105 protein-coding genes, 4 tRNA genes and 1 pseudogene (2 of these 110 cut by a window edge) are annotated in these 111,873 nt (G+C 66.0%); 57 read left to right on the forward strand and 53 right to left on the reverse strand.

Annotation, left to right across the window (positions count from 1 at the left end; translation table 11 throughout):
* On the reverse strand, positions 1-91 hold the start of the coding sequence (locus tag ACFSCW_RS12570) for a methyltransferase family protein (protein WP_380889719.1). Its footprint begins 530 nt before the window's first position; the window shows 91 of its 621 coding nt (coding positions 1-91); the start codon lies at positions 89-91; the stop codon falls past the left edge of the window.
* Between the two features lie 89 nt (positions 92-180).
* Here ACFSCW_RS12570 and lon point away from each other — a divergent pair, with 89 nt between their 5' ends.
* From lon to ACFSCW_RS12590, 4 genes are all read left to right on the forward strand, one after another.
* Positions 181-2,586 (forward strand): endopeptidase La, encoded by a 2,406-nt coding sequence (gene lon, locus ACFSCW_RS12575; RefSeq protein ID WP_380889720.1) that lies wholly within the window; start codon positions 181-183, stop codon positions 2,584-2,586.
* A 126-nt stretch (positions 2,587-2,712) separates the two neighbouring features.
* Entirely contained in the window at positions 2,713-2,988 is a 276-nt protein-coding gene (locus tag ACFSCW_RS12580; RefSeq protein WP_380889723.1) for an HU family DNA-binding protein, read from the forward strand.
* Between the two features lie 44 nt (positions 2,989-3,032).
* Positions 3,033-3,107 (forward strand) — tRNA-Val (locus ACFSCW_RS12585).
* Between the two features lie 119 nt (positions 3,108-3,226).
* Positions 3,227-4,495 (forward strand): M20/M25/M40 family metallo-hydrolase, encoded by a 1,269-nt coding sequence (locus ACFSCW_RS12590; RefSeq protein WP_380889726.1) that lies wholly within the window; start codon positions 3,227-3,229, stop codon positions 4,493-4,495.
* Here ACFSCW_RS12590 and ACFSCW_RS12595 read toward each other — a convergent pair.
* From ACFSCW_RS12595 to fmt, 3 genes are read right to left on the reverse strand one after another with little or no spacing between them, the layout of a single operon-like run.
* Positions 4,492-4,668 (reverse strand): hypothetical protein, encoded by a 177-nt coding sequence (locus tag ACFSCW_RS12595; protein ID WP_380889727.1) that lies wholly within the window; start codon positions 4,666-4,668, stop codon positions 4,492-4,494. The genes ACFSCW_RS12590 and ACFSCW_RS12595 overlap by 4 nt on opposite strands.
* 44 nt (positions 4,669-4,712) lie before the next feature.
* Positions 4,713-5,453: a tRNA pseudouridine(38-40) synthase TruA gene (gene truA / locus ACFSCW_RS12600; protein ID WP_380889729.1), complete on the reverse strand. Its 741-nt coding sequence runs from the start codon at positions 5,451-5,453 to the stop codon at positions 4,713-4,715.
* The gene (fmt, locus tag ACFSCW_RS12605; RefSeq protein ID WP_380889731.1) at positions 5,450-6,355 is read right to left on the reverse strand and encodes a methionyl-tRNA formyltransferase; all 906 of its coding nucleotides are present in this window, start codon (positions 6,353-6,355) and stop codon (positions 5,450-5,452) included. Before fmt ends, truA begins: the two co-directional genes overlap by 4 nt.
* A 53-nt stretch (positions 6,356-6,408) precedes the next feature.
* Here fmt and recR point away from each other — a divergent pair, with 53 nt between their 5' ends.
* The 5 genes from recR (at position 6,409) to ACFSCW_RS12630 (ending at position 9,556) form a co-directional block, all read left to right on the forward strand.
* Positions 6,409-7,005 (forward strand): recombination mediator RecR, encoded by a 597-nt coding sequence (gene recR / locus ACFSCW_RS12610; RefSeq protein ID WP_380889732.1) that lies wholly within the window; start codon positions 6,409-6,411, stop codon positions 7,003-7,005.
* A 40-nt stretch (positions 7,006-7,045) separates the two neighbouring features.
* Positions 7,046-7,573, forward strand: coding sequence for a peptide deformylase (gene def, locus ACFSCW_RS12615; RefSeq protein ID WP_380889734.1), 528 nt, complete (start codon positions 7,046-7,048; stop codon positions 7,571-7,573).
* Positions 7,574-7,637: 64 nt separating this feature from the next.
* Positions 7,638-9,002 (forward strand): DNA recombination protein RmuC, encoded by a 1,365-nt coding sequence (locus ACFSCW_RS12620; protein WP_380889737.1) that lies wholly within the window; start codon positions 7,638-7,640, stop codon positions 9,000-9,002.
* Positions 8,944-9,165 (forward strand): DNA recombination protein RmuC, encoded by a 222-nt coding sequence (gene rmuC, locus ACFSCW_RS12625; RefSeq protein ID WP_380890129.1) that lies wholly within the window; start codon positions 8,944-8,946, stop codon positions 9,163-9,165. Before ACFSCW_RS12620 ends, rmuC begins: the two co-directional genes overlap by 59 nt.
* Positions 9,166-9,286: 121 nt before the next feature.
* The gene (locus ACFSCW_RS12630; RefSeq protein WP_380889740.1) at positions 9,287-9,556 is read left to right on the forward strand and encodes an SWIB/MDM2 domain-containing protein; all 270 of its coding nucleotides are present in this window, start codon (positions 9,287-9,289) and stop codon (positions 9,554-9,556) included.
* Positions 9,557-9,688: 132 nt separating this feature from the next.
* Here ACFSCW_RS12630 and ACFSCW_RS12635 read toward each other — a convergent pair whose 3' ends face one another.
* Both ACFSCW_RS12635 and clpX read right to left on the reverse strand, forming a co-directional pair.
* On the reverse strand, positions 9,689-10,123 hold the full coding sequence (locus ACFSCW_RS12635) for a GNAT family N-acetyltransferase (RefSeq protein ID WP_380889742.1): 435 nt from the start codon (positions 10,121-10,123) through the stop codon (positions 9,689-9,691).
* 247 nt (positions 10,124-10,370) lie between these two features.
* A complete protein-coding gene (gene clpX, locus ACFSCW_RS12640) occupies positions 10,371-11,633 on the reverse strand; it encodes an ATP-dependent Clp protease ATP-binding subunit ClpX (RefSeq protein WP_380889743.1) in 1,263 nt (420 codons plus the stop codon).
* A 201-nt stretch (positions 11,634-11,834) separates the two neighbouring features.
* Here clpX and ACFSCW_RS12645 point away from each other — a divergent pair, with 201 nt between their 5' ends.
* The 12 genes from ACFSCW_RS12645 to ACFSCW_RS12700 all read left to right on the forward strand — a co-directional run bounded on the left by ACFSCW_RS12645 (position 11,835) and on the right by ACFSCW_RS12700 (position 24,733).
* A complete protein-coding gene (locus ACFSCW_RS12645) occupies positions 11,835-12,449 on the forward strand; it encodes a peptidylprolyl isomerase (protein WP_380889745.1) in 615 nt (204 codons plus the stop codon).
* A gap of 82 nt (positions 12,450-12,531) precedes the next feature.
* The gene (locus ACFSCW_RS12650; RefSeq protein ID WP_380889747.1) at positions 12,532-12,732 is read left to right on the forward strand and encodes a hypothetical protein; all 201 of its coding nucleotides are present in this window, start codon (positions 12,532-12,534) and stop codon (positions 12,730-12,732) included.
* A 62-nt stretch (positions 12,733-12,794) separates the two neighbouring features.
* Positions 12,795-13,667, forward strand: a complete 873-nt coding sequence (locus ACFSCW_RS12655; RefSeq protein ID WP_380889749.1) for a TraB/GumN family protein — start codon at positions 12,795-12,797, stop codon at positions 13,665-13,667.
* 218 nt (positions 13,668-13,885) lie between these two features.
* Entirely contained in the window at positions 13,886-14,503 is a 618-nt protein-coding gene (locus ACFSCW_RS12660) for a 50S ribosomal protein L25/general stress protein Ctc (protein ID WP_380889751.1), read from the forward strand.
* A gap of 179 nt (positions 14,504-14,682) precedes the next feature.
* Positions 14,683-15,255 (forward strand): aminoacyl-tRNA hydrolase, encoded by a 573-nt coding sequence (gene pth / locus ACFSCW_RS12665; RefSeq protein WP_380889752.1) that lies wholly within the window; start codon positions 14,683-14,685, stop codon positions 15,253-15,255.
* A gap of 1 nt (position 15,256) precedes the next feature.
* Positions 15,257-15,862: a TIGR02466 family protein gene (locus ACFSCW_RS12670; RefSeq protein WP_380889754.1), complete on the forward strand. Its 606-nt coding sequence runs from the start codon at positions 15,257-15,259 to the stop codon at positions 15,860-15,862.
* A 69-nt stretch (positions 15,863-15,931) separates the two neighbouring features.
* Positions 15,932-17,032, forward strand: a complete 1,101-nt coding sequence (gene ychF, locus ACFSCW_RS12675) for a redox-regulated ATPase YchF (RefSeq protein ID WP_380889755.1) — start codon at positions 15,932-15,934, stop codon at positions 17,030-17,032.
* Positions 17,025-18,284, forward strand: a complete 1,260-nt coding sequence (locus tag ACFSCW_RS12680; RefSeq protein ID WP_380889758.1) for an alkaline phosphatase family protein — start codon at positions 17,025-17,027, stop codon at positions 18,282-18,284. Before ychF ends, ACFSCW_RS12680 begins: the two co-directional genes overlap by 8 nt.
* A 31-nt stretch (positions 18,285-18,315) precedes the next feature.
* Positions 18,316-18,759 (forward strand): MaoC family dehydratase, encoded by a 444-nt coding sequence (locus tag ACFSCW_RS12685; protein ID WP_380889760.1) that lies wholly within the window; start codon positions 18,316-18,318, stop codon positions 18,757-18,759.
* A 113-nt stretch (positions 18,760-18,872) separates the two neighbouring features.
* A complete protein-coding gene (locus tag ACFSCW_RS12690) occupies positions 18,873-20,084 on the forward strand; it encodes an efflux RND transporter periplasmic adaptor subunit (protein WP_380889762.1) in 1,212 nt (403 codons plus the stop codon).
* A gap of 21 nt (positions 20,085-20,105) precedes the next feature.
* The gene (locus ACFSCW_RS12695; protein WP_380889763.1) at positions 20,106-23,288 is read left to right on the forward strand and encodes a multidrug efflux RND transporter permease subunit; all 3,183 of its coding nucleotides are present in this window, start codon (positions 20,106-20,108) and stop codon (positions 23,286-23,288) included.
* Positions 23,285-24,733, forward strand: a complete 1,449-nt coding sequence (locus ACFSCW_RS12700; protein WP_380889766.1) for an efflux transporter outer membrane subunit — start codon at positions 23,285-23,287, stop codon at positions 24,731-24,733. Before ACFSCW_RS12695 ends, ACFSCW_RS12700 begins: the two co-directional genes overlap by 4 nt.
* On the opposite strand, the gene ACFSCW_RS12705 is transcribed toward ACFSCW_RS12700, so the two are convergent.
* Complete coding sequence (locus ACFSCW_RS12705) at positions 24,730-26,151, reverse strand: AMP-binding protein (protein ID WP_380889769.1); 1,422 nt, start codon at positions 26,149-26,151, stop codon at positions 24,730-24,732. The two genes, ACFSCW_RS12700 and ACFSCW_RS12705, sit on opposite strands and share 4 nt — an antisense overlap.
* Positions 26,152-26,189: 38 nt before the next feature.
* Here ACFSCW_RS12705 and ACFSCW_RS12710 point away from each other — a divergent pair, with 38 nt between their 5' ends.
* From ACFSCW_RS12710 to ACFSCW_RS12720, 3 genes are all read left to right on the forward strand, one after another.
* Entirely contained in the window at positions 26,190-26,660 is a 471-nt protein-coding gene (locus ACFSCW_RS12710; RefSeq protein ID WP_380889772.1) for a hypothetical protein, read from the forward strand.
* A gap of 265 nt (positions 26,661-26,925) precedes the next feature.
* Positions 26,926-28,647 (forward strand): PEPxxWA-CTERM sorting domain-containing protein, encoded by a 1,722-nt coding sequence (locus ACFSCW_RS12715; RefSeq protein WP_380889774.1) that lies wholly within the window; start codon positions 26,926-26,928, stop codon positions 28,645-28,647.
* A 159-nt stretch (positions 28,648-28,806) separates the two neighbouring features.
* Positions 28,807-29,760 carry a PEPxxWA-CTERM sorting domain-containing protein gene (locus ACFSCW_RS12720; protein ID WP_380889776.1) on the forward strand — a complete coding sequence of 318 codons (954 nt, stop codon included), beginning with the start codon at positions 28,807-28,809 and terminating at the stop codon, positions 29,758-29,760.
* A 4-nt stretch (positions 29,761-29,764) separates the two neighbouring features.
* On the opposite strand, the gene ACFSCW_RS12725 is transcribed toward ACFSCW_RS12720, so the two are convergent.
* From ACFSCW_RS12725 to guaA, 3 genes are all read right to left on the reverse strand, one after another.
* On the reverse strand, positions 29,765-30,862 hold the full coding sequence (locus ACFSCW_RS12725) for a YihY/virulence factor BrkB family protein (protein ID WP_380889778.1): 1,098 nt from the start codon (positions 30,860-30,862) through the stop codon (positions 29,765-29,767).
* A gap of 46 nt (positions 30,863-30,908) precedes the next feature.
* Positions 30,909-31,253 carry an ArsC family reductase gene (locus tag ACFSCW_RS12730; protein WP_380889779.1) on the reverse strand — a complete coding sequence of 115 codons (345 nt, stop codon included), beginning with the start codon at positions 31,251-31,253 and terminating at the stop codon, positions 30,909-30,911.
* Positions 31,254-31,330: 77 nt separating this feature from the next.
* Complete coding sequence (gene guaA / locus ACFSCW_RS12735; RefSeq protein WP_380889781.1) at positions 31,331-32,890, reverse strand: glutamine-hydrolyzing GMP synthase; 1,560 nt, start codon at positions 32,888-32,890, stop codon at positions 31,331-31,333.
* A gap of 95 nt (positions 32,891-32,985) precedes the next feature.
* On the opposite strand from guaA, the gene ACFSCW_RS12740 reads away from it, so the two are divergent.
* Complete coding sequence (locus ACFSCW_RS12740) at positions 32,986-33,237, forward strand: CBU_0592 family membrane protein (RefSeq protein WP_380889783.1); 252 nt, start codon at positions 32,986-32,988, stop codon at positions 33,235-33,237.
* On the opposite strand, the gene ACFSCW_RS12745 is transcribed toward ACFSCW_RS12740, so the two are convergent.
* The 4 genes from ACFSCW_RS12745 to clpP form a co-directional block, all read right to left on the reverse strand.
* Complete coding sequence (locus ACFSCW_RS12745; protein WP_380889785.1) at positions 33,227-35,086, reverse strand: ShlB/FhaC/HecB family hemolysin secretion/activation protein; 1,860 nt, start codon at positions 35,084-35,086, stop codon at positions 33,227-33,229. The genes ACFSCW_RS12740 and ACFSCW_RS12745 overlap by 11 nt on opposite strands.
* A complete protein-coding gene (locus tag ACFSCW_RS12750; protein ID WP_380889786.1) occupies positions 35,083-39,015 on the reverse strand; it encodes a beta strand repeat-containing protein in 3,933 nt (1,310 codons plus the stop codon). The genes ACFSCW_RS12745 and ACFSCW_RS12750 overlap by 4 nt, the downstream gene beginning before the upstream one ends.
* On the reverse strand, positions 39,012-41,390 hold the full coding sequence (locus ACFSCW_RS12755; protein ID WP_380889788.1) for a CHAT domain-containing protein: 2,379 nt from the start codon (positions 41,388-41,390) through the stop codon (positions 39,012-39,014). Before ACFSCW_RS12755 ends, ACFSCW_RS12750 begins: the two co-directional genes overlap by 4 nt.
* Positions 41,391-41,550: 160 nt before the next feature.
* On the reverse strand, positions 41,551-42,195 hold the full coding sequence (gene clpP / locus ACFSCW_RS12760) for an ATP-dependent Clp endopeptidase proteolytic subunit ClpP (protein WP_380889790.1): 645 nt from the start codon (positions 42,193-42,195) through the stop codon (positions 41,551-41,553).
* A gap of 126 nt (positions 42,196-42,321) precedes the next feature.
* Between clpP and ACFSCW_RS12765 the strand changes: the two genes are divergently transcribed.
* Positions 42,322-42,936 (forward strand): ATP-dependent Clp protease proteolytic subunit, encoded by a 615-nt coding sequence (locus ACFSCW_RS12765; RefSeq protein WP_380889793.1) that lies wholly within the window; start codon positions 42,322-42,324, stop codon positions 42,934-42,936.
* 37 nt (positions 42,937-42,973) lie between these two features.
* Here the strand turns inward: ACFSCW_RS12765 and ACFSCW_RS12770 are convergent, their stop codons facing one another.
* The 3 genes from ACFSCW_RS12770 to ACFSCW_RS12780 all read right to left on the reverse strand — a co-directional run bounded on the left by ACFSCW_RS12770 (position 42,974) and on the right by ACFSCW_RS12780 (position 47,867).
* A complete protein-coding gene (locus ACFSCW_RS12770) occupies positions 42,974-45,880 on the reverse strand; it encodes a TonB-dependent receptor domain-containing protein (protein WP_380889795.1) in 2,907 nt (968 codons plus the stop codon).
* Between the two features lie 235 nt (positions 45,881-46,115).
* The gene (gene tig, locus ACFSCW_RS12775; RefSeq protein WP_380889798.1) at positions 46,116-47,732 is read right to left on the reverse strand and encodes a trigger factor; all 1,617 of its coding nucleotides are present in this window, start codon (positions 47,730-47,732) and stop codon (positions 46,116-46,118) included.
* Positions 47,733-47,782: 50 nt separating this feature from the next.
* Positions 47,783-47,867, reverse strand: a tRNA-Leu gene (locus tag ACFSCW_RS12780).
* Positions 47,868-47,969: 102 nt separating this feature from the next.
* Between ACFSCW_RS12780 and ACFSCW_RS12785 the strand changes: the two genes are divergently transcribed.
* Complete coding sequence (locus ACFSCW_RS12785; protein WP_380889799.1) at positions 47,970-48,110, forward strand: hypothetical protein; 141 nt, start codon at positions 47,970-47,972, stop codon at positions 48,108-48,110.
* On the opposite strand, the gene ACFSCW_RS12790 is transcribed toward ACFSCW_RS12785, so the two are convergent.
* Positions 48,107-49,333: a pyridoxal-dependent decarboxylase, exosortase A system-associated gene (locus ACFSCW_RS12790; RefSeq protein WP_380889801.1), complete on the reverse strand. Its 1,227-nt coding sequence runs from the start codon at positions 49,331-49,333 to the stop codon at positions 48,107-48,109. The genes ACFSCW_RS12785 and ACFSCW_RS12790 overlap by 4 nt on opposite strands.
* Complete coding sequence (locus ACFSCW_RS12795; protein ID WP_380889804.1) at positions 49,330-50,889, reverse strand: acyl-CoA ligase (AMP-forming), exosortase A system-associated; 1,560 nt, start codon at positions 50,887-50,889, stop codon at positions 49,330-49,332. Before ACFSCW_RS12795 ends, ACFSCW_RS12790 begins: the two co-directional genes overlap by 4 nt.
* Before the next feature lie 95 nt (positions 50,890-50,984).
* Between ACFSCW_RS12795 and ACFSCW_RS12800 the strand changes: the two genes are divergently transcribed.
* Together ACFSCW_RS12800 and ACFSCW_RS12805 are read left to right on the forward strand one after the other, a co-directional pair.
* Positions 50,985-51,986, forward strand: coding sequence for a GNAT family N-acetyltransferase (locus ACFSCW_RS12800; RefSeq protein ID WP_380889805.1), 1,002 nt, complete (start codon positions 50,985-50,987; stop codon positions 51,984-51,986).
* Between the two features lie 11 nt (positions 51,987-51,997).
* A complete protein-coding gene (locus ACFSCW_RS12805) occupies positions 51,998-52,267 on the forward strand; it encodes an acyl carrier protein (RefSeq protein WP_380889807.1) in 270 nt (89 codons plus the stop codon).
* A gap of 111 nt (positions 52,268-52,378) precedes the next feature.
* On the opposite strand, the gene trxB is transcribed toward ACFSCW_RS12805, so the two are convergent.
* Entirely contained in the window at positions 52,379-53,344 is a 966-nt protein-coding gene (gene trxB / locus ACFSCW_RS12810; RefSeq protein WP_380889810.1) for a thioredoxin-disulfide reductase, read from the reverse strand.
* 119 nt (positions 53,345-53,463) lie between these two features.
* On the opposite strand from trxB, the gene ACFSCW_RS12815 reads away from it, so the two are divergent.
* The 3 genes from ACFSCW_RS12815 (at position 53,464) to ACFSCW_RS12825 (ending at position 58,152) form a co-directional block, all read left to right on the forward strand.
* Positions 53,464-55,095 (forward strand): methyl-accepting chemotaxis protein, encoded by a 1,632-nt coding sequence (locus tag ACFSCW_RS12815; RefSeq protein WP_380889812.1) that lies wholly within the window; start codon positions 53,464-53,466, stop codon positions 55,093-55,095.
* A gap of 33 nt (positions 55,096-55,128) precedes the next feature.
* A complete protein-coding gene (locus ACFSCW_RS12820) occupies positions 55,129-56,289 on the forward strand; it encodes a saccharopine dehydrogenase family protein (RefSeq protein WP_380889814.1) in 1,161 nt (386 codons plus the stop codon).
* A gap of 219 nt (positions 56,290-56,508) precedes the next feature.
* Complete coding sequence (locus ACFSCW_RS12825) at positions 56,509-58,152, forward strand: M28 family metallopeptidase (protein WP_380889816.1); 1,644 nt, start codon at positions 56,509-56,511, stop codon at positions 58,150-58,152.
* Positions 58,153-58,316: 164 nt separating this feature from the next.
* Here ACFSCW_RS12825 and queC read toward each other — a convergent pair whose 3' ends face one another.
* From queC to ACFSCW_RS12870, 9 genes are all read right to left on the reverse strand, one after another.
* Positions 58,317-59,033 (reverse strand): 7-cyano-7-deazaguanine synthase QueC, encoded by a 717-nt coding sequence (gene queC, locus ACFSCW_RS12830; protein WP_380889818.1) that lies wholly within the window; start codon positions 59,031-59,033, stop codon positions 58,317-58,319.
* Positions 59,034-59,128: 95 nt separating this feature from the next.
* A complete protein-coding gene (locus tag ACFSCW_RS12835) occupies positions 59,129-60,406 on the reverse strand; it encodes a dicarboxylate/amino acid:cation symporter (RefSeq protein WP_380889821.1) in 1,278 nt (425 codons plus the stop codon).
* 75 nt (positions 60,407-60,481) lie between these two features.
* The gene (locus ACFSCW_RS12840; protein ID WP_380889824.1) at positions 60,482-60,928 is read right to left on the reverse strand and encodes a hypothetical protein; all 447 of its coding nucleotides are present in this window, start codon (positions 60,926-60,928) and stop codon (positions 60,482-60,484) included.
* Between the two features lie 115 nt (positions 60,929-61,043).
* On the reverse strand, positions 61,044-61,634 hold the full coding sequence (locus ACFSCW_RS12845) for a phosphatase PAP2 family protein (RefSeq protein ID WP_380889827.1): 591 nt from the start codon (positions 61,632-61,634) through the stop codon (positions 61,044-61,046).
* On the reverse strand, positions 61,631-62,896 hold the full coding sequence (locus ACFSCW_RS12850) for a Xaa-Pro dipeptidase (RefSeq protein WP_380889830.1): 1,266 nt from the start codon (positions 62,894-62,896) through the stop codon (positions 61,631-61,633). The genes ACFSCW_RS12845 and ACFSCW_RS12850 overlap by 4 nt, the downstream gene beginning before the upstream one ends.
* Positions 62,897-63,028: 132 nt before the next feature.
* Complete coding sequence (locus tag ACFSCW_RS12855) at positions 63,029-63,643, reverse strand: DUF4142 domain-containing protein (protein WP_380889831.1); 615 nt, start codon at positions 63,641-63,643, stop codon at positions 63,029-63,031.
* A 51-nt stretch (positions 63,644-63,694) separates the two neighbouring features.
* Positions 63,695-64,099, reverse strand: coding sequence for a cupin domain-containing protein (locus ACFSCW_RS12860; RefSeq protein ID WP_380889833.1), 405 nt, complete (start codon positions 64,097-64,099; stop codon positions 63,695-63,697).
* Between the two features lie 52 nt (positions 64,100-64,151).
* Positions 64,152-64,679: a J domain-containing protein gene (locus tag ACFSCW_RS12865; protein ID WP_380889834.1), complete on the reverse strand. Its 528-nt coding sequence runs from the start codon at positions 64,677-64,679 to the stop codon at positions 64,152-64,154.
* Between the two features lie 48 nt (positions 64,680-64,727).
* Positions 64,728-65,555 (reverse strand): LD-carboxypeptidase, encoded by an 828-nt coding sequence (locus tag ACFSCW_RS12870; protein ID WP_380889836.1) that lies wholly within the window; start codon positions 65,553-65,555, stop codon positions 64,728-64,730.
* 46 nt (positions 65,556-65,601) lie between these two features.
* Here ACFSCW_RS12870 and ACFSCW_RS12875 point away from each other — a divergent pair, with 46 nt between their 5' ends.
* Complete coding sequence (locus ACFSCW_RS12875; protein WP_380889839.1) at positions 65,602-66,999, forward strand: UDP-N-acetylmuramate--L-alanine ligase; 1,398 nt, start codon at positions 65,602-65,604, stop codon at positions 66,997-66,999.
* Here the strand turns inward: ACFSCW_RS12875 and ACFSCW_RS12880 are convergent.
* On the reverse strand, positions 66,959-67,936 hold the full coding sequence (locus tag ACFSCW_RS12880; protein ID WP_380889842.1) for an MBL fold metallo-hydrolase: 978 nt from the start codon (positions 67,934-67,936) through the stop codon (positions 66,959-66,961). The two genes, ACFSCW_RS12875 and ACFSCW_RS12880, sit on opposite strands and share 41 nt — an antisense overlap.
* 54 nt (positions 67,937-67,990) lie before the next feature.
* On the opposite strand from ACFSCW_RS12880, the gene ACFSCW_RS12885 reads away from it, so the two are divergent.
* Positions 67,991-69,373 (forward strand): L-serine ammonia-lyase, encoded by a 1,383-nt coding sequence (locus ACFSCW_RS12885; RefSeq protein ID WP_380889844.1) that lies wholly within the window; start codon positions 67,991-67,993, stop codon positions 69,371-69,373.
* Positions 69,374-69,518: 145 nt separating this feature from the next.
* On the opposite strand, the gene ACFSCW_RS12890 is transcribed toward ACFSCW_RS12885, so the two are convergent.
* Both ACFSCW_RS12890 and ACFSCW_RS12895 read right to left on the reverse strand, forming a co-directional pair.
* Complete coding sequence (locus tag ACFSCW_RS12890; protein ID WP_380889846.1) at positions 69,519-69,752, reverse strand: hypothetical protein; 234 nt, start codon at positions 69,750-69,752, stop codon at positions 69,519-69,521.
* 36 nt (positions 69,753-69,788) lie between these two features.
* Positions 69,789-70,232, reverse strand: a complete 444-nt coding sequence (locus ACFSCW_RS12895) for a DUF6456 domain-containing protein (RefSeq protein ID WP_380889849.1) — start codon at positions 70,230-70,232, stop codon at positions 69,789-69,791.
* A 90-nt stretch (positions 70,233-70,322) separates the two neighbouring features.
* Between ACFSCW_RS12895 and ACFSCW_RS12900 the strand changes: the two genes are divergently transcribed.
* Positions 70,323-70,886 carry a helix-turn-helix domain-containing protein gene (locus tag ACFSCW_RS12900; RefSeq protein WP_380889850.1) on the forward strand — a complete coding sequence of 188 codons (564 nt, stop codon included), beginning with the start codon at positions 70,323-70,325 and terminating at the stop codon, positions 70,884-70,886.
* 52 nt (positions 70,887-70,938) lie between these two features.
* Positions 70,939-72,558, forward strand: coding sequence for a GMC family oxidoreductase (locus tag ACFSCW_RS12905; RefSeq protein ID WP_380889853.1), 1,620 nt, complete (start codon positions 70,939-70,941; stop codon positions 72,556-72,558).
* A gap of 8 nt (positions 72,559-72,566) precedes the next feature.
* On the opposite strand, the gene ACFSCW_RS12910 is transcribed toward ACFSCW_RS12905, so the two are convergent.
* Positions 72,567-72,642 (reverse strand) — tRNA-Val (locus tag ACFSCW_RS12910).
* 45 nt (positions 72,643-72,687) lie between these two features.
* Positions 72,688-73,545, reverse strand: coding sequence for a fatty acid desaturase (locus tag ACFSCW_RS12915; protein WP_380889854.1), 858 nt, complete (start codon positions 73,543-73,545; stop codon positions 72,688-72,690).
* 110 nt (positions 73,546-73,655) lie between these two features.
* On the opposite strand from ACFSCW_RS12915, the gene ACFSCW_RS12920 reads away from it, so the two are divergent.
* Positions 73,656-74,906 carry a M48 family metallopeptidase gene (locus tag ACFSCW_RS12920; protein WP_380889856.1) on the forward strand — a complete coding sequence of 417 codons (1,251 nt, stop codon included), beginning with the start codon at positions 73,656-73,658 and terminating at the stop codon, positions 74,904-74,906.
* Positions 74,903-75,715 (forward strand): Rossmann-fold NAD(P)-binding domain-containing protein, encoded by an 813-nt coding sequence (locus ACFSCW_RS12925; RefSeq protein WP_380889859.1) that lies wholly within the window; start codon positions 74,903-74,905, stop codon positions 75,713-75,715. Before ACFSCW_RS12920 ends, ACFSCW_RS12925 begins: the two co-directional genes overlap by 4 nt.
* Here the strand turns inward: ACFSCW_RS12925 and ACFSCW_RS12930 are convergent.
* Positions 75,625-76,542, reverse strand: coding sequence for a DMT family transporter (locus ACFSCW_RS12930; RefSeq protein ID WP_380889862.1), 918 nt, complete (start codon positions 76,540-76,542; stop codon positions 75,625-75,627). The two genes, ACFSCW_RS12925 and ACFSCW_RS12930, sit on opposite strands and share 91 nt — an antisense overlap.
* Positions 76,539-77,540 carry a threonine aldolase family protein gene (locus tag ACFSCW_RS12935; protein WP_380889863.1) on the reverse strand — a complete coding sequence of 334 codons (1,002 nt, stop codon included), beginning with the start codon at positions 77,538-77,540 and terminating at the stop codon, positions 76,539-76,541. The genes ACFSCW_RS12930 and ACFSCW_RS12935 overlap by 4 nt, the downstream gene beginning before the upstream one ends.
* A gap of 98 nt (positions 77,541-77,638) precedes the next feature.
* Between ACFSCW_RS12935 and ACFSCW_RS12940 the strand changes: the two genes are divergently transcribed.
* From ACFSCW_RS12940 to ACFSCW_RS12955, 4 genes are read left to right on the forward strand one after another with little or no spacing between them, the layout of a single operon-like run.
* On the forward strand, positions 77,639-79,063 hold the full coding sequence (locus ACFSCW_RS12940) for a circularly permuted type 2 ATP-grasp protein (RefSeq protein WP_380889865.1): 1,425 nt from the start codon (positions 77,639-77,641) through the stop codon (positions 79,061-79,063).
* The gene (locus tag ACFSCW_RS12945; protein WP_380889867.1) at positions 79,063-80,004 is read left to right on the forward strand and encodes an alpha-E domain-containing protein; all 942 of its coding nucleotides are present in this window, start codon (positions 79,063-79,065) and stop codon (positions 80,002-80,004) included. Before ACFSCW_RS12940 ends, ACFSCW_RS12945 begins: the two co-directional genes overlap by 1 nt.
* Positions 80,004-80,816 carry a transglutaminase family protein gene (locus ACFSCW_RS12950; RefSeq protein ID WP_380889868.1) on the forward strand — a complete coding sequence of 271 codons (813 nt, stop codon included), beginning with the start codon at positions 80,004-80,006 and terminating at the stop codon, positions 80,814-80,816. Before ACFSCW_RS12945 ends, ACFSCW_RS12950 begins: the two co-directional genes overlap by 1 nt.
* 14 nt (positions 80,817-80,830) lie before the next feature.
* Complete coding sequence (locus tag ACFSCW_RS12955; RefSeq protein WP_380889870.1) at positions 80,831-81,562, forward strand: proteasome-type protease; 732 nt, start codon at positions 80,831-80,833, stop codon at positions 81,560-81,562.
* A 3-nt stretch (positions 81,563-81,565) separates the two neighbouring features.
* On the opposite strand, the gene ACFSCW_RS12960 is transcribed toward ACFSCW_RS12955, so the two are convergent.
* From ACFSCW_RS12960 to ACFSCW_RS12995, 8 genes are all read right to left on the reverse strand, one after another.
* Positions 81,566-81,754 carry a hypothetical protein gene (locus ACFSCW_RS12960; protein WP_380889871.1) on the reverse strand — a complete coding sequence of 63 codons (189 nt, stop codon included), beginning with the start codon at positions 81,752-81,754 and terminating at the stop codon, positions 81,566-81,568.
* Positions 81,755-81,847: 93 nt separating this feature from the next.
* On the reverse strand, positions 81,848-82,030 hold the full coding sequence (locus ACFSCW_RS12965) for a hypothetical protein (protein ID WP_380889872.1): 183 nt from the start codon (positions 82,028-82,030) through the stop codon (positions 81,848-81,850).
* Between the two features lie 562 nt (positions 82,031-82,592).
* On the reverse strand, positions 82,593-83,405 hold the full coding sequence (gene pstB, locus ACFSCW_RS12970) for a phosphate ABC transporter ATP-binding protein PstB (RefSeq protein WP_380889874.1): 813 nt from the start codon (positions 83,403-83,405) through the stop codon (positions 82,593-82,595).
* Positions 83,402-84,244: a phosphate ABC transporter permease PstA gene (gene pstA, locus ACFSCW_RS12975; RefSeq protein WP_380889876.1), complete on the reverse strand. Its 843-nt coding sequence runs from the start codon at positions 84,242-84,244 to the stop codon at positions 83,402-83,404. Before pstA ends, pstB begins: the two co-directional genes overlap by 4 nt.
* 1 nt (position 84,245) lies before the next feature.
* Positions 84,246-85,223: a phosphate ABC transporter permease subunit PstC gene (gene pstC, locus ACFSCW_RS12980; protein WP_380889877.1), complete on the reverse strand. Its 978-nt coding sequence runs from the start codon at positions 85,221-85,223 to the stop codon at positions 84,246-84,248.
* Positions 85,224-85,335: 112 nt separating this feature from the next.
* On the reverse strand, positions 85,336-86,391 hold the full coding sequence (gene pstS, locus ACFSCW_RS12985) for a phosphate ABC transporter substrate-binding protein PstS (protein WP_380889879.1): 1,056 nt from the start codon (positions 86,389-86,391) through the stop codon (positions 85,336-85,338).
* Positions 86,392-86,493: 102 nt separating this feature from the next.
* Complete coding sequence (locus ACFSCW_RS12990) at positions 86,494-87,492, reverse strand: inorganic phosphate transporter (RefSeq protein WP_380889880.1); 999 nt, start codon at positions 87,490-87,492, stop codon at positions 86,494-86,496.
* Entirely contained in the window at positions 87,489-88,601 is a 1,113-nt protein-coding gene (locus ACFSCW_RS12995; RefSeq protein WP_380890132.1) for a DUF47 family protein, read from the reverse strand. Before ACFSCW_RS12995 ends, ACFSCW_RS12990 begins: the two co-directional genes overlap by 4 nt.
* On the opposite strand from ACFSCW_RS12995, the gene ACFSCW_RS13000 reads away from it, so the two are divergent.
* The gene (locus tag ACFSCW_RS13000) at positions 88,600-89,325 is read left to right on the forward strand and encodes an MAPEG family protein (RefSeq protein ID WP_380889882.1); all 726 of its coding nucleotides are present in this window, start codon (positions 88,600-88,602) and stop codon (positions 89,323-89,325) included. The two genes, ACFSCW_RS12995 and ACFSCW_RS13000, sit on opposite strands and share 2 nt — an antisense overlap.
* 138 nt (positions 89,326-89,463) lie before the next feature.
* On the opposite strand, the gene ACFSCW_RS13005 is transcribed toward ACFSCW_RS13000, so the two are convergent.
* The 3 genes from ACFSCW_RS13005 to ACFSCW_RS13015 are packed head-to-tail and all read right to left on the reverse strand — an operon-like array spanning position 89,464 to position 93,615.
* Complete coding sequence (locus ACFSCW_RS13005) at positions 89,464-90,996, reverse strand: DHA2 family efflux MFS transporter permease subunit (protein ID WP_380889885.1); 1,533 nt, start codon at positions 90,994-90,996, stop codon at positions 89,464-89,466.
* Entirely contained in the window at positions 90,996-92,168 is a 1,173-nt protein-coding gene (locus ACFSCW_RS13010) for an HlyD family efflux transporter periplasmic adaptor subunit (protein WP_380889887.1), read from the reverse strand. The genes ACFSCW_RS13005 and ACFSCW_RS13010 overlap by 1 nt, the downstream gene beginning before the upstream one ends.
* Positions 92,169-92,190: 22 nt before the next feature.
* Complete coding sequence (locus ACFSCW_RS13015; RefSeq protein WP_417766389.1) at positions 92,191-93,615, reverse strand: efflux transporter outer membrane subunit; 1,425 nt, start codon at positions 93,613-93,615, stop codon at positions 92,191-92,193.
* A gap of 118 nt (positions 93,616-93,733) precedes the next feature.
* Here ACFSCW_RS13015 and ACFSCW_RS13020 point away from each other — a divergent pair, with 118 nt between their 5' ends.
* Both ACFSCW_RS13020 and ACFSCW_RS13025 read left to right on the forward strand, forming a co-directional pair.
* Complete coding sequence (locus ACFSCW_RS13020) at positions 93,734-94,390, forward strand: TetR/AcrR family transcriptional regulator (RefSeq protein WP_380889891.1); 657 nt, start codon at positions 93,734-93,736, stop codon at positions 94,388-94,390.
* A gap of 156 nt (positions 94,391-94,546) precedes the next feature.
* On the forward strand, positions 94,547-95,659 hold the full coding sequence (locus ACFSCW_RS13025) for an NADH:flavin oxidoreductase/NADH oxidase (RefSeq protein ID WP_380889893.1): 1,113 nt from the start codon (positions 94,547-94,549) through the stop codon (positions 95,657-95,659).
* A gap of 61 nt (positions 95,660-95,720) precedes the next feature.
* Here ACFSCW_RS13025 and ACFSCW_RS13030 read toward each other — a convergent pair whose 3' ends face one another.
* Both ACFSCW_RS13030 and ACFSCW_RS13035 read right to left on the reverse strand, forming a co-directional pair.
* Complete coding sequence (locus ACFSCW_RS13030) at positions 95,721-96,563, reverse strand: hypothetical protein (RefSeq protein WP_380889895.1); 843 nt, start codon at positions 96,561-96,563, stop codon at positions 95,721-95,723.
* A gap of 70 nt (positions 96,564-96,633) precedes the next feature.
* On the reverse strand, positions 96,634-97,845 hold the full coding sequence (locus tag ACFSCW_RS13035) for a S8 family serine peptidase (RefSeq protein WP_380889897.1): 1,212 nt from the start codon (positions 97,843-97,845) through the stop codon (positions 96,634-96,636).
* Between the two features lie 63 nt (positions 97,846-97,908).
* Here ACFSCW_RS13035 and ACFSCW_RS13040 point away from each other — a divergent pair, with 63 nt between their 5' ends.
* From ACFSCW_RS13040 to ACFSCW_RS13060, 5 genes are all read left to right on the forward strand, one after another.
* Complete coding sequence (locus ACFSCW_RS13040) at positions 97,909-98,406, forward strand: RNA polymerase sigma factor (RefSeq protein ID WP_380889900.1); 498 nt, start codon at positions 97,909-97,911, stop codon at positions 98,404-98,406.
* Positions 98,403-99,083 carry an anti-sigma factor family protein gene (locus ACFSCW_RS13045; RefSeq protein WP_380889901.1) on the forward strand — a complete coding sequence of 227 codons (681 nt, stop codon included), beginning with the start codon at positions 98,403-98,405 and terminating at the stop codon, positions 99,081-99,083. The genes ACFSCW_RS13040 and ACFSCW_RS13045 overlap by 4 nt, the downstream gene beginning before the upstream one ends.
* Before the next feature lie 99 nt (positions 99,084-99,182).
* A complete protein-coding gene (locus tag ACFSCW_RS13050; protein ID WP_380889903.1) occupies positions 99,183-99,452 on the forward strand; it encodes a PilZ domain-containing protein in 270 nt (89 codons plus the stop codon).
* Between the two features lie 25 nt (positions 99,453-99,477).
* The gene (locus ACFSCW_RS13055) at positions 99,478-99,654 is read left to right on the forward strand and encodes a hypothetical protein (RefSeq protein ID WP_380889905.1); all 177 of its coding nucleotides are present in this window, start codon (positions 99,478-99,480) and stop codon (positions 99,652-99,654) included.
* A gap of 379 nt (positions 99,655-100,033) precedes the next feature.
* Positions 100,034-101,842: a PAS domain-containing protein gene (locus ACFSCW_RS13060; RefSeq protein WP_380889906.1), complete on the forward strand. Its 1,809-nt coding sequence runs from the start codon at positions 100,034-100,036 to the stop codon at positions 101,840-101,842.
* Between the two features lie 45 nt (positions 101,843-101,887).
* Here the strand turns inward: ACFSCW_RS13060 and ACFSCW_RS13065 are convergent, their stop codons facing one another.
* Entirely contained in the window at positions 101,888-104,008 is a 2,121-nt protein-coding gene (locus ACFSCW_RS13065) for a putative bifunctional diguanylate cyclase/phosphodiesterase (protein WP_380889909.1), read from the reverse strand.
* A gap of 166 nt (positions 104,009-104,174) precedes the next feature.
* Between ACFSCW_RS13065 and ACFSCW_RS13070 the strand changes: the two genes are divergently transcribed.
* On the forward strand, positions 104,175-104,789 hold the full coding sequence (locus tag ACFSCW_RS13070) for a PilZ domain-containing protein (protein ID WP_380889911.1): 615 nt from the start codon (positions 104,175-104,177) through the stop codon (positions 104,787-104,789).
* A gap of 318 nt (positions 104,790-105,107) precedes the next feature.
* Here ACFSCW_RS13070 and ACFSCW_RS13075 read toward each other — a convergent pair.
* Positions 105,108-105,200, reverse strand: a tRNA-Ser gene (locus ACFSCW_RS13075).
* 164 nt (positions 105,201-105,364) lie between these two features.
* Between ACFSCW_RS13075 and ACFSCW_RS13080 the strand changes: the two genes are divergently transcribed.
* On the forward strand, positions 105,365-106,093 hold the full coding sequence (locus tag ACFSCW_RS13080; protein WP_380889912.1) for a DUF1134 domain-containing protein: 729 nt from the start codon (positions 105,365-105,367) through the stop codon (positions 106,091-106,093).
* A gap of 108 nt (positions 106,094-106,201) precedes the next feature.
* Here the strand turns inward: ACFSCW_RS13080 and pyrC are convergent, their stop codons facing one another.
* Positions 106,202-107,236, reverse strand: coding sequence for a dihydroorotase (gene pyrC / locus ACFSCW_RS13085; protein ID WP_380889915.1), 1,035 nt, complete (start codon positions 107,234-107,236; stop codon positions 106,202-106,204).
* A gap of 23 nt (positions 107,237-107,259) precedes the next feature.
* Between pyrC and ygfZ the strand changes: the two genes are divergently transcribed.
* Positions 107,260-107,979, forward strand: coding sequence for a CAF17-like 4Fe-4S cluster assembly/insertion protein YgfZ (gene ygfZ, locus ACFSCW_RS13090; RefSeq protein WP_380889916.1), 720 nt, complete (start codon positions 107,260-107,262; stop codon positions 107,977-107,979).
* Positions 107,976-108,728, forward strand: coding sequence for a glutaminyl-peptide cyclotransferase (locus ACFSCW_RS13095; RefSeq protein ID WP_380889919.1), 753 nt, complete (start codon positions 107,976-107,978; stop codon positions 108,726-108,728). Before ygfZ ends, ACFSCW_RS13095 begins: the two co-directional genes overlap by 4 nt.
* Here the strand turns inward: ACFSCW_RS13095 and ACFSCW_RS13100 are convergent, their stop codons facing one another.
* The gene (locus tag ACFSCW_RS13100) at positions 108,729-109,022 is read right to left on the reverse strand and encodes a PspC domain-containing protein (protein ID WP_380889921.1); all 294 of its coding nucleotides are present in this window, start codon (positions 109,020-109,022) and stop codon (positions 108,729-108,731) included.
* Between the two features lie 533 nt (positions 109,023-109,555).
* Here ACFSCW_RS13100 and ACFSCW_RS13105 point away from each other — a divergent pair.
* The 3 genes and pseudogenes from ACFSCW_RS13105 to ACFSCW_RS13115 all read left to right on the forward strand — a co-directional run.
* Positions 109,556-110,167 (forward strand): TetR/AcrR family transcriptional regulator, encoded by a 612-nt coding sequence (locus tag ACFSCW_RS13105; RefSeq protein ID WP_380889924.1) that lies wholly within the window; start codon positions 109,556-109,558, stop codon positions 110,165-110,167.
* Positions 110,168-110,422: 255 nt separating this feature from the next.
* On the forward strand, positions 110,423-110,821 hold the full coding sequence (locus ACFSCW_RS13110) for a hypothetical protein (RefSeq protein WP_380889927.1): 399 nt from the start codon (positions 110,423-110,425) through the stop codon (positions 110,819-110,821).
* A pseudogene (locus ACFSCW_RS13115) lies at positions 110,818-111,873 on the forward strand (efflux RND transporter periplasmic adaptor subunit) (it continues 250 nt past the right edge of the window). Before ACFSCW_RS13110 ends, ACFSCW_RS13115 begins: the two are co-directional and overlap by 4 nt.

Consider the following 111,873-nt stretch of genomic DNA (forward strand, 5'->3'; position numbering starts at 1 on the left):
GCGCCGCCAGCACGACAAGCCCGTAAATGACTGCGCCGGCCCAGAATATCCACAGATCAAGCTTCGAGACCGGCATATTAACGCTTCCCACCTATGGTTCCCGGCCGCAGGATGATTGATGCCTCTGGCACCCGCACCATATAGAAGGGAAACGCGCGAAACCGCGCAACCGGAGTTTGCATGACCCAGAGTTATCCCGTTCTCCCTCTTCGCGACATCGTCGTCTTTCCGAACATGATCGTGCCGCTGTTCGTCGGCCGCGACAAATCGGTGGCGGCGCTCGAAAAGGCGATGACGTCCGACAAGCAGATTTTCCTGGTCGCTCAGCTCGACCCGGCGAACGACGATCCCGATCGCGACGACCTTTATGACCTGGGCGTGGTCGCGACCGTGCTGCAGCTCCTGAAGCTGCCCGACGGGACCGTGCGCGTGCTGGTCGAAGGCAAGCAGCGCGCTTCCCTCGATACGCTGGAGCGCGATGGCGAGCATCTGAGCGCCACCGTTACCCTGATCGACGAAAGCGCCGGCGAGAGCGTCGAAGCCAAGGCGCTGATGCGCTCTGTGGTCGAGCAGTTCGAGAATTACGCGAAGCTCAACCGCAAGCTGCCGGCCGAAACCGCGGTCCAGCTCGCCGAGATCGAGGATGCCTCGAAGCTCGCGGACGCGGTCGCCGCCAACATCACCGTCAAGGTCGCTGACAAGCAGTCGCTGCTGGTCGAGTTCGATCCGGCGCGACGGCTCGAAATGGTGTTCGCCTTCATGGAAGGCGAGCTCGGCGTCCTTCAGGTCGAAAAGAAGATCCGCAGCCGCGTGAAGCGGCAGATGGAGAAGACGCAGCGCGAATATTACCTCAACGAGCAATTGAAGGCGATCCAGCGCGAGCTCGGCAACGAGGCGGAAGAGGATGGCGACGAGATCGCCGAGCTCACCGCCAAGATCGCCAAGCTCAAGCTGTCGAAGGAAGCGCGCGCCAAGGCCAATGCCGAGCTGAAAAAGCTCAAGACGATGGCGCCGATGTCGGCCGAAGCGACCGTCGTGCGCAATTATCTCGACGTGCTGCTGGGCCTGCCCTGGGGCAAGAAGTCGAAGCTGAAGCGCGACATCCCCGAGGCCGAACGCGTGCTCGACGAGGACCATTATGGCCTCGAAAAGGTCAAGGACCGGATCGTCGAATATCTCGCCGTCCAGGCCCGCACTAACAAGCTGAAGGGCCCAATCCTGTGCCTGGTCGGCCCGCCGGGCGTGGGCAAGACCAGCCTCGGCAAGTCGATCGCCCGTGCGACCGGCCGCGAGTTCGTGCGCCAGTCGCTTGGCGGTGTGCGCGATGAAGCTGAAATTCGCGGCCACCGCCGCACCTATATCGGCTCGCTGCCGGGCAAGATCGTGACCAACCTGCGCAAGGCCGGCACGTCGAACCCGCTCTTCCTGCTCGACGAGATCGACAAGCTCGGACAGGATTTCCGCGGCGATCCGGCGTCGGCGCTGCTGGAGGTCCTCGACCCCGAGCAGAACAACAAGTTCAACGATCACTATCTGGAGATCGACGTCGATCTTTCGGACGTGATGTTCGTGACCACCGCGAACTCGCTGAACCTGCCGCAGCCGCTCCTCGACCGTATGGAGATCATCCGGCTCGAAGGTTACACCGAGGACGAGAAGGTCGAGATCGCGAAGCGCCATCTAGTCGACAAGCAGATCGAGGCGCACGGCCTGAAAGGCGACGAGTTCGTGCTGACCGAGGCCGGCCTACGCGACCTGATCCGCTATTACACGCGCGAAGCCGGCGTCCGCACCTTGGAGCGCGAGATCGCGAAGCTCGCCCGCAAGGCGCTGCGCCGCATTCTCGAAGGCAAGGTCGAGAAGGTCGAGATCACGCCCGACAACCTCTCCGACTATGCCGGCGTCCGGAAATTCCGCCACGGCGTCGGCGAGGAGGAGAACCAGATCGGCGCCGTCACCGGCCTTGCCTGGACAGAGGTCGGCGGCGAGCTGCTGACGATCGAGAGCGTGACCGTCCCCGGCAAGGGAATGGTCAAGACCACCGGCAAGCTCGGCGAAGTGATGCAGGAATCGGTGCAGGCCGCTTTCAGCTTCGTTCGCGCTCGCTCGCCGGCCTATGGCATCAAGCCGAGCCTGTTCGGCCGCAAGGACATCCATATCCACTTGCCCGAAGGCGCGGTGCCGAAGGACGGTCCTTCGGCCGGCATCGGCATGGTCACGTCGATCGTCTCGACGCTCACTGGCGTGCCGATCCGCAAGGATGTGGCGATGACGGGCGAGGTCACGCTCCGCGGCCGGGTGCTGCCGATCGGCGGGCTGAAGGAAAAGCTGCTCGCGGCGCTCCGCGGCGGGATTACCACGGTCTATATCCCGCAGGAGAACGAGAAGGACCTCGCGGAGATCCCGACCAACATCAAGGAGGGGCTGGAGATCATCCCCGTCCAGCATGTCGATCAGGTGCTCGCGGGTGCGCTGACTCAGCCTTTGACCGCGATCGAATGGACCGAAGCGGACGAACTTGCCGCCCAGCCGCCGGCCGGGCTGCCTCCGGTTCTGCCGGAAGGTGAAGCCGCCGTCCGGCATTGACCCGATTTGAACCATGAATACGCCGCCTTACCGGTTGACGGGAGGGCGGCGTATCGCCTTACTGCGCCGCTGTTTTTCCCGAGTCCCTCGGGGGTGGGACTCGGCAACGCAGAGGGGCCAAAGCAAATGAACAAGCAGGAACTGATCGGGTCGGTTGCGGACGCGTCGGGTCTGAATCGCGGAGATGCGGCAAAGGCCGTCGAGGCGGTGTTCGACACCATCTCGTCCACCCTGAAGCGCGGCGACGAAGTGCGGCTGGTCGGTTTCGGCACCTTCACCGTCAGCCGCCGCAAGGCGTCCACCGGCCGCAACCCCCGCACCGGCGAGCCGATGTCGATCAAGGAATCGAGCCAGCCCAAGTTCAAGGCGGGCAAGGGCCTGAAAGACGCCTGCAACCGCTAGACACGGTCGCGCCGCTCGCCTAAGGGCGGCGCTCTTGCCAGCGTGGGCGCGTAGCTCAGTGGTAGAGCACTGTGTTCACACCGCAGGGGTCGCAAGTTCAATCCTTGCCGCGCCCACCACGCAACAAACCCCGGAGGTTGTTGAAACCTCCGGGGTTTTTGTTTGCCCGCCTCTCTTGAAGCCAGACACGCTCCTTCACTAGGAAGCGCCACTCCCCTTCGCTTCGCAGGTGCCAACGATGAAATTCCCCACCCTTGCCGCGCTGCTTCTGACCGGCATTTCAGCCCAGGCGTCAGCCACCGAAGTGAAGCAAGTCGTCGCGAGCAAGGCGTACAAGGCCACCGTGGCGGAACTCGACCGCGAGCATGAGCGGATCGTGGGCGAGATTGTGAAGCTCACCGAGATCCCGGCGCCGCCGTTCAAGGAAAAGGCGCGCGGCACCGCCTATGCCGAGATGATGCGGCAGGCTGGCCTCGTCGATGTCGAAATGGACGCGGAAGGCAATGTCACCGGCCTATGGCGCGGCACCGGCCCCGCCGGCGGCCCGCTGATCGTCATCGCCGCCCATCAAGACACGGTTTTTCCCGAAGGGACACCCGTCAAGGTGCGGCGTGAGGGCACGAAGCTGTTCGCGCCCGGCATCGGCGACGACACGCGTAGCCTCGCCGTCCTGCTTGGGTATGTCCGCGCGATGAAGGCGGCCGGCGTACAGACCGGCAAGGACATCCTGTTCGTCGGCAATGTCGGCGAGGAAGGGCCTGGGGACCTCCGCGGCACCCGCTATCTGTTCGGCAAGAGCAAATACAAGGGCCGGATCGCCGCCTTCTTCTCGATGGACGGCACCGACGGCAGCCGCATCGTCAATGGCGGCGTCGGATCGAAGCGCTACCGCGTGACCTTCAAGGGTCCCGGCGGGCACAGCTACGGCGCGTTCGGGCTGGTCAACCCGATGGCGGCGATGAGTCAAGCCGTGGTCGATCTCTACAAGGTCGAGGTGCCGAAGACCCCGAAGACCACCTATTCGGCGAGCGTCACCGGCGGCGGCACCTCGGTCAACTCGATCCCGAACGAAGTGTTCATGGAGTTCGACATGCGCTCGGTGAGCGCTGCGGAGCTCGGCAAGCTCGACCAGCGCTTTCAGGCGATCGTCAAAGCGGCGGTCGACGGGGAGAACCACGCGCGGTCGACCCGCGAAGGCACCATATCGGCAGACCTGAAGGTGATCGGCGAGCGGCCGGCGGGCGGCACGCCGGCCTCATCGCAGATCGTCCGGGTCGCGCAGCAGGCGATCGAGGCGCACGGGCTCAAGCCCGAGCTGAACGCCTCCTCGACCGACGCCAATGTGCCGATGAACCTCGGCATCCCGGCGATCACGATCGGCTCCGGCGGCAGCGGCGGCCGCGCCCATTCTCTGGACGAATGGATCGACATCGAGAAGGGCGCGAGCCTGAAAGGCATGCTTCCCGGCCTGACCATGCTGCTCGCCATGGCCGACCTGAAGAACTAGCCGGCGGGCACGCTGGTCGGGTTGTCCTGCTGCTTGTTGTCGCCGGCGGTGCCCATCACCCCGTCGCTTTCGCCGGCGCTGCCTTCGACCGGCTCCTTGGGCATCGGCCCTTTCGGGTCGCGGCTGCCCACCGATTTTTCGTCGGGCGAATCGATGGTCTTGCGCTCGGTCATGATGCTCTCCTTTGCCGGGGAGAACGCCTCGCGCTCCGATCCGTTCAGGGATAGCGCGCGCCGGTGAAATAGAGCCCGTCCGGCGGCGCGTTGAAGCCCAGCGCGGCGCGGTCGCGCGCTTCCAGCGCCTCCGAGAGATCGTCCGCGCTCCATTTGCCCTGACCCACCAGCGCCAGGCAGCCGACCATCGACCGCACCTGATGGTGGAGGAAGGATCGCGCTTCGGCGACGATCCGCACACGGTCGCCTTCGCGATAGACGTCGAGCCGATCGAGCGTCTTGACCGCGCTTTCGGACTGGCAATGCGCGGAACGGAAAGTCGTGAAATCATGCCGGCCGACGAGGCGCTGGGCGGCTACATGCATTGTTTCCGCATCGAGGTCCGTCGGCACGCGCCACGCAAGCCCCGCTTCCCAGGTGAGCGGCGAGCGCCGGTTGACGATGCGATACTCATAGGCGCGCCCGACGCACGAGAACCGCGCGTGCCAGTCGTCGGGAACGATCTCGCAGCCGAGCACCGCGACCGGATTGGGGCGGAGCAGCGCGTTCAGCGCCTCCATCAGCCGAAAGGGCGTCGGCGTGCGCTGCAGCTCGACATGAGCGCGCATGGCGAGTGCGTGGACGCCGGCATCGGTACGGCCTGCGGCGTGGACGACTGCGCTTTCGCCGGTCATCTTCTCGATCGCGGTCTCGACCGCTTCCTGCACGCTCGGCCCATGATCTTGGCGCTGCCAGCCCATGAACGGCCGCCCGTCATATTCGAGAGTCAGCGCATAGCGCGTCACGAGAGCCGCGTGCCCGCCGGAACCGGGAAGCCGCGCAGCAATTCCTCCGCGCTCATCGCGCCGCGCCCGGCCCGCTGCACGCGCACGGGACGAAGCGCGTCGCTACCGCATCCGATCAGCAGCTTGTCGTCGAGCACCGTCCCTGGCTCACCGGCTTGCGGTTCGATCTCCGCCGCCAGCACGCGAATCCGCTCGCCGTTGAGCTGGAAGAACGCCCCCGGCGCCGGGTTGAAAGCGCGCACCTGACGCTCGGCCTGCACTGCGCCGGCGGCGAAGTTCAACCGCGCCTCGGCCTTGTCGATCTTGGACGCGTAGGTGACGCCCTCATCCGGCTGGGGCTGTGGCGGAAACGCGTCGAGACGCCCCAGCACCTCGACCATGAGTGCCGCGCCTTGTCCTGCCAACTCGGCGGTCAATTCGCTCGCAGTCTTGCGGTCGATCGACGCTTCGAAGGTCGCGCGCATCGGCCCGGTATCCAGCCCCGCCTCCATGTCCATGATCGTGACGCCGGTGATCTCGTCCCCGGCCAGGATCGCGCGCTGGATCGGCGCCGCGCCCCGCCAGCGGGGTAGCAGCGAGGCGTGGATGTTGAAGCAGCCGAGCCTCGGCGCCGCCAGGATCGGCCGCGGCAGGATCAGCCCATAAGCTGCCACCACGGCCGCGTCCGCCTCCAGCGCCGCGAACCGAGCCTGCTCGTCCGCATCGCGCAGCGTCACCGGCGTGCGCACTTCCAGTCCCATCGCCTCGGCGCGCTTCTGGACCGGCGAGCGCTGCAGCGCCTTGCCGCGACCCGCCGGCCGCGGCGGCTGGCAATAGACGGCCGCAATCTCGTGCCCAGCCGCCACCAGCGCATCGAGCGCGGGCACGGCGAAATCGGGCGTTCCCATGAAGATCAGGCGCATGGCTTTCCTCAACCGGCTGGCGCGGGCGGGCGCAACCCCCTAATCGTTCCAGCATGGCCTCTCCCGAAATCGAGACGCTCACTCAGGCGCTCGCCCGCCTGCCCGGACTCGGCCCACGCTCGGCCCGGCGCGCGGTGTTGCATCTGCTCAAGAAGCGCGAGACCGCCTTGGCCCCGCTGCTCCGCGCGCTGGAGGCAGTGAACGAACGGCTCGCCACCTGCGGCATCTGCGGCAATGTCGACACCACGAATCCCTGCGGCATCTGCGCCGACCCGCGCCGCGACGCCCGCTCGCTCTGCGTGGTCGAGGACGTGCCCGACCTCTGGGCGCTCGACCGTTCCCGGCTGTTCCCCGGCAAATATCATGTTCTGGGCGGCCGCCTCTCCGCGCTGGAGGGCGTGCGGCCGGAGGATCTGCGCATCGACAGCCTGGTCTCGCGCATCGCCGCCGGCGGCATCGACGAAGTGGTGCTGGCGATGAATGCCACGCTCGAAGGCCAGACGACCGCGCATTACATTGCGGAGCGGATCGAGCGTTTTCCGGTGCGCCTGACCCAGCTCGCCCACGGCCTGCCGGTAGGCGGCGAGCTCGACTATCTCGACGAAGGCACGCTCGCCCAGGCGCTCCGCGCACGACGGCCCGTGGCGTGAGCCCCTTTACGCGAAGCCCTCGCGCACCTAATTTCCCGACATGGCCCTTCTTCCCATCATCGAGACGCCCGATCCGCGGCTGCGTCAGATTTCCACGCCCGTCGAAACCGTCGATGCGGAGCTGAACAAGCTGATCGACGACATGTTCGAGACGATGTACGCGGCGCCGGGCATCGGGCTTGCCGCGATCCAGGTCGGCGTGCCGAAGCGGCTGCTGGTCATCGACCTGCAGGAAGAAGAGGGCGAGGACGGCAAGCCGATCAAGGCGCCGCGCGTCTTCATCAACCCGGAAATCCTCGAAACCTCCGAAGAGCTGCAGGTCTATTCTGAAGGCTGCCTGTCGATCCCCGAGCAATTCGCCGAGGTCGAGCGGCCGGCGACGATCCGCGCCCGCTGGCAGGACCGCGACGGCAAAGTGCGCGAGGAGCAGATCGACGGCCTGCTTGCTGTCTGCCTGCAGCACGAGATGGACCATCTCGAAGGCATTCTCTTCATCGACCACCTTTCCCGCCTGAAGCGCGACATGGTGCTGAAGAAGCTGCTCAAGGCGCGCCAGAAGGCGGCGTAATCTCCCGCTTGTGGGGCGGCGCACGCCCCGCTAAGTTCCCTCTCTGTTCCGGGAGGGAAATCAGGTGGACCCGCTGATCATCACCGCATCGTTGGCCGTCGTGGTGGCGGGCCTTGCCGTCTATGCGTTTCGTCTGACGGCCCAGCTCCGCGCCGCGGAGACCAAGCTTGCAGGCGCAGACGAGCGAGCATCGCAAGCGGACATTCACCGGATGATGCTGGCTGAGGTCTCCAAAGAGCGCGACGCGGCGCGCGAGGAGGCGGCAGCGCTGCGCCCACAGGCCGAGCGATGCGCAAAGCAGGAGGAGGACCTCGCTGTCCTTCGCGCGGAGAAGGAAGCTCTGGCTGCGGCAAAGGCTGCGTTCGAGCGCGGCGAGGCAGAGCGGCGCGATGCGTTCGAAGCGCAGTTGAAGCAGGTGAAGGAACTGGAAGCGAAGCTCGAAGCCCGTTTCGGTGACCTGGCCGGCAAGGCGCTGGAGACGGCGCACGACGCGTTCCTGAAGCGCGCGTCGGAGCGGCTGGTGCATGAAGGCCAGCAGAACGAGGCCAAGATCAAGGCGCTGATCGCGCCGGTCGAAACCACGCTCAAGCGCTATGAGGAGAAACTAAGCGCGGTCGAGAAGGAGCGGGTCGACCAATATGCTGGGCTCCGTGAAGCCGTGCAGACGCTCCACGCCGGGCACACGGCAGTCAGGGACGAAACCGCCCGGCTGGTGAACGCGCTGCGCTCCAGCCCCAAGGCACGCGGACGCTGGGGCGAGCAGAGCCTGAAGAACGTGCTGGAGCAGGCGGGGCTATCCCAGTTCGCCGATTTCGCGACCGAGGTGTCGGTCGACACCGACGACGGGCGTCTTCGCCCTGATGTGATCGTCAACCTGCCCGGCGGGCGCAAGCTGATCATCGACGCGAAATGCTCGCTGAACGCCTATCTCGACGCGTCCGAGCAGGTCGATGACGACACCCGCAAATCGCACCTGAAGGCCCACGCAACTTCGATCCGTAACCATGCCCAGCAGCTCGGTTCGAAGAATTACTGGGCGCAGTTCGGCGACGCTGCCGACTATGTCGTCATGTACATTCCCGGCGAGCATTTCCTGACCGCCGCGCTCGAGCAGGACGACGGACTCTGGGAGTGGGCATTCGAGCGCAAGGTGCTGCTCGCGACACCGACCAACCTCGTCGCGATCGCGCGCACCGTCGCCTCGGTCTGGCGGCAGGAAAAATTGGCCGAACAGGCGGCCGAGATCGCGACGCTCGGGAAAGAACTGCATTCGCGCTTGGCGACGATGGGCGGGCATGTCGCAAGGCTCGGCCGCCTGTTCGGCCGAGATCGCGACGCTCGGGAAAGAACTGCATTCGCGCTTGGCGACGATGGGCGGGCATGTCGCAAGGCTCGGCCGCAATCTGGAGCTGGCCAACGGCGCCTATAACAGCTTCGTCGGCAGCCTGGAGAGCCAAGTCATGACTCAGGCGAAGAAGTTCGAGGCGCTGGAAGTCTCGGGACCCAAGGAAGTGGAGGCGCTGCCGGTGGTCGAATCCTCGCCTCGTCCCCTCACGAAACTCGTTTCCGACCCCTCGGAGGAGGCCGCATAAGTTGCATTCGCGCAACACCGTGCGCTTCTCTGTGGATAACGCTCCGTTACCGAGAGGAAAGCTGTTTCCTTTTGTCTCGGACTGACCCAAATCAGTCGTCTCTAAAGGGAGGGAATCAGAAATGGCGGATGCCAAACCGAAGCGTGCGAACAATGCTCTGTCGAAGCCGGTTCAGCCCTCGGCCGACCTCGCCGCGATCGTAGGCTCGAACCCGATCGCTCGCAGCGCCGTCGTCTCGAAGGTGTGGGAGCACATTAAGAAGAACAATCTGCAGAATCCCGCCAACAAGCGCGAGATCGTGGCCGACGACAAGCTGAAGAAGGTGTTCGGCGGCAAGGACAAGGTGTCGATGTTCGAAATGAACAAGCACCTGTCGAACCATCTGAAGTGATGCCGCCGGGGCGATCCGCCCCGTAACAGCTTCAAACCGCAAAGCCCGGCCTCACCGCCGGGCTTTGTTATTTGGGCGCCCGAAACATCGACCAGAAGCGCGGGCCGCCTTTCGGCACCTGCCATTCGCCGGTCACTTCAAATCCGTGCCGTTGGTAGAGCGGGATGGTGAACGGATTGGGCGTTCCAGATAGGCCGCTTCATCACCCGCTAGCGCCAGTCCGGCCGCAATCGCCTGCGATCCGAAACCGCGTCCCTGATGCCGAGGATCGCAGCCTGCGATGTGGAGATAGTGGAATGGCCTCTCCGGCATATGCGCGTCGATCGCATTGCCCACGCGGAGCGCTCGAGGGAACGCAGTGCCAAGCGCGTGAAGCAATGGTCCGGCCTTGGCGAGCATCTCGCCCCAGCCGACTTGCGCCCGACCCGGCGCGCGCCAGAGCGTCGCCGCCTCCTCGCCCTCGGTCACAAACCGCGGCCCGGCCTTGCCGTCGCTGTCGAACAGGATCGCGAACAGGCGAGGCAGCCGCACGCGGCGCTGAGTCGGATCGGGAAAGATATAAGTCATCGCCGCGTCGGCGGAGAAGGCGGCGGCGAGCAGTCGTGCAATGTCCGTACGGTCGGCGGAAATGGCGAAACGGACTACCGAACGCCCCTCTCCCGGAACGGGAGCGGGAGGGGCCCGCTCGCCGTCAGGCGAGTGGGAGGGTGAGGGACTGTGACTTTCCACGCTCGCTTACGCGTCGCTCTGCGCCCCCTCACCCCGCTCGCGCTATACGCGAGTCGCCCTCTCCCCCCAGGGGAGAGGGGCTTCATCACGCCGCGCCGCTTTCCTTCTTCTTCGCGTAGACGCGGACAGGGTCTTTGCGGCCCTCGACCACGTCCTTGTCGATCATCACTTCGTCGACGCCGTCCATGCTGGGCAGGTCGAACATGGTGTCGAGCAGGATCGCTTCGAGGATCGAGCGCAGGCCGCGCGCGCCGGTCTTGCGGGCGATTGCCTTCTTCGCGATCGTGGTCAACGCGTCGTCGGTGAAGCCGAGCTTCACGTCCTCCATGTCGAACAGCTTCTGATACTGTTTGACGAGGGCGTTCTTCGGCTCGGTCAAAATCTTGACCAGCGCCTCGACGTCGAGGTCTTCGAGAGTCGCAATAACCGGCAGGCGGCCGACGAACTCGGGGATCAGGCCGAACTTCAGCAGATCCTCGGGCTCGCACTGGCGCAACACTTCGCCGGTGCGCCGCTCTTCCGGAGCCGCGACATAGGCGCCGAAGCCGATCGACTTGCCCTGCAGGCGGTCGCCGATGATCTTCTCGAGGCCAGAGAACGCGCCGCCGCAGATGAACAGGATGTTCGTCGTGTCGACTTGCAGGAATTCCTGCTGCGGATGCTTGCGCCCGCCCTGCGGCGGAACGGAAGCTGTCGTGCCTTCCATCAGCTTCAGCAGCGCCTGCTGCACGCCTTCGCCCGACACGTCGCGGGTGATCGACGGGTTCTCGGCCTTCCGGCTGATCTTGTCGATTTCGTCGATGTAGACGATGCCGCGCTGCGCCCGCTCGACATTATAGTCGCTGGCCTGGAGCAGCTTCAGGATGATGTTCTCGACGTCCTCGCCGACATAGCCCGCTTCGGTGAGCGTCGTCGCGTCGGCCATCGTGAACGGCACGTCGAGGATGCGGGCGAGCGTCTGCGCGAGCAGCGTCTTGCCGCAGCCGGTCGGACCGACGAGCAGGATGTTCGACTTGGCAAGCTCGACGTCCGCGCCCTTCTGGCCGTGGGCGAGCCGCTTGTAGTGATTGTGGACCGCGACCGAGAGCACGCGCTTCGCCTGCTTCTGGCCGATCACATAATCGTCGAGGACGTCGCAGATTTCCTGCGGCGTCGGCACGCCCCCGTCCTTCTTGGACACGAGCGCGGATTTTGTCTCTTCGCGGATGATGTCGTTGCAAAGCTCAACGCACTCGTCGCAGATGAACACGGTCGGGCCCGCAATGAGCTTGCGAACCTCGTGCTGCGACTTCCCACAGAAGGAGCAGTAGAGGGTGCTTTTGGAGTCCCCGCCGCTCAATTTCGTCATTCCATCATCCTTCGGTCCGCTGAGCGCAGACCATCGCTGGCAAGGACCATGTTAGCCCTCGCTCCCGAAACCACAATGCCGAATGTGCAGGGTCGTTCCCCGCAAATCGTGGTGAACTGTGGACCAGTTCGGAATATGTGGCTCCGTGCATAGGCCTTCAAGACTGTCGCAACTGGCTTTCCATCCCGCTAAACGGCGCAAATGACCAGAGCGTTTACTCTCTTTGCCGTGCTGGCGTTCGCCGCCCCCGTTCTCGCGCAGACGCCCGCCCCAGCCCCCGCGCCCGCCACCGTAAAGGTGACCCTGACCACCAGCCAGGGGCCGATCGTGCTGGAGCTGGAGAAGAAGCGGGCGCCGCTCACCGCGGCCAATTTCCTGCGCTATGTCGATCAGAAGAAGCTCGACGGCCTCACCTTCTACCGCGCGGTGAAGGCGCCCAACGCGCCCGAATACGGCCTCGTCCAGTTCGGCACCCGCGCCGATCCGAAGAAGACGCTGCCGCCGGTCAAGCACGAGCCGACCAATATCACGGGCCTCAGCCACAAAAGCGGCGTGATCTCGCTCGCCCGCAACGCGCCCGGCACCGGGGCCGGCGATTTCTTCATCACCGTCGGCGATACGCCGTCGCTGGACGCCAACCCGACCGCTACTGGCGACAACCAGGGTTTCGCCGCCTTCGGCCATGTCGCCGAGGGCATGGAAGTCGTGAAGCAGATCCTTGCGGCGCCCACCGACCCGAACAAGGGCGAAGGCGTGATGAAGGGCCAGTTCCTGATCCAGCCGGTTACGATCGTGTCGGCACGGCGCAGCAACTAACGCCCCGCAAGCAGAGATTTTTTTCTTCGCCGGCCCCGTAACGAAGGCATCCTAATCTGCGCCGGCACGTTGTGGACCGGCGATGGGTGGCACTGCGGATCTCGATTGGCGCGAAGCGCTTTACCGGCAAATGGCACGGCAGTCCGGTTTGCCGGCCGGACTAAGGCCCGAATTGATCAAGCGCGCCGAAGCCTGTGTCGAACGCAAGCTTGCCCCCGCCATGCCCGGCTTCTTCGCGCCGCGCGGCGCCGCCGAAGGCTGCAAGGGCGCCATCCGGCAATAGTTCGGCCATATTATCCGGAGCCGGTTGCGCTTCGTTCACATGTCCGGCGATAAGCCGGCGCCATGCGCAAGTTTGTCACTCTTCTCTTGTCCGCCGCCCTCGCCGCCTGCGGAAGCGCCGCGCCCGCCGCGCCCAAGGCCAAGCCCGCGATGTGGAAACTCTCCGATCCGGACACGACCATCTATCTGTTCGGCACCGTCCATGTGCTGCCCGAAGGCATGAAGTGGCGCACCGCGCGCTTCGATCAGACCGTCGGCCAAGCGAAGGAGCTGGTGCTGGAGATCAATGACGTCAACGACAAGGCGGCGTTGGGCGCGCTCTACAAGCGGCTCGCCTTCTCGCCCGGCCTGCCGTCGGTCCTCGACCGTGTGCCCGCCGACAAACGCGCCGAGCTCCAGGCGGCGATCGAGCGCGCGGGCTTCAAACCGGGCCAGCTGGACGCGATGGAGACCTGGGCGGTCGCGGTGACGCTGGGTGCGTCGATGTATGCCGGCATGGGCGCCTCATCGGACAATGGCGTCGAAAACCAGCTCCGCACCGCCTTTAAGGGACGCGACATTGAGGGGCTGGAGACCACCGAACAGCAGCTCGGCTATTTCGACGTGATGCCCGAGGAAACCCAGCGCAAGCTGCTGGTCAGCATGGTCGACGACATGAAGAACGCCCGGGCAGATTTCCAGAAGATGCTCGCCGCTTGGTCGTCCGGCAACACGATGGCCATCGCGCGGACGTTCGACGACGAACTCAAAAAGGCGCCGGAAATCGCGCATGTGCTGATCGACCAGCGCAATGCGAATTGGGTGCAGTGGCTGAAGCACCGCCTCGACCAACCCGGAACGGTGCTCGTCGCCGTGGGCGCAGGGCATCTGGCGGGCAAAGGCTCGGTGATCGACTTGCTGCAGAAGCAGGGGCTGAAGGTCGAGCGGGTGCAGTAGCCCTAAACCCTCTCCCGTCGGGAGAGGGTTGACTCGGCGTAGCCGAGCGGGGTGAGGCCGATCATCCTCACCCGGTCTCGCTCCGCTCGCCCACCCTCTCCTGAGAGGAGAGGGTTGTCAGAAGCCCCCGCCCCCGCTATGCGCGCCGGCTTCCGTCATGGTCATCCCTGGAGGCGTGGCGGAAGTGAACCTTAAACACTGAACTTTGGAGACATGCGATGAGCGAGACGCTGACGCTGTCGGCCGAGGCGCGTGATCGGGCTGGCAAGGGAGCCTCCCGTGATCTTCGCCGCCAAGGCCGCGTGCCCGCCGTGATTTACGGCAACAAGGAAGAGCCCGAAGGCATCCACCTTGGCGAACGCGAGCTGATGAAGGCGCTGATGACCGGCCACTTCATGAACTCCGTCGTGATGATCAACGGCACGCGCACGCTGCCGAAGGACGTGCAGTTCCACCCGGTCACCGACCGTCCGCTTCATGTCGATTTCCTCCGCATCGGCGAGCACTCGACCGTGCACGTCAACGTGCCGGTGCATTTCGCCGACGAGGAAGCTTCGCCCGGCCTGAAGCGCGGCGGCGTGCTGAACGTCGTCCGCCACGAGCTGGAACTGATCTGCGACGCGGCCGAGATTCCGGACGAAGTCGTGATCAGCCTCAAGGGCTTCGATGTCGGCGAGTCCGTGCACATCAGCCAGGTGAACCTGCCGAGCGGCGCCAAGTCGGCGATCACCGATCGCGACTTCACCATCGCCACCATCGTCGCACCGTCGGGCCTGAAGTCCGAGCAGGGCGACAACGAGACGCCGGCTGCCGAATCCGAAGGCGGCGAAGGCTGATCCAAACCTTAGCCCCTCCCCCTCGGGGGAGGGGTTGGGGTGGGGAAGTGTCGGGTGGCGCTGTGCGGTTGCGACAGCGCCACCCCCAACCCAGCATCAGGTAAATCGCGCCCCCAGCGATTTAGGCCGATCTGGGGGATCGGCCGACCTGATGCTCCTGAAGGGGAGGGGCTTGCTTAGTGCAAATCTGGGTAGGCCTTGGCAATCCGGGCGCGCAATATGCGATGCACCGGCACAATGTCGGCTTCATGGCCGTCGACGCGATCGCCGAAGTCCATAGCTTCCCCCCGCCCAAGCGCGCGTTCCAGGGCTGGGCGCAGGAAGGCCGCATCGGCGGCGAGAAAATCCTGCTCTTAAAGCCCGCCACGTTCATGAACGAGAGCGGGCGCGCCGCGGGCGAAGCGATGCGCTTCTACAAGCTCGCGCCCGAAGACGTGACCGCCTTTTACGACGAGCTCGACCTCGCGCCGTTCAAGGTGAAGGTCCGCACCGGCGGCGGCACCGCCGGCCATAACGGCATCCGCAGCCTCGACGCGCACCTGGGGCCGGACTTCCGCCGGGTGCGGATCGGCATCGGCCATCCCGGTCATAAGGACCGGGTCACCGGCCATGTCCTTGGCAATTTCGCCAAGTCCGAAATCGAGCCGCTGACCGACCTGCTCGGCGCCATCGCGGCAGAGGCCGAATGGCTCGCGAAAGGCGATGACGTCCGTTTCATGAACGACATCGCGCTGCGGCTCCAGCAGGATTGAGATGGGCGTCCGCACCCTCTTCGCCACCCCGCTCTATGAAGCCGCGCTCGGCGACGACGCGCTGCTTGCCGAACTGGCCGATGCGGTGCGCGCGCTCGCGGTGGGCGATCGCGCCGGCCGCGCCTGGTCGAAAGAGCATGGCTATCGCGGCTACACCTCCTACGCCTCGCTGAACGACTTGCCACTGCGCGATCCGCGCTTCGCCGATCTGGTGCGCAAGCTCGACAAGCATGCCGCCGCGTTCGCCAAGGCATGCAGCTTCGACCTCGCCGGCCGCAAGCTGAAGCTCGACAGCCTCTGGGTGAACCTCATGAAGCCCGGCGGCGCGCATAGCGGCCATATCCATCCGCACAGCGTGGTCTCTGGCACGATCTACATCGAAACGCCGCCCGGCGCCGGCGCGATCCGCTTCGAGGATCCGCGCCTGCCGCTGATGATGGCCGCGCCGACCCGCGCCCCCGACGCGCCCGAGCCGCTCCAGACTTTCGTCACCGTCGCGCCCCAACCTGGCACGATCCTGCTCTGGGAAAGCTGGCTCCGCCACGAAGTCCTGCCCGGCGCCGCCAAGGCGGATCGCCTCAGCATCAGCTTCAACTATCGGTGGTAGCTGCCGGGGGTAGCTTTCGCCCCCGCCCGCCGCTATCGCTCCCGCGCTTTCACACAATCAGGCGAGCTCATGGGCTTTCGTTGCGGTATCGTTGGCTTGCCGAATGTCGGCAAGTCCACTCTCTTCAATGCGTTGACCGAAACCGCGGCGGCGCAGGCGGCCAATTATCCGTTCTGCACGATCGAGCCGAATGTCGGCCAGGTCGCGGTGCCCGATCCGCGCCTCGACGAGCTCGCCCGGATCGCGAAATCCGCCAAGGAGATCGAGACGCAGCTCGCATTCGTCGATATCGCCGGGCTGGTGCGCGGCGCGTCCAAGGGCGAGGGCCTCGGCAACCAGTTCCTTGCGAACATCCGCGAGGTGGACGCGATCGTCCATGTGCTGCGCTGCTTCGAAGATGGCGACGTGACTCATGTCGAGGGCAAGGTGGACCCGATCGCCGATGCCGAGACGGTCGAGACCGAGCTGATGCTCGCCGACCTCGAAAGCCTCGAGAAGCGGGTGCCAAACCTCGTCAAGCGCGGGCAGCAGGGCGACAAGGAATCGAAGATCGCGGCGTCGGTGCTGGGCCAGGCACTGGAGCTGTTGCGCGAGGGCAAACCTGCGCGCCTGACCCATCCCAAGGATGATGAAGAGCGCCGCCATTTCCAGCAGGCGCAATTGCTGACGTCGAAGCCCGTGCTTTATGTCTGCAACGTCGATGAGGGCGATGCGGCCGAAGGAAATGCCCTTTCCGCACGCGTGTTCGAAAAGGCGAAGGCGGAAGGCGCGGAAGCGGTGGTCGTGTCGGCCGCGATCGAGGCGGAGATCGCCACGCTCGACCCGCAGGATCGTCAGGCATTCCTCGCCGATCTGGGCCTTTCGGAAACGGGCCTCGCCCGGGTGATTCGCGCCGGCTACACGCTGCTGCACCTCATCACTTTCTTCACGGTCGGCCCCAAGGAAGCGCGCGCCTGGACGGTGCACAAGGGTGCTAAGGCGCCCGAGGCGGCGGGCGTGATCCACACCGATTTCGAGCGCGGCTTCATCCGCGCGGAGACGATCGCGTTCGACGATTATGTGAAGTTCGGCGGCGAGGCGGGCGCCCGCGAAGCCGGCAAGCTCCGTCAGGAAGGCAAGGACTATGTGGTGCAGGACGGCGACGTCATGCTGTTCCGGTTCAATGTTTGACCGTTCCGCAATGCGGGCGTGGCTGCTCGCCCTGCTCGCGCTTCTCCTTCCCGCCGGCGCGCCGGCCAAGCCTGCGGCTGCGCCGGTTCGAGCGCCGATCACGCTGCTGATCTCGATCGACGGCTTCCGATCGGACTATCTCGGCCGCGGCGTCACCCCCACGTTGTCGGCACTCGCGCGGACCGGCGTCACCGGTCCAATGCGGCCCTCCTTCCCGTCGCTGACCTTCCCCAACCACTGGACCCTCGTCACCGGCAAGCGCCCGGACGAGAACGGCATCGTCGGCAACACGATGGTCGATCCCCGCCGCCCGAACGAGACGTTCACGATGGCCACCGACGATCCGTTCTGGTGGAACGAAGCGGAGCCGATCTGGGTCACTGCCGAGAAAGCCGGCATCCGCACCGCGACGATGTTCTGGCCGGGCTCGAACGTCACCTGGGGCGGCCATAAGGCCGATCGCTTCCACAGTCCGTTCGAAGGCGGCGTGCGCCCGCAGGACTGGGTGCAGTTCAACGGTTATGTCTCCGACGAGCAGCGGGTGAACACGATCCTCGACTGGATGCGCCGCCCCGCCGCAATCCGGCCGAAGCTCGTCACGCTCTATTTCGACGAGGTCGACGCCGCCGGTCATGAATATGGCCCCGACGATGCCCGTACGACCGAGGCCGTGCGCGATGCGGATGCCGCCGTGGGCAAGCTGCTCGCCGGACTGCGCGCCCTTGGCCAGCCCGTGAACCTCGTCGTGGTCGCCGATCACGGCATGGCGCCGATCAACCCCGATCGCTCGATCCCGATCGACACGCTTGCCAACCCGGCCGATTATCGAATCGTGGAAAGCGGTCCGATCGCCTCGCTGATCCCCCTGCCCGGCCACGAAACGGCGCTGGAAGCGGCGCTGCTCAAGCCGCACGATCATGTCACGTGCATGAAGAAAGCGGACCTGCCCGCGCGCCTGCACTATGGGACCAACCCGCGCGTGCCGCCCTATCTCTGCCTTGCCGAACTCGGCTGGATGACCCGCAAGACCACGGCCGACAAGCCGCTGTCCGGCGGCGCCCACGGCTATGATCCGGCCGTGCCCGAGATGTCGGCGCTGTTCGTCGCCAGCGGCCCGGCGTTCCGCGGTGGCACGAAGGTGGCGGCGTTCGACAATGTCGACGTCTACCCGCTCCTCGCCCGCCTTGCCGGCGTGAAGGCCCAGCCCGGCGACGGGACGATCGCGACGTTTTCACGGGCGCTGAAGCATTGACCTTCCCTCCCGCAGCCGGGAGGGAAAACCGATGCGCTATTGGGAAGACATAGAAGTCGGCTCGCGGTCCAGCTTCGGCCGCTACGACGTCACGCGCGAGGAAGTGATCGAGTTCGCCTCGAAATACGATCCGCAGCCCTTCCATTTGTCGGACGAAGCCGCTGCGCAGACCTATTTCGGCCGCCTTTCTGCGTCCGGCTGGCACACCTGCGCGATGCTGATGCGGATGCTCGTCGAGCACATGAAGACGCAGGATCAGGCCGGCCTCGGCTCGCCCGGCGTCGATGAGCTCCGCTGGATAAAGCCTGTCTATCCGGGCGACACGCTGCGCGCCGAAACCGAGATCCTGGAAAAAACGCCGTCGCGATCGCGCCCCGACATGGGCTCATACAAAGGCCGAACCACCGTGTTCAATCAACATGATGAGCCGGTGATGACCCTTGTGTCGATCGGCCTGATCCGCCGACGTCCGTGACCAACGGCAGCATAGTTCGACGAACGTCACGGAACCTTCCTCCGCCGTATCGACTTATCAGCGCGATCCGGTAACGGAGCGACGTGTCGAACCGGACGGGCTGCTAATAACGCATGAACAAACGCGCAGCTTTGTTATTCGCCCTCGCCCTCGTCGGGGGCTGCAGCCAATCCGATCAGAGCCGAGGCGGCGCCGGAGGTCCGGGCGGACGCGGCGGCGCCGGCGGCACGCCCGAAGTCGGTTACGTCGTCGTCCAGCCGACCAGCGCTGCTGTGACGACGGAGCTGGCCGGCCGAACCACGCCGTTCGCGGCGTCCGAGGTTCGCCCTCAGGTTTCGGGCGTGATCCAGAAGCGGCTGTTTACCGAAGGCAGCTACGTCAAAGCCGGGCAAACCCTCTATCAGATCGACCCGAGCCTGTACCAGGCAAGCGCTGCCCAGGCACAGGCAAACGTCGCCGCCGCCCAAGCCAATGCTCAGGCGGCCCAGACGCTTGCCGACCGTTATCGCCCACTCGCCCGGATGCAGGCGGTCAGCCAGCAGGACTACACCAACGCCGCCGCGCAGGCCCGCCAGACGGCGGCCGCCGTGCAGCAGCAAAAGGCCGCGCTGCAGACGGCGAACATCAATCTGCGTTTCACCCGTGTGCCCGCGCCGATCAGCGGCCGCATCGGCCGATCGCTGTTTACGGTGGGCGCGCTGGTCACGGCCAACCAGACCGATCCGCTGACGACCATCCAGCAGCTCGATCCCATCTATGTCGACATCCAGCAGTCGACGGCGCAGCTCCTCGCGCTGCGCCGCACGTTGGCGCAAGGCGATGTAATGCCGGCCAAGGCTGCCGTCCGGCTGAAGCTCGAGGACGGCAGCGACTATAATCTGACCGGCACCATCCAGTTCTCGGAAGTCGTGGTCGATCAGGCGACGGGCACCGTGACGCTCCGCGCCAGCTTCCCCAATCCGAACGGCGTGCTGTTGCCGGGCATGTTCGTCCGCGCCGTCTTTGCCCAGGCCGTGGACACGCGCGCGTTCCTGGTTCCGCAAGAAGCGGTCGCGCGCGATCCGCAGGGCAACGCGACGGTGCTGGTGGTCGGCCCCGGCAACAAGGCAGTGCAAAAGACGGTCAGGGCCGACCGCACGCAAGGCGCGTTCTGGGTCGTGATCGACGGTCTAAACCCCGGCGACAAGATCATCACCCAGGGTTTGGGCAAGGTTAAAGCAGGCCAGCCGATCCGTGCCGTGCCGGCGAGCGCACCGCAGAAGATCGACCCGAACCGCAAGGGGGCCGGCGGTGGCGCGGGCGGCCGCGGCCGGCGCGGCGGCTAAGTTCATGGCGCTGCCGACACTATGATCTCCCGCGTCTTCATCGATCGGCCGATCTTCGCCTGGGTCATCGCGATACTGATCATGTTGCTCGGTCTCGGTGCCGTGTTTTCGCTGCCGGTGGAGCAATATCCGGACGTCGCGCCCCCGCAGGTCAATATCCGCGCGAGCTATCCGGGTGCGAATGCGCAGACGGTCGAAAATAGCGTCACGCAAGTGATCGAGCAGCAGCTCAGCGGCATCGACGGGCTGCTGTATTTCAGCTCGACATCGACGGCGCGCGGGCAAGTCAACATCGGCCTGACCTTCTCAAAGGGCACGAACCCTGACACGGCGCAAGTTCAGGTGCAGAACCGCGTGCAACAGGCGCTTTCCCGCCTGCCCCAGCAGGTGCAGCAGCAAGGCCTGACAGTCACCAAGTCCAACCCGGACTTCCTGATGATCGTCGCGGTCTACGACACGACCGACCGGCAGAACAACCGGGACGTGGCCGACTGGCTGGCGTCCAATCTGCAGGATCCGATCAGCCGCTTGCCGGGCGTCGGCGACACCAACGTGTTCGGCTCCCAATATGCGATGCGCATCTGGCTCGATCCGGCCAAGCTTTCGGCCTATCAGCTAATGCCCGGCGACGTGGTCAGCGCCATCCAGGCGCAGAACACCGAAGTCACCGCGGGCGAGCTCGGCGCCCAGCCAATGCCGGCCAACCAGATGCTGAACGCGACCGTCACGTCCCAGTCGCGACTGCAGACGCCGGAGCAGTTCCGGAACATCATCCTGAAGACCCAGCCGAACGGCGCCACCGTGCGGATCAGCGATGTCGCGCGGGTGGAGCTCGGTGCCGAGAGCTACAACAACGTCACGCACGTGAACGGACATCCGGGCGCCGGCTTCGCCGTGTCGCTGGCGCCGGGCGCCGACGCCTTGTCGACCGCCGATATCGTGAAGGCGGAAGTCGCTCGCCAGTCGAAGAATTTCCCGGCGGGCTATGCCTATGCCTATCCCAACGATTCGACCGCCTTCATCAAGCTGTCGGTCGAGGAAGTGGTGAAGACGCTGATCGAGGCGATCATTCTTGTCGTCATCGTCATGTTCGTCTTCCTGCAGAGCTGGCGCGCGACGCTGATCCCGACGATCGCCGTTCCGGTCGTGCTGCTCGGCACGTTCGCGGTGTTCGCGGTGGCCGGCTTTTCGATCAATACACTGACCCTGTTCGGGCTCGTGCTCGCCATCGGGCTGCTCGTCGACGACGCGATCGTCGTGGTCGAGAACGTCGAGCGCTTGCTCGAGGAAAATCCCGAGATGAGCCCGCGCGAGGCGACCATCCAGTCGATGAGCGAGATCTCGACGGCCCTTATCGCGATCGCGCTCGTGCTTTCCGCAGTGTTCCTGCCGATGGCGTTCTTCGGCGGCTCGACGGGCGTCATCTATCGTCAGTTCTCGCTGACCATCGTTTCCGCGATGGTGCTGTCGGTCGTCGTCGCGCTGGTGCTGAGCCCCGCGCTCACCGCCACCCTGCTGAAGCGAAAGGAGCATGGCGAAATCCGCTCCACGCGGTTCCCGCGGCTCGCCGCCATGACCGAGCGTGCCCGCGACCGCTTCAATACCGGCTTCGCCCGCATGGTGGAGCGCTACATCAACGGCGTGAAGCGCGTGATCGACCGCAAGGGCTTGTTCCTGATCATCTACGCGCTGAGTGTCGCGCTGCTCGCGCTCCTTTTCTTCCGTCTGCCGACCGGCTTCCTGCCCACCGAAGACCAAGGGTTCGCGCAGGTGCAGGTCCGCCTGCCTCCGGGCGCGACGCTCGGCCGCACGCAGCAGGTGATGGATGCCGTCGAGAATTATCTGCTGCACGGCGCCGATTCGAAGAACGTCAATGTGTTCTTCGCGTCCGCCGGAGGCGGTGGCGGCGGGCCGTCGGGCCAGAACGCCGGCAACGCCTTCATCAACCTTCAAGACTGGTCGCAGCGGCCCGGCCAGAAGAATAGCGCCGATGCCGTAACCCAGCGGATGAGCCGGGCCTTTGGCGGCCTGCGCGACGCGCAGGTTTTCGCGCTCGTGCCGGGTGCGATCCGCGGGCTTGGCCAGTCGAATGGCTTTACCCTTGAGCTGCAGAATACCGGTGGCCTCTCTCGCGAGCAGTTCAAAGCGACGCGCGACAAATTGCTCGATCTCGCGTCGAACGACGCGCAGCTCACCGGCGTCCGCGCCAGTGAATTGCCGGACACGCCCACGCTCCGCGTCGACCTCGATGCGCAGAAGCTGTCGGTGCTTGGCCTGACGCAGACCGACGTCAACAATACCCTCTCCACCGCCTGGGGCGGGCGCTACGTCAACGATTTCATCGACCGCGGCCGCGTGAAGCGCGTCTATGTCCAGGGCGACGCGCCTTATCGCGCGGTGCCTGAGGACCTTTATCAATGGTACGTCCGCGGGCCCAACAGCGTGATGGCGCCGTTCAGCTCCTTTGCGAGCATGAGCTGGCAGACCGGGCCGGTTTCGCTCGCGCGCTTCGGCGGCGTGCCGGCCTATGAGATTCAGGGCCAGGCATCGCCCGGCGCCAGCTCCGGCCAGGCGATGGACCGGATCGAGCAGCTCGCGTCCCAATTCCCGGGCGTGTCCGTCGCATGGAGCGGCCTCTCATATCAGGAACGCCTCTCCTCCGGTCAGGCGCCTTATCTTTATGCGCTGTCGCTGCTGGTCGTGTTCCTCTGCCTCGCCGCGCTCTATGAGAGCTGGTCGATCCCGGTGGCGGTGATCCTGATCATCCCGCTGGGCCTTGTCGGCGCGGTGTTCGCGGTGACGCTCCGCGGCCTTCAGAACGACGTCTATCTCCAGATTGGGCTGCTGACGACGATGGGCCTCGCCGCCAAGAACGCCATCCTGATGATCGAATTCGCCGAGCAGGCGGAAAAGGCCGGCAAGCGCGTGATCGATTCGGCGCTGGAAGCCGCCCGCATCCGTCTCCGCCCGATCCTGATGACCAGCCTCGCCTTTATTTTCGGCGTGTTGCCGCTCGCCATTTCGACCGGCGCCGGCGCCAAGAGCCGCGTCGCGATCGGCACCTCGGTGATCGGCGGTATGCTGACCGCGACGATCCTCGCCATCTTCTACATCCCGCTGTTCTTCGTGCTCGTCCGTCGCGGCACCCGCGACACGCTTGGCTGGCTCAAGCAGCGCCGCCACACGCAAGAGAGCGCGGCATGAAGCGCCTCGTCTCCGCCGCGCTGATCGCGAGTCTCGCCGGCTGTTCGTTCATTCCGCACTATGAACGGCCAACGCCGCCGGTGCCGACCTCCTGGCCGGCGGGCGACCCCTATCTTCGCCAGTCCGAAGCGAACCTGCCGAGCGTCACCTATCGCGACATCTTCCGCGATCCGCGCCTGCAACGAATCATCGAGACGGCGCTCGTCAACAACCGCAACCTGCGCGCCACTTTCGCCAACATTGCCGCCGCGCGCGAGCAGTACCGCATCCAGCGCGCCGATATCCTGCCGGACGTCAACGCGAACGCCAGCCTCACCGAAGCCGATCGCGGCAGCGGCGCGTCGAGCGGCGTCGGCAGTGCAGCGTCGGGCCGGCGCACGACCTACAATGTGCAGGGCGGCATCAGCGCGTTCGAGATCGACCTCTTCGGCCGCATCCGCGCGCTCTCCGAAGCCGCGCAGAACCGCTATTTCGCGACCGAGGCCGGGGCACGGGCGACGCGCCTGACCCTGGTCGGCGACATCGCGAACGCCTGGCTCGCCTATGCGGCCGACAAGGATTTGCTGGCGATCGGCGAGCGCACTGCTGCTTCCGCTCAGCGATCCGTCGAGCTGACGCGTGCGCGCCTCAATGGCGGCGTCGCCCCGCGCACCGACTTGCGCCAGGCCGAACAGACGCTGGAACAGGCGCGCGCGGACGTCGCCCAGAGCCGGACCAATTTGGCGCAGGATGCGAACCTGCTGCAGCTTCTGGTCGGGTCGCCGGTCGATCCGGCGTTGCTGCCCGCCTCGCTCACCGAAGTCGAAGGCACGATCGCGGAGCTCCCCGCCGGGCTCGATTCGACGATCCTGCTTCGCCGCCCGGATGTGGTGGAGGCCGAATATCAGCTCCGCGCCGCCAACGCGCAGATCGGCGCCGCACGCGCTGCCCTGTTCCCGCGCATCAGCCTCACCGCCCTGCTCGGCTTTGCGAGCACGGCGCTGTCGACCCTGTTCACTGCCGGCAGCTTCAATTGGTCGGTCAGCCCGAGCGTCAGCTATTCGATCTTCCAGGGCGGTGCGGCCAAGGCGAATGTCCGCCTGACCCAGGCCCAGCGCGACGCGGCGCTCGCCCAATATGAAGGCGCGATCCAGACCGCTTTCCGCGAAGTCGCCGACGCCCTCGCCCGCCGCGGCACCATCGACGAGCAGCTCCGCGCCCAGCGCGCCTTCTTCGCGGCGGCGGAGGACAATTACCGGCTCAGCCAGGCGCGCTTTCAGGGCGGCATCGATCCGTTCCTGCAGACGCTGATCGCGCAGCGCAGCTATTACAGCGCCGAACGCACGCTGGTCGGCACGCGGCTTACCAAAGCCCAGAACCTCGTCCAGCTCTACCGCACCCTCGGCGGCGACTCCCAGCTCGATGCTACGCGCGACGGGCCGATCCCGCTGTCACCAACGCCCTAGCCGCCGAACACGTCAGCCAGCTCGCGCCGCAGCACCGCCTTCTCGACCTTGCCCATCGCATTGCGCGGCAGGGCATCGCGCACCAGCACGAGCTTCGGCCGTTTGTAAGACGCCAGCACGTCGCGGAGCGCGGCCTGGATCGCCTCGGGCTCGACGACAGCGCCGGCGCGCGGCGTGACCACCGCGATCACTCCCTCTCCAAAATCGGGGTGAGGCGCCCCGACGACCGCCACCTCCGCAACGCCGTCCAATACCTCGATCGCCGCTTCCACTTCGGCCGGATAGACATTGAACCCTCCGGATATGATCAGGTCCTTGGCGCGCCCGACGATCCACAGATAGCCGTCGCCATCGAAGCGCCCGAGGTCGCCGGTTTCGAACCATCCATCGGCGGTGAACGCCTCCGCCGTCTTCTCGGCATTGCGCCAATAGCCGCTAGTCACATTGGGACCGCGCACTTCGATCCCGCCGACGCCTTCCGCATCCGGTCCGGAGATACGGATGCCGACGTCCGGCAGCGGCGGCCCGACGCTCCCGGCCCGGCGCTCGCCCTCATAAGGATTGGAGCTCAGCATGCCCGTCTCGGTCATGCCATAGCGTTCCAGGATGCGGTGCCCGGTCCGCGCCTCCCATTCGCGGTGGGTCTCCGCCGAAAGCGGCGCAGAGCCGGAGACGAACAGCCGCATGTTCGCGCACAGCTCCGGCGCCAGCTCCCGTCGCGCGAGAAGTCGCGTGTAGAAGGTCGGCACGCCCATCAGGACCGTCGCTTCCGGCAAGGCCACGAGGATCGCATCCGCATCGAAACCGGGCAGCCAAAGCATCGACGCGCCGGAGCCCAGCACGCAGTGGGTCGCCACGAACAGCCCGTGGACATGGAAGATCGGCAGCGCGTGGATCAGCCGGTCGACGCCCGAGAACCGCCACTCCCGGATCAGCGTCGCTGCATTGGAGGCGAGATTGCCTTGGCTGAGCATCGCTCCCTTGGATCGTCCGGTCGTGCCGGACGTGTAGAGGATCGCGGCCAGGTCGTCGCCGCCAAGCTCCGGCTCCGCAAAGTCTCGCGCCGGTGCCGTGACCAGTCGCGCCAGCTCGGCATCGTCCACGAACAGTCCCGGCTCGGCGTCCTCCAGGAAATAGTCGAGCTCGGCCCTCGTATATCCCGGATTGAGCGGCACATAGACAATGCCGGCGCGCAGTGCCGCCAGATACAGCAGCAGTGCCTCCACGGACTTGGACGTCTGCACGACCATCCGGTCGCCGGCCTTGAGGCCCTGTTCCCGCAGCGCCGCCGCCATCCCGCCGGAGCGGTCGAGCAGGTCGGCATAGGACAGAACAGCGGCCGAAGGCTCGATCAGCGCAGGGCGTGAAAGGTCGGCGGGGAAGCCCGCGCGAAGTGTCGCGAAGAGACCGGCTAGCATTCCTGCCGGCTCGCGTCCCGCGCCGCGCACGTCAAGCGTTGTGGAACGCCACCGGAATGGACTATGAAAGAACCGGTTCGCGGGCAAAGTCGTTGGATGCGTCGTTTTCCATGACCAAGAAAGCAGATAAGCCGCAAGCGCAGCGCAAGACCGTGAAGTCACGGTTCAAGCAGATCGCCAGCTATGTCGCGCCCGGCGAACGGGCCGCGTTCGAATCCTATGCCACGGGGCTTGGGCTCACCATGTCGGCGCTGCTGAACCTGTTGGTGAGGCGGGAACTGAACCTCGACCGCCTGGCCGCTCTCGAGCCGACTTATCTTCGCGATCTGCCTGTCGCCGAATGCCAGAAAGTGATCGCGCACCTGGACACACCGACGCTCAACGAGCAATTCGCCAAGCACGCCGCCCGCTATAGTCTTGCAGTGGCCTCCGCTTCGGCCATTCTGATCCGCGCCGAACTGGAAGAATCCTGGCTCGGGACCGCCATATCGCTCATCATGATGACCTGATCCCAGTTACTTCAAGTCAATCCAAGTATAAGTGAGTATCACGACTCATTATGAGTCTTTACTGAGACTCCACAAATTCGACCGAATTCGGGACTCTTGCCTTCGCAATTGTTGATTGACTTGAGGTTAACCGAGTCCGATCCTCAGCTTGACTCGGTTGAGTCGGAAGCGGGGTTTCAGAGAATAGTCGAAAAGCGTCCGTCGGATGGCCGACGGCGCGTCGATGGCCTGTTTCTGATCCCGTAGTAACCGAAGGGGTGAGCATATGAGCAAAATGCGTCTCTTGGCATCGGCGGCGATCTCGATCTTCGCGGTCTCGGTGCCGGCTACGGCCGCGTGGGCCGACGACGATTGCGGTTCGCTGCGTGAAGAATTCTGCGAAGCGGAACATCCCGAACTGGTCAGCCCGGCGGACGATCCGTTCCTGGGCGCCGGCGCTCTCGCGCAAACCTATGTCGGCAGCCCCGGCTCGGTCGTTCAGCTCGGCTTTGAGGGCGTCAACCAGTATGACGCTGCAAGCTTCGCCCGCAACTTCATCCCGCCCGACACGATGGGCGCGGTCGGCACGACCCAGTATATGGAAACCTCGAACGGCGCCTATGGCATCTTCGACAAGGCGACCGGCAATCGCCTTTCCGTGGTCTCCGACGTCGCTTTCTGGGCATCCGCGGGGCAGACCGGCGCCAACGGCGATTCCCGCATCATGTTCAACAAGGATGCGAACCGCTGGGTGGTGCTCTCGTTCGGCGCTTCGGTCGCCGACATCCAGATCGCGGTTTCGGATACCGACAATGCGCTCGGCACCTGGAAGTCGACCAAGTTCACCGCCTACACGCCGGCGGCGGGCCTGTTCAATGGGGTGGCGGACTATCCGACGCTCGCGATGGACAAGAACGCGCTGTACATGGGCACGAATGACTATGCCGCCAGCACGCCCGGCGGCAGCCAGACGTTCCGCGGCACGACGCTGAACGTCATTCCGCTGTCCAGCATCTTCGCCGCCGGCGGGCCGACCGTCGCCGGCAACGATCAGTTCTTCTCGCCGCTCGGCCAGTCGAACCCGGACCGCGGCTTCGCGATCCAGGGCGTCAACAGCGATGCGGCCGGCCCGAACGGCAAGGCGTTCGCGGTACAGGCCTATGGCTTCGGCGACACCACCTATAACATCAACAATGCGGCGGGTGCTGCGACGCAGGGCAATGTCACCCTAATCAACTATGCCTACGACAGCAACGGCGCCGGACGGCAGCCCAATGCGGTGCCGGATACGGACGTCAATCCGGCCGACACGATCACCAGCAATAACCGCGTGATCGACACGCTGGACGATCGCATCGGGTCCAGTGTGTACGAGGTCAATGGCCGCATTTATGCGCTGCATACGATCACGCCGACCGGTTCCGATCACACCGCGGTAGCGATCGACGTGGTCGATTCGGCGACCAAGACCCTCCTGTCGCAGACGCTGATTTCAGGCGGCGGCGACTATGACTATTACGAGGGCTCGCTCGCCGTGAACGCGAACGGCGATGTCGTGGTCGGCTATAACCGCTCGGGCAGTCTGGCGACCGGGCAGAGCGGCGTGATCAGCGTCTTCGCCCGGGTGTTCCGGACGAATGCCGACGGCAGCTTGCAGCAGGGCGACAGCTATCTTCTGAAGCAGAGCCTGGTCGACGACTACCATAACGGCTCTCTCGACGGGCAAGTCGCGGCCGGCCGGCAGCGCTGGGGCGATTACAGCCAGGTTTCGCTGGATCCGACCGATCCGACGAAGTTCTGGCTGATCGGGGAATATGCCCGCGAATATAACGACGCGGCGGGCGGCCATCCGGGCGGCACCGGCGGCTCGCGCTGGAGCACATGGATCGCCGAGATCAACTTCGCTGCGGTGCCGGAACCTGCAACCTGGGCGATGATGCTGGCCGGCTTCGGCATGGTCGGCCTCGCGATGCGGCGCTCGCAAAAGGCCGGCGTCCGCTTCGCCTGATAGACAAGCCGAAACCCCTGTCACTTGGGGCCGGAGAGCGACGCGCTCCCCGGCCCCTTTCTTTGCCGGAACCATCGCCGCGCCTGCGCGTAACGGGTTCGCCCCCGAAACATGATTGGCCTGACTCTCGCAAAGAGGGGGCGGACAAGGGGATGAACCATGCGCACGCTTCTGGCGGCTCTGCTCACATGCACCGCGATCACGCCGGCTACCGCCGCTTCCATCACGGCTGCCGATCTCGCCAAGAACCTGCAGTTCAGCCAGACCGGCGCGACGACCGTCGTGCCCGCGAACGGCGGCGCCAATGCGTTCTTTTTCGCCCGCGCCTTCTTCACGCCGGCAGGCGGGTTCGACGCCGGCGACGTGTCGAACTCGGTCGCCTCGTATAGCTTCAATGGCCAGGGCACGAGCGCGCAGGGCCCGTTCCTGATCCACCAGAGCAACCTGACCACCAAGGCGGCAATGGATGCGGCCTATCCGAACGGCGACCTCTATACGCTGACCACCGTCAGCAGCGCGACCAGCGAGTTCGACACGGTCGACATCTTCCTGCGTCCAGACGACGTCTATGCGAGCGCGACGCCGATGCTCACCGCGGCGAGTTTCAGCGCGCTGCAGGGCGTCGACCCGAGCCAGAACCTGACGATCAGCTTCAACAGCTTCATCCCCGACGCGTCGGCTTCTGGCGGCAGCACCTTTTTCACGATCTTCGACCTGACCGACAACATGACGGAGTTCTCGTCCGGCGCGCTCGATCCGTCGACGATGAGCGTGCTACTGCCAGGCGGCACGCTGCAGTCCGGCCACAATTACCAGTTTCAGCTGGTCTTCGACGTGTTCGACCGCGACACCGCGATCACCGGCCAGGGCAACAGCGTGCCGATCGCCGCCAATTTCAACCTACGGACGCTCGGGCTCTTCACGGCGGGCGGCAATGCACCGCCGCCCCCGCCTCCTCCGCCACCCCCACCGCCACCGCCGCCTCCCCCGCCGCCACCTCCACCGCCCCCTCCGGGCGTGCCGGAACCGGCCGAATGGGCGCTGATGGTCGCGGGGTTCGGCCTGCTTGGCGGCGCGATCAGGAAGCGAAAGGGCGAGGTCGCGAGAGCCTGACCCGCTATGATCGCGCCCGGTCGCCGCGGCGGCCGAAAATCGCGAGCAGCACGATCAGCGCTGCCTCGGACACGCTGAGGCCATAAGGCAAGGCGCCCCGCTTTTCCGGTTCCGCGGGAGCGGCGGGGCGCTGCGCCGGTTGCGGTACAGGCGGCTGTTCCCCCGCGACCCGGTCGGCCATCTCGGCGCCGCGGGTGCCGAGCGGACGCTCCGGGCCTTGCGTGGTGTCGCGCGCGGTCTGGTGCTCCAGCTCGGCGTTCAGCTCCGCGCCCAGCAACAGCAGCAGCGCGGACAGATAGAGCCAGGTGAGCAGCACGATCACCGCGCTCAGCGAACCATAGGTGGCGCCATAATGGCCGAAATTGGCGACATAGAATCCGAAGCCCGCGGTCAGCACGCCCCAGCCTAGGGCGGCGAATACGGATCCCGGCGTCAGCCACGTCCATTTCGCGGCGTCGCGGTCCGGGCCATAGCGATAGATCGTCGCCGCGCCGCCCGCGCCGATCGCCGCCAGCACCACCCATGACACGAACCGCCCGAGCCACAGCACGACTTCCGGAGCGCCGGGCAGGAAATCCTGGAGACGCGCGAACACCGCGATGGCCCCCATCGCAAGGCCGACCGCCACCACCGCCCCGAGCACCATCGCCAGGTTGAGCAGCGTCCGCTTCACATAGCCGCGCTTGTCCTCTTCCTCATAGGCGATGTTGAGCGCCGTCACGATCGCGCCCGTCGCCTTGGTTCCTCCCCAAAAGGCGAGCGCCAGCGCCAATGCCAGGCCGACGCCTTTCTTGCCGGCCGCGGTATGCACCACGTTCAGCAGCTGATCGCCGATCAGCTGCGCGGCATCGGCCGGGAGCATGGTCGAAAGCTGCTGGAGCTGCCGCACCACCGACTCCGGATTGGCGACGAGCCCGTAGCTGAGCACGATCGCGCCGAGCAGCGGCACCATCGACAGGAAGGCATAGAAGGCGATGCCTGCCGCGATCAGCGACAGATTGTCCTCGCCCATTTCCTTCCAGCTTCGCTTCAGGACGTCTAGCCATCCCCTTGGCGGCATCTCCAAGGGACTGGCGGCGTCACGCCCCCGTTCGTCGGTCATGCCGGCTGAACGGGATGCCGATGAGCTTGGTTCCGATGCGCGGCGGCTACACCGCCTGCGCCCACTCCGCCTCTTTGAACCCGACCAGCCGCCGGTCGCCGAGGTCGAGCACCGGCCGCTTGATCATCGACGGCTGCGCCAGCATCAAGGCAACAGCCTTGTCTTCGTCCAGGCCCTGCTTGTCGGCATCGGGCAGCTTGCGAAACGTCGTGCCGGCACGATTGAGCAGCGCCTCCCAGCCCAGCTCCTTGACCCAACCGCGCAGCCGCCCCTCGTCGACCCCCGCGGTCTTATAGTCGTGGAAGGAATAGACGACGCCGCGCGCATCGAGCCACGCCCGCGCTTTCTTCACCGTGTCGCAATTCTTGATGCCGTAAACCGTCGGGGCCATTGGTGCCCTCCGTCAGCGGCGCGTTGCCGCGCCGAGTGAACCGGGCGGGCGTCCCCCGGACGCCCGCTCGTTCCGGTTCACTCCCATTCGATGGTCCCCGGCGGCTTGGAGGTGTAGTCGTACACCACGCGATTGATGCCCTGCACTTCGTTCACAATGCGCGTAGCGACGCGGGCGAGGAAGTGTGGGTCGAAGGGGAAGATGTCCGCCGTCATGCCGTCGGTGGAAGTCACCGCGCGCAATGCACAGACCGATTCATAGGTGCGGTGGTCGCCCATGACCCCGACCGTGCGGACCGGGAGCAGCACGGCGAACGCCTGCCAGATCGCGTCGTAGAGCCCGGCGTTGCGGATTTCCTCGAGATAGATCGCGTCGGCCTTGCGGAGGATGTCGCACTTCTCCTTCGAGACCTCGCCGGGGATGCGGATCGCGAGGCCTGGCCCGGGAAACGGATGCCGGCCGACGAACGCGTCGGGCAGGCCCAGCTCGCGGCCCAGCTCGCGCACTTCGTCCTTGAACAGCTCGCGCAAAGGCTCGACCAGCTTCATGTTCATGCGCTCGGGGAGCCCACCGACATTGTGGTGGCTCTTGATCGTCACTGACGGGCCGCCGGTGAAGCTGACGCTCTCGATCACGTCGGGATACAGCGTGCCTTGCGCCAGGAAATCGGCGCCTCCGATCTTCTTCGCTTCCTCCTCGAACACGTCGATGAAGGTCTTGCCGATGAACTTGCGCTTGGCCTCGGGATCGTCGACGCCTTTGAGACCCGACAGGAACAGCGTCTCCGCGTTCACATGGACGAGCGGGATGTTGTAGCTGTTGCGGAACAGGCTCACCACCTGCTCGGCCTCGCCTTTCCGCATCAGGCCGTGGTCCACGAACACGCAGGTGAGCTGGTCGCCAATCGCTTCGTGGATCAGCACGGCCGCCACTGCACTGTCGACGCCGCCCGACAGGCCGCAGATCACCTTGCCCTTGCCGACCTGCTGGCGAATGTCGGCGATCTTGGTCTGGCGATATTCCGCCATCGTCCAGTCGCCGGGGCAGCCACAGATGTGGCGGACGAAGTTCGATAAGAGCCGGCCGCCGTCGGGCGTGTGCACGACTTCGGGGTGGAACATCAGGCTGTAGAAACGCCGCGCCTCGTCGGTCGCCACGGCATAGGGCGCGCCTTCCGACTGGGCGACGACGCTGAAGCCCTCGGGCAGCCGCTCGACGCGATCGCCGTGGCTCATCCAGACCTGGTGCGTCTCGCCCTCGCTCCACAATCCGTCGAACAGGGCGGAGCGTCCGCTGATCTCGATATAGGCGCGGCCGAACTCGCGGCTTTCGGAGGGCGCGACGACGCCGCCCAATTGGTGCGACATCGTCTGTTGGCCATAGCAGATGCCGAGGATCGGTAGTCCCGCATCGAAGATGTGCTGCGGCGCGCGCGGGCTGTCTTCCCACATCACCGATGACGGGCCGCCCGAAAGGATGATGCCTTTCGGCTTCAGCCGCTCGAATGCTTCGGCGGCAGCGTTGAACGGAGCGATTTCCGAATAAACGCCGGCCTCGCGTACTCGCCGTGCGATCAGCTGCGTGACCTGGCTGCCGAAGTCGATGATCAGGATCGAGTCATGCGCATGCGTGTCCATGCGCAAGGGCTGTTAGCAGATGCGGCGCGGGTGAGAAGCCCCGCTTGCCGCCAAGCCCTCCGCTGCTATCCAGTTGACGCAATTGAGGAGGCGGCGTGACCCAGATTTGGCTTATCGAAGCGATCGGCTGGGCCGGCGCCGCCATGATCCTCCTCGCCTATCTGATGCTGAGCGCCGGCCGGCTGCCGGCGCGCTCGATGACCTATCAGGGCCTGAACCTCGCCGGCGCGATCGCTTTCGTGATCAACAGCGGCTGGAACGGCGCTATTCCGTCCGCCGCGCTCAATGTCGTGTGGGCCGCCATCGCCATTTTCGCGCTGATCAGGATGGCGAAGGCTACTTCCTGAACAGCTCGAGTGGCCGGAACGTCACGCGGAACGAGAAGCCGCGGTCCTGGATGTTGCGCTGCCCCGGCAGGCGCAATCCGACCAGCGCCTCGCCATAGGTCGCCCGGCCGAACAGCCACGGCGCCGGCGTCCACGCGGCCGAGACGCCGACGCTCGCGATCATCCGCTCGTCGGGATCGGGCGAATGGCGATTGTTGGTGGTGCCCATGTCGGTGAAGGCCGAGAAAGTGAAATTGCCGGGCTCGAACCCGCCGATCCGCCGCGATCCGAACAGGTTGACCGGCTGGGCGAACTCGATCGAGCCGACCACGGCCTCGTCGACCAGCAAGGCGGTCTCGCGATAGCCGCGCACCGTGTCGAATCCGCCCAGGCTGAAGCGCTCGGGCGCGTAGAGAATGCCCGACGATTTCTGCACCGCGAGCCGCAGCCGCAGCTCCAGCCGGTGCCGCGTCAATCGCCGTGCGAAATTGGCCTGGAGCAGCGCGGAGAAGAAATTCTCGCTCGGCGAGACCAGAGTCCGATCGGCGGGCCGCGTGCCTTCCAACCCCAAGGTGCCGGTGAACGAGACCGCCAGCACCGTGTCCAGCGACCGTCGCGTATAGTCGCCAATGAAGCGCAGCGCCGTATATTCGGTGCGGCCGTCCACCGCGCCGGGCGAGAAGGCGAAGGGCGCTCCGAGCAGGCTGCTGCGCACGCGGCGATGGGCGACCAGCAGGCCGACCGACCCGCTCTGCGCCGCTTGCCACGTGCCGGGCCGCATGCCCCCCGTCAGTGGCCGCTGGACCAGCTTCAGCGTCATGCCGCCTTCGACGAAATATTCGTCCGAACGGATGTCGAGCGGCAGCAGCGCGCCGGTCACGACGGCGGCATCGTTATAGCCCCCGCGCAGCGTCAGCCCCAGGCTGCGGGTCAGCGGCGCGTTGTAATAGGCGGTCACGTCGTCCAGCCCGTCGGTCGAGCCATATTCGGCGCTGACCAGGTCGCCCGCGGTGAGCAACCCGCGCATCGAGCCGCCAACCGACACGCGCTCGCCGCCAACCGAGGGCGAGCGGTTGTTCGCGTAGGAGACGTAGAGGTCGTAGCGCGGCGCCGGATCGACGTTGAGCGCCAGCCGCGCCTCGCCCGGCCGCGCGCCGGGCCGGACATCGGCATTCACGGTGCGGATCGCGGGATCGTCGGCGAGCAGCCGGAAATCATGCTCGATCGCGGCGATATCGAGCGGCACGCGCTCTGCCGCCGGCATCTGCGCGCGAACATATTGCTCGGACAGACCGCGCCGGTGATCGCCGGGGAACACGACTTCGACGGGGTCGGCATTGCCGCCCGCTGTCAGCGCGCCATAGACCAGCCGCAGGTGCAGCACGCCGTCGCCGGATTGGCCGCGATCGACCAGCACGCCCGAATTGACATAGCCGTTCGCGACATAGGCGAGGTTGATGAGCTGGACGAGCGCGACGATGCGGTCATAGCCGACCGGCTTGCCGATCAGCCCGTTGGCCTCGAACTGGCGGCGGACCCAGGCCGCGTCCAGCGCTTCGTCCTCTCGGTGGTCGAGCCGCACGCCGCCGAGCGGATCGGGCGCAGGCGTCCAGCCGGGACGCGGCAGCGGCGGCTGCGACGGCGCGGCGGATTGCACATCCACCTGAGAGAGCGTCACTTCGCCGGTCTCGACCGGCGCAACGGCGGCTGGCGGCGGCGTGGTCAGGCCCGGCTTCGGCTCCGGAAAGGCAGGCGTCGGCAGCGGCTCGGCTTGCGGGCCGGTGCGGACGCGCCCCGCTTCCGGAGGCTGTGCATAGGCCGCGGAGGCGGCGAAGAGGGCGATGACGCTCGCGGAGAGCCCCGCTCTCACGAGCAGCCCCCGGGCGTGAGCGCACCGCCGGCGGGGCTCGCCCCCTGACGCAGATACGGCCCCAGCGGCCGCGCGCTGAGCAGGCTGGTCTGCCCGCTCGCCCGCGCCGCGGCGCACTGGCCGGACAGCACGCGCGAGGCGTCGAGGAACGTGACGGTCGGCGTCGTCGTGCCGGCGGACACGTCGTAGATGCTGGCGTCCACCGCGATCGACCCGTCGACGGCAACCAGGTTCCGCCGGTCGAACGAGTTGATGAAATATTCGGAGTCGAGCACCGCGAACGCCCCACGCTGCTGACCCTGGGCGCGGATCTCGCCGCCGTTCGAAATGATCGCAAACGGCCGCTGGATGATGATGACGCCGCCGGTGCCCGGTCCCGACGAAGTGGTGATCACGCCCGGCGCGCTCACGCCTTCGAGGCGCAGGATGCCGTCGTCGGGCATCGTGAACACGATCGATCCCGCCGCGCCGCTGATCGAGCTGCTCGTCACCAGCCCGCCCTCGCTGATGCGGACGAGTTTGGACGAAATCGAAATATCGCCCGCCTGGTTCGCAGTATCCGCGGGGTTGTTGCTCACACGCAGATTGTCGGTCGAGATCGTCGAACCTGCACCGGTCACCAGCAGATTCGGCGTGTCGATCTGGAGGAAGGCCAGCAAGTCCGGCGTGGCGTTCACGCTGCTGGTCGAGATGCTCGAGCCCGAAGCGAGGCTGACCGAATCGGCCTTGATGAACACCAGACCGGCATAGCCCTCCCCGGGCGCGACCGAGGCCGAGCTGATCGTCGAACCGTCGGTCAAATCGAGCGTGCCGGTCGCAATGTCGATATTCCCGGCGATGCCGAAGCCCTGCATCGTCGTCGACAGCTCGGACCGCTGCAGGGTGAGGACATCGGTCTTGATCGTGATGAAGCCGGCATTGCCGGTCGAATCGACCGCGCCGCGCGAGCTGATCAGGGCGTCGTTAGTCATCGCGAGCGTCTTGGCCGTTATGTCGATGAACCCGGCGTCACCGCTATTGCTGGTATCGGACCGGATCACGCCGCCGCTCGACGTGATGCTGTCGGCAGTGATCGCGATGTTCCCGGCATTGCCCGCGAAGCAGAAGGAACATGCCCGCGAGTCCGATGCGATCAGGCCGCCCGTCAGCGCCAGCTGCCCGACATCGATGGTGACCGAACCGGCGTCGCCCGGCCCTTCCGTTGCGGTGGTGATCGCGCCGCCGTTGAAGCTCAGCTTGCCGGCCTGGATGTCGATGCGGCCCGAAAAGCCGGTCGCATTGCCGATCGCCGAGGAAGAAATGTCCGCCCCGTTCGCGAGCGAAATCGTGTTGCTGCTGATCGTCACGTCGCCGGCGTCGCCGCTGCCGGTCGTGTCGGACGAAATCTCCGCATTGGCCCCGGTCAGCGACAGCGTGCCGGCAGTGATCGCCACGCGCCCGGCATTGCCGCCAACGCAGCCGTCCTGGCAGCCGAGCGTGTCGGCATTGATCCGGCCATTGTTCAGTTGCAGCGTGTCGGCCTGGACGCGGATGTCCCCTCCGGCCCCTGGCCCGTTGCTGTTGGTGCTGATCGAGCCGCCGCCGCTCAGGTCGATCTTGCCTGCAACCACGTCGACCGTGCCGGCAAAGGCCGAACACTCGCCATCGGTGCAGCCGAGCGAATCCGAACTGACAAAGCCGTTGCTGGCGATCGAAAGCGTGTTCGCGGTGATCGTGACATTGCCCGCATCGCCGAAGCCGCGCGTGTCCGACGCGATGTTGCCGCCGTCCTGAAGCCGGATGCTGTCGGCCACGATGTCGACATTGCCGGAGTTGCCGTCCGCGCTGAACGCGGTGTTGGAGCTGATATGCCCGCCGGAGACGAACAGCGTGCCGGTATTGACGCTGATGTCTCCGCCGTCGCTGAGGCCGCGGCTATTGGTTTCGATCCGCGCGTCGTCGAACATCGCGATATCGTTCGCGTTCAGCGCGATCTGGCCGAAGCCGCCGGTCGAGGACAGGAACGTGCTGGACGAGATCGAGGCGTCGGACTCCATGAACAGCGAACCGACGTCGAGCATCAACTGCCCGGCGTTGCCCGCGCCGAGGGAGTCGGTCGAAATCTCCGCCCCATCGCCGGTCATCACGAGCTGATCGGTGGTGACGGACACCGTCCCGGCCGCGCCGTCGCCAAACGTGTCGCTGGTCAGATGCCCGCCATCGAGCTCCACCGTGTGGGCCTTCACGAAAATGCCGAGCGCATTCCCGGACGAGGACGGCGAGGCGTTGGACATGACCTGCGAGTTGACGAGCCGCAGATCGCCCGTGTCCAGCATAAGGACCACGCCGGCCTCGCCGACGCTGCGGGTGGTCGTTTCGACCTTGCTGTCGAACAGGGTCAGCGCGTCGGTGCCGGTGAGGGAAACCAGCCCGCCATCACCGGTCGAACCGAGGCCTGCGTTCGACTTGATCGAGACATTGTCGAGGAACACGTCGTTGCCCGTGATCTCGATCGCGCCGGCGTCGCCCGAGCCGGCGGTGCTGGTCTCCAGCGCGGTGCCGCCCGTCAGCTCCACGATCGGCGCCGAAAGGGTGGTGAGCCCACCGGTGCCGGAGGCCGTCTCCATCGCGTTGCTGTTGATCGTGGACGCATCGATGCTGAGCCGCTCGGTCGCGTCGATGCGGATGAAGCCGCCATCGATCTCGCCGGCCGTGCGCGACTGGATGTTGCTGCCGTTCACGATGTCGATGGTGCGCGCGTCGAGCTGGATCAGCCCGCCGACGCCCGACGCGAACTCGCCTGCGTCGCTGGTCAGATCGGTGAAGTCGAGCGAAAGGGCGTCCGCGGATAGCGAGATGATGCCTGCATCGCCAAAGCCCGAGCTCTTGGTGGAAAGCGTCGCGTTGCGAAGGTTCAGGTCGTTGGTCGCGCCGATGGTGATCGAGCTCGAACTGCCGGTCGCGTCCTGGCCGAAGCTGTCGGAGAAGATGGCCGTCGCCTCGATCGTCACCGTGTCCGCGGCAATGAAGACGTCGCCCGCGTCGCCGGCCGCGAAGGTGCCGGCATCGATCGTCGAGTTGAATACGTCGATCGTGTTGGCGAGCAGCGCGATCCGGCCGGCATCGACGTCGCTCGACGTGCTCGATTGCAGCGTCGCGCTGTCGAGATTGATGCTGCCGCCGATGAGCGTCTGGGTGCCGTCCGCCAGCCCCGCGGTCGTCGTGACGCTGGCGTTGGTCAACGCGACAGCGCGGGTCGCGTTTCCCTCGAACGGCTGGGCGGGGTTGAAGCTGGCCGGACCGTCGCCGACGCCGACCAGGGTCAGCGAGCCGGCCGTTATGTCCGCATCGGCAATGCCGATATTGGCGGCGGACAGCGTAATTGTCGCCTCGCCGGCGCCGATGAAGCCCGAGGCCTGGATGTCGCCCTGCCCGCCCAAAAAGCCGAACGCCTCGGGCGCGGCCACGCTCAAGGTCGAGCCGTCCGGCGTGACCGTTGAGAAGCGCGTCCCGTCGGCCTGCACAATCTCCTGCGCGGTCGAGAAATGCGCCGCGCCGGGCACGTTCACTTGCGCACCGTCGCCGAACACCACGCCGGCCGGGTTGATGAACCAGAAATTGGCGCGCGGCAGCGCCGTCGAGTCGATCGTGCCGTCGATATGCGAGGTCGTGCCGCCGGTGACGCGATTGATGACGTTCAGGATCGAATCCGCATTGGCCGATTCCCACCGCGCCGTGTCGCCCGCGCCGACATCGAAGCGGGAGAAGCTGTGAAACAGGTTGCTGCCCGCCAGCCGCCCGCCGTCGATCGTACTGACGCCCGCGTTTTCGGTGACGGTAGTACCGGTCGCAAAGCCCGGCTGCGTGTCCGGGACGATCGCCGTCTGCGCCGGAGCGCGCGACGCAAGCGCGAGAGCTGCGCCGGCGAGCAGGATCGCGCGGCGCTTCACCGCCAGCCTCCCAGCAACGTAAAGGCCGCCCAGATATTGGGATCGCCGAGCGCACCGCCGCGCTTGATCAGCTCGACCTGCGCGCCGCGCAACGCCTCGGCCTTGGACTGGCCGGCTTTGTAGCGGGTGTAGAAGGCTTTCATCAGCTCCTCCGTCCCCTGGTCGTTGACCTGCCAGAGCGAGGCGAGCGCGCTGGTCGCACCGGCCTGCACCGCGGCCCCGGCAAGGCCCATGCTCGCCTGCTCGTCGCCGACGGCCGTCTCGCAGGCGCTCAGGATCAGCAGGTCGAGCTGGTCGCCGCGCGTCTGGTTGGTCGAGATCAGCGAGCGCAGCTCGGACAGCGGGATCGCCTCGCCATCGGCGACGATATAGCTGCGGTCGGATCGCCCGTTGAACGAGGCGTGGGTGGCGAGGTGAAGCACGTCCGCCTGCCGGGTCGACAGCACCCGCACCAGATCGGCCCGGCGGAAATTCTCGATCAGCGCATCGTCGCCGCCCGCCCCGCCGATCTGATAGGCGAAGCGCGCTTCCTCGCCGGTCCCGATCAGTTGCGGGAAGTTGCCGGCCGGCAGCACGACTTCCTTCTCAAGCGCCGCAGCGACGACGGCCAGGTTCGGCCGCTTCCGCGCACCGCCCGGCTGCGAATAGGCAAGCGCCGGCACGGTCGAGAGCCGCGTCCGCTCGATCAGGAACTTTCCGTCGGCGTCCGTCAGCGCCGCAAACGGCAAGGCGGCGAGCGGGCCATCGGGGATCACGACCAGCGTGGACTCGGGCCCAAGCGCGCCTTCGACGGGCTTGATGAGAATGTCGTAGAGAGCACGCGCCGGCGCCTTCCAGTCGGGCGAGCCCGAGCTGGTTGCCGTCACCATCCTCAGCACCAGCGCCGCAACCTTGCTGCGGTCCGCCTCACGATTGACCGGCAGGCGGCGATAGCGTGCCTGGCCGTTCGGGCCGCCGGCCGCGTAAAGCAGCTCCACCCGATCCGGCAGCAGGATCGGATACAGCAGCACTTCATTGGCGCCGAGCTCGGCCGGTTTGATCGGCGGTCGCGCGGCGACGCATTCGCTGCCGAACAGGCTCTGCAGCTCGGCCTGGCGATATTCTTCGACCACCGTCTGGATCTGATCGATCGCGACCGGATCGTCGCCGGGCGTCGATGCCAGCAGCGTATCGACCAGCGCCTCGAACACCGGCCGGATGCGCAGCGCGAACACCGATTCCTCGGTCACCGGATCATAGGCTGCGAGCGCCGGACGGACGGCGTTCAGCGCGCGGAAGGCAGCGGCGATGTGCGTGGTTCGATTTGCCGGGTCGGCTTCGGCCAGCAGCAAATGCCAGTCTGCGAGCCGATCGGGGAGGATCGATTGGCTCTCAAGGAAGGTCGCCCGGCGCAGCAGCCCTGCCGCTCCGGCCCTGTCCTTGTCGGCCAGCTTCAGTCGCGCTGCGAGCGCCAGCGCCTGGGCTTCGCGCTTGGGATCGTCGCCGGCGCCTGCCGTCAGTCCGCGCACGCCGTCGCGCACAGCCGCTTCGGAGGCGCCGCCCGCATCCAACGCAGCCTCGAGCGCACCTGCCGTCAGCGTCGCGCGCAGATCGGCATCGGCGACGCGGCTCGCGGACGAAAGTGCGTCGAGCGCGGCTTTCAGCGACTCGCCCCGCGCTTCCGCGGCATCGGCCGGCTGGCGGACAGCGATCACGCCCCAGAAGCGGGCGAGCTTCAGCCCCGCGCGCGCCGCGGTCTCGGGACTCATCCCCGCTTGCGCGCGGTCGACCGCACATTGCAGCGCGACATAGGTGATGAACGCCTGGGTCTGGGCGCGCAGGCGGGAATCGCGGAGCCAGGGGCAAGCATCGCTGCCCGCCTGGTTGAGCTCGAGCTGCGGCGTGTCGGGAACATCTTCGCCGCGAACGGCCGATCGCCGCGCACCGCGCGCACCCGTCGCCGCCACCGTGCCGGAGGCCGACACCATGCCCAGCCGGTAGGCGGCGGTCGCGCTGTCGGCGCGGTCGCCGGCGCGCTCGGCATGGCCGAACGCGGCAAGCAGCACTTGCTGCGCCTGATAGGGACTGCCGTTATTGCCCAGCCGATAGGCTTCGCCGGCGGCGTTGCAGAAAACCGCCAGGGTCCTGTCGTCTGAAAGCGCCGTGTCGCCGATCGCGGCGGTCAGCGTGGCGATGGCGCGATCGCCGGCTGCGGCGCGATCCGCCGCCGACCCGATCATTTGCTCCGCGTCCCGCGCAGCGCTCACCAATGCAGGAGACGCCTCGCCCAAGGGCGGGCTCTGCACGCAAAGGTCTTGAACCGAGGCGGCGTGCGCTTCGGCGGGCGCGAAGGCGCCGACCAGCGGAAAAAGCGCGAGCAGGAAGACCGGCCGCATAAGCTTCCCCTGTTTGCAGGCGGCCCGTCTTGTCTTTGATGGCCAGCCTTTCAGAAGGCCGGAAAGCTGTCAATGTAGCAGGATAAAGCCCCTTGATGCGTAAAGAAAAAGCGCGCCCGAACCAGGTTCGGACGCGCCTTTGTAATGACTATCGGGCGACTCAGGCCGCGGCGCTGGCTTCCTCGGCAGGGGCCGGGCGCTTGTCGAACACTTCGTCGATCAGCCCGAATTCCTTGGCTTCCGTCGCCGACATGAACTTGTCGCGGTCGACCGCCTTTTCGATCGTCTCGACCGGCTGGCCGGTGTACTTGGCCATCAGCTGATTGAGATCGCGGCGCATGCGCAGGATTTCCTGCGCCTGGATCTCGATGTCGCTGGCCATGCCCTGCGCGCCGCCCGAAGGCTGGTGGATCATGATCCGCGCATTGGTGAGCGCGACGCGCATGCCCGGCTCGCCCGCCGACAGCAGGAACGCGCCCATCGACGCCGCCTGGCCGACGCAGACCGTACCGATGCGCGGGCGGATGTACTGCATGGTGTCGTGGATCGCCATGCCGGCCGTCACCACGCCGCCGGGCGAGTTGATGTACATGTAGATGTCCTTCTTCGGGTTCTCGGACTCGAGGAAGAGCAATTGGGCGGTGATCAGCGAGGCCATGTGATCCTCGACCGGGCCGGTCACGAACACGATGCGCTCGCGCAGCAGGCGGGAATAGATGTCGAAGCTGCGCTCGCCCCGGTTCGACTGTTCGATGACGATAGGAACGAGACCGCCAACGATGTCGGCATGATCGGGAATGGGCATTGAGCGTCCTTAGTTGGTTTCGCTCCGCTATGTCGTCGGTTCGGTCCGATGGTTCAAGAGGGCGGTCCGTTGCGCCTGCGCCGTCCACTGCCTAGTTTGGGCGGGCAAACCAAAAGAAGGTGATCCATGACAACGCTGCCAGGCTTTCGCCTGAACGAACATGACGAGGACGAGAACCCCGGTCCCGACCGCAGCACCGCGGCGATGATGACGAAGTTTCTGGAGGCGCGGACCGTCCTCCTCTTCGGCCCCGTCGACCAGAAGGTCTCGGAACGGATCGCGACCCAGCTCCTCTATCTCGATCACCTGAGCTCCGAACCCATCAAGCTCATCATCAATTCGCCCGGCGGCCATGTCGAATCGGGCGACACGATCCACGACATGATCGGCTTCCTGAAGTCGCCGGTCGCGGTGATCGGCACCGGCTGGGTCGGCTCGATCGCGGCGCACATTTTCCTCGGCGCCGCCAGGGAGCGCCGCTTCTGCCTGCCGAGCACCCGCTTCCTGATCCACCAGCCCTCGGGCGGCGCCGGCGGCAAGGCGAGCGACATCGCGATCCAGGCGCAGGAAATCATTAAGCTGCGCGAGCGCATCGCCCGCGTCATTGCCGAAAAGACCGGCCAGCCGCTGGAGCGCGTCCGGCAGGATATCGACCGCGACTACTGGATGTCGACGGATGAGGCCAAGGCCTACGGAATCCTCGGCACCGTCATCAAAAACATGAACGAAGTGACGTTCTGAATTGGTAAGGCGGGGCCTCTCGGCCCCGCCTCCTAGATCACATCTTGTAGCTGATCCGCGCGTAGCCGAACTGGCCCGGCACGTCGTACGTGCCCGGATCGAAGTTGTTCAGGCTGCACGAAACGCACGGCGGCGGCGCGGTGTTGAACACGTTGTTCACGCCGATCGTGAAAGCGAACCGATGCTGGGCAAAGCCCGGCGTGAAGGTCAGCTGCACGTCGCCGTAAAACTTGCTGTTCAGCTTGTGCGGCAGGCCGGTATTGGTGTCGATCTCGGTCACCGCGTCGATGTAGCGGCCGGTGAACGACGCATTGAACATGTCGTTCAGCGACCAGTCGATCGTCGCGTTGCCCTTGAACTTCGGATAGGCCTGATCGGGGCTGCCGCGCTCGGTGCCCTTGCGGTCGATCACGACGAAGCCGTTCGACGCCGACAGGATATACTTCAGCAGCCAGGTCGCGTTCGCCGACAGCCCGAAGGTGCCGATGCCGGTCTGCGGCGTGCGGTAGTTCGCCGTCACGTCGATGCCGCGGGTCTTGATGCTGTCCAGATTCTGCAGCGTGCCGTTGATCTGGTTGATGAACCCGTTCTGGGTCCTGACGACCAGAGCACAGCTCGCCGCATCTCCGCGTATCGCGCAGTTGTTGAGCGTCAGGTTCGGATCGACCGCTCCGATCGCGTGCTTCACCCGGATGTCGTAGTAGTTCGCTTCGATCGTGAAGAGCGAAGCGAAGCTCCCGTTCCGTGCCCAAAGCGGGGCATAGACCGCACCGAAGGTCAGGTTCTTCGACGTCTCCGGCTTCAGATTGATGTTGCCCTGGGTAATGACCGGAAGCTGGCCCGGCGGCTCGGCATAGCTGCCATTGGCCGGCACACCGTTCGCAATGCAGTTCGCACGAACCGTGGCGTTGGTCTGGAACTGGCCTGAAGCATCGCTGGTGCAGGGATCCACCACCGGCAAGTCGAAGCGCGAACGGCCGCCGAACAGCTCGCCCAGGCTCGGCGCGCGGAAGCCCGTGGTGTAGGCGCCGCGGATGAGCAGGTCCTCGATCGGCTTCCACAGGCCGGTGCCGGTGAAGGTCGTCTTCGATCCGCTGATCGAATAACGCGAATAGCGGGCCGCCCCGTCAAACTCGAGCGAGTAGAAGAACGGCGTTTCCTTCAGGATCGGCACCCGGACTTCGCCATACACTTCGTCTGTGTGATAGCGGCCGCGGGCCGGCTGCGCCGGAATGTCCGCACCCAGGCCCGCGGAAACGATCGGGTCGGGCACGAAGAATGCGCTCTGGATGCGATGCTCGTAGCCGACGGCGAAGCCGACCGGGCCGGCCGGCAGATCGAAGAAATCGCCGCTGAGGTTCGCGGTGTAATCGTAAAGCGTCTGGTTGCTCTTGTCCCGCTCTGTAAAGCCGATCCAGTTGAGCATCGCAGGCGTGATCGAGCCGGCGCCGCCGAACAGGTTGAGCGGCACGCAGGGCGCGGTGCAATTCGCGATGGGGCCCAGCGCCTGCGCCACGCGATCCGCGCGCACGTTGCCGGTGAAGCTCTGGTGCGCATCGTTGACGCCGAACAGGGCGTTCACGTCCCAGAACCACTCATGCCCGCCGACATGAAAAGAGCCGTCGAGCGTCGCGGTTGCCGACAAGGTGTCGACGCGCTGGTTGAAGGTGCGCTGCCCTGCTTCGATCAGGCGCCGCGCAATAAACGAGTAGGTCGGCGTCCGACCGTTGGGTGTTCCGTTCGGGTTGAGACCGGACTCGAGCGTGCCGCCAAACGGGTTGAAGGGATTGGTCGCGTCGATCGAGAGCGTATCGAACAAGCTGCCTGCGCCATTGCCGGCATCGGGGCCGATGAACAGCGGCTCGAACGCAGCCTGGTTCTGCGACTTGCGGTGGTTGTACTGCGCCTTCACGCGGAAGTTGACGTTGTCGGACAGCTCCTGGCGGAAGCTCAGCCAGGCGCCGTAACGCTCCGACGGCGTCAAAAGATAATTGAACGGAGCGAAGTTGAAGCGGTCCGCGGCGGTGAATGGGCGCAGGTTCGCTGCGGTCGGATTTGCGTTCGGCGGGTTGCTGATCGTGAAGTTGCCGCGCGGAATGCCCGCTGCCGTCGTTCCTGCCGCCCTTGTGTCGAATCGCCCATTAAGCGCCGCGCTGGAGCAGCCGCCGACCGGATCGGTGCAGCTCGTCTGGCCGGGGTTCGGGAATTGCGAGATCGCGCGATCCCGCGACCGCACCGGATCCTGCTTCACATAGGATGCGCCGAACACCAGGTTCGTCGTGTCGCTGGCGATGCCGTAGCTGATGTTGCCGTCGAAAGTGTGGCCGTCGCCCTGACGGAACGTTCCGAATTGGGCCGAGGCGCGCAGGCCCACCTGCTTGGCGACTGTGATGATGTTGACCACACCCGCGATCGCGTCGGAACCATAGAGCGGCGACGCGCCGGCCTGCAGCACTTCGACGCGCTCGATCGAGTTCGCCGGGATGGTGTTGAGATCGACAGTAGCGGGGATGCCGCTCGCGCTGGTGCCATTGACCCAGCGCAGGCCGTCGACCAGCACCAGCGTGCGTTTGGCCGACAGGTAGCGCAGGTCGATTTCCGCCGAGCCCGCGCCGACGCCGCCGCCGTCGGGCGGGTTGCCGAGATTGCCGCTGTTGTTGACCTTCGAGTTGAGGCCGCCGCTCGCCGCTGGCAGGCGCTGCAAAATGTCGGCGACCGAAGATAGGCCGGTCTGCGCCAGCGAATTCTGGTCGAGCGTCACCACCGGCGAGCTCTGGTCGAGCGGGTCGCGGCGGATGCGCGATCCGGTGACGACGATGGTGCCGGATTCTTCCGCTGCCTGAGGGGCGGTCTGCACCTCTTGGGCGAAGGCGGGGCAGGCGTTGGACGCCGCCAGCAAGGCCGCAAGCGCAGTTCCCCCGCGCAGCACGGTCGACAATTGCATAATTTCCTCCCAACCACTTGGTCGGGAGGGTCTAGACCGCCTCGAATCGGGACAAAAGCGGCAGTCCGCCACGGCGCGCGCGATTTACGCAACACCGTGGCAGGAATGTTACACCGGCGTGACGAAGGTAGAGGGCGCTCTATCGACCGTCACCCCGGCCTTGAGCCGGGGTCCCGCTGCCTTTGAGAAGAAGCGGGATGCCGGATCAAATCCGGCATGACGGTGGGATGAACGCTTACTCAGCCGCCGCCTTCTTCTTCCGAGCAGGCTTGGCAGGAGCGGCTTCAGCAGCCGCTTCGCTCACCGCCGTCTCGGTGGCAGGCGCCGCCTTCTTTGCAGGAGCACGCTTCGGCTTTGCCGGCGCCTCCGCGGCGGGAGCTTCGGCCTCGACCGCCGCGGCCGCGCCTTCGCTCTGCGCGGCAGGCTTCTTGGCAGCCGCCTTCTTGGCCTTGGGCTTGGCCGGCGCATGATCGTGGTCGTGATGGTCATGACCGCAGCCGGGGCCATGGACGTGACCGTCTTCGTCCGCCTCGATCTCGGCTTCGATCTCCGCCCGGGTCACGGTGCGATCGGTGACCGCCGCCTTGCCGAACAGGAAGTCGACGACCTTGTCCTCGAACAGAGGCGCGCGGAGCTGCGCCGCCGCCATCGGCTCGTTGCGGATATACTGGACGAAACGATCGCGATCCTCGGGCCGGTATTGCTGCGCAGCCTGCGCGATCAGCCGGTTCATCTCGGCCGCGGTGATCTCCACGCCGTTCTTCGTGCCGATTTCCGACAGCAACAGGCCCAGGCGCACGCGGCGCTCGGCGATGCGGCGATAATCCTCGCGATCGGCTTCCATCTCGGCGCGCGCCTTCTCAGGATCGGCCTCGTGGCTCGCCTCGTGCTCAAGCTGCGCCCAGATCTGGTTGAACTCGGCATCCACCATCGACGGCGGCACTTCGAAATCATGCGACGCGGCGAGCTGGTCGAGCAGCTTGCGCTTCATGTGCGTGCGGGTGAGCCCGTTATGCTCCTGCTCGAGCTGACCCTTCACAAGCTCCTTGAGCTTGTCGATGCCGTCGAGCCCGAGCTGCTTGGCGAAATCGTCGTCGAGCGCCGTGTCCTTCGGCGTGCGAACTTCGGTCACGGTGACGTCGAACGTCGCCGCCTTGCCGGCGAGATTCTCGGCGCCGTAATTCTCCGGGAACGTGACGTTGACGGTCTTCTCGTCATTCGCCTTCGCGCCGATAAGCTGGTCTTCGAAACCCGGAATGAACTGGCCCGAGCCGAGCTCAAGCGACACGCCTTCGCCCTTGCCGCCTTCGAACTCGACGCCGTCGACCTTGCCGACGAAGTCGATCACGACCAGATCGCCCTGCTTCGCCTTGTAGGTCGGCTTGGCGGCCGCCTCGAACTGCTTGTTGCCCGACGCGATCCGCTTCAGCGTCTCGTCGATCTCGCTGTCCTCGACAGGTACGGTCAGCCGCTCGAGCTTCAGATTCTCGATATCCGCCGGCGGCACTTCCGGCAGCACTTCGAGCGAAACCTTGACCTCGGCGTCCTTGCCCGGCTCGAACCCTTCGTCGAGCTCGACCGAGGGCTGCATTGCCGGGCGAAGCTGCTTTTCGGCGAGGAGCTGCTGCACGCCTTCCTGCACCGCAGTCTCGAGCGCCTGCTGCTCAAGCGCCGGGCCGTGCATCTTGCGGACGAGATTGGCAGGCACCTTGCCGGGGCGGAAGCCGGGCATGCGGATCTGCGGAGCGACCTTCTTCAGCTCGCCATCGACGCGCGCCTCGATGTCCTTGGCGGTGATCTTCAGCGTGTAAGCCCGCTTCAGGCCCTCGTTCAACGTCTCGACAGTCTGCATGTCTCGCCTTCTAAAATCCTGTAGATAGTCCCGGCCGTGAGGATCGAAACTGGTGCGGGCGAAGGGACTCGAACCCCCACATCTTTCGATGCCAGAACCTAAATCTGGTGCGTCTACCAATTCCGCCACGCCCGCGGCCGGACCGCCGGTCGCGGGCGTCTATACCAGCCGTCTAATTAGGGCAACCCGCAAGTCGGGCAGGCGTTCCTGTTTCTCTTGAGCAGGAGGAAACATTCCATGGCCACCGTCCCGCCCGACTCGATTCCGGAAACGCCCGCGCCCGATCCGGGCAACGTCCCGCCGGAATCGCCGACGCCCTCCCCCGACACCGACGTGCCTGATCCGGGCGATCCTGCGCATCCGGATACACTCTCCTAGACGAGCATTTCCTTCGCCGGCTCATGGCCCAGAAAGGCGGACGGGCTGGCGCTGGCGCCATAGGCGCCGGCCAGGAAGATCGCGATCAAATCGCCCACCTCTGCATGCGGGAGCGCAACTTGGTCGCCGAGCCGGTCGAGCGGCGTGCACAGGCAGCCGTGGACGTTGACTGTCTCCTCCGGCTCCGCCCCGAAGCGGTTGGCCACGGCGATCGGATAATTCCGCTTCACCACTGTCCCGAAATTGCCGGAAGCGGCGAGTTGATGGTGCAGGCCACCATCGACGATCAGGAAAGTCTGGCCCCCGCTTTCCTTGCGGTCGACGATGCGGGTCAGATAGACACCCGCTTCGCCCACCAGCCACCGCCCGAGCTCCAGGCAAAAGTCCGTATCCCGCAGAATGGCCGGGCGGTCCGCATAGGCGCGCTCCAGCGCCGCGCCGATCCGCTCCACGTCGAGCGGCTGGTCGCCCGCGAAATAGGGAATGCCAAATCCTCCGCCGAGATTGACTGTCGGCGGTTCCGCGCCAGCTTCCTCCGCCAATCGCGCCGCCAGCGCGATCGTTTCCGCCTGAGTCTCGATGATCGCCTCGGCATCCAGCGATTGCGATCCGGAGAAGATGTGAAAGCCGCGCCAGCCCGCCCCCGCCGCGAGCAATTCCTTGACCAGCGCGGGCACGCGCTCGGCATCGATGCCGAACGGCTTGGCGCCGCCGCCCATCCGCATGCCGGAGCCGCGCAGCTCGAAATCCGGATTGACGCGCACGGCCAGATGCGGGCGAACCCCCGCCTTTTCGGCCAACCACAGCGCGCGCCACGCCTCGCCTTCCGATTCCAGATTGATCGTCACGCCCGCGCGGATCGCGGCGTCGAGCTCGTCCTCGCGCTTGCCCGGCCCGGCGAACGAAATCGCGTCGGGCGCCATATCTGCGTTCAGCGCCGTGCGCAGTTCCCCCACCGAAGCGACGTCGAAGCCGTCGACCAGCGGCCGCATCGCTTTCAGCAGCGGCGGAAAGGGATTGGCCTTGATCGCATAGTGGATCGCGACACTCGCCGGAAGCGCCGCCCGCAGCCGCGCGATCCGTGCCTCCACGATTGCGCTGTCGTAAACGAAAAGCGGCGTGTCGTCCGCTTCGGCGACCAGCTCCGCCGTCGTCCGGCCGCCGATCAGCAATGTACCGTCCTGCGCCCGAAAATCCGGCGGGATCGGCCCCATCGGCTTCATGCGCCATGCTCCGCCTTCAGGCCCGCGCGGTCGATCTTGCCGTTCGGCGAGCGCGGCAGGTCGGCCAGCCAGACGATCCGCGCCGGCTGCATGAAGTTGGGGAGGTCGCGCTTCAAGCTTATGCGAAGCGCCTCTTCGTCGCTCGCACGCCCGCGCGCAATCAGCAGGATCGTCTGTCCCAGCCGGGGGTCGGGAATGCCAAGCGCGACGGCCTCGCTGGCGAACCCGCTTGCCACGACGGCCTCCTCGACTTCGGTCGGGCTGATCCGGTTACCCGCCGATTTGATCATCTCGTCCGCCCGCCCGACGAACCGCAGCAGCCCGTCACGGCCCCGCACCGCGGTGTCGCCCGACCACACGGCCGTCCCGCCGTACCGCGACGCAGGCGGCGCCGGACGGAAGCGCTGTGCGGTTCGCTCCGGATCGCGCCAATAGCCTTGCGCCACCAGCGGCCCGCAATGGATCAGCTCGCCCGGCTCCTCATCGTCGCAGACGCTTCCGTCGGCCCGTACGATCAGGATTTCCGCAAACGGAATGGCCGTGCCGATCGCCGTCGGATGGGTGTCGATCAGGGCCGGATCCAGGAAGGTCGAGCGAAACGCCTCGGTCAGCCCGTACATCGCGTAGAGATCGGCGGCCGGAAACAGCGCGCGCAACTTGCGCACGAGCGGCTCGGTGAGCGCGCCGCCGCTGTTGGTGAGGCGCCGGAGACTGGCCGATTCGGGCCATGTCGCCTCGACAAGCTGCACCCAAAGCGGCGGCACGCCGGCCAGCGTCGTGATCCGATGCCGCTCGACCGCTTTCACCACGTCGCGCGGAGTCAGATAGTCGAGCGGCACCGCACAAGCACCCGCCGCCCAGGTCGAGAAAAGCTGATTCTGCCCATAGTCGAACGCGAACGGCAGCACGCACAGCGTCCGGTCATCGGGCGCCAGCTTCAGATAATGCGCGACCGAGACAGCCCCGAGCCAAAAATTCGCGTGGCTCAGCATCACGCCTTTGGGCCGCCCGGTCGAACCGGAGGTGTAGAGCAGGGCAGCGAGGGAATCGGGATCGGCGGCGCTTGGAGCAATGAAATCCTCCCCGGGACGGGGAGCGGGACCAGCGAAGCTGGTGGAGGGAGCCCCGGCAAAGGATGCGCGGGCTGGGTCCCCTCCACCACCGCCTTCGGCGGCGGTCCCCCTCCCCGTCCCGGGGAGGATTTGCGGTTCGAGCACCACCTCACACCCATCGGGCACATCGCCCGCTTCCAGTGTCCCAGCACGCGCCTCCTGCGTCACGAGCAATCGCGCGCCGCTGTCGGCGAGAATATACCCCGCCTGCGCGCGCTTCAGCAGCGGGTTGATCGGCACATGCACCGCGCCGATCCGAGGCGCGGCCAACGGCAGCAGGCAGGCAGCTAACGTCTTCGGCAGCCAGCTTGCGACTCGATCTCCCGGCCCGATGCCCTGGGCGCGCAGCCAGCCGGCCAATCGCCCAACGCTCGCCTCCAGATCGGCAAAGCTCAGCGTCTCGCCGGCGACGATCAGCGCCGGCGCATCCGCGTTTCCAAGCAATGGAAGATGGTCGATCGGACGCGGCGTTGGATCAAGCTCTTGCAACCTCTGCCCTTCCCCGTCCAAACGTCGCGGCGACTAAGGGGATTAGCGCCTTGTGGGTCACCGGGGAATATTTCGACTCCTTCCGTGCGGCTGAGCTTGCTGCGCGCGGTCGGCTCGACGCGCCGGCGCAGCCTGATCCGCTGCTCCGCCTCGAATGGATGCAGCGCACGGCGAAGCATGCCATGCCCGGCGCACGCCCGTTCATCCTGCGCGCCCGCTCCGGCCCGGCCGAGGTGTGGCTGTTCCTCGCGCGATCCCGACCCAACCGCGCGACCGCCCTCGTGGGCGAGCACAGCACCCATTACGCGCCGGTCTTTTCGGGGGTGCCGGACGATCAGATGCGGCGGGCGCTTCTTCAGGCCGCCGCGCGCCGGCTGAAGAATTTCGGGCTTGCCCGCATCACGCTCGAGCCGTTGTTTCCCGAAGACGCTGCCCTGCTTCGTCAGGCCTGCCGCCGCGCCGGGTGGCGCGTGGCGGAGCGCGACGGCCCGGCCAATTTCCTGCTCGACGTCGCTGGCCGGCATTTCGAGGATTATTGGGAAGCTTGCTCGCCTCGCCTGCACGAGCAGGTGGCTGCCGGCAGCCGGCATTTGCACGTCGAGATTACCGACCTCATTACGCCCAAGCTCTGGGAGGAAACCGAACTCCTTGGCGGCCCCGATCCCTTCCTGCGCGCGCTCGCCCAGGATGCCAGCGTGGACCGCACGCTCCGGCTCGGCATTGCCCGCGTCGGCGACGCACCGGTCGCGGCCCAGCTTTGGACGTTCGAGGAAGGCGAGGCGCTGGCGCACTGGCGCGTCGAGGATCGCGAGGCGCGCGACCTCTACCCATCCGCCGAACTGACGGCGTCGATGCTGCGCTATCTGATGAACGTCGATCACGCGGAGACCATCAATCTCGGCAACGGCAGGGAGGCCGATCTGGCGGATTGGGCGGACCAGCGTCGGGTGCTCAAGCGCCTCGAGCTGTTCAATCCGCGCGCGCCTTCGGCCTGGGCGCCGGCGCTCGCCGCTTCGGCTACAGGGCTTGTCCGCCGCGCGCCGCTCGACTAGCGGGCGCGGCGATGGTTCCCGAAACCCACCATGAGGTCGAAAAGACCGTCCGCGCCGTGCTCGCCGACGTGCTCGGCCTCGCGCCCGAGCGCGTCGCCGGCTTTCACGCCGAGACCGGACTGTTCGGATCGCTGCCCGAGCTCGACTCGATGGCGGTGGCCGGCCTGCTGACCGAGATCGAGGACCGGCTGGGCATCGTCATCGAGGACGACGAAGTGGACGGCGACATGCTGTCCAGCTTCGGCGCGCTGGTGACGTTCCTCGACCGGAAGGTGCAGTAAGGGGAGAAGGGAGGGCTTCGACAGGCTCAGCCCGAACGGAGCTTGTCTTCCCCTGCACTCGTCCCTCCCCCGTTCGGGCTGAGCTTGTCGAAGCCCTCCCATTTCTTTCCTCTAAGCAGCCTCAGCCCGTTTCGCCGCAAACTCCGCTTCCGCCAGGAAACGTTCCGCATCCAGCGCGGCCATGCAACCCGTGCCTGCCGCCGTCACCGCCTGGCGGTAATGCTTGTCCATCACGTCGCCACAGGCGAACACGCCGGGAATGGCGGTACGGCTCGTGCCCGGCTCGACCGTGATATAGCCTTCGTCCAACGTAAGCTGGCCCTGGAACAGCTCGGTTGCCGGCGAATGGCCGATCGCGACGAATGCGCCGTCGCATGCGATATGGCTGTGCGCGCCGGTGACCGTGTCCTTGAGGTCGAGGCCGACCAGCCCCTCGGGTTCGCCGCCGCTCACGAACCGTTCGACCGCCTTGTTCCAGAGAACCGAAATCCGCTCGTTCGCGAACAACCGTTCCTGCAGGATTTTCTCGGCGCGGAGCGAATCGCGGCGGTGGATCAGCGTCACGTCGGGCGAGTGGTTGGTCATGTAGAGTGCTTCCTCGACAGCGGTGTTGCCGCCGCCGATTACGACCACTTTCTTGCCGCGGTAGAAGAAGCCGTCGCAGGTCGCACAGGCGGAGACGCCCTTGCCGGCGAGATGCCGTTCGCTGTCGAGCCCGAGCCACTTGGCCTGCGCGCCGGTGGCGATGATCAGCGTCTCGGCTTCGTAGACGTCGCCGCCGTCGCCGGTGAGGCGGAACGGCCGGCGCGACAGGTCCACATCCGTGACGATGTCGTAGTGGAAGGTCGTGCCGACATGCTCGGCCTGCTTCTGCATCTGCTCCATCAGCCACGGCCCCTGGATCACGTCCGCGAAGCCGGGATAGTTCTCGACGTCCGTCGTCGTCATCAGCTGCCCGCCGGGCTGAATGCCCTGGACGACGATCGGCTTCAGCCCCGCACGGGCACCGTAGATCGCGGCGCTCAGGCCGGCGGGGCCGGAGCCCAGAATCAACATGCGTGTCTTGTGAATGGTCATGGCTGTCAGGAATCCCGTTCTTGATCTGCAGATAAGGCGGGAGAGCGTCACGCGCAAACGCGGTTGACCCTGTTTTAACCATTTCGCGTCCAGAACGTCGCCCGGTTGCACCGGAAGGCATGGGCGCGCGCACTCCTCTTCAACGGACCAGGGTCCGACTAAGGCTGCTGATCCGCAGCGAGCGCGGGCGCGTGCGCCGGCATTGGCGCGTGCCGCCCTCGATCATCCAGGCACAGATCGGCCAAGTCGTGAAGCAGGTCGAGCAGGCCGCGCTGGTCAACTGCGCCTCCGCCATCCTGATGGCCTGGCTGTTCTTCGACAGTCCCAATCGACTGCCGGTGCTGCTCAGCGCGCTCGGCCTGATCCTGCTCACCACCTGCGGCCTGTTCATCCTGCCGCGGATGCCGAATTGCCGGGTCCGCTACACGAGCCTCAGGATCGAACGGCGCACGGTGCACCTTTACGCGATGCTGACCGGCCTCGCCTGGAGCGGGCTGGTCGGGGTGCCGTTGCTCACCGCGAGCGAGATCGATCGCATCTACCTGTTCTGCGTGATGGTCGCGGCGATGTGCACCGGCGGGCTGATCCTCGCGATGCTGCCGTTCGCGGCTTTTCTTTACACGGCGATGATGGGCATTTCGCTCGCCCTTACATTCAGCGCGCAGCCCTTCCCCATTCCCTCCGCGCTTTATGGTGCGGACCTGCTCTACGTCTTCATGCTGACCCGCGTCTTTTTCGACATAGGCAATCTGTTCGTCGACCAGCTCGGCTCCGCGGCGCGGCTGAAGAACGCCGAGGAGGCCAAGCGCGAGGAGCAACGGCGGGACATGGAGCGCCGGTCTGCGGAGCGGCTCGCATCGGAGCATGAACGGCAGCAAGCACTCGACGCCGAACAGCAGACTAACCGCGAGCACCTGTTGAAGCTCGCGGACACATTCGAAGCCACCGTCCTCGCTGTCGCACGCAGCCTGGAAAGCGCCGTCGGCGACTTGCAGGGGTCCTCCGTGACGCTGCAGGACATCGGCCGCGACACGAATGCAAAGGCCTCGGCGGCCTCGTCGCGTGCAACCAACGCGACACTTGCTGTCGCGAGCGTTGCCGAAGCGTCGAGACAGATGGTCGAGGCCGTCGATGACGTCTCCGCGCGCGTCGCCGAACAGGTGGAAGCCAGCGCAACGGCCCGCGCCTCTGCCGACCAGACCCGCCGCACGCTAGACGAACTCGCCGCCAGCGCAGCCGACATCGCCAGCGTCGCGACATTCATCCAGGATATCGCAACCAGCACCAATCTGCTGGCGCTGAACGCCACTATCGAGGCAGCGCGCGCCGGCGAAGCGGGCCGCGGCTTCGCTGTCGTCGCGAACGAAGTGAAGACGCTCGCGACGCAGACCGGCGCAGCGATCGGCCGCATCGGGGCAACCACGGCCGCCATCCAGTCCAGGGCCGCGGATGCCGTGGCCGCGGTCGAACGAGCGGCGGCGCAGGTCGAATCGGTCAGCGCCGGTGCCGAGGCGATCGCCGAAGCGGTCGAGCAACAGCGTCAGGCCTCCGATCATATCGGCCGCAATGCCGCCGAAGCAGCCGACGATGCCGGAGACGTTCACAGCAACATCGCCCAGCTTGCCGAACGCGCCCGCGAAACCGACTCGCTCACCGAATCGATGCGCTCGCTTGCCGGCACGCTCGATGCGCAGAGCCGGGCGCTCACCCAGGCGGCTGGCGACTTCCTCAGCCGGTTGAGAGCGGCCTAGTTCCTGCTACGCTCGCCCCATTGGGAGAGCAGCATGGCACGCGATTTCACGATCATCGTCTATGGCGCGACCGGCTTCACGGGCCGGCTCGTCGCCGAATATCTCGCCGCCAACTACCCCACATTGCGCTGGGCGATGGCGGGGCGCGATCAGAACAAGCTCCAGCAGGTGCGGGCGGAGATCGGCGCGCCGCCGGAGCTTCCGTTGCTCGTCGCAAACGCATCCGACCCGGCGAGCCTGGCGACAATGGCGACGCGAGCGGACGTCATCATAACGACGGTCGGCCCCTATCAGCTCTACGGCTCAGAACTCGTCGCCGCCTGCGCCGCCGCCGGCACCGCCTATGTCGACTTGTGCGGGGAGCCGGCCTGGATGCGCGAGATGATCGACGCACACCAGGCACGCGCCCAGACCAGCAGCGCGCGCATCGTCTTCTCCTGCGGATTCGATTCCATTCCGTTCGACCTCGGCGTCCAGCAACTCCAGAAGCTGTGCGCCGAGCGGTTCGGAACGCCCGCGCCGCGCATCAAGGGCCGCGTCCGCGCGATGAAGGGCGGCGCGTCCGGCGGCACCGTCGCCAGCCTGAAGGCGACGCTCGCCGCCGCGGCTAGGAAGCCGTCGCTGTTCAAGCTGCTCGCCGACCCCTTTGCGCTGACGCCAGGGTTCGAAGGCCCCGACCAGCCGAACGGCCTGCTGCCGCGCTACGATTCGGCGATTGGCGCCTGGGTCGCGCCGTTCATCATGGCGCCGATCAACACCAAGAATGTGCACCGCACCAACTTCCTTGCAGGTCATCCTTACGGCAACGATTTCCGGTACGACGAGATGATGGTCGCGCCTGGCCTCGGCGAACTCGGCAAGGCGGCGGCCGAAGCGATTGCCAAGGCGAATCCCTTTGCCGACGATCACGGGCCAAAGCCCGGCGAGGGTCCGAGCAAGGAAGAACGCGAAAGCGGCTTCTACGACATCCTCTTCGTCGCCGAATATGAGGACGGCCGAACCGCGCGCCTGTCGGTGAAAGGCGACCGCGATCCCGGCTATGGCTCGACATCGAAGATGATCGCGGAATCGGCGCTGTGCCTTGCCGAGGATGTGAAAGGGACGGGCGGCGTCTGGACGCCCGGCGCGATCATGGCCGACGCATTGGTCAAGCGCCTCGAAGCCAAGGCGGGACTGAGCTTCCAGCCGGAATAAAGAAGCGCCCCGCTGCGGGGGGTGAGCAGCGGGGCGCAAACGCTTTCAAGCACCGGAGCCTGCGAAGGGGGGTGAAGCGGGCTCCTGCCGGCAAAACGGCCTATGCGTTCGTCGGTTCCCGACAGAGAGACGGCGTTTTCAGCGACCGTTCAGCAGTTCGGTTGAAACGCGTCCGCGTGCGCGGCATGACGCCGCTCTCTCACTCGCAAGGTTTGCCTCATGAACAAGACGTTACTTGGCCTGATCCTCCTGTCCTCGACCGCTTTCGCGCAGGCGCCGCAATTCAGCACCGACCGCCTGAACCAGGATATCAAGACGCTGTCCTCCGACGCGTTCGAAGGCCGCGGCCCCGCCACTCCGGGCGAGGAGAAGTCGATCGCCTATATCGCGCAGGGCATGGAAGCCGCGGGCCTGCAGCCCGCCGGCGACATCGAGAACGGCAAGCGGAGCTGGTATCAGAAGGTGCCGCTGCTCCGCACCTCGATCCGCGACGCGCAGCCGAAGCTCGTGCTGACCGTGGACGGCAAATCCGCGCCACTCGTTCAAGGGCAGCAGATTGCTGTCCGTGCCCCGCTGACCGGGCAGAAACATGTCACGATCAACAACGCGCCGCTGGTCTTTGTCGGCTACGGCGTCACCGCGCCCGAGCGGAAGTGGGACGACTTCAAGGGCCTGGACGTCAAGGGCAAGATTCTCGTCGTCCTCATCAACGACCCGGACTTCGAGACCGGCCAGGGCGATTTCGGCGGCAAGGCAATGACCTATTACGGCCGCTGGACCTACAAATACGAGGAAGCCGCCCGCCGCGGCGCTGCCGGGGTGCTGATCGTCCACGAGACCGCGCCCGCCTCATACGGCTGGAACACGGTCAAGAACTCCAACACCAACACGATGTTCGACATTGTCCGGAAGGACCCCAACGCGTCGCACACGCCGATGGAAGCGTGGATTCAGCGCGACGAGGCGGAAGCGATCTTCAAGGCATCCGGCCTCGATTTCGACGCCGAGAAGAAGCGTGCCCAGACCCGTGCGTTCAAGCCGGTGCCGCTGAAGGCGACCTTCTCGGCTGATTACGACGTCAACGCCGAAGTCATCACCTCGCACAATGTCGCCGGCATCCTGCCAGGCAAAACGCACCCGGACGAGATCGTCGCCTACACCGCGCACTGGGACCATCTGGGCGTCGGCCAGCCCGATGCGCGCGGCGACCGCATCTATAATGGCGCCGTCGACAACGCGACCGGCATCGCCCAGCTTCTCGAGCTCGGCCGCGCCTTCGCGCATGGTCCGAAGCCGGATCGCTCGGTGCTTTTCCTCGCCGTCACGGCCGAGGAAAAGGGCCTGCTCGGTTCCGAATATTACGCCGCCAACCCGCTCTATCCGCTCGGCAAGACGGTCGGCGTGCTGAACATGGACGGCGGCTCGATTGCGGGACCGACCAGGAATTTCTCGATCTCGGGCAGCGCAAAGCTTGGCCTGCTGGACGATCTCACCAGGCTCGCGGCCGAACGCGGCCGGGTGTACAGCCCCGACCCGCATCCGGAGGCCGGCCATTTCTACCGCTCCGACCATTTCTCGATGGCGAAGCGCGGCGTGCCGGCGATCTCGTTCGACGGCGGCAACGATCTCGTCAACGGCGGCACCGAGCGCGGCGAGGAGCTGTCCAAAGCCTATGTGAAGGACCGCTACCACCAGCCGGCCGACGAATGGAGCGCCGATTGGGATCTGTCCGGCATGACCAACGATCTCGCCCTGCTCTACACGCTTGGGACCAACCTCGCGAACGGCCGCGAATGGCCGAACTGGAGCCCGGATTCGGAGTTCCGCCGCGAACGCGACAAGACCGCGGCGCTCCGCAAGTAAAAGGGAAAGGGCCCCGCTCCTGGGGTGAGGAGCGGGGCCCGGGACTTGGGTCGTCCTGGAGACAGGGAGGGGTGGCCCTGCCTTGGTTCAGACAACGGGGAGGGGTGGCCTCGCTGTCTGCGATCAGCTTATCGCGGCCAACCGTCGCAAAGCTATGTCGAGCGTCACACGAATTTGTCGCGATTTGTCGCAGACCGGTATTCGGTCCAGCCGCGGGCGCGCAGCTCGCATGCCGGACAATGTCCGCAGCCATAGCCCCAATCGTGGAGCGTGCCGCGCTCGCCCAGATAGCAGCTGTGGCTTTCGGTGCGGATCAGCTCGACCAGCGCGGCCCCGCCGAGTTCTTCGGCAAGCGCCCAGGTCGCCGCCTTGTCGCGCCACATCAGCGGGGTGTGGATGACGATGCGGCGATCGAGTCCGAGCCCGATCGCCACTTGCAGCGCCTTCAGCGTGTCGTCGCGACAGTCGGGATAGCCTGAGTAATCGGTCTCGCACATGCCGCCGACCAGATGCCGGATGTCGCGCCGGTAACCGACCGCCGCAGCAAGGTTGAAGAACAGCAGGTTGCGCCCCGGCACGAACGTGGTCGGCAATCCATCGGCGCCGAACGCGATCTCCGCCTCCCGCGTCAGCGCCGTGTCGCTGATCTGCCCAAGCACCGGCAGGCCCAGCATATGGTCGTCGCCGAGCTTGCCCGGCCACAATTTGTCGAGGTCGTCGCGCAGCGCGGCGCGGCAGTCGAGCTCGACCCGATGCCGCTGGCCGTAGTCGAAGCCGACCGTCTCGACGCGCGCGAACCGGTCGAGCGCCCAGGCCAGGCACGTCGCGGAGTCTTGCCCGCCAGAAAATAGAACCAATGCAGATTCGGATGAGAGTGTCATACTTCCCGTCACCCCGGCCTTGAGCCGGGGTCCCGCTTCCTTCTCCTCAGGAGAAAGAAGAAGCGGGATGCCGGGTCAAGCCCGGCATGACGAATCTATTCGGCGGGCACGAACGAGCCAGTCGGCTCCGCGTGCGCCACCAGCCCTTCGCGGTGCGCGACGATGTACGTCACCAGCGCTTGGCCCGCCACGTTCGTCGCGGTGCGGCCCATGTCGAGGATCGGGTCGATCGCCAGCAGCAATCCCGCGCCATCCAGAGGCAGGCCGAGCGTCGACAGTGCGAGCGTCAGCATCACCAATGCGCCGGTCAGCCCCGCCGTCGCAGCCGAGCCGATCACGGACACCAGCACCAGCGCGACATAATCGGTGACGCCCAGCGGCAGGCCATAGAATTGCGCGATGAAGATCGCGGCGATCGCCGGATAGATCGCGGCGCAGCCGTCCATCTTGCTGGTCGCCGCGACCGGCACCGCAAAGCTCGCATAGGCGGAATCGACGCCCAGCCGCTCGACCGCGGCCTCGGTCGCCGGCAGCGTGCCGATCGACGAGCGGGTGACGAAGCCAAGCTGGATCGCCGGCAATGCCGCGCGGAGGAACCGCGCCGGGCTCAGTCCGTGCAGCATCAGCAGCGCCGGATAGACGACCAGCATCACGATCGCGAGGCCGAGATAGACCGCGCCCGCGAACCAGCCGAGCCGGGCGAGCGAGTCCCACCCGTAGGTCGCGACTGCATGCCCGAACAGGCCGAACGCGCCGATCGGGCTCAATCGGATCAGCCAGGCAAGCAGCTTGCGCACCACCGCCAGCAGCGAGCGCGCAAAGGCAAGGAACGGCTCGCCCGCCTCTCCCACCTTCAGCGCCGCGACACCGGCGAGCACCGCCATCACCACGATCTGCAGCACGTTTAAGCTGAGGCCAGTCACCGGCGCGCCGTCGACCAGCTTGGTCGAGGCCGAAAGGCCGAGCACATTGACCGGCAGCAGCCCTTTCAGGAAATCGAGCCAGGTCCCGACCGTACGCGGCGCTGCGGCAGTCGCGGCATCAACCCCCGCGCCGACGCCCGGCTGGATGACCAACGCCAGCGCGATGCCGATACCAACCGCGATCAGCGCCGTGATTGCGAACCACAGCAAGGTCTGCGTCACCAGCCGGCTGGCATTTGCGAGCTGGCGCAGATTGCCGATGCTCGCGACGATCGAGGCGAACACCAGCGGGGGCACCAGCACCGTCAAAAGCTGCACGAAGCTGGAGCCGATCAGGTCGAGCGCCGTGACCAGCCCGCTCGAATCCGGCAACGCACGCGCAATGAGGCCGGCCGCCAGGCCCAGCAGCATCGCCGCGCCGATCTGAAGTCCGAAGGAAGCACGCACCATGATCGCCGATCTGGTGCGGCTCCCTTCCGATCCCAACCAAGCTTTTCTGTCAGCCGCTACAGCGCGGCTGCAGCCTCATTTGAGCTTAAGCTCCTGCAGCATCATCGATTCCTTGATGGTGCGGATCGACCCGCGGTCGCCGCTGGCGGCGTCGGCCTGGTGCGGGTCCTGCTTGAGAAAGGCTTCCATTGCCGTATTGCGCCGCATCTGCTCGGCTGCATCGGGCACGGCCTTGTACTTGATCATCAGCCACAGGTCCGGCTCGCCGTCGCGCGGATAGGCATTGGCGACGACCATATAGTCCTCGATCCAGCCCTTGGACTTGGCGAATTCCTGTTGCTTCTTCCAATCCGAATCCAGCCAGTCGAGATACTTCTCGCCGCCGCCGTCCTTGAACTTGATGCCGCTCACGTCCCAGAAGGATCCCGGCGTATAGCTGCTCGCCTGGGCGAACGCCGGCGCGTGGTACGCAAACGACAAGGGCAGCGCGGCGGCCGCCGCGACGAGCATCAGCTTTTTCATTTTGATTCCCCGTTCTTTCCGGCAGGCCCCGCGCCCGCCAGGCCGTACGCGACAGGCCCGCGTCGTCGCCTGCGGCCTCTATGTTCTCGCGGCGACGTGAACGGCAGTCAGATCATCACGAATCGGCGCGGCTGGCAAGCCGGCGCGAGACATGGGCGCCCAGCAGCGCGAACGCCGCGCCTTCCATCCAGCCGCCGAGCACGTCGGTCGGCCAGTGCACGCCCAGCACGACGCGCGACAGGCCGACCATGAAGGCCAGCGGAATGCCGATCAGGCCGATACGATTGTGCACCATCAGCGCGAGCAGCAGATAAAGGCAGGCATTCTGCGCCGAATGGCCGCTCGGATAGCTCAGGTCCAACACCTGATCGAGGTGGGTGTAGAGCTCCGGCCGCGCCCGCGAGAACAGCATCTTGAGGAGCGGATTGGTCGCCATCTGGCAGGCGACCGTCACTACGACGATCAGCGCGTCGCGCCGCCGTTTCAGGACCGCAAGCAGAGCCGCCGACAGCAGCGCCACCACGCCGACGACCTCACCCTTCCCGATTCGTGACAACGCTAGCCAGAATCCGCTTTCCGTCCGCCCGGCGGCCGCGATGCGAGAGGCCCAGGGATCGAACACCGGCGTCCCACCCAGCTTCAAAGCGAAGCCGAGCACCATTATTGCAACGAAAAGGACAAGCGCGGCGCGTAATTCGCGCGTCACTGGACGTTCTTCACCACCTCGCCGCCCTTGATCACGACGGCGACATGTTCGAGCCGGCGCACGTCCTGGGTCGGGTCGCCATCGACCGCGATGATGTCGCCATAGCGGCCGACCGCGATCGCGCCGACCTCGCCGGTCTGGCCGAGCGCTTCGGCCGCGCTCTTCGTCGCCGACTGGATCGCCTGCATCGGCGTCATGCCCCATTCGACCTGCTTGGCGAACTGTTTCGCGTTGTCGCCGTGCGGATAAACGCCGGCGTCCGTGCCGAACAGCATCGGCACGCCGGCCTTGAACGCCTTGCGGAACGTTTCGCGCTGCAGGCGGCCGATCATCTTTTCCTTGTCGAGGCTTTCCTGCTCGGTGCCGTTCGCGGTGCCGGTCGCGAGGATATAGTCGTCATTATAGATATCCATGTCGAACCAGGTCTTCTTCTGGGCGGCGAGGCGAATGCCCTCGTCGTCGGCCAGGCTGGCATGCTCGATCGTGTCGATACCGGCCTGCACCGCCGTCCGGATACCGTCCGGCCCATGTGCGTGCGCCGCGACCTTCAGGCCGAGCATGTGCGCTTCGTCCGCGATCGCCTTCATTTCCTCGAAGCTGAGCTGCTGCGCGCCGACGGCATCGCCCAGCGAGAACACGCCGCCGGTCGCGCAGATCTTGATCACGCGCGCGCCATATTTGTGCAGCCAGCGGACCTTCGCCCGCGCCTCCTCGGGCGAGTTGATCACCGACGCTTCCTTGCGGTCATAGGAGGGCGGCAGCGCATTGTCGTCGCAGTGGCCGCCGGTCGCGCCGATCGCATAGCCGGCCGGCACGATCCGCGGACCCGGAATCCAGCCGCCCTCGATCGCCTGCTTCAGCCCGACATCGTCGAAGTTGGAGGAGCCGACGTTGCGCACGGTCGTGAAGCCCGCCTCCAGCGTCTTCTTCGCGTTCGCGGTGCCGACCGCTTCCCAGAAGCTGTCGGTGTAGCGCAGCGTCCGATAGCCGCCGATCTCCGCGAGGCTGGTCAGGTGGACGTGCATGTCGATCAGGCCCGGCAGGATCGTCTTGCCGCCAAGGTCGATCCGCTTCGCGCCGGCAGGCACCGCGCCGCCGCTCGACACCGACGCGATCCGCCCATCGGTGATGACCACCACCGGATTGTCGAGGGTGCGGCCGGCCAGCACGTCGACCATCTTCGAAGCGGTGACGACGACAGTCTCGGCCGAAGCCGGCGCCGCGATCAGCGCCATGCTGGCAAGCAGGAACGAATGAAACATAAGCCCTCCCAAGGTTTTGGGGAGGGCTAGTCGCCCGCGCAAGCCGCCGCAAGCCGCTATACCCCAAGCCGTTCGCTTCGAGCGAAGTCGAGAAGCGCGTATCTCGACTTCGCTCGATACGAACGGGATCTCTTACTTCGCCAGCTTCTGCGCCATTTCGAGATGGTGCTGCACCACGGGCACCGTTTCGCGGGCGAACGCCTTCAGGTGGGTCGAATCGCCGCCGTCGCGATAGCCCTCGAGCGCGGCCAGCGTCTTGGTGTGCGCGTCGACTTGCTGCGTTGCATATTCCTTGTCGAAATCGGCGCCCGACAGGCCCTGCAGCTTGGTGACGTTCGCTTGCTGCTCGGCCGTCATCGTGCCTGCCGGCGTCACTTTCTTGTCGCTCTTGGCGGCGGCGGCCTTCAGGTTTTCGGTCGACTTGGTGTGATCCTTGACCATGTCGGCGGCGAAGTTCTTGACGCTCGCATCCTTGGCCTTGGTTTCGGCAAGCTTCGACGCGGCGATCTCATACGCGTCGCTGGCCGATGCGGTGTCGGCGAAAGCCTGCGCCGTCATCGGCGCCGCGGACGCAGCCGGCGTGTTCATGCTGTTGCCCGGGCCCGACGCATTGTCGACGGAACCGACCTCGTTCACCGTGGTCGCGTTGTTGTCGGCGGCGGCGGTGTTGGTCTCGTCGTGCTTCGAGCATGCGGCGAGCACGAGGCCCAGCGCGGCGGCGGTCGACAGGGCGGCAAAGCGTTTCATGGCAACTCTCCTCAGAGCCGCCGAACGCCGCGCCCATGCCGATGTTCCGGTTTATTCGGTCGTCTTGCCGTCCCAATGATCATTGTCGTGATCGGCCTCGGCCTGCGCCTTGTCCCGGTGGACGACCTTGTCCTTGTGCTCCGGCGGACCGTAAAGCGTGTAGAGCTTCAGCGGTTCGGAGCCGGTGTTGCGGACATTGTGGCGCGCACCGGCCGGCACGATCACGCCGAAATCGTCCTCGACCTTGTGGGTCTTGCCGTCGATCAGCACTTCGCCCGCGCCTTCCTCGAAACGGAAGAACTGATCGCGGTCCTCATGCACTTCCTCGCCGATTTCTTCGCCGGGCTTAAGCGTCATCACGACGAGTTGGAGATGCTCGCCTGTGTAGAGCACCTGGCGAAAGAACCCGTTGTCCAGCGTCGCGCGCTGAATGTCGTCGACATAACCCTGCTTCATGTGCCCTCCGGTCGTCCGGCGGGGTAACGACGAAGCCGGCGCGCGCGTTCCCTCAGGCCGCGCGGCGCTCCTCGGCGCGGCGCAGCACGTCATAGGCCGCCTGCACCTTGCGAAAGCGTTCGGCCGCGGCGTCGTCGCCGGGCTTCACGTCGGGATGGTTGGCCTTGGCGAGCCGGCGATAGGCGGCCCGCACTTGCTCGAAGCTGGCGTCGCTTTCCAGCTCCAGCACGTCCAGCGCCTTCATCTCGTCGCGAGAGCGGGTGCCGTCGCCGGGGCCGCCCCAGGCGTAATGCTGCGACTGGCGGAAACCGGATGCGTCGCGTTGCTCATTCGCTTCGCGCGCCGCGGCTTCCTCGGCCGAGAGGCCTTCGAAATAGTTCCAGTTGCGATTGTATTCGGCGGCATGCGCCTCGCAGAAATACCAGCGGTCGGGGCTGTTCGGGGATTTCGGCGCGGGCCGGTCGCCCGGCTCCTCGCAGCCGTCACGGTCGCACAGCCGCACCTTCGCCGCGCCCCGCTCCCCGCCATAGGAACGCCAGCGGGGAAAGCCCCAGTCCATTGATCGGGAAGAACGCGCCATTCGCGACCCAGATAGTGAGGAGCACGCGATACTGAAAGCCCCTCCCCTTCAGGGGAGGGGTTGGGGTGGGGCTGTCAGCCCGAACGGCACGACTTTGTTGTCCGCGTCGTGACCGATATCGGCCGGGCCGAGAAACGGGATGCCGGCGCGGTCGCACCAATGAAGCACCACCTCCTCCGGCTCGGCACCGAAATCGGGATCGTTCTCCGGCACCTGGCTGATCCGCCCCATGCGGATGCCCGCGATGCTGCTGATCGACGGATGCCGGACGATCTGGGCGAGATCGCGGTCGGTGCGGTAGAGATACTCCGCCACTTCCTCGATCATCAGGACATGGCCAGTCAGGTCGGGCAGATGCGGCGTGCCGATGAGATGCGCCAGAATGACGATGTTGAACGCCACGGTCGGAGCGTCGCCCACCGAAGGCTCCAGCGATGCTCGGTTACGATCGACGAGCCAGTCCAGCGTCCGCGTGACCGCGGCCTCGCCACCAGCGCGACGGATGTCCGCCGGCATCGGCCCGTGCGCCACCGCTCCGATTTCACGCGCGTATAGGGCGCCGAGGAGCGTGCCTCCGTCCGAATAGCCGAGATAGGTTTTCCGGCGCGCAGCCTCACCCAAACCGCCCATGACCGCATCGACGATCCGGCACGCACCATATCCGCCGCGCGCGAACCACACCGCGTCGATCGTGGGATCGTTGGCGACTTCGATCAACGCTCCCGCCCGCGCCGCATCTGGCCCTGCGAAATGCCCGTCGGACAGAAAGCATTGAGGATGCCAGACCAGCTCCGCCCGGCCTTCTGCCAAGACGGACACCCGGCTCACTACGTCCTCATCGATCCGGCAGCTCGGCGCGACAATGCCGATCCGCATGGGCTCACTCCTTGTTCGGCTTCCCGAACCGGCTAGTAGCGTCGGCATGACGGCTCACAAATCCTATTTCTTCTGCGGGATCGGCGGCAGCGGCATGCTGCCCCTCGCCTGCATCGTGCGGGCTCAGGGTGCAGAGGTGTCCGGTTCGGACCGCGCGCTCGATCAGGGCCGCACCGCGCCGAAATTCGAGTTCTTGCGGGCCCAAGGCATCGCGCTGTTCCCGCAAGACGGCAGCGGCGTCACTTCGCCCGATCAGGTGCTGGTCGCCTCCGCCGCGGTCGAGGAAACCGTGCCGGACGTGCAGGCTGCGACTCGCCTCCACTGCGCGCGGATGAGCCGCGCCGGCCTGCTCGCGGAGCTGTTCAACGCCGCGCCCGTGCGGATCGCCGTCGGCGGCACCAGCGGCAAGTCGACCGTCACCGGCATGATCGGCTGGATCCTGCACGCAACCGGACGCGCGCCGACCGTCATGAACGGCGCGGTGATGAAGAACTTCGTCGGGCAGGACACGCCCTTCGCCAGCGCTCTCGTCGGCAGCGGCGAGGCGTTCGTCAGCGAGGTCGATGAAAGCGACGGCTCGATCGCGCTGTTCGATCCGACCATCGCTGTGCTCGGCAACATCAGCCTCGACCATAAGGGCATGGATGAGCTGCGCGCGCTGTTCGAAGATTTCGTAACCAAGGCGAAGACTGCGGTCGTCAACATCGACCACCCCGAAGTCGCCGCCATCGCGAGCGAACTGCACCAGGACCAGCTCCTCACCTTTGCGTTCGACAAGGAAGCACAGCTTGTCGGCCATCACGTCGCCGAGCATGCGGAGGGTGTCGCTTTCCATGTCACCGAACGGTCGAGCGGCGAGACCGCGGAAGTGAAGCTGCAGCTTCTCGGCCGGCACAATGCCGTGAACGCCCTCTCCGCGATCGGCGCGACGGTCGCGGCCGGCGTGCCGCTCGCCGAGGCCGCGCAAGCCTTGGCGGGCTTCACCGGCCTGCGGCGGCGCCTCGAGCGGGTCGGCGAAGCGCGTGGCGTGATCGTCTATGACGATTTCGGCCACAACCCCGACAAGATCGCCGCGACGCTCGACGCGCTCCACGCCTTTCCCGGCCGGCTGCTGATTTTCTTCCAGCCGCACGGCTACGGCCCGCTCCGGGTGATGGGGCGGGAATTGATCGCCACCCTGGGCGAAAGGCTTGGGCCAGAGGACGTGCTGATCCTCTCCGATCCCGTCTATTTCGGCGGCACCGTCGACCGCTCCGTGGGCAGCGAGACGATCGTCGCAGGCGTCCGCGCCGCCGGCCGGAACGCCGAGCACATCCCCGCCCGCCCCGAAATCGCCGAGCGCCTGGCCGCCCTCGCTCACCCCGGCGACCGCATCGTCGTGATGGGCGCCCGCGACGACACGCTCAGCCAGTTCGCCGCGGAGCTGTTGCAGCGGCTGGCCTGAACGCCGCCTCGACCTCGGCCAACATCCGCTCCTCTTCGCCTTCGTAGCGCGGGGAGAAGTGGAACGGCTCCAGCCGCCGCACGCCGGCCGCATTCCCGATCTCGCCGGCGGCGCAGGTCGTGAGGTGCGCCCGGTCGAGAGCCAGCGCTTCGTCTGCCGCCGAGAAGCGGGATTCCAGGAAGAACAGATCCGCTCCCTTGGCCAGACCAGCGATCGCTGCTCGGTTGAAAGCGGTGTCCGCAACGTCGGTCACATAGGCGACCTTCTGCCCGGCTTCGACGCTGACCAGATCGCGCAACACTTCCAAGGGCCTGTCGCCCCCCGGCGTGCGGATGACGGTGTCGTCTGCCGCCCCGTCCCGGACTGCGGCTTTCAGTTCTTGCAGCCACTGCCCCGGCGCAAGTCCCCGCTCCTCCAGCCGGTTGCGCCAGACATTGACGTGCACCGGCTCGGCGAGCGCATAGCCGATGCTCGGCCCGTGATGTTCCAGCACGACCCAGTCGAGCGTCAGGCCGGGCACGGCGAATGCCTCGTTTAGCGGCTCGCGCTCAAACGCTGCCTTGAACCTGAAGCGCGCGGAAGCCCCGCTCACCTCCCAAACGTCGAACCACAGGTCGGCATCGTATTTGTGCGCGAGGTCCCAGGTGTAGCCCTGCAGCTTGTGCCCGACCGCGTCGATCAGCCCCTCCGGCCCGATCATCCGAACGCGTTTTTCGCGCCCGACGTTCACCCGCAGCAGCGCGTCGAAGCCGATGAAATGGTCGATGTGCATATGGCTGACGCACACCGTATCGACGCGCAGCAGGTCGCGCGCCGAGAGCGGCGACAGGTCGCCCAGATCGAACAAGAGGGCCTCGCGCCGGTGCAGCGCTTCCACGAACAGCGCCGGGTCGCCGAAGCGGTCGTTGACGAGGCGCGGATGCAGCGTTGGGCGCATGAGTCCAGCAACGGCGCGGTGGCGCTTTCGCTCCGTCGCGCCTAGATGCGCGCCATGCCGCATAGCGTTTTCGACCTGTTCAAGATCGGGGTCGGCCCGTCATCGTCGCACACCATGGGGCCGATGTCGGCCGGTTGCGCCTTCACCGAGCAGCTTCGCGAGCGCGGCCTGCTGGACCGCACCCACCGCGTGCTGGCGGAGCTGTACGGATCGCTCGCACTCACCGGCAAAGGCCATGCGAGCGACCGCGCGGTGCTGCTCGGCCTTGCCGGCAAGCGGCCCGACGGCATCTGCCCGGACGAGGCGGATCGCATCATCGGGGAAATTCGCGCGAGCCGTCGCATGCGGCTGGGCGGCGAGCACGAGATTCGCTTCGACGAAGCGCGCGACCTGCTCTTCCATCAGCGCGAGCGGCTGTCCTTCCATTCCAACGGCATGCGCTTCACCGCTTTCGATGCGGACGAGGCGGAGCTGATGTCCGGCGTCTGGTATTCGGTTGGCGGCGGCGCGATCGTCGCCGAGAGCGAGATCGCCGGTAACGCGCCGCCCGAGGGCCTTGTCGCGGACGTGCCTCACCCGTTTCACTCCGGCGAGCAGCTTCTCGCCGTCGCGGCCGAGGCGGGCCTCAGCATCGCCGACCTGGCCCTGGAGAACGAGCTGGCGCGGATGCCGGAAGAAGAGGTGCGCGCCCGGCTCAAGGCGATCCGCGAGACTATGTCCGGCTGCATCGACCGGGGCATGGGCCAGCAGGGCATTCTGCCCGGCGGCCTGAACGTGAAGCGCCGGGCGCCGGAGGTCCGCGCCAAGCTCGTCGAGCGGCAGGAGCGCGCGCTGGCCGATCCGCTGACCGTGATCGACTGGGTCAACCTTTGGGCGCTCGCAGTCAACGAGGAGAACGCGGCGGGCGGCCGCGTCGTCACCGCGCCGACGAACGGCGCGGCGGGGATCGTGCCGGCGGTGCTGCGCTATTACGAGCGCTTCGTCGCGGGCGCGACCGAGGACGGTGCCGATCGCTTCCTGCTCACCGCCGCGGCGATCGGCTCGCTGTTCAAGGAGAACGCCTCGATCTCCGGCGCCGAAGTCGGCTGCCAGGGCGAGGTGGGCGTCGCCTGCTCGATGGCGGCGGCGGGGCTGACCGCAGCGCTCGGCGGCTCGAACGCCCAGATCGAGAATGCTGCCGAGATCGGCATGGAGCATAATCTCGGCCTCACTTGCGATCCCGTCGGCGGGCTGGTGCAGGTGCCGTGCATCGAGCGGAACGCGGTCGGCGCGATCAAGGCGATCGAAGCCTCACGCCTTGCCCTGCTCGGCGACGGCACCCACCGCGTCAGCCTCGACCAGGTGATCGAGACGATGCGCAAGACCGGGGCCGACATGAGCGCCAAATACAAGGAGACTGCGCTGGGCGGGCTGGCGGTCAACGTCGTGGAGTGCTGAGCAAAACCCTCTCCCCTGCAGGGGAGAGGGACGGCCGCGAAGCGGCCAGGGAGAGGGGAAGTCACCCTGCGTGCGGGCTTTGCCCCTCCCCCGGCGGCGGCTTCGCCGCGCCACCCTCTCCCCTTTAAGGGGAGAGGGTCAGATGTTACCCATCCATATCCGCGCGCGTCGGGACACGCGTGTCCGCCTTGTCGCCTTTGCGCACACGGGTGTTCATCGGCTCCTCGCCCGTCGCTTGCTTCAATTCGTCGCGGGTGCCGATATTCTCGGCCGGTCCGGCGCCGGAGGTGCCGCTGTGCGACGGCATCGGCTCGCCGCCTTCGATCAGGTCGCTGTCGTCGTGCGCGCGGGCGGATTCGGTGCGGGGATGTTCAGTCATGATCGCTCTCCTTTACCGCCTCAACGCGCGTAAGCCTCAGCGGATGCGGTAAAAATCGGCCAAGCGGTCCAGCGCGAGGCCGAGCACCAGTTTTCCCGCCCGCGCGGGCCAGCCCAGGCCCCGCTCCGCTTCCGCCAGCCCTTCGTCCGCGCACACGACGCGCCACAGCACGTCCGACAACCCGCTGCCGACATGCGCGATCGCGGCGTCGAAGCGGCGCTTCGCATCGAGCTGCGAGGTAGTGGGGTCGGGCGCGACGCTCTTGCCCGGCCCGCGCGGCGCGACATCCCATCGCATGGTCACGCTCGGACCAAGCCTGGCGCGCTCCCAATCGGCCCGCAGCGTCTCCCCAGCAAGCAATTGCCGGTCGCCGATCCGGCCGCGCGATGCCAGCCAGGACAGCGAGGATTCCGCCAGATTGACCGTGACGCTCCGGTTCCCCGCCCCTTTCAGCGCCCGCTCGACCAATACCCTTCCCATGCCGTTCTCCTGTCTGTCCGAGTCGTTTTCCGCTTGCCACAACGGCAAAGGTGTAGGACAGAGAGAAACCGTTTTGGTTATGAGGTCGTCATGATCACCGCCATTCGCGAAGTCCGCCGCGCCAAGGGATTGACGCTCGAGGAGGTCGGCAAGCGCTGCGATCCGCCAACCACAGCCCAGACGATCGGCCGGCTGGAAACCGGCACCCGTACGGTCTCGGTGGGATGGCTCAACCGCATCGCCAAGGCACTGGGCGTGGAGGCCGGCGATCTGGTCAAGCTGCCCGACCGGCCTGGCATCGCCGTCGCAGCCTTGCTCGGCCCCGACGGCGCGCACGCCCCGAAGCGCGAGGCCGTCGTCGTCGCGCCCCAACCGGCGCCGGAACTGGTCGCGGTCAAGGTGGAAGCATCGGTGGGCGACTATCGGGCAGGCGACGAAATCTGGTGCGAGCGCCTGGCGCCAGACGCCTTCGCTCGCGCGCTCAACCGCGACATCCTCGTCCCCCGACCGGCCGGGCGTTACGCATTCGGCCGTCTGCTCGGCCGCGAAGACGGCAAGCTCCATATCCTGCCATTGGGCGCCGGCGCACGGCAACAAGTCTATGCCGATCCGCCCTGGATCGCCCGCGCGGTGCGGCTCGTCCGCTCGCTCTGACGCCTTCCGTCACACCATTGCGGAAGCGCTTACTGTCTGCAATGTAAGTAGCGTGGCGGACACTTATGATTTCGTGATCGTCGGCGCGGGCAGCGCAGGCTGCGTGCTCGCCAACCGCCTGTCGGCCGACCCCAAGACTCGCGTGCTGCTGCTGGAAGCGGGCGGGCGGGACAAGGGTGTCATGTTCCGCATGCCCGCCGGCATCGCGCAAATCCTGCCGCCGGAAAAACAACACAAAGCGAACTGGAATTACTGGACCGAGCCGCAGCGGCATTTGAACGGCCGCCGCCTCTATTGGCCGCGGGGCCGGGCGCTGGGCGGCTCGTCGTCGATCAACGGCATGGTCTATATCCGGGGCCACGCCAGCGATTACGACCATTGGGCGCAGCTAGGCTGCACCGGTTGGGGCTGGGACGACGTGCTGCCCTATTTCCGCCGTTCGGAGCGCTCCGAACGCGGGGCGTGCGAGGTGCACGGCGGCGAAGGCCCGCTCAACACCTCGACGCGCACGCTCGCCAACCCGCTGATCGACGCGTTCCTGAAGGCCTCGGATGAGACCGGGATCGGCCTCACCGACGACTTCAACGGCCTACACATGGAAGGCGCTGGCGTCTATGATTCGACGACCAGCAATGGCTGCCGCTGGTCGACGGCGAAGGCCTATCTGGAGCCGGCGCTGAGCCGACCCAATCTCGGCATCTGGACCGATGTGCTCGTCGAGCGGGTCATTTTCGAGGACAAGCGCGCGACAGGCGTTGCGCTCCGCCGAGGAGGCCGCGCAGAGACCGTTCAGGCGCGCGAGGTGATCCTGTGCGGCGGCGCGATCAACTCGCCGCAGCTCTTGATGCTGTCCGGTATCGGCCCCGCCGAGCACCTGCAAGAGCAGGGCATCGGCGTGGTGCACGACGCCCCGGACGTGGGTGGCAATCTGCAGGACCATCTCGACGTGATCCTGCAATGGCGTTGCACGCAAGCAGTGTCGCTGAACGCGAACGCCCGGCTGGTCGCGCAGCTCTCGACGCTCGCGCAGTGGATGTTCCGCAAGACCGGCCAGGGCAGCTATATCCCGACGCCGGCGGGCGCTTTCTTCTCGACGCGGCCCGGGCTTGCCGCGCCCGACATGCAGATCCATTTCGTCGCTGCCTTGGTGCCGCCGCACGGCCGCGGCGGCATGGGGCCGGAGCATGGCTTTCAGATGCACGTCTGCCAGCTTCGCCCCGAAAGCCGCGGCACGATCCGGCTGAAGTCGCCCGATCCCGCCGCGCATCCGGCGATCGATCCGGACTATCTCTCCGCACCGGCCGATCTGGAAACCCTGCTCGCCGGTGTCGAGATCACGCGGCGGATCGCGCGGGCACCGGCCTTCGACGCCTATCGCGGCCCCGAAGTCTGGCCGGGCGACGAGGAGACCGATCGAGACGCGATGACGGCGGCCATCCGCGACTGGGCGGAAACGATCTATCACCCGGTCGGAACTTGCCGGATGGGGGCGGACCCGGCGAGCGTGCTCGATCCGCAGCTTCGCGTGCGCGGCGTCGAAGGGCTGCGCGTCGTCGACGCCAGCGTGATGCCGACGCTCGTCACCGGCAACACCAACGCATCCACGATAATGATCGCGGAAAAGGCGAGCGACCTGATCGCCGCTGAAGCTAAAGCGCAGCTCGCGGCTTGATACTGAAGTGGTGGGCGGTGACGGGCTCGAACCGCCGACCCTCTCGGTGTAAACGAGATGCTCTACCAACTGAGCTAACCGCCCGGGTCGCGGCGCTTTGCCGCAAGCCGGGGATCGGGGCAAGCGCCGCTAGCGAATACGTACGCCGCGATCGTGGAGCAGAGGCGCGATCTGCCGGTACAGCTTCGGATAGCGATAAAAGGGCACGCGCGGCCACAGATGGTGAATCAAGTGCAGGTTGTGACCCATGCTGATGAGCGCCAGCAGCCGTCCGCGGCGAAGCGCCGTCGCTTGATAGCGGCAGTCGGATGCGAACGGACGATGCGGCAGCCAGCTGAGGAACACGCCCATCGTCAGCCGGCCAAGCGTTGCGGGGACAACATAGAGCGCAAAGACTTTCGTGCCGTAACCCAGCATCAGCGCCGTCCAGACGCCGGCGCACATCATGGCATGCGCGATCTGATGGGCGCGCCATTCGGCAGGACGCATCACTTTCCAGGCATCGAGATAGCCGAGATTGGGCGTGTTCCTGCCATAGATCAGCCGCCAGAGCGGCACGGGGATCAGGTTGGTCCACACCGACAGAGCCGCCATCGCAAAAATGCGCCAGAGAGGTCCCTGCACAAAACCATCGGGGTCGTTCGGCGCATTGGTGTGCGAATGATGCGCATTGTGGGTGCGGAGCAGCAGCGGCCAAGTCATGCCCAAAAGCAAGGCCGCCCACCAGCCGATCAGCCGATTGACCGGATCGAAGCCGCGCGACCGCACGATGTTGCGGTGAATGGCTTCATGCGCAGGCGTGTATTGAAGATAGGCGCTAAGGCCGAGCGGCAGCGTCAGCCACCAGGGAGAGATAGCGCCGGAAAGGCCGAGGCCGAGCAGCGCAAGGTGCAGCGGGACCAGCAGCGCGATAAACAGCACCGTCGGCCATGCAATCGCCGGCGATAGCGCGCGCGCCGCCTCTCCTTCGACCGCACTTAACAGCATCCATTTGTCCCCTTTGCCGGCGGGGTTACGGGTTGCTGGTTAACGACTGGTTGCGGTCCGAGAGGCGTCGCCCCCGAAATGGTAACAGGTGAGAGCAACTTCGCTCGACAATGGTGGTAAACGCCGCCTACCTGATCGGGACGGGAGGCGAAGCGATGATCCTGACAGCGCTGGCAGCGGCGGCATTCGATCCGGAAGCGGCGACTCAAGCTTATCTGAGCACTCTGAACGGCGCCGCGCGCGCCAAATCCGACGCCTATTTCGAAGGCGGATACTGGCTGCTGCTCTGGGGCGCGCTGGTCACGGTGCTGGTGGCGTGGATCGAGCTGCGCTTCGGCTGGTCCGCGAAATGGAGCGGCTGGGCCGCGCGCGTCGGCAAACGGCGCTGGCTGCAGCCCGCGCTCTACGCCTTTCCGTTCGTGCTGGTCACCGGCCTGCTGACCCTGCCGTGGACGATCTACACCGACTTCCTGCGCGAGCACCAATATGGCCTGTCCAACCAGAGCTTCGCCGCATGGGCGGGCGACGCGCTGAAGGCGCTGCTCGTCAACCTGATCCTGATCCCGCCGGTGCTGATGGGTGTCTATGCCGTGATCCGCCGCAGCCCGAAGCGCTGGTGGCTCTACGGCGCGCTGGTCGTCTCCGCCTTCACGCTGATCGGCGCGGTGATCGCGCCGGTGTTCATCGCGCCGATCTTCAACAGCTACAAGCCGATGGCGGCCGGGCCGCTGCGCGACCAGATCCTGGCGATGGCGCATGCGCAGCACATCCCGGCGGAGAACGTCTATGTGTTCGACGCGTCGAAGCAGACCAAGCGCATTTCGGCGAACGTCTCCGGCCTGGGCCCGACGATCCGCATCAGCCTCAACGACAATCTACTGAACCGCACGTCGCCCGCAGAAGTGAAGGCCGTGATGGGGCATGAGATGGGGCATTACGTGCTCGGCCATGTCTGGCGTGGGTTCCTCGCGATTACGACGGTGTTCCTCGTCCTGTTCCTGCTGTTGTGGTGGAGCGCCCCCCGTTTGCTCGCGCGCTATGGCCAGGGCTGGGGCGTGACGGAGGTGTCGGACCCGGCGTCGCTGCCGCTATTGGTGGCGATCGCGTCGGTGCTGTTCCTGGTCATGACGCCGGTGCTGAACACCATCGTGCGCACGCAGGAAGCCGAGGCGGACGCGTTCGGCCTCGATGCCGCCCGTGAGCCCGACGGTTTTGCCGCAGTGTCGATGAAGCTCAGCGAATACCGCAAGATTTCGCCGACGCCGGTGGAGGAGTTCATATTCTACGATCACCCATCGGGCGAGAACCGGGTCCGGCGTTCAATGCAGTGGAAGGCCCAGCATCTGAACGAGGCGCCTTGAGCCGGCTGGTCCTGTTCGGCCCGGGCTATACGGGTGCGCGCCTCGCCGACAGGTTGCAAGCGCGCGGCTGGACGGTGACGCGCATCGGCCGCGCCGAATTCGACGAGGCCGGGCACGCGCTCGCGAGCGCGACGCACATCGTCTCGACCGTGCCGCCCGGCGAGGAGGGCGACCCGGTGCTGACCCGCTATCGCCCGGTGTTGGCGCAGGCGTCCGCATGGATCGGCTATCTGTCGTCGACCGGCGTCTATGGCGACACCGGCGGCGCGTGGGTGGACGAGAGCGCCCCGATCGGCGCCGGCCGGCGCTCGCTCCGCGCGGCGGCGGACCGCGACTGGCTGAGCCTCGGCGCGCACGTGTTCCGCCTGCCGGGCATCTACGGCCCCGGCCGTTCGCCGCTTGACCGGATCGTATCGGGCCAAGCCTATCGCGTCGCCCTGCCCGGACAGGTGTTCAGCCGCGTGCATGTGGACGACATCGTCTCGGCGGTGATCGCCGGCTTCGACGCACCGCAGGGTGCCTACAACATCGCCGACGACTTACCGGCGCCGCAGGACGAAGTGACCGCCTATGCCGCTCGCCTGCTCGATATGAGCTTGCCCCCGGTCGTCGCCCTCGACGATCTGCCCGCGCCGGCGCGTGCCTTCTATTCGGAGAATCGTCGCATCGCGAACGGCCGCGCCAAGCGGCTTCTCGGCTGGCAGCCGCTTCATCCGACCTATCGCGAAGGCCTGCGCGCGATCAGCGCGACGATCAGCCCGGCCAGCGTCAGCGCCGCCCCGAAAGCCGCTGTCACGGACCAACGATAGCCTTCGAACACCGTCGAAAGGGTCATCGCGATCACCGGAATGATCACGCTCGAATAGGCCGCGCGCGCCGCGCCGATCTCGCGGATGATGCGGTAATAGAGCAGGAAGGCGAGCGCCGAGGCGATCACGCCCAGATACAGCATCCCCGCAACATAGCCGAACCGCCACTCAAACACCGGCGGCCCGGCAGTTACCCAAGCAATCATGCCGTCGGCGATCGTGCCCAGCAGCATGCTCCATGCGACCAGCGTCGCGATCGGCAGGCTGCGTGCGCGCTCCGTCGCCTGTGCGACGTTCGCCGCGGACGCGGACAGCACGCCGATCAGCGTGAAGCCGATGCCCTTGAACACGGCGCTGTTGTCGGCGCCGTCGAGCTTCAGTTCATGCGCGAACAGCAGGCCGATTCCGATCAGCGCCACTAGCGAGCCGAGCATAAATGGACGCGACAGCCCCTGGCCCAGGAAAATCCGCGCGAGGACGGCGTTGGGCACGATCAGCAGGGCGAAGACCACCGCGACGAGGCCCGAGGTCACATAAGCCTCGGCGTGGTAGACGAGGTTGAAGTTGAGCACGAACTGGGCGAGTCCCACCAGCAGGATCAACCACCAGCAATCGCGCGGAACGCGAAGCGAAGTGCGCGTACTCGCGGCATACAGGAACATCGCGATCGTGGCGGCGACGAAGCGGTAAGTGACCGACCAGCCCGCCGGCACCACGCCCAGTTGATCGCGGATCACCAGCCAGGTGGAGCTCCAGATCAGTGTGATGATCGCGAACGGCACGAGCACATGGGCTCGCACGCGTCCCGGAAGCGGCGCCTCGCTCACAGCGCGGCGATGGCGTCCGCGAGAGGCCGGATCGCCGCTTCGTCCTGGTCCCAACTGACCACCAGCCGCGCCTCGCCGACGCCCCAATCGTAGAAGTCGAAGCCGAGCGCACGCAATTTCGCCGCCTCCTCGGCGGTCACCCGCAGGAACACTTCGTTGGCTTCGACGGGATGGACGAGCCGGCCGGCCGCCCCGTTCGCCAGCAACGCCGCGCCGCGATTGGCCGCGCGCGCGTTGTCGAGCCACAGATCGCCCTCCAGCATCGCGAGAAGCTGTGCCGCCAGATAGCGCCCCTTGGAGAACAAATGCCCGGCGCGCTTGCGGCGGTAGAGCGTCGCGTCGGCCAGTTCGGGCTTGAAGAAGATCAGCGCCTCGGCCGACAGCCCGCCATTCTTGACGAAGCCGAAGCTCAACGCATCCACGCCGCCGCGCCAGGTCAGGTCCGCGGGCGAGCAGCCGAGATGCGCAACCGCGTTCGCAAAACGCGCCCCATCCATATGAAAACCCAGCCCGCGCCGCTTCGCGACTTCGCCCAGCGCTCCCACCTCATCGGGCGTATAGACCCCGCCATATTCGGTGGCGTTGGTGATCGACAGCGCGCGCGGCTGGACCTGATGCACGTCGTTGCGGATCGGCGCGCAAACCGCCTCGACCGCCTCCGGCGTCAGCTTCGCGCCTTCTCCCTCGCCCAGCAGCAGCTTCGCGCCGTGCGTGAAGAATTCCGGCGCGCCGCATTCGTCGACATTGATGTGCGCCTCGCGGTGGCAGACCACGCCGCCGAACGGCGGGCACAGCGCCGCCAGCGCCAGCGAGTTCGCCGCCGTGCCGGTCGCGATCCAGAGCGCCCGCACGTCTGTTTCGAACAGCTTAGAAAACGCGCCGTCCAGCCGCTTCGACCAAGCGTCGCCGTCATAGGCAGTGTCGAGCGTGTTGGCGGCACGAAGGGCATCCAGCACCGCGGGATGCGCGGCGGCAGCATTGTCCGAAAAAAAGCGCATGGCTGCGCCTTGCTGCCCTCTGCCGCCGCCGTCAAACTTTTTGCACTTGCGAAGAACCCCGTCGCCGCACAGACTTGCCACTTCCGGGCGGGGGGAAGATGACGACCCAGGCTTTCGACGAAATGGGTGACGAGCCGCGGCAGGCCTATGCCGCGCTCAAGGCCTGGCTCGACGAGACGCCCGACACCTACCTCCAGACCCGGCGCGCCCAGGCGGAACTGTTCTTCCGCCGCATCGGCATCACCTTCGCCGTCTATGGCGATGCCCAGGCCGACGAGCGGCTGATCCCGTTCGACATCATTCCGCGCATTCTCTCGGCCAGCGAATGGGCTGGGCTGGAGCGCGGACTGATCCAGCGCGTCGAGGCGCTGAACGCATTCCTGAACGACATCTACGGTCCTCAGGAAATCCTGAAGGCCGGCGTGATCCCCGAAGAGCTGGTCCTGCGCAACCCGCAATTCTGCCTGCCCGCGATCGGCCGCAGGCCGCCGCACGGCATCTACACGCACATCGCCGGCATCGACATCGTCCGCACCGGCGCGGACCAATTCTGGGTGCTGGAGGATAACGCACGCACGCCGTCGGGCGTGTCGTACATGCTTGAGAACCGCGAAGTGATGCTCCGGCTGCTGCCGGAAGTGATCGGGCGGCACCGGATCGCGCCGGTCGAGACCTATCCGGAGCTGCTGCTGAGCACGCTCCAGTCCGTCGCGCCGCCGAAATGCCGGGGCGAGCCGACTGTCGCGGTGCTGACGCCCGGCTTCCACAACTCGGCCTATTACGAGCACAGCTTTCTCGCCGACAAAATGGGCGTCGAGCTGGTCGAAGGATCGGACCTGCTGGTGCAGGGCGACGTGCTCTATATGCGGACGACCGACGGACCGCAGCGGATCGACGTGCTCTATCGCCGCGTCGACGACGCCTTTCTCGACCCGCTCGTCTTCCGCCCGGATTCGGCGCTTGGCGTGCCCGCGCTGATGAGCGCATTCGCCACCGGTAACCTCACCATCGCCAACGCAGTCGGCACCGGCATCGCCGACGACAAGGCGGTCTATAGCTACATGCCGGAGATCGTCCGCTTCTACTCGGGCGAGGACGCGCTGCTGCACAATGTGCCGACCTGGCGCTGCCGCGAGCCCGACGCGCTCAAATATGTGCTCGACGAACTGCCCAGCCTTGTCGTCAAGGAAGTCGATGGGTCGGGCGGATACGGCATGCTCGTCGGCCCCCATGCGAGCAAGGCGCAGCTCGAGGAGTTCAGGGCGAAGCTCCTGGCCAACCCTGAAAAGTTCATTGCGCAGCCGACGCTCGCGCTTTCGACCTGCCCGACCCTCGTCGACGAGGGCATCGCGCCGCGCCACGTCGACCTGCGTCCCTTCGTGCTGACCGGCGCCAAGGGCGTGCGCATCGTGCCCGGCGGCCTCACCCGTGTCGCGCTGAAGGAAGGCTCGCTGGTGGTGAACTCCAGCCAGGGCGGCGGCACCAAGGACACCTGGGTGCTGAGCGACGAGGGGAGCGGCTGATGCTCTCCCGCACCGCCGGCGACCTGTTCTGGGCCGGGCGCTATGTCGAGCGCGCCGATTTTGTGTCGCGGCTATTGGACGCGACGCTGCGACTTGCCGCCCTCCCCTCCAGTTATGGCGGCGCGGTTGGCGCCTGGAGCAGCGCGCTCGCCGCCGCCGGCATCGAGCCGCTCTACACCGCCCGGAACGCCAAGCTGAGCCAGCGCAGCGCCACCGAGTTTCTGGCGCTCGACCCCGACAACCCCTCGTCGATGCGAGTCTGCATCGAGCGCGCGCGCCACAATGCGCGCGCGGTGCGGACCGCGCTGACCGTCGAGGTCTGGGAAGCGATCAACACGGCCTGGCTGGAAATCCAGCGTTTCGGGACGACGCTGGAAAGCCGCGCGGCGCTGACCCGGCTAGTCGAGCATGTGAAGAATTCGGCGCTACTGTTCGACGGCGCCACCCACCGCACGATGCTGCGCGAGAAATCCTACTGGTTTCTCCGGCTCGGCGCGGCGCTCGAACGCGCCGACAACACCGCCCGGCTGCTCGACGTCAAATACCACCTGCTGCTGCCGCGCGATGAGCCGGTCGGCGGCAGCCTCGACTATTTCCAGTGGACGACCATCCTGCGCACGGTTTCGGCACTCACAGCCTACCGCCATGTCTATAGCGACAGCGTGAAGCCGTGGCTGGTCGCCGACCTGCTGATCCTCAACCGCCGCATGCCACGCTCGCTCGCCGCCTGTTCGAGCGACCTAGTCCGCTATCTCGACAATCTGGGTCAGGCGTCGGGCAAGCGCGGCCCCGCACACCGTCAGGCTGTGGCGATGTCGGCCCGGCTGGCGCGCGGGGATATGAATGCGATCTTCGCCTCCGGCCTGCACGAATTCATCGCCGAGTTTCTGAACGAAAATTACCGTCTGGGGCTGGCCATACAGGAGCAGTACCTGTTCTGATGCGGATACTCGTCGATCATTGCACGACCTACACCTACACGCTGCCGGCGTCGAACGTCGTGCAGGCGCTGCGGCTCAGCCCGCGCGATCACGACACCCAATATGTCCAGCATTGGCGAGTGGACACGGACGTGAACGGATCGATGCGCGAGGCGATGGACGCGTTCGGCAATCCCGTCACCATGTTCTATGCCGACGCGCCGCTGACGTCGCTGACCATCACCGTGACCGGCGTGGCGGATGTCGGCGACAGCCACGGCGTCTATCGCGGACCCGAAACCTTGCCGCCGCTCGTCTATCTCCGGTCCACGGCGCTGACGGAGGCGGACGATGCGATCGTCGACATGGCGCGCGGCTGCCGCAAGCACGACGCGCTCGCCACGCTCCATGCCCTGAACGCCGCGGTGCACGAGCATATGGACTTCGACACCACCGAGACCGACGCCACCACGCCCGCGGCTGAGGCCTATGCCGGCAAGAGCGGCGTCTGCCAGGATTTCGCGCACATCTTCCTTGCCGCCGCCCGCACGCTTGAGATGCCGGCGCGCTATGTTTCCGGCCATCTCGCCCGCGACAGCGATCCGGCGCAGGAAGCGGCGCACGCCTGGACCGAAGCGCTCGTGCCCGATCTGGGCTGGGTCGCGTTCGATCCGGCGAATGGCATCTGCACGACCGACGCCTATCTGCGCGTCGCGATCGGACTCGACTATCTGGATGCGGCGCCCGTCCGGGGCGCAAGGCGCGGCGGCGGCACCGAGACGATGTCGGTCTATGTCCACGCTGCGGATGCGATACGGCAAAGCCAGAACTGAAGGGGAAGAGGGCCGTGACCTATTGTATCGGGATGCTCGTCCGCGAAGGCCTGATCCTGATGGCGGATACGCGAACCAACGCCGGGGTCGATAACATCTCCACCTACAGGAAGCTCCGGCTCTACGGAAACGACGGCAAAAGGCTGATCGCGGTTGCCTCCGCCGGCAGCCTGTCGACGACGCAGGGCGCGATCCAGCGCGTGACCAAGGGCGTCCCCAATCCCGAAACCGGCAAGTACGAGAATTGGGGAACCTTTCCCAGCATCTACGACGCCGCCGTCGCCACTGGCCGGGCGCTCCGGCAGGTGCGCGATTCGATGAAGGATCTGGCGCAGCCGGGTGTTAATTTCGATGCGACCTTGCTCGTCGGGGGCTCGATCAACGGCGAGCCGTCGCGGCTGTTCCTGGTCTATTCGGCAGGCAATACGATCGAGTGCGCCCCCGACACACCCTATCTGCAGATCGGCGAGCTAAAATACGGCAAGCCGATCCTGGACCGCGCGCTGCATTTCGACACGCCGCTCAACGAGGCGATGAAGATCGGTCTGCTCAGCCTCGACTCGACGATGCGCGCCAATTTGGCCGTCGGGCTGCCGATCGACCTGCTGGTTGCGGATGCAGGGGCCGGCCAGGCGCGCATCAACATGCGCATCGAGGAATCCGACGATTATTACCTCAACCTGTCGCTTCAGTGGCACCAGAAGCTCGCCAAGGCGACGGAGGAGTTGCCGCTGCCGCCTTATTGAACCTCAGCGCCGACGGGCGAAGACGATCAAGGCGACGCCCACGACCGCAAGGATCGCGCCCCGCGTCGCCCAGGGCCGCTGATCGAGCATGAAGCTCGACGCCGGCCAATGAACGAGGCCGGTGCCCTGCCCGATCCACAGCAATCCCATCAGCAACGCCGCAACGCCAACGATCGCAAGCACCGTCCTCATCGCATCCCCCGCAGGCTGATGTTCAACGCTGCGAGAGTGTCAGGAGGGAAGCCCAGGCGCAATCTCGCCTTTCCTCCCGTTGCGCGCCTTTGGCTAGGCGCCTTGGTCGGGCATCGACTGGCGGGTGCCGGCCAGCAAGGCCCGCGACCGCTCTATGGCGGCCTCCGATTGACGGACATGCTCTGCCGCTTCCTTGCACGACAATTGCGCCGCGATCACGTTGGCTGAACTCTGGGCGCTCACGCGCGCAAGTGTCGTTTTTTCGGAAGAAAACATCGATGCGCTCCCTGGTTCAGCGGGAGCACGACGATTGTCTCTCAGGCGCCAACATGCCGATCCGAGCTGGCGATATTCCTCCAACCGGCCGGACCGCCTTTAGTTCCGCAAAGCTGACCTAGATGAAGGCGGGGTTCGGTCGGAAGCCTACATCGCAGGCGTGTCTGATGTTCCCGTATCCGCGTACCGAATTTATCGACCCGACAAAGCCGATATGAGACAGCGTCGCCACGCACTCGAAGATGCCAGGCGCGTGCTCGGCGAACTGCGCCGTTTGCCCGTCTTTCCGTTCTAGCGCGGCTTGCCTCTCACGGACAGCAGACGACTCTCTGTCCTACACCACACCTGATCGGGCATATGCTCGTGGATGGCCGAGCCTCGCCTTCGCCCGACATCGCCGCTTGACGGACGGCCACCATTCGCCGCGGAAACTCCACGGCTCATCACCCCCCATTTTCTCCTAAGTAGCTCAGAACGAACGGTAATCCCGCATAAGTTCACGGAAAAGGCGCTTCACCCCTGGAATTTTGTGAACTTAAGGCCCTCGCGCCTGTCGCAGGGATCAGCCGAAGCGGCCGGTCACGTAATTGCGCGTGCGCACCAGCCTCGGGGTCGAGAAGATCGACGCGGTCGGCGCGAACTCCAGCAGTTTCCCCATGAACATGAAGCCGGTGTAATCGGCGATGCGCGCGGCCTGCTGCAGATTGTGGGTCACGATCACGATCGTGAAGTCCTTCTTTAGCTGCAGCAGCGTGTCTTCCAGCTTGGCGGTCGAGACCGGATCCAGCGCGGAGGCCGGCTCGTCGAGCAGCAGCACTTCGGGTTCGACCGCGATGCCGCGGGCGACGCACAGCCGCTGCTGCTGGCCGCCGGAAAGGCCGAGGCCGGAGCTCGACAGCTTGTGCTCCACTTCGTCCCACAATGCCGCGCGGCGCAGCGACCGTTCGACGATCGCATCCAGTTCCGCCTTCGACTTGCTGGCGTGGAGGCGCACCCCGAACGCGACATTGTCGTAAATCGACATCGGGAACGGCGTCGGCTTCTGGAACACCATGCCGACGCGCGCGCGCAGGTCGGCAAGGTCGGTGCGCGGGGCGAGGATATCCTCGCCGTCCAGCATCACCTGCCCTTCGGCGCGCTGGTTCGGATACAGCTCATAGATGCGGTTCATCGCGCGCAGCAGCGTCGACTTGCCGCAACCCGAGGGGCCGATCAGCGCGGTGATCTTGTTACGGGCGATGCCCAAGTCGATGCCATGCAGCGCCTGGGTCTTGCCGTAGAAGAAGTCGAGACCGCGTGTTTCCATGATCAGCGAGTCGGCCGGCGGCAACTCGATGTGCGGCGCTTCGTCCAGTTCGGCGTCAGCGAGGCTCATTTATGACGGGCCTCCCGACCCAGATAGCGTCCGATGATGTTGATGATGAGGACCGCGCTCGCAATCAGCAACGCGCCGGTCCAAGCCAGTTGCCGCCAATCGTCGAAGGCGCTCAGCGCGAACTGGAAAATCGTCGTCGGCAGCGCAGCCATCGGCTGGCTGAGACCGAGATTGAGATACTGGTTGCCGAGCGACGTGAACAGCAAAGGTGCGGTCTCGCCGCTGATCCGCGCAAAGCCCAGCAGGCCGCCGGTGATCAGGCCCGCGCGCGCGCCGCGCCAGATGATCGTGCGGATGACCTTGGCGCGCGACGCGCCGAGCGCCATGCCGGCTTCGCGCAGCGCGCCCGGCTGCAGCGTCAATATGTCCTCGGTCGTCCGCACCACCACCGGCGTAGCGAGGAAGGCGAGTGCGACGGCGCCGGCATAGGCCGAGAAGCCGTGGAACGGAGCCACGAGAAGCTCGTACACGAACAGGCCGACCAGGATCGACGGCGCGGAGAGCAGCACGTCGTTGAGGAAGCGCACCGCATGGGCATAGCGGGTCTGCCCGCCATATTCGCTGAGCCATGTCCCGGCGAGGATGCCGACGACCAGCGCGATGCCCATGCCGAGGCTGCACATGATCAGCGAACCGACGATCGCGTTGCGCAGTCCGCCCGCCGATCCCGGGGCCGGCTGGTCCTGGGTGAAGATCGCGCCCGAGAGGCCGGCGAGCCCCTGGCTCAGCAGCGACCACAGGATCAGCACCAGCGCGCCGAGCGCGACCAGCGTGGCGAACGCGGTCGCCGCGACGAAGATCGAGTTGGAGATTTTGCGGCGAGTCGACCGGGCGCTCATGTCAGTGCCTCTGGCTCGCCAGCAATGCCCGCGCGATCGCGAGCACGGCGAAAGTGATGATGAACAGCACCAGCCCGAGCGCGATCAGCGACGCCGAATGCAGCTCTCCGGTCGCTTCGGTGAACTCGTTGGCGATCGTGGAGGCGATCGTCGATCCCGCGTCGAACAGCGAGTGCGGGAAACCGTGGGCGTTGCCGATGATGAACGTGACCGCCATCGTCTCGCCCAGCGCGCGACCGAGCCCCAGCATGATCACGCCGACCGTCCCGCGCCGGACATAGGGGATGATCACCTTGGACACGACTTCGAACGTCGTGCTGCCCAGCCCGAATGCAGCCTCACGCACTTGCGGCGGCACGGACAGGAACAGCTCCCGGAACACGGCGGCCATGTACGGCAGGATCATCACCGCGAGGATCACCGACGCCGTGAAGATGTTCGCGCCATTGGGCACGCCCGCGAAGAAGCGGCCAATCGCACTGTCCGGCGACAGATGCTCGGCAATCGGCGTTTGGACGTGCGCGGCGAACCAGGGCGCGAACACGAACAGGCCCCACATGCCGTACACGATCGAGGGAATGCCGGCGAGCAGCTCGACCGCGATCGTGATCGGCTGCGCCAGCCGGGGCGGACAGAACTCGCTCAGGAAAACAGCGACGCCGATCGCCAGCGGCAGCGCGATCGCCAGCGCCAGGAAGCCCGTGACCAGCGTGCCGACGATCGGCCCCGCAGCGCCGTACAGGTCGGTCACCGGGTTCCATTCGGCGGTCGTGAAGAAATGCCAGCCGAACGCCTTGAACGCCGGCCAGCCGCCGATCGCCAGCGACACGACGACGCCCGCAAGCGCGGCCATCAGCAAGGTCGCCGCGCTGAAGCAGGCGGCTCGGAACAGATACTCGTCCCAGCGAGCTGCGGGACGCGACACGTTCCGCTCCGCGCCGAGACTCAGCCCGCTCGCGCTTTCCGCACGTGTGGCCACCGGACCCCCAGTAAGTTCTGCGCAAACAACATGCCGGGCAGGCCGCAATACGGCCGCCCGGCGGATGCTCCGAGCGCTAGGCCCGGATTGTGACAGTCGTGTGACTCGGCGCTTACTTCGCCGGCCAGACCGGCTTGCCACCGGAGGTGATCTCGGTCGCCCATTGCTTGCGAACGAGATCCTTCACGGTCGCAGGCAGCGGGACATAATCGAGCTGCGCGGCGGCCGCGTCGCCATTGGCGTAGGCCCAGTCGAAGAATTTCAGCACGCCCTGCGCGGTCTTCGCGTCCTGCTGCTCCTTATGGACGAGGATGAAGGTCGCGCCCGTGATCGGCCAAGCGCCGGCGGCCGGCTGGTCGATCAACAGCAGATAGTTGCCGGCCGCATTCGCCCAGTCCGCGCCCGCCGCCGCAGCGCCGAAGCTCGCCGCATCCGGCGCAACGAAGCCTCCGGCCTTGTTCTGCATCTGGGCGAAGCTCGCGCCGTTCTGCTTGGCATAGGCATATTCGACGTAGCCGATCGAGCCGGCGGTCTGCTTCACGAAAGCGGCGACGCCGTCATTGCCCTTGCCGGCAAGGCCGGTCGGCCAGGCGATCGAATCGCTCGCACCCGCCTTCTGCGCCCATTCCGGGCTCTGGCCGGCGAGATAGGTCGTGAACAGGAAAGTCGTGCCCGAGCCGTCGGAGCGGTGGACGACCGTGATTGGCTTGGCAGGCAGCGCCACGCCCGGGTTGATCGAGGCGATCGCCGGATCGTTCCAGCTCTTCACCTTGCCGAGATAGATGTCGGCGAGCAGCGGACCGGTCAGCTTGAGCTGGCCGGGCTTCAAACCCTCGACGTTGATCACCGGCACCACGCCGCCGACCACCGTCGGGAACTGATAGAGACCCGCTTTCTGCAGCTCGTCGGCCTTGAGCGGCTTGTCGCTCGCGCCGAAATCGACGGTCGAGGCCTTGATCTGCTTGATGCCGCCGCCGGAACCGATCGCCTGATAGTTCAGGCCGACCTTGGTCTGCTGGCGATAGCCTTCCGCCCATTTCTGATAGATCGAGGCCGGGAAAGTCGCGCCCGCGCCCGAAATGTTGCGTGCATTGCCGCCCGCACCGCCCGAGCCGCCACAGCCCGCCAACAACGCCGTCGCCACTGCGAGGCACAGAACCCTGATCATCGAAAAACCTCCGGAATCGGCGCCCCAGCGGGCGGCTTCCGGCCCGTTATGACAGTCGTGTGACTCTGATATGACAGTGGCGCAGGAGAGCGCTGAGGCCGCTCAGCGAAGCAACGCGACGAGGCCGTAAGTCGCAGCAGATATCAGTCCAGCGCACGGCAGGGTCACGAACCATGCGACGACAATGCTGCCGGCGATGTTCCAGCGCACCGCCGATAGCCGCCGCGATGCGCCAACGCCGACGATCGCTCCGGTGATCGTGTGCGTCGTCGATACCGGAATGCCGCCGATGGTCGCGAGGAACAGCGTGATCGCGCCGCCCGTCTCGGCACAGAAGCCCTGCGCCGGTGTCAGCCGCGTGATCTTCGATCCCATCGTGTGGACTATGCGCCAGCCACCCATCAGCGTACCCAGCCCCATCGCCGTCTGACAGGCCAGCACCACCCAGAGCGGCACGCTGAACTCGGCGCCCAGCAGCCCTTGCGAATACAGCAGCACGGCGATGATCCCCATCGTCTTTTGCGCATCGTTGCCGCCATGCCCCAGCGAATAAAGCGCGGCCGAAATGAGCTGCAGCTTACGGTAGCGCCGGTCCACTGCCATCGGCGTCAGCCGCACGCTGGTCCAGGCGACGATCAGGACCAGAACCAGTGCAAGGATCAGCCCGACGGCCGGCGAAATGAAGATCGCCGACACCGTCTTGATCACGCCCGACCAGACCACTGCGCTCACGCCCGCCTTGGCAAGCCCGGCGCCGAGCAAGCCGCCGATCAGGGCATGGCTGCTGCTCGACGGAATGCCGAGCAGCCAGGTCAGCACGTTCCAGACGATCGCGCCGATGAGTGCCGCGAAGATTACCGCGGCATCGATCACATGCGCGTCGACAATGCCCTTGCCCACCGTGTTCGCGACGTGAAGGCCGAAGAACAGGAAGGCGATGAAGTTGAAGAACGCGGCCCAGACGACGGCGTATTGCGGCTTCAGCACGCGCGTGGAGACCACCGTCGCGATCGAGTTCGCCGCGTCGTGCAGCCCGTTCAGAAAGTCGAACAGCAAGGCCACGCCGATCAGCGCGACCAGCAGTGGAAACGCGAGCGTCATGCGTGATCGATCACCAGGCCCTGGATCTCGTTCGCGACGTCCTCGAATTTATCGACGATCCGCTCCAGGTGCGAATAGATCTCCTTGCAGACGATGAACTGCATCGGATCGGTCTTGCAGGCCTTGAACAGCGCCTTCAGCCCCTGATCGTGGATATGGTCCGCATGACCTTCGATCTGGATCAACCGCCCCGTGAGCTCGTGCAGCCGTCCGGCATTGTCGCCGAGCGAGCGCAGCAGCGGCACCGCCTCCGCGACGATCCGCGCCGCCTCGACGATGATGCCGCTCATGTCGCGCATCTGCGGCTCGAACGTGGCGACACCGTACAACCCGATGATGTTCGCGGTCTGGTTCATCTGGTCGATGGCGTCGTCCATCGTCCCGATCAGGTCGGTGATCGCGCTGCGATCGAACGGTGTGACGAACACCCGGCGCACGTCCTGCAGCACGTCGCGCGTGATGTCGTCGGCCTCGTGCTCGCGGCGGACGATCTCCTCGATCAGTTCGGGGATTGCCCCTTCGCCGTGGAGCAGCCGGGCGAGCGCGTCGGCGCCGCCGACCAGGGTGGCCGCATGTGCGTCGAACAGCTCGAAGAAGCGGCCCTGCGAGGGCATCAGCCTGTGGAACCAGCCCAGCACCGGGAAACGTCTCCTTGCACGTGTCTGCAGCGCCGGAAGCACCCGGCTCGCCAGGCCCGATGGCGCAGGCGGGGCGCGAAATCCAGCGATCAATCGCTTGAGCTCGGGCTCGTCCACGGCCGCCGCTGCCTCGTCGAGCGCGAACCATCGAGTCTCGCGCTGGCCACGCTCGGGCCAATCCTCGCTCTGCTCGACAACAGCCAGCGGATACAGCGTGACCGACATCTGGCGCGACAGCCGCGCACGCCTCGTCTTCCAATACATGAAAGAGCCGAGCGCGGTCGGGCACGGGATGCCGCGCACCCCCGCCTCTTCATAGGCCTCGACTGCCGCCGCTTCGTGCGCCGACAGCCCGCGCATCATATTGCCCTTGGGCACCACCCATCGCCCGGTGTCGCGCGACGTGATCAGCAACACCCGGGCCGCGCCATCACTCGCGATACGATAGGGAAGTGCGGCGACCTGCTGTATGACAAATTCCTCGGTTGAGCCCGCCTTAGCCTATTATGACGGATTTGTGACAGAGGCTTTGATGCGGATTAACGACCACCGCGAACATCGTCTGCAAAACGTCCGCTATCGACGTGCCAAACTGACGATATTCGGGACATCGCCCCCCAAATCCGTTACGTATGAAATATATTTGGATCGAGCCATTCATGGACGAGGCGCGGGGGCGCACATGAGCAACGATCAGAAGGCCGTCATCATTGGCGCCATCTCGGGCATCGGCGTCATGATTGTCCTCCTATGGGCGCTTTATCAGGCCCTCCCGGAACCTTCGGGCTCGGACGAGATGGCGAGCCGTATCGGCTATGCGCTTCGCTGGAACGCGATTGCAGCTCTGCCGCTGTTCGCAATGCTGGCGGCCGTCGGTAACGCGCGGTTCCTGAGCGAGGCGATCGATCCGACGCTCGGCAAGGAAGATCGCAAGCTGCTGATCAATGGCCGCGTGACGGACAACACGCTGCAGCAATTCGCGCTGTTCTGGGCCGGCTCGCTTGCGATGGCGGCGGCGCTGCCGGGCGGTCAGGTGCGGCTCGTCGGCGCGGCTGCAATCGTGTTCGTCGTGATGCGGCTCGCGTTCTGGATCGGCTATCGCGTTCGTCCTGTTTATCGCGCGTTCGGCTTCTCCTCGACGGCCTATATGAATCTGTTTCTGCTCCTCGGCTCCATCTGGCTGTCGTTCCGATAAAGTGACCCAGTTGGACGGTGCGACCCGAGACATGAGATCATCCGAGCGGCAGAGTTCTGGCCATGTCCAGGATCATCACATTTCGCAGCCCTTGCGTCGTGTCCAGCCGCGCCTGCCGCACCATCTTTCCCACGGCCGTCAGTGCGCGTGGCCGGCGGCGACGGCGTGCTTCGGCCGCGGGGCGAGCCACACGATCGCGGCGCCGGCGGCGAACACGATGGCGGCAATGACGAACACCGATCCGGTCGCGAGCGCCGTGCTTTGCCCGTCGACGAGCTGACTGACGACCTGCCGCGACTGCTCGGCCGAATAGCCATGCGCCTGCAGGCCGTTCATCGTTTGCTGGGCGCCGTTCAGCACGCCCGAAAGCTGGCCGCGAATGCTCTGCGCGCCGTCGTACCAGAGAGTGGTGACGATCGCCGTCCCGATCGCGCCCGACATGGTCCGCAGGAAGTTCATCACGCCGGCAGCCGCCGCGGTTTCCTCCTCGCCCACCGCACCCAAAGCGAGCGTGGTCAGGGGGATGAAGAAGAACGGCATGCCGATGCCCTGGATCATCTGCGGCAAGGCCAGCGTCCAGAAATCGGCGTCGCTGGTCCACCAGAAAACGCGGATCAGCGAGGTCGCGCCCAGCCACAATATGCCGAACGAGACCAGCAGCCGCTCGTCCATCCTAGTCGAGAGCTTCGCCACCACCGGCGCGACCATCACGGCGGCGACGCCGTTGAAGGCCGTGGCATAGCCGGCCCAGGTGGCGGTATATCCGAGCGAGCTTTGCAGCCATTGCGGGATCACGACCAGGCTCGCGAAGAAGGTGCCATAGGCGAACACGAGCGCGAGCACGCTGACCGTGAAGCCGCGATGGCGGAACACGCGCAGGTTCACTGCCGGATCGTCCTCGAACAGCTCCCAGGCGAGGAAGAAGCTGAATCCGGCCGCCGCCGCCATCGCGAGCGTCACGATCAGCGGCGCGCCGAACCAGTCATGCTCGCGTCCAAGATCGAGCATCAACTGCAGCGCACCCACCCATAGCACGAGCAGCATCAGCCCCACGGTGTCGATCGGCGTCCGCTCGATCTGCGTTTCCGCCTTGCGCAACAGGGCGACGGCCGAGACCGCGCAGATCGCGGCGATCGGGATGTTGATGAAGAAGATCCAGTGCCAGCCCCAATTGTCGCTGATCGTCCCGCCCAGGATCGGCCCTAGGATCGGCGCGACGATCGTCGTCATCGACCAGACCCCCATTGCGGCGGCGTGCTTTTCCTTCGGGAAGATGCGCAGCAGCAGCGTCTGGCTGATCGGCATCAGCGGACCGCCGCACAGCCCCTGCCCGATCCTGAACGCGACCAGCGCGCCAAGGGTCGGCGCCATGCCGCACAGGAATGAGAAAAGGCCGAAGCCGGCCATCCCGGTCGCGAACACCCGGACGGTGCCGAAGCGGCGCGCCAGCCAGCCGGTGAGCGGCACGCAGATCGCCTCCGCAACCGCATAGGACGTGATCACCCACGTCCCTTCGCTCGACGAAATGCCCAGCCCGCCGGCGATGTGCGCGACCGATACGTTCGCAATGGTCGTGTCCAACACCACCATGAAATTCGTGAAGGCGAGCACGAGGCAGGCGAGCGTGAGCGTGGTCTTGCCCATCGCCGGCGAGTCCGGATGCGGTTGCATCAATCCCTCCCGTATCCGGAAACGTCGATCTTCGCCGCCATCGACAGGCCGACGCGCAGCGGATGCTGCGCCAGCTCGCGGGCATCTAGCACGACGCGCACCGGCAGGCGCTGCACGACCTTGATCCAATTGCCGGTCGCGTTCTGGGCTGGAATAAGCGCGAACGCCGATCCGGTGCCGCCCGCGAAACCGGCGACGCGGCCGTGATACACCACGTCCTCGCCATAGAGGTCGGAGGTCAGCTCGACCGGCTGGCCCGGGCGGACCCTGGCGAGCTGCCCTTCCTTGAAGTTCGCATCGACATAGACGCGGTTCACCGGAACGACAGTCATCACAGCGCTGCCGGCGGCGATGCGCTGGCCGATCTGGACCTGCCGGTTGGTGACGACGCCATCCACCGGCGCCCGGATCACAGTACGGGCAAGGTCGAGCCGAGCCTGATCGAGTTTGGCGCGTGCCGCGGCGACGTCGGGGCTCGCATCGATGGTCGTCCCGGCCACCAGCGCTTCATTGGCCGCCCAGCTCTGCCGTGCGGCGCCGCGGGAGGCCGATGCCTGCGCCATGGCGGCGCGCGCCATCGTCAGATTCGCCTGTGCGGTGCGATAGGCGTTGCGCGTCGCCGTCAGTTCCTCGCCGGAGACCGCACCCGACTGGGCGAGCTCCGACCGGCGCTGGAAATCGACACGGGCCTTGTCGAAGCCGGCTGCGGCCGCAGCCATCTGCGCTTGGGCCTGACCGATATCGGCACCGCGCGCCTCCACCTGTGCGGCGAGCGAGCCGCTGGTCGACTTCGTCTGCGCAAACTGACGGCGAGCCGTCAGATACTCGGCCTCAGCCTTGGCGAGCGCAAGCCGGGCGTCGCTGTCGTCCAACCGCAGCAGGATGTCGCCCTTGTGCACTGTCTGCGTGTTGACGACCGGCACCGCCGTCACTGCGCCGGACACCAGAGGCGTCACCAGCGCGGAATCGGCGTTCACATAGGCATTGTCGGTCGACACATGGCTGCGGTCGATCAGCAGCCATGCGGCCCCGCCGATCGCCAGCTTCGCGGCGACCAGCCCCGCAATCACTTTGCGCCGCTTTGGCTTGCGCGCGCTGCCCGGAAGCTCCGGAGGCAGCACCTCCTGATGATCGTGACGGGCATGAAGTTCGATAGGATCTCGTTCGGCCATGATGATGTCTCCTCTGTGGGGGTCAGGCAGCGAAGCCGCCGCCGAGCGCGCGGATCAGCGCCACGTCGAGCGTGAAGGCGCGGGTTTCGAGCTGGGCGACCGTCAGCCTGGCGCCGAGCACGCCTTCTTCGGCCGAGAGCACATCCAGATAGGTTGCGAGCCCATGTTCATATCGTTGCCGGGCGAGGCGGTTGGCCGCCTCGAAATTGGCAAGCGCCGCTCGGGATTCGGAAAGCCGCGGCGCCAGCCGGTCGAGGCTCGTCATCGCATCGGCTACTTGTCGCAGCGCCTCGACGACACGGCCGTCATAACCGGCCACGGCTTCGTCATATTGGCCGCGCCTGCCGCGATACTGACCCTGCAACGCGCCGCCGTGGAAAATCGGCAAGGTCACTGCCGGGCTGACGCTGCCGAAGCCGGAGCCGCTGGCGAACAGATTGCCGATCCCGGCAGCCTGCAGTCCGACCAGTGCGGTCAGGCTGATGTCGGGGTAAAAGGATGCGCGCGCTTCCTTGATCCGCTGGGCCGACGCTTCGACGCGCGCGCGGGCGGCGGCGATGTCCGGCCGCCGGCCGATCAGGTCGATCGAGGCGCCTTGCGGCACGCCCTGCGTCCGCAGCTCGGCCATGGCGGGGCGACCGATCGAGAGTGCCCGGTCCGGCCCCGCGCCAAGCAGCGCCGCGAGCGCATTCTTGGTCAGCGCAATGGCTTCGTCGGTTGCCTCGATCTCGGCGCGGGCCTGCTGCACGCGCGCCACCGCCTGATTGGCCGCGGCCTGCGTATCGAGCCCGCTCGCAACGCGCCCGGCGACCAGATCGGCGGTTTCCGAACGCAGCTGCAGCGCTCGCAGCCGCGTGTCGTGCTGGGCGTAAAGGTCGGCGAGCTGCGCGTAAGTGGACGCAATGCCAGTGGTCAGCGACAGCCGCGCCTCCTCCAGCTCGAAGCGCGCGGCGTCGGCGTCCGACGCGGCCGCCCGGGCCGCAGCGCGGTTCTTGCCCCAGAAATCGAGATCGAGCGAAAGCCCGAGCCCCAGCGAGCCGCTGTCCTGCCACCCCTTGGGCACGAGGGAGGCCGGAATGAATCCATTGCGACTCTGCTTTGCAAGCTCGACCGAGCCGCTCGCGTCGATCGCAGGCAGCAGCGCCGCGCCTGCCGCCTGGGCAAATCCTTGCGCCGTCCGCAGCCGGGCCGATGCCGCCGCGAGGTCTGGCGAGCCGGCCAGCGCCTCGTCGATCAATTGCCCGAGCTGCCGGTCGCCATAGCGCTGCCACCAGCCTTGGGCCGGCCAGATCGAGGTGGTCCCGCTCAGCGACGCCGCCGCATAGCTGCTCGCTGCCCGGGGCGTCGGCGCTGGCCCCAAGTTGGGCACCGCCGCGCAGGCCGAGCAGAGCAAAGGCGTCAAAAACCATGCTGCGCGACGAGGTCGCGCGGCCCGAAATCCGTTCATGACAATGTCCTTCCGAAACTTAAACTGTACGGGACGGTTTATAAATGATTCGGCCTCTTGTCAACGCAAAACCAAACCGCCATGTTCAGTTATAAAGTTGAAGGAGTTAAGCGTCGCAATGCGTGTGCGGACGGATCAGAAGCGGCAGGAAATCGTGAATGCCGCCGAGCAATTGTTCGAGGAGCACGGCTACGACCGGACCTCGATGTCGATGATCTCGGAGCGGGTGGGCGGTTCCAAGGCGACGCTCTACGGCTATTTCAAGTCGAAGGAGGAACTACTCCACGCCGTTCTCGACTATGACGTCAACGAACAGGCCGACCGCCTGATGGGCGAGTTCCTGAACGAGCCGGACCTGCGGCAGGGCTTGGTGAAGCTTGGCGTCGCCTATCTGATGCGGCGCCTGTCATCGCTGCCGATGGCGAATATTCGCAACGTCGCCAATCAGCCTGCTGATTCGAACATTGGCAAGCATTTCTACGAAACGGTGCTGGGCCCTGCCTGGCAGCGGCTCGCCAAACGGTTCGAGCTGCTGATGCACGAAGGCAAGCTCCGCCGCGCCGATCCATGGGTCGCGACGATGCACTGGAAGGGCCTGACCGAATGGGACATGTTCGAAAAACGCCTTCTCGGCGCCATTAAAGGCCCGGACCCGGTCGAAATCGAGCGAATCTCGTCCCTCGCGGCCGATGCGTTCCTGCGTCTCTATGGACCAGAGCTTAAGGAGCAGCGGTCGAATCGCGCAACGAGGGCAGCTATTAAGGCGGTGAGCTGACGCCGGCGTGAGTGCGGAGAGCGTGCCTTGCCTCGAACGCCTGGGGAGGACAGCGACTCGCACGCTCGGCACCCGACTATTTGCCTTCCCTGACCATCAAAGAGGAACGCACGGCCTCGCTGAAGCTTTGGGTTTGATCTTCCGGAGGAGTCTCGCGTGACCTCGTCGCAATTGTTCGAACCGCTCAATGTCGGGAGCTTGGCGCTTGCAAACCGGATCGTGATCGCGCCGATGTGCCAGTATTCGGCCGTCGATGGCTGCACGACCGATTGGCACACCATCCATCTCGGTCAGCTCGCTCTGTCAGGCGCGGCGCTGTTGACCATCGAAGCGACGGCTGTCGTGCCGGAGGGCCGCATTACTTACGGCGACCTGGGCCTTTGGGACGACAAGACGGAAGCAGCGCTCGGCGCGACGCTCGCAAGTGTGCGGCGCTGGTCGAACATGCCGGTCGCGATCCAGATCGCCCATGCCGGCCGCAAGGCGTCCACCGAAGTGCCCTGGAAGGGCGGCCACCAACTGCCGCCGAGCGACCCGAACGGCTGGCAGACCGAGGCGCCATCGGCACTGCCTTTCGCCGCGGGCGAGAACGCCCCCGTGCAGCTCAGCCAGCAGCGCATGGGCGAGATCAGGGACGCATTCGTCGCGGCGGCTCGCCGGGCGGACCGGCTCGGGATCGACGCCGTGCAGATCCACGGCGCCCATGGCTATCTGCTGCACCAGTTCCTCTCGCCTTTGTCGAACCGGCGCGACGATGACTATGGCGGCAGCTTGGAGAACCGGATGCGCTTCCCGCTGGAGGTGTTTCGCGCGGTGCGCGCGGCGTTCTCCTCCGACAAGCCCGTCACCATGCGCGTTTCGGGCGCCGATTGGGTGGCCGGCGGCTGGGACATCGAGCAGTCCGTGCAGTTCGCACGCGAGCTCGAGGCGCTTGGCTGCGCCGGCATCCACGTGTCGAGCGGCGGGCTCGATCCCCGTCAGCAAATTCCCGTCGGACCGAGTTATCAGGTGCCGCTGGCGCGCGCGGTGAAGGCCGCGGTCGGCATCCCCGTGATCGCGGTCGGCCTCATCACCGACTTCGAGCAGGCCGAGGCGATCATCGGCACCGGCGACGCCGATCTCGTCGCGCTCGCCCGCACGATGCTCTACAATCCACGCTGGCCTTGGCACGCCGCGGCATATTTCGGAGCGCGGGTCGAAGCGCCGGCACAATATCTCCGCTCGCAGCCGCGCCAGTACAAGCACCTTTTCGATTACGAACGGGGCTGAAGCGCAACAAAGACGGGAAGGCACAGGAGCACGCGCGCCTTCCCGCAAGTTCCACAGGAGCTTAGTTCTGGACCGTCGACGATTGCGTCTGGGCGGTCTTTTGGAGCTGGCCCTTGCCCATCGCAGAGACGAGTGCGCTGCCATCGCCGGAAACGCTGAAGTTGTTGACCGGGATCAGCGCCTGCGCGTCGCCGACGCGAACCAGGATCGACTGCACCGCGCCCTTCGCGTTGGTGCGGATGTCCTGCACGGCGCCGATCACGCGACCGCGCGCATCCTGCACCAGCGTGCCGGGGGCGATGTTGATGTTCTTCGACACGCTGCCGCTCAACTCGCCCAAGCCGGAGAGCGCGCCGTCGCCGCCACTCGCCGAACCGCTGCCCGCGCCTTGCCCCGCCGCTGATCCGGTAAGGCTCCCCAGGCCGCCCGCCTGGCCCGCAGCCCCGCGTGCGCTTCCGACCGCATTGCCGGCCACGCCGTGTGCTGCGCTCACCGCATTGCCCGCGGCACTGCGGACGGCATCGGTGCCGATCAGCTGCGCATCGGCATTGCCGCCGCCCGAGCCGCTGGCGCTCCCGGCGCCGCCTCCCGAAAGCGACTGCCCGAGCAGCCCGGTGCTGTGCGACGCGCTGTCGCTGGTCGCGCCGGAGCCCGACGCGCCGCCGCTCACATGGCCGGAGCGCCGGTCGATGCTCTTGTCTGCGCGGATCGAACCGCTGTGCGACAGGGAGCCCGCCGTGCCCGACGTCGCCGAGCCAAGCGAGCCCATCGTGCCACCGAGCGTTCCGCCAAGCGATCCGCCGAGGGTGCTGCCCAATCCGCCACCGCCGCCAAGAAGCTGGGCCGAAGCCGGCGCTGCGATCAGGCCGATGCCCAACGCGGTCGTGATCAGAAGATGACGCATTTCATTGTCTCCCATCAAAATTCCGGCGCTTCGACGAGCGCTCGATGAGAGAACGACAGCCGTTGCGGATTTAATCCCGGCCGCCCGGACGCGTCCGGCAATCCCCGCAGACGAGGCCGCGGCCAAAGAGCTTCGCCGGCCCGATCGCGCGTGCTTCTGCCCCGAGCGCAGAGACGCTTCCGAGCCGCACCAATCGGCCGGCCACCAGCGGTGCGGCAAAGGATGTGCCGCGCACGGCTCGCGCGCTTCCGTCGATCGCGGTTGCGAGCATGTCCGCGCCGGGTGCCGCGAAATCGAGGTGCAGCGCGCGACCCGCCTCGATCAGCGCGCGGTTTTTGCCGTCCACGGCCGTCACGGCGATCACGCCGGGATAGGATGCAGGATAGGCCGGCGGCGCCGCAGGGCCGTCATTGCCGACCGCTGCGACGACGGAAAGCCCGCGCCGCTGCACCGCGCTCACCGTCGCCTGGACCAGCGGATTGGCCGGGCCGACCAGGCTCACCGTCACCACTTTCACGCCGCGGCCGGCCATCCAGCCGAGCGCCTTGGCCAGCGCCAGCGCGTTCCCGCCGGCGGGATCGCGTCCGTAGATATCGGCGACCACCACGGGCACGCCCGGCGCCGCGCCACGGACCCGGCCGGCACCGGCGATCAGGGAAGCGACGGCGGTACCGTGGGCGCTCGCGCTCGGCGCGCCGGCGGCAAAGCCGCGCTGCTCGGCCACGCGCACGCCGGCTGCAGCCGAAACGCCGCCATCGATCACACCGGCCGGCGCGCCGCCACCGGCGCCTTCGGCAAAGCCACCCGCGCCGCCTCCGGCCGAGCCGCTCTCGAAATGCAGCGGATTAGCACTTACTGCGCTGCCCGGAGCCAGCTTGCGCAACCGCTTCAGCGCCGCGCTCAGCGACAGGCGCGAAGGCGCCGCCACACGCGCAAAGCGAACATCGGCGCCTTCGATCGCGCCGCGTTCGATCACATGGAACCCGGCCGCCTCCGCCGCAGCGACATCCGCATCGCTGGCGCCCGTCATCAGCAACTCGCCGCGCACGGCCGGATTGCCGTCAGGATCCAGCTCCAGCACACGCGGATAACGGCTGACGAGGTCGCGCAGCCGATCCGTCCGCACGCGGACCAGATCGCGGGCCGTGCTCACCACCGGCAGCGCATCGACGCGCGGCAGCGTCTGCTGCACGCCGCGCAGCACGCCGCCCACCGGCGGAAGGCCAAGCTGAGCCAGCGCCGCCGTGGGAAGGACGAGCCCGAGAAAAAGATATTGCTTCATTCTGCTCCAGCCGAACCGGTCAGGGATTAAACGGCCCGGCTATTTCGTTTAATCCCTGTCAGCATGGCCGGGTCGGGGTTCGAAAGCGAGATGATCGCGCTGCTGCCGCGCTTGCGGCGCTTTGCGCACGCGCTTGCCCGTTCATCCGCCGATGCCGACGATCTGTGCCAGGCCGCCGTCGAGCGCGCGCTCAAGTCGCGCGCCCAGTGGCAGCCCGGCACGCGTTTGGACAGTTGGATGTACCGGATCATGCGCAACCTTTGGATCGACGAGACTCGGGCACGCGGCCGCCGCGATCAGACCTTCGCACCCGAAGAAGCGGGCGTGAATGTCGGCGACGATGGCGCGCGGCGTGCGGACATACAGCTCCAGCTCACCGATCTCGATCGCGCGCTCAACAAGCTCGCCGAGGAGCAGCGGGAGGTGATCGCACTCGTTCTCGTCGAGGGCCTGGCCTATAAGGAGGCAGCGGAGGTGCTCGGAGTTCCGATCGGCACCCTCACCTCGCGCCTGTCGCGCGCTCGCGAAGCGCTGATTGCGCAGCTTGGAGATGCGGCATGACAATCGATCGCGAGCGCCTCGGCGCCTATGTCGATGGCGAGCTGGGCGAGATCGAGCGCCGGCGGTTCGAGGCGGACCTAGCCGCGGACCCGGCGCTGGCGCAGCAGGTCGAAGCGGAACGCCGGCTGCGAACGCTGCTCAAGGCGCGGTTCGATCCGATCGCCGAGCAAACGGTGCCGGATCGCCTGATCGCGGCGGTTCGGGAGGGCGCGGCGGTGACGCCGCTGCCCACTCGCAAGAGCTGGGGCGTGCCGCAATGGGCGGCGATCGCGGCGAGTCTCGTCGTCGGCATTGTCGGCGGCCAGGCATTGCGCCCGCATGGCGAGATCGCCGAACGCGGCGGCGCGCTGGTCGCTTCCGGCTCGCTCGGGCGGGCGCTGGAGACCCAGCTCGCTTCGATACAGGCTCCCGGCGCCGAGGTGCGGATCGGCCTCACATTTAAGGACCACCAGGGCGCCTGGTGCCGAAGCTTCGAGAAAGCGGCCCTGCAAGGCATCGCCTGCCGCGGCGCCGATGGCTGGAGCCTGCGCCAGACGATGGCCGGAGCCAGCGCCGCGACCGAATACCGCCAGGCCGATTCCGGCGCGCTGGCAGCCGCTGCACAAGGCATGGCCGGCGGCGAACCGCTGGACGCCGAACAGGAGCGCAGGGTCATAACTGCCCGCTGGAGGCGTTAAGCGAAGCGTCTCCGGCCAGACACTGAAATCGGCCCACGCGATCAATGATTTGGAAGGCTATTTCCGTCATGGCTTGGTTCGATGAAACCACGCCTTCTCATGTCGCTGATCACCAGAACCCGCACCCATATGGGAGAGGATCAGCGGCAAACGCCGCGCGAAGAGGAGAAGGGACGGTTTGCCGGGCTTGGGATCCGCGGGCGCTACCATATCGTTACCATGCACAATCTGTCGGCCGGCGGCGCATGCCTGCAAATGCCGGTCGAGCCGGTGGTCGGCGAGCGGGTAAAAATCACCTCGGGAACCCTGAACAGGGTTGGTCGCGTGTGCTGGTTCGACGGCACGCGCGGCGGCGTCGAGTTCGAATAGTCATCCCGCGTTTGAGAGGAACATCATGGACATCGACAGCGAAAACCGTGTTTCGGAGCGCGCCGAGCTGCATTTTCTGGCGGCGCTGGTCGACGAACTGATGAAGGCGCTGCTTGAGACGGGAGCGATGAACCGGGCGCAACTGCAGGCGATCGAGAATGCGGTGAGCGTGAGAACGGGCGCAGCCCCGCGCGCATGGTGATCCGGTAGGCGAAGAAGGCTCGGTTCGCCGAAAGTTCAACTCAATTGGCGCAGGCCTGAAAACGGAGGTAAAAACAACGGGGCGCCCTTTGACCGGATAGACATATTGCGGTTCACGTTCGGAATTTGGCGCGACGTCCATTCGCCACCGGGTGTGACCAAGGAAGGCCGTGACAACGCGACCCCGTGCCGGCTCAAAGGCTGCGGCACGAGCCGCTTCAAATATCGCTGCGCAGCACCATATCCAGCGGCACCAATGCCAACTGACCTGCCCGCGCAACCTGGCGCATGGGCATTAGGTAATCCTACCGTACTAGCTTTGTTCGACGTCCTGCAGCCGGTGCTCTAGGTAGAGGTTAAGTATTTGTTGCAAGAGCGAAATGTTTACAGCCATTCAAGTAATCGACGAAGATACCGCGCAGAGAGCCAAGACAAGCTTTTATTTGTCCAAGCACGGATACTCACCAAGCCCTTACGCGAGTGTCGAGGAGTTCGTTCAAGTAAATCGCGCCCCCTCTGGCGTTGTTTTGCTGGCCGCAAGCGGGCAGTCCTCAGACCTGCCGGATCGGGTCCGAAAGATCATTTCGGAAGCGCCTGGCCTTCCGGTCCTGATCGTCAGCCACTCCGTCTCCGCCACATCGGCAGTTGCAGCCGTCAAGGCTGGTGCGACCGATTGTGTCGACGGTTCCTCCCCTGCAGATTTGATCGTCGTGATTCAGAAGGCGCTGAATGAGGACGCGTACTGCCGCGGAACCCAGGCGCAGCAGCAAACGGCAATTGCTAGACTTGACCGGCTTTCGCAGCGCGAACGGCAGGTTCTTCAGGGGCTGGTAGGTGGAATGACCAACAAGCAAATCGCCAGACATCTCGAGATCAGCCCGAGGACGGTTGAAATGCACCGCGCCCACATGCTGAGCGAGCTCGAGGCTGCGACATCCTCAGAGGCGATAAAACTCGCCATAGTCGCCGGGATGGCACCCTTGGCGGATGCCGATCATGTGAGCGCGATCGCGCTCGCTCCCGCTTACGCTCCCAAGAGGTCCCCGAGGCAGATTAAGTCGCCTCAAGCTGCGCCGCTCGACACTCTTCTGCCCTCCGTTGTCGACGTGCTTGAGGGAACGACGGATTGCGTGTTCCTGCTAGATCGGGAGGATCGTTTCACCTACTTCAACAAGGCGGCCGTCGAGACGATCGCCAATGGTCGCGATCTTCTTGGCGCCAACGTTTGGAGCGCGTTCCCCGGCGCACGCGAAACCATTGCCTTCGGAAAGCTGCATCAGGCTGCTCAGGAGCGAAAACCCCTTCGCTTCGAGTTTTACGAGCCGGACTTATCGAGGTGGTTCGACGTGAGCGTCCGCCCAATTCCGAGCGGATTGCAGGTCTTCTTTCGCGATCTGACGAAGGAACGCCAAGCGTTCGCCGAGCTTCGCCGGAGCGAGGAGCGGTTAAGGCTAGCCCTTGATGCGTCGGGTGACGGCGCGTGGGATTTGGATCTGCGAAGCGGACATGTTGAAATGTCGCGCCGCTTCCTCGAACAGCTGCACTATGACCATCAGCTCGTAACCCAGAGCCTAGATTGGGTGAAATCCCGCATTCATTGGGAAGACTTGCCGCTGGTCGAACAGTCGATCGAAGAGCATCTGCTGGACAGGACACCCTCGTTCCACGCCGAGTACCGGCTTCTCAATGGCCTTGGCGAGTGGCGATGGATTCTGGACCGCGGCCGCGTGGTGGATCGCGATATCGAGACGGGACAGGCTCTGCGAATAGTCGGCACAGGCAAGGATGTTACCGAACTGAAGCGACAGCAAGCCGAAGCGGCGGAAGCGCTGCAGCGGCTGGAACTTGCCGGGGCGGGCGCTGGCGCGGGATTCTGGGATTTAAATCTCGACGACAGGACAGTGCGGTTCTGCGCGGCAAGCTTGGCGATGCACGGGATCGACGCCGCTCCATTCGCACCGCTGTCGGAGCAATGTTGGGAGAACAGCGTGCATCCCGAGGACCTCCCCGCCGCCAAGCGGGCGCTTGAGGAGGCTCTCGTGACCGGCGCGATGTTCCGCGCAAACTATCGGACGCGTTCCAGCGATGGCGAGCGGTGGATACTGGGTCTAGCCAGGGTCGTGCAAACTTCGCCGGGCCAGCCCCGTCGCATGGTCGGCCTCAATCTGCAGCTTTCGTCCAGCCTCTAAGGGAGGATTCAACCCGGGCCAGCGGCCAGCACGACGCCTCAAAACTCACGCGGCTTTCAAGGACGCACAGACCTCGGATGCTGCAACGGGTCGGCCATAGAGGTAGCCCTGGCCGTAGGTGCAGCGCTTCTGCATCAATATGTTGCGCTGCTGTTCGGTTTCGAGCCCCTCGGCCACAACCTCGATTTGCAGATCCGATGCGAGGCTGATCACCGCGGAGACGATCGCCGAAATCTCGGCCTCAACGACCATTCTCTCGATGAACGACCTGTCGATCTTGACCACATCGACAGGGAAATCACGAAGGTGCGAGAGGGACGAATAGCCGGTGCCGAAATCATCCAGCGCAATGCGGACACCGGCGTTGTTTAGAACCTTCAAGGCTCTCGCGACAAACTCGGAGCCGCGCTCCAGGAACACGTGCTCCGTGACTTCGATCTCTATAAGGTCTGTCGGGATTTCATTCGCCTTAAGCACGCGCAACAGCCGCTCCGCATAATCGTCGCGCAGGAACTCGGCAGGCGCAGCATTGATCGAAATCCGGCCGAACGGGATTCCCTGCGCCAGCCACTCGCGCATGTCCGCGATGACCCCACGCAGCATAAGGTCGCCGATCTTAGAGGCGAGCTCATATTCCTTGAACGCTTCCTGCACAGTGGCGGGCGGCTGCAACCCTCGTTGCGGATGCATCCACCTCAGCAAAGCCTCGTAACCGGCGAGCCTTCCCGTCTTGAGATCTACCTTGGCCTGGTAATGCGGCACCACCGAGCTTGCGCACAGTGCGACTCGCGCCAGATTGAGTTGCGATGCGATCTGCTGAGCCTGTTCCCTCAGGTGCCCATGGAATATACGCGTGCCACCCCTCCCCGACGCTTTTAGCGCATACAAAGCGGTATCGGCATTGTTGAACAGCTCGTTCGCGGACGAGGCTTGGCTGGGGAACAAGGCCCCGCCAATGCTGGCTCCGGCACTGATCTCCCGCCCGGCGACGCGCATCGGCGCCTTGAGCCGCTCGAGAATCATGTTTCCGACGCGTTCCAGATTGAACTCGTCTTTGACGCCGTCCAGCAAAATGGCGAACTCGTCGCCGCCGAGGCGCGCCACGAAGTCCGCCTCCCTGACGCACTGCTTCAGCACGTCGCCGAACGAACAGAGGAGCTCGTCGCCGGCGGCGTGACCCAAGGTGTCGTTGATCTGCTTGAATCGGTCGAGATCCAGCAACAGGCGGCCAAAGGGCCTCTTGGTCCGCATCGTTCGAAGCGCGGCTGCCTGAAGCCGGGCCTGAAACGCATGCCGGTTGGCGAGCTTGGTCAGCGTATCATGTTCGCTGGTCCACAGGAGCTGTTCGGCGGTCTGCTTGCTTTCGCTTACGTCGCGAGCAATCGAAAGGAGGCTCGTGACTGCGCCAGCATCATCGATGATGGGCGTAACCATCACGTCCCACCAGCGACAATCATAGTCCGATGAGCGGCGGGCAGTGAACCGCGCCACTTTGCCTTCACCTGCTTTGGCCAGTGCCGAAATGGCGCCGGCCCGGTTCGCATCGGGCCAGAGGTCGCTCCACGACGTCCCGATCGCGGCTTCCGGCGAGCCAATTCCCATCGCCCTGGCGCCCGGCCCATTGATCAGCTGCAGCTCGCCAGCGGTGGTCATCACCGTGATGCAGTCGGCGCTCGCTTCCAGGATGCTGCGGTGAAGGCACTCGCTTCGCTTCAGTGCAGCTTCCGCCCCCATACGTTCGGTCAGATCCCGGGAAACGCCGATGATGCCGCGGACCTCGCCGTCCGACATCCAGGGCACTTTAACGGTCTGAAATTGGCGCCTTTCCCCACGAATAGGGATGGTTTCGTCGACCACCACTGGTGCGCAAGTTCGGATGACGGTCTGATCGGCGCTCTCGTAGCCGTGCACCAGGTCGTCATCGAAAAGGTCGTGGGTGCGAGAACCGATCCTGATGCCACAGGCGTCCTGGAGCGCCCTGTTGGCCAGGATGAAACAACCGTCCCGGCCTTTCGCAAATATCAGGTCCTGGACGCTGTCGATGACTGTGGAAAGAAGCGAGCATTGCTGCTCCAACTCGGCCTGGCGCCTTAGTGCATCCGCGAGTGCTGGAGTGGGCTCCGGTGCAGGGTTTGCGGCAGTCGTGAGGTGCGGACGTTCAGGCATCTCGATCGTTCTCCTGCCGAACGATCTGCGCTCGATCTCCTAAGCTCCGTTTGCGTTTCGATACGGTAGAATCGCGAGTCCTCGCCGTCGGCATTCTACCGTAGTTCTGGAAAACCCAGCCCTAACATATCGGCCCCAGCTTACGCTCATCACGCGGGGCAAAAACATGCTGAAACGATTGAAAAGCTTCCTTGCCGACACAGAGCCGGACGATGTCGAGAACAGCGACAAGCGACAGCATAAAAGGCATTCGGTGCTGCTTCAGGCAACATTGTATCCCATCGATGCATATTGTGAGGCTGTCGTGCACGATCTCTCCGAGACTGGGCTGATGGGCGAGGCGGAAATCACTTTGACCGTCGGGCAGGTGGTGCATCTCACCGTCGAGAAAGCGACACTGACCGGAGCCGTGCGATGGACGCGCGGGCAGCGGTTCGGCCTGGCGCTGATCGGCTCTAACGAGATCTGGACCACTCTTTCGGAGATGGAGCATGGGCATAAAGAGGGCCACCAGCCGCGAAACCGGCGCGTGCGCCTGGACACGCCTGCCCAGCTGCGCACGGGACGACCGCCTCGCCCCGTGACGGTCCGCAATCTCTCGCAGCGGGGAATGCTGGTGGACTCGGCGGGCGCGCTGGAGCCAGGCCAGCATGTTCTCGTGCATATCAACAAACGAGAGCTGATCGCCGGCACGGTCCAATGGTGCAACGGGGCCGGACGGCTCGGTGTCCGGTCCGACGAGCCGATCGGCATCCTGTCCATCGTATACTCGGAGGCATGATGCCGACGCCGATACGGTAGGAATGCTGTATTCTTCTGCGAAGGCCGAGCGGATAGAGCGGCGACGATCTCGGTCGGGCGCCTCGGTTCTCCCCTGAACCAAACACCCCCTGGGGACCCGGGCGAGATCACCTTCCTGGACATTCTCCGGCGGCAAGGCAGGCCGTTTATAAGCCGCTGCGTCCGGGGCGGACCGGATAGCCGCAATAGGCATCCCAACGACATCTCCACCCGAAGCCCTCGACCTCCACGATGAAGATCACGCACAGAAGCCGCAAAAAAACAGCGGCTTATGAGATCATCCGGGGATTGTTGGGATTGGCGGAGACGGAGGGATTCGAACCCTCGGTAGGAGTGATCCCCCTACGGCGGTTTAGCAAACCGCTGGTTTCAGCCACTCACCCACGTCTCCGGATGCGGCGGTCGCGCGGCGATAGCAGGGGCTTTGCGCTCGATCAACGGGGCGCGGAAACGATTCGGTCCGGCGCATTTTCGATTCGCCCTGCCGCCCGTTCATTGTGGGGCAAGCCGGATTCCGGCTATTCTTCCAACCGGATAGAAGTGGGGAATGGGCAGATGAAACGGGTTGGGCAAGGCGCAATGCTGGGGCTGGCGGTGCTGGCCGCGCCGCTTTCGGCGCAAGTGCAGACGGTCGACCCCAACACGCGGATCGACGCCGATCTCGGCCCGGCTCCGGCGACGCCTGCTCCGGCGGCGGCGCCTAATGACACGGTTTATTACGGCGACACCTCTCCCCCGGCCTCGCCTGCTCCCGCCACACCCAGCGCGCCTGCCGCCACGACGGCAAGCGCGCCGGCCGGCGAGACCTACAAGAAGGACGACCTGATCGGCGCGGCCGAGGGCGTGTTCGGCAAGGGCGCCAAGGGGCTGGCCGGCATCATCGAGAAGATCCTGAAGGACCAGGGCGAGCCCACCGCCTATATCTCCGGCCGCGAGGCCGGCGGTGCGCTGGTCGTCGGGCTGCGCTACGGCTCCGGCACGCTCAATCACAAGGTCGAGGGGCCGCGACCGGTTTACTGGACGGGGCCGTCGATCGGCTTCGACGCGGGCGCGAACGGCGGCAGCACGTTCGTGCTGGTCTATAACCTGCACGACACGCACGACCTCTACCAGCGCTTCCCGGCCGGCGAGGGCAATGCCTATTTCGTCGGCGGGCTGACCGCGAGCTATATGCGCTCGGGCGACATCGTGCTGATCCCGATCCGCCTGGGCGTCGGCGTGCGGCTGGGCGCGAACGTCGGCTATATGAAGTTCAGCGAAAAATCGAAGTGGCTGCCGTTTTGACGATCTGACGAAGTTCGGATCGTCACCCCGGACTTGATCGGGGGTCCCGCTGCCTTCGAAAGGCAAGAAGGAGCGGGATGCCGGATCAAGTCCGGCATGACGACGGTATTAGTCCGCAAACCTCCAGCGCAGCGTTTCACCCGCGTGGAACGGCACGACCGATGTGCCGGCGGCCGGAATACCTTCCGGCACCTGCACGTCCACCCGCTCCAGCGTCACTGTCCCTTCGTTCAACGGCAGGCCGTAGAAACGCGGGCCATTCTCGGACGCGAACGCCTCGAACCTGTCGAGCGCGCCTTCCTCTTCGAACACGCTCGCATAACTCTCCAGAGCGAACGACGCATTGAAGATGCCGGCGCAGCCGCAGGCGGACTCCTTGGCAGAGATCGCGTGCGGGGCGCTGTCGGTGCCGAGGAAGAATTTGGGCGATCCGGAAACCGTCGCCTTGCGCACCGCGAGCCGATGCGCCTCGCGCTTGGCGACGGGCAGGCAATACGCGTGCGGGCGGAGGCCACCTTCGAAGATCGCGTTGCGATTGATGATCAGGTGCTGGGGCGTGACCGTCGCGCCGATCAGCGGGCCGCTCTCCGCCACGAACGCGGCCGCGTCGGCAGTGGTGATGTGCTCGAACACGATCTTGAGGCCGGGAAAATCGCGGACCAGGCCGGTCAGCACACGTTCGATGAACACCGCCTCGCGATCGAAGATATCGACCGCCGGATCGGTGACTTCGCCGTGGACCAGCAACGGCATCCCGATCCGCTGCATCGCCTCCAGCGCCGGATAGAGATTGCGGACGTCGGTGACGCCGTGCGCGGAATTGGTGGTCGCGTGGGCCGGATAGAGCTTGGCGGCAGTGAAGACACGCTCGGCATGGCCGCGCGTCAGCTCGTCCGGGCTGGCGTCGTCGGTCAGGTAGCACGTCATCAGCGGCGTGAAGCCGGGCGCGGCGGCGAGGATGCGATCGCGATAGGCGCTCGCCGCCGCGACCGTCGTGACCGGAGGCACGAGGTTCGGCATCACGATCGCGCGGGCGAACTGGCGGGCGGTGAAGGGCGCGACCGCCTTCAGCATGTCGCCGTCGCGCAGGTGGACGTGCCAGTCGTCGGGGCGGCGGATCGTCAGCCGGGCTTTAGTTTCCATGCGCGGCCCCTTAACTGACGCAAATGGCCGGGACCACCCTCACCGATCGCGCACTGATCCGTCTCTCAGGCGAGGAGGTGCGCGGCTTCCTTCAAGGCCTCGTCACCAACGACGTGACCGGCGCGCTGCCGGTTTGGGCCGGGCTACTCAGCCCGCAAGGCAAGGCGCTGTTCGACTTCATCGTCTGGGCCGATGAGGGGGATGTGCTGATCGATTGCGAGGGCGAAGTGGCCGAGGCATTAACGCGCCGACTGACAATGTATCGCTTGCGACGTCCGATCACGATCGCGCCGGAACCAGACTTGGCCGTGCATTGGTCGCTTGACGGCGATGTGCTCGACCCGCGGCTGGCAGCGCTCGGAGCACGCTGGCTTGCGCCACCGGACGAGCCCGCCGAAGGTTGGCACGGGCACCGGCTGCGCCTCGGCGTCGCCGAAGGTCGCGCGGAACTCGGCGATAACGCGACACTCTGGCTGGAATGCAACGCGGCGGAGTTGAGCGGCGTCAGCTTCTCCAAAGGCTGCTATGTTGGCCAGGAGAATACCGCGCGGATGAATTGGCGGCAAAAAGTGAATAGGCGGCTGGTCGTCGTCGAGACGGGCACCAATCCCGGCGAGGCGGCGAACGCCTGGTATCCGGAGCTGGGGCTTGCGGTCGCACGGCTGCGCGTCGAAGAGCTGGACAAGCCGCTCGCCTGGGGACGGCCGATCGTCCCCGAGTGGTTGAAGGAGGCCGTTGCTTGAAAGCCTTGTTGCCGTTGCTGTCGCTGCTGTTCTTGGGTGCGTCGAACCCGGCGGTGCCGGTCGAGCGCGTTGAGATCGTCCGCACCTTCCCGCACGATTCACACGCCTTCACCGAAGGGCTGCTCTATCTCGACGGCAAGCTCTACGAGAGCACCGGCATGGAAGGCCGCTCGTCGATCCGCGAAGTGCGGCTGGAGGACGGCAAGGTCGTCCGCCAGGCGGTGATCCCGCCGCAATATTTCGGCGAGGGCCTGGTCAATTGGGGAGCCAAGCTGATCAGCCTGACCTGGCAGAATGGCGTCGGCTTCATCTGGGACCGGGCGACGCTGAAGAAGACCGGCGAATGGCGCTATCCGGGCGAAGGCTGGGCGCTGACGCAAAACGGCCGCGAGATCGTGATGAGCGACGGCACGCCGCAACTCCGCTTCCTCGATCCCAATAGCCTGAAGGAACTGCGCCGCGTCACCGTCACGGTGAACGGCAGCAAGCTCTCGCGCATCAACGAGCTGGAATGGGTGAAAGGCGACGTGCTCGCCAATATCTGGGAGACCGACCGCATCGCCCGCATCGATCCGGCGACCGGGCGGGTCAAGGCCTGGATCGACCTTGGCCCGCTGGTTTCGAAAGTGCCGCGGCGCGGCCTCGACGATGTCGCGAACGGGATCGCCTATGACGCGAAGGGCGACCGGCTGTTCGTGACGGGGAAGAACTGGCCCTATCTGTTCCAGATCCGCACCGTCAGGCGCTGATCAGGCCGCCTTGGCCAGCACCAGCTCGTCGTCGTTCTGATGCGCAGGCGCGGCCTGTGCTTCGGCGTGTTCGGCGCTGTCCTTGACGATCGCCGGGAAGATCACCCGGCTCGCCAGCACCAGCACGAAGCCCGCTGCATAGGCGCTCAGGATCACAACCGGATTCCACAGCAGCAGCACCGCCAGCGTCATCCGCAGATAAAGCGGATTGAAGCCCAGATCCTCGCTGAGCGCGGCGCACACGCCGAGCAGCACGTCGTTACGGGCCATGAACGAGAAACGGGACGCTTTCATCTTGATCTCCTGTGGCGTTCCGAAGCGCGTGCTCCGGGGTTGCGCCATGCTTTGCAGGCACTGTGCCAAACCTGCTAAACCGCTGGTTTCACTGAGTTTCGTTCAACTGGACCTGATCGTCAGCCCGATCGATAAGCCGCCATTGCCTAATTGTTGGTATAAACCGCCACACATTTGGGAAGGAAAGATCGCATCGACAAGGGCGGTACGCTGATCGACGAACAGCGCTATCGGCGAAACCGCGCCGGGCGAACAAAGCCGTGCACGGCGGCGTCTTTACCGCCAATGACGAAACCGCCTTCAAGGACAAAGACCCAATCGGCAGGTCCGGCCGATGGCCCGGCGTGGCATGCGCATAAGTTGCGATCCACGCAATGAACGGCATGTATCGAGAAGGGCCAATATTGGCGGCTCGGAAGCGCCGGTTAGCCTCGCTGTCCGCTTCCCGCTAAAACGGAAAAATGACGCGCCAGACCCGCTCGCGACTGCGCCCTCTAGCAAAGGAGGATCGAAGCGGTTATATACCGGTCGTTATGGAAATGACGGCCACTGCTTCCACCCGCGGACGCCCGCGCGAATTTTGTTGCGACCAGGCGCTCGCGGCTGCGTTGCGGGTGTTCTGGAGCAAGGGATACGAGGGCGCCTCGATGGCCGACCTCACCGAGGCGATGGGCATCACCAAGCCCAGCCTGTACGCCGCCTTCGGCAACAAGGAACAGCTCTTCGTGAAGGCGCTCGACCTCTACGAGCGCGAGAAGATGGAATATGTCGGCGAGGCGCTGGCCGAACCGACCGCGCGCAAGGTCGCCGAGCACATGCTCCGCGGCGCGCTCGACACCCAGACCGGCGTCAACGAGCCCAAGGGCTGCCTGCGCGTGATCAGCCAGGTCGCCTGCGGCGCGGAAGCCGATTCGATCCGCATGTACGTCGTGGAGCGCAGCGCGAAAGCGAAACAGGCGCTGGTCGAACGGATGGAACGCGCCAAGGCCGAAGGCGACTTGCCGCCCGAAGTCGATGCGGAGGGACTGACCAGCTATCTCTATGCGATCGTGCAAGGGATGGCCGTCCAGGCAGGCACCGGCGCCACGCGCGCGGAGCTGGAGCGGATGATCGAGACCAGCCTCATGGTCTGGCCGGGCCGCTAGAAAAAATCTTACCGACCGGTACAAAAAGCTCTTGAACACCGGCTGAACACATTATATACCGACTGGTACAGAGAGTAACGGCGGCAACCGCCGACAGCAGCAGGAGCGGATCCGAAGAGGCACGGGCTAGCGGCCCGCCGGCCGCTTTGGCTTCGCGCCCCTTCGAACCAATGCCGGAGCACGCGAGGGCGCGGAGGCGCTTTTGCGAGAGGACCACGTGTCCCGGCTTCCGGCAGCAAAAAGAGGGAGTCGAACATGGCTTATCTGAACTTCGCCGAGCCCGCCGCCGCGCTGGCGCCCGCCCTGCCCCGCCACGATCCAGTTCCAGCCAAACAGCAGCCCTCGCTGTCCGCGCTCGAATGGTCGGTGGTCGCGCTCGCCCGCCGCGACCGCCTGTCTTCCCTGCGCCAGCCCAGCCGCGTCGCCAAGGCGTTCGCCGCAGTGTTCGGCGGCAACAACGACAACCGGCTTGCCGATCCCCGGCTCGAAGCCCTGCGCCGCGTGTCGGTCCACGCCTGGTATCACAGCTTCGCGATCCCCGAATATGAGGTTGAGAGCTTCTACGAGGCAGGCTTTTCGCCCGAGCAGCTTGAGCTTCTTCTCACCAGCATCAGCCGCGGCCGCAGCGAGCGCCGCCGGAAGGCTTACGCATGAACATGATCACGAAAATCGAGCCGGAGGCGGACTCCGCCGCCGTGCAGGAGCAAACCGTCCCCGGCGCCCGATGGCGCAAGCGGGCGCTGGTGGTGCTGCCGCTCGCGGCGCTGATCGGCGGCCTCACCGTCGCCAATCGCGAAAGCCCCCCGCCCCCCGCCCCGCCGGCCCCGACCGTCACCGTCGCACAGCCATTGGTCCGCGATGTGAATGAGTGGGACGAATATATCGGCCGCTTCGAGGCGAGCCGGACGGTCGAGGTCCGTCCGCGCGTCTCGGGCCAGATAGTCGCCGTCCACTTCACCGACGGCCAGATCGTGCGGAAGGGCCAGGTGCTCTTCACGATCGACCAGCGCCCGTTCGCTGCCGCCCTCGCGGAAGCACGGGCCGGCCTCGCCAGCGCGCAGAGCGACCTCGCCCTTGCCAATGCCGATCTCGGCCGTGCCCAGCGGTTGCTGGCGGACCAGGCGGTGGCGCCAAGCGAGATCGACCGGCTGCAGGCCCGCGTTCGTGCGGCTTCGGCCGCGCTGGCAGGCGCCCAGGCGCGGGTCCGCTCGCGGGCGCTGGACATGGAGTTCACCCAAGTCCGCGCCCCGATCGGCGGCCGCGTCTCGGATCGCCGGATCGATCCCGGCAANCGGCCGCGTCTCGGATCGCCGGATCGATCCCGGCAATCTGGTCGCTGCAGGCGATGGGCCGGCGAGCTCGCTGCTCACGACGATCAACGCGCTCGACCCGATCTATTTCACCTTCGACAGTTCGGAAGCTTTGTTCCTGAAGGGCCAGCGCGCCCGCGAACAGGGCGCCACCTCCTCGCCGGTCGAGATCCGCCTGCAGGATGAAGCGGACTATCGCTGGAAAGGCCGGCTGGACTTCACCGACAATACGCTCGATCCGAAGTCCGGGACCATCCGGGTCCGCGCGGTGCTCGACAATCCAAGTCTGTTCCTGACGCCCGGCATGTTCGGCAACATGCGGCTGGCGAATGGCGGCACCGTCAAGGCGCTGCTGGTTCCCGATGCCGCGGTGCAGACCGACCAGGCGCGCAAGAC

This window comes from Sphingomonas tabacisoli, assembly GCF_042678385.1.
GTDB lineage: Bacteria > Pseudomonadota > Alphaproteobacteria > Sphingomonadales > Sphingomonadaceae > Sphingomonas_B > Sphingomonas_B tabacisoli.

What these genes read in the sequence shown, in the direction of transcription:
- lon (WP_380889720.1), top strand. Translation starts at nt 181, where the DNA reads ATGACCCAGAGTTATCCCGTTCTCCCTCTTCGCGACATCGTCGTCTTT.
- ACFSCW_RS12580 (WP_380889723.1), top strand. Translation starts at nt 2,713, where the DNA reads ATGAACAAGCAGGAACTGATCGGGTCGGTTGCGGACGCGTCGGGTCTG.
- ACFSCW_RS12590 (WP_380889726.1), top strand. Translation starts at nt 3,227, where the DNA reads ATGAAATTCCCCACCCTTGCCGCGCTGCTTCTGACCGGCATTTCAGCC.
- ACFSCW_RS12595 (WP_380889727.1), bottom strand. Translation starts at nt 4,668, where the DNA reads ATGACCGAGCGCAAGACCATCGATTCGCCCGACGAAAAATCGGTGGGC.
- fmt (WP_380889731.1), bottom strand. Translation starts at nt 6,355, where the DNA reads ATGCGCCTGATCTTCATGGGAACGCCCGATTTCGCCGTGCCCGCGCTC.
- recR (WP_380889732.1), top strand. Translation starts at nt 6,409, where the DNA reads ATGGCCTCTCCCGAAATCGAGACGCTCACTCAGGCGCTCGCCCGCCTG.
- def (WP_380889734.1), top strand. Translation starts at nt 7,046, where the DNA reads ATGGCCCTTCTTCCCATCATCGAGACGCCCGATCCGCGGCTGCGTCAG.
- rmuC (WP_380890129.1), top strand. Translation starts at nt 8,944, where the DNA reads ATGGGCGGGCATGTCGCAAGGCTCGGCCGCAATCTGGAGCTGGCCAAC.
- ACFSCW_RS12630 (WP_380889740.1), top strand. Translation starts at nt 9,287, where the DNA reads ATGGCGGATGCCAAACCGAAGCGTGCGAACAATGCTCTGTCGAAGCCG.
- ACFSCW_RS12635 (WP_380889742.1), bottom strand. Translation starts at nt 10,123, where the DNA reads ATGACTTATATCTTTCCCGATCCGACTCAGCGCCGCGTGCGGCTGCCT.
- clpX (WP_380889743.1), bottom strand. Translation starts at nt 11,633, where the DNA reads ATGACGAAATTGAGCGGCGGGGACTCCAAAAGCACCCTCTACTGCTCC.
- ACFSCW_RS12645 (WP_380889745.1), top strand. Translation starts at nt 11,835, where the DNA reads ATGACCAGAGCGTTTACTCTCTTTGCCGTGCTGGCGTTCGCCGCCCCC.
- ACFSCW_RS12650 (WP_380889747.1), top strand. Translation starts at nt 12,532, where the DNA reads ATGGGTGGCACTGCGGATCTCGATTGGCGCGAAGCGCTTTACCGGCAA.
- ACFSCW_RS12655 (WP_380889749.1), top strand. Translation starts at nt 12,795, where the DNA reads ATGCGCAAGTTTGTCACTCTTCTCTTGTCCGCCGCCCTCGCCGCCTGC.
- ACFSCW_RS12660 (WP_380889751.1), top strand. Translation starts at nt 13,886, where the DNA reads ATGAGCGAGACGCTGACGCTGTCGGCCGAGGCGCGTGATCGGGCTGGC.
- ACFSCW_RS12670 (WP_380889754.1), top strand. Translation starts at nt 15,257, where the DNA reads ATGGGCGTCCGCACCCTCTTCGCCACCCCGCTCTATGAAGCCGCGCTC.
- ychF (WP_380889755.1), top strand. Translation starts at nt 15,932, where the DNA reads ATGGGCTTTCGTTGCGGTATCGTTGGCTTGCCGAATGTCGGCAAGTCC.
- ACFSCW_RS12680 (WP_380889758.1), top strand. Translation starts at nt 17,025, where the DNA reads ATGTTTGACCGTTCCGCAATGCGGGCGTGGCTGCTCGCCCTGCTCGCG.
- ACFSCW_RS12685 (WP_380889760.1), top strand. Translation starts at nt 18,316, where the DNA reads ATGCGCTATTGGGAAGACATAGAAGTCGGCTCGCGGTCCAGCTTCGGC.
- ACFSCW_RS12690 (WP_380889762.1), top strand. Translation starts at nt 18,873, where the DNA reads ATGAACAAACGCGCAGCTTTGTTATTCGCCCTCGCCCTCGTCGGGGGC.
- ACFSCW_RS12695 (WP_380889763.1), top strand. Translation starts at nt 20,106, where the DNA reads ATGATCTCCCGCGTCTTCATCGATCGGCCGATCTTCGCCTGGGTCATC.
- ACFSCW_RS12700 (WP_380889766.1), top strand. Translation starts at nt 23,285, where the DNA reads ATGAAGCGCCTCGTCTCCGCCGCGCTGATCGCGAGTCTCGCCGGCTGT.
- ACFSCW_RS12705 (WP_380889769.1), bottom strand. Translation starts at nt 26,151, where the DNA reads ATGCTAGCCGGTCTCTTCGCGACACTTCGCGCGGGCTTCCCCGCCGAC.
- ACFSCW_RS12715 (WP_380889774.1), top strand. Translation starts at nt 26,926, where the DNA reads ATGAGCAAAATGCGTCTCTTGGCATCGGCGGCGATCTCGATCTTCGCG.
- ACFSCW_RS12720 (WP_380889776.1), top strand. Translation starts at nt 28,807, where the DNA reads ATGCGCACGCTTCTGGCGGCTCTGCTCACATGCACCGCGATCACGCCG.
- ACFSCW_RS12725 (WP_380889778.1), bottom strand. Translation starts at nt 30,862, where the DNA reads ATGACCGACGAACGGGGGCGTGACGCCGCCAGTCCCTTGGAGATGCCG.
- ACFSCW_RS12730 (WP_380889779.1), bottom strand. Translation starts at nt 31,253, where the DNA reads ATGGCCCCGACGGTTTACGGCATCAAGAATTGCGACACGGTGAAGAAA.
- guaA (WP_380889781.1), bottom strand. Translation starts at nt 32,890, where the DNA reads ATGGACACGCATGCGCATGACTCGATCCTGATCATCGACTTCGGCAGC.
- ACFSCW_RS12755 (WP_380889788.1), bottom strand. Translation starts at nt 41,390, where the DNA reads ATGCGGCCGGTCTTCCTGCTCGCGCTTTTTCCGCTGGTCGGCGCCTTC.
- clpP (WP_380889790.1), bottom strand. Translation starts at nt 42,195, where the DNA reads ATGCCCATTCCCGATCATGCCGACATCGTTGGCGGTCTCGTTCCTATC.
- ACFSCW_RS12765 (WP_380889793.1), top strand. Translation starts at nt 42,322, where the DNA reads ATGACAACGCTGCCAGGCTTTCGCCTGAACGAACATGACGAGGACGAG.
- ACFSCW_RS12770 (WP_380889795.1), bottom strand. Translation starts at nt 45,880, where the DNA reads ATGCAATTGTCGACCGTGCTGCGCGGGGGAACTGCGCTTGCGGCCTTG.
- tig (WP_380889798.1), bottom strand. Translation starts at nt 47,732, where the DNA reads ATGCAGACTGTCGAGACGTTGAACGAGGGCCTGAAGCGGGCTTACACG.
- ACFSCW_RS12785 (WP_380889799.1), top strand. Translation starts at nt 47,970, where the DNA reads ATGGCCACCGTCCCGCCCGACTCGATTCCGGAAACGCCCGCGCCCGAT.
- ACFSCW_RS12790 (WP_380889801.1), bottom strand. Translation starts at nt 49,333, where the DNA reads ATGAAGCCGATGGGGCCGATCCCGCCGGATTTTCGGGCGCAGGACGGT.
- ACFSCW_RS12805 (WP_380889807.1), top strand. Translation starts at nt 51,998, where the DNA reads ATGGTTCCCGAAACCCACCATGAGGTCGAAAAGACCGTCCGCGCCGTG.
- trxB (WP_380889810.1), bottom strand. Translation starts at nt 53,344, where the DNA reads ATGACCATTCACAAGACACGCATGTTGATTCTGGGCTCCGGCCCCGCC.
- ACFSCW_RS12815 (WP_380889812.1), top strand. Translation starts at nt 53,464, where the DNA reads ATGGGCGCGCGCACTCCTCTTCAACGGACCAGGGTCCGACTAAGGCTG.
- ACFSCW_RS12820 (WP_380889814.1), top strand. Translation starts at nt 55,129, where the DNA reads ATGGCACGCGATTTCACGATCATCGTCTATGGCGCGACCGGCTTCACG.
- ACFSCW_RS12825 (WP_380889816.1), top strand. Translation starts at nt 56,509, where the DNA reads ATGAACAAGACGTTACTTGGCCTGATCCTCCTGTCCTCGACCGCTTTC.
- queC (WP_380889818.1), bottom strand. Translation starts at nt 59,033, where the DNA reads ATGACACTCTCATCCGAATCTGCATTGGTTCTATTTTCTGGCGGGCAA.
- ACFSCW_RS12835 (WP_380889821.1), bottom strand. Translation starts at nt 60,406, where the DNA reads ATGGTGCGTGCTTCCTTCGGACTTCAGATCGGCGCGGCGATGCTGCTG.
- ACFSCW_RS12840 (WP_380889824.1), bottom strand. Translation starts at nt 60,928, where the DNA reads ATGAAAAAGCTGATGCTCGTCGCGGCGGCCGCCGCGCTGCCCTTGTCG.
- ACFSCW_RS12850 (WP_380889830.1), bottom strand. Translation starts at nt 62,896, where the DNA reads ATGTTTCATTCGTTCCTGCTTGCCAGCATGGCGCTGATCGCGGCGCCG.
- ACFSCW_RS12855 (WP_380889831.1), bottom strand. Translation starts at nt 63,643, where the DNA reads ATGAAACGCTTTGCCGCCCTGTCGACCGCCGCCGCGCTGGGCCTCGTG.
- ACFSCW_RS12860 (WP_380889833.1), bottom strand. Translation starts at nt 64,099, where the DNA reads ATGAAGCAGGGTTATGTCGACGACATTCAGCGCGCGACGCTGGACAAC.
- ACFSCW_RS12865 (WP_380889834.1), bottom strand. Translation starts at nt 64,679, where the DNA reads ATGGCGCGTTCTTCCCGATCAATGGACTGGGGCTTTCCCCGCTGGCGT.
- ACFSCW_RS12870 (WP_380889836.1), bottom strand. Translation starts at nt 65,555, where the DNA reads ATGCGGATCGGCATTGTCGCGCCGAGCTGCCGGATCGATGAGGACGTA.
- ACFSCW_RS12875 (WP_380889839.1), top strand. Translation starts at nt 65,602, where the DNA reads ATGACGGCTCACAAATCCTATTTCTTCTGCGGGATCGGCGGCAGCGGC.
- ACFSCW_RS12880 (WP_380889842.1), bottom strand. Translation starts at nt 67,936, where the DNA reads ATGCGCCCAACGCTGCATCCGCGCCTCGTCAACGACCGCTTCGGCGAC.
- ACFSCW_RS12885 (WP_380889844.1), top strand. Translation starts at nt 67,991, where the DNA reads ATGCCGCATAGCGTTTTCGACCTGTTCAAGATCGGGGTCGGCCCGTCA.
- ACFSCW_RS12890 (WP_380889846.1), bottom strand. Translation starts at nt 69,752, where the DNA reads ATGACTGAACATCCCCGCACCGAATCCGCCCGCGCGCACGACGACAGC.
- ACFSCW_RS12895 (WP_380889849.1), bottom strand. Translation starts at nt 70,232, where the DNA reads ATGGGAAGGGTATTGGTCGAGCGGGCGCTGAAAGGGGCGGGGAACCGG.
- ACFSCW_RS12900 (WP_380889850.1), top strand. Translation starts at nt 70,323, where the DNA reads ATGATCACCGCCATTCGCGAAGTCCGCCGCGCCAAGGGATTGACGCTC.
- ACFSCW_RS12915 (WP_380889854.1), bottom strand. Translation starts at nt 73,545, where the DNA reads ATGCTGTTAAGTGCGGTCGAAGGAGAGGCGGCGCGCGCGCTATCGCCG.
- ACFSCW_RS12920 (WP_380889856.1), top strand. Translation starts at nt 73,656, where the DNA reads ATGGTGGTAAACGCCGCCTACCTGATCGGGACGGGAGGCGAAGCGATG.
- ACFSCW_RS12935 (WP_380889863.1), bottom strand. Translation starts at nt 77,540, where the DNA reads ATGCGCTTTTTTTCGGACAATGCTGCCGCCGCGCATCCCGCGGTGCTG.
- ACFSCW_RS12940 (WP_380889865.1), top strand. Translation starts at nt 77,639, where the DNA reads ATGACGACCCAGGCTTTCGACGAAATGGGTGACGAGCCGCGGCAGGCC.
- ACFSCW_RS12945 (WP_380889867.1), top strand. Translation starts at nt 79,063, where the DNA reads ATGCTCTCCCGCACCGCCGGCGACCTGTTCTGGGCCGGGCGCTATGTC.
- ACFSCW_RS12950 (WP_380889868.1), top strand. Translation starts at nt 80,004, where the DNA reads ATGCGGATACTCGTCGATCATTGCACGACCTACACCTACACGCTGCCG.
- ACFSCW_RS12960 (WP_380889871.1), bottom strand. Translation starts at nt 81,754, where the DNA reads ATGAGGACGGTGCTTGCGATCGTTGGCGTTGCGGCGTTGCTGATGGGA.
- ACFSCW_RS12965 (WP_380889872.1), bottom strand. Translation starts at nt 82,030, where the DNA reads ATGTTTTCTTCCGAAAAAACGACACTTGCGCGCGTGAGCGCCCAGAGT.
- pstB (WP_380889874.1), bottom strand. Translation starts at nt 83,405, where the DNA reads ATGAGCCTCGCTGACGCCGAACTGGACGAAGCGCCGCACATCGAGTTG.
- pstA (WP_380889876.1), bottom strand. Translation starts at nt 84,244, where the DNA reads ATGAGCGCCCGGTCGACTCGCCGCAAAATCTCCAACTCGATCTTCGTC.
- pstS (WP_380889879.1), bottom strand. Translation starts at nt 86,391, where the DNA reads ATGATCAGGGTTCTGTGCCTCGCAGTGGCGACGGCGTTGTTGGCGGGC.
- ACFSCW_RS12990 (WP_380889880.1), bottom strand. Translation starts at nt 87,492, where the DNA reads ATGACGCTCGCGTTTCCACTGCTGGTCGCGCTGATCGGCGTGGCCTTG.
- ACFSCW_RS13000 (WP_380889882.1), top strand. Translation starts at nt 88,600, where the DNA reads ATGACAAATTCCTCGGTTGAGCCCGCCTTAGCCTATTATGACGGATTT.
- ACFSCW_RS13005 (WP_380889885.1), bottom strand. Translation starts at nt 90,996, where the DNA reads ATGCAACCGCATCCGGACTCGCCGGCGATGGGCAAGACCACGCTCACG.
- ACFSCW_RS13010 (WP_380889887.1), bottom strand. Translation starts at nt 92,168, where the DNA reads ATGGCCGAACGAGATCCTATCGAACTTCATGCCCGTCACGATCATCAG.
- ACFSCW_RS13015 (WP_417766389.1), bottom strand. Translation starts at nt 93,615, where the DNA reads ATGAACGGATTTCGGGCCGCGCGACCTCGTCGCGCAGCATGGTTTTTG.
- ACFSCW_RS13020 (WP_380889891.1), top strand. Translation starts at nt 93,734, where the DNA reads ATGCGTGTGCGGACGGATCAGAAGCGGCAGGAAATCGTGAATGCCGCC.
- ACFSCW_RS13030 (WP_380889895.1), bottom strand. Translation starts at nt 96,563, where the DNA reads ATGCGTCATCTTCTGATCACGACCGCGTTGGGCATCGGCCTGATCGCA.
- ACFSCW_RS13035 (WP_380889897.1), bottom strand. Translation starts at nt 97,845, where the DNA reads ATGAAGCAATATCTTTTTCTCGGGCTCGTCCTTCCCACGGCGGCGCTG.
- ACFSCW_RS13040 (WP_380889900.1), top strand. Translation starts at nt 97,909, where the DNA reads ATGGCCGGGTCGGGGTTCGAAAGCGAGATGATCGCGCTGCTGCCGCGC.
- ACFSCW_RS13045 (WP_380889901.1), top strand. Translation starts at nt 98,403, where the DNA reads ATGACAATCGATCGCGAGCGCCTCGGCGCCTATGTCGATGGCGAGCTG.
- ACFSCW_RS13050 (WP_380889903.1), top strand. Translation starts at nt 99,183, where the DNA reads ATGTCGCTGATCACCAGAACCCGCACCCATATGGGAGAGGATCAGCGG.
- ACFSCW_RS13055 (WP_380889905.1), top strand. Translation starts at nt 99,478, where the DNA reads ATGGACATCGACAGCGAAAACCGTGTTTCGGAGCGCGCCGAGCTGCAT.
- ACFSCW_RS13060 (WP_380889906.1), top strand. Translation starts at nt 100,034, where the DNA reads ATGTTTACAGCCATTCAAGTAATCGACGAAGATACCGCGCAGAGAGCC.
- ACFSCW_RS13065 (WP_380889909.1), bottom strand. Translation starts at nt 104,008, where the DNA reads ATGCCTGAACGTCCGCACCTCACGACTGCCGCAAACCCTGCACCGGAG.
- ACFSCW_RS13070 (WP_380889911.1), top strand. Translation starts at nt 104,175, where the DNA reads ATGCTGAAACGATTGAAAAGCTTCCTTGCCGACACAGAGCCGGACGAT.
- ACFSCW_RS13080 (WP_380889912.1), top strand. Translation starts at nt 105,365, where the DNA reads ATGAAACGGGTTGGGCAAGGCGCAATGCTGGGGCTGGCGGTGCTGGCC.
- pyrC (WP_380889915.1), bottom strand. Translation starts at nt 107,236, where the DNA reads ATGGAAACTAAAGCCCGGCTGACGATCCGCCGCCCCGACGACTGGCAC.
- ygfZ (WP_380889916.1), top strand. Translation starts at nt 107,260, where the DNA reads ATGGCCGGGACCACCCTCACCGATCGCGCACTGATCCGTCTCTCAGGC.
- ACFSCW_RS13100 (WP_380889921.1), bottom strand. Translation starts at nt 109,022, where the DNA reads ATGAAAGCGTCCCGTTTCTCGTTCATGGCCCGTAACGACGTGCTGCTC.
- ACFSCW_RS13105 (WP_380889924.1), top strand. Translation starts at nt 109,556, where the DNA reads ATGGAAATGACGGCCACTGCTTCCACCCGCGGACGCCCGCGCGAATTT.
- ACFSCW_RS13110 (WP_380889927.1), top strand. Translation starts at nt 110,423, where the DNA reads ATGGCTTATCTGAACTTCGCCGAGCCCGCCGCCGCGCTGGCGCCCGCC.